A 111583-nucleotide genomic window follows, 5' to 3' on the forward strand; every position below is an offset into this window, starting at 1 on the left:
ATTCCGGCGACCACAACCAGCAGCCACGCCATGGTGAAGGCCCTCCCGCGTCAGTGACTGCTTGGCCGGACTGCTTGGTCTCGCCGGTCCCGCTCGGTGCGATTATGCACTTACCAGCGGCGGTGGCCCGCAAACGCCCGCGCCTCAGTCCCCTTCGCGTCGCTCCCGCGTGGCGAGAAGTCGCCGAAGTGAGTAGAGCCGGGCCGGGTCGGCGTGTCCCTCGGCCACCCAGGCGTCGAGCGCGCAGTCCGGTTCGTCGTGGCTGCACGCCCGGGGGCAGCCCTCCGTCCCCGGCACCAGATCGGGGAAGGCGAGGATCACCCGGGACGGATCGACGTGGTGCAGCCCGAAGGAGCGGATGCCGGGGGTGTCGATCACCCAGCCCTCGGCCTTCTCCAGCGGCAGGGCCAGCGCCGAGGTGGTGGTGTGCCGGCCGCGGCCCGTGACCGCGTTGACCAGGCCGGTGATACGCCGGCGGTCGTCCGGCACCAGGGCGTTGACCAGTGTCGTCTTGCCGACGCCCGAGTGGCCGACGAAGGCGGTGACCCGCCCTTCGAGATATTCGCGTACCAGGTCCGCCGCATATCCGCTGGCCAGCTCGTCACGCCGGGTGACGACATAGCGGATGCCGAGGGTCCGGTAGGTCTCCAGCAGCTCGTCCGCCGAGGCCAGGTCCGACTTCGTCAGCACCAGCAGCGGTTCGAGCCCGGCGTCGAACGCCGCGACCAGACAGCGGTCGATCAGCCGGGGCCGCGGCTCCGGATCGGCGAGCGCGGTGACTATCGCGAGCTGGTCGGCGTTGGCGACGATCACCCGCTCGTACGGATCGTCGTCGTCGGCCGTCCTGCGCAGCACGGACCGGCGCTTCTCGATCCGTACGATGCGCGCCAGCGTGTCCTTCTTGCCCGACAGATCACCGACCAGGCCGACCTGATCGCCCACCACGGCGGCCTTGCGGCCCAGCTCGCGGGCCTTCATCGCCAGTACGACACGGTCGTCGACGAGGCAGGTGAGCCGGCCGCGGTCGACGGTCAGGACCATCCCCTCCGACGCGTCCTCGTGCTTGGGCCGGATATTCGTACGCGGCCGGTTGCCCTTGGGGTTCGGGCGGGAGCGGATGTCGTCCTCGTCGGGGTTCTTGCCGTAGCGGCGCATCGCGTCAGGCTCCCGCTCCCGCGAGCATGTCGGCCCACATCCGCGGGAAATCGGGCAGCGTCTTGGCGGTCGTCCCGACGTTCTCGATCTCCACCCCCTTGACGGCGAGACCGATGATCGAGCCCGCCGTCGCCATGCGGTGGTCGTCGTACGTATGGAACACACCGCCGTGCAGCGGACGCGGGCGGATGTGCAGACCGTCCGCGGTCTCGGTGACATCGCCGCCGAGCTCGTTGATCTCCTTGGTGAGCGCGGCGAGGCGGTCCGTCTCATGTAGCCGCAGATGGGCGACGCCGCGCAGCGTGGAGGGCGAGTCGGCGAGGGCGGCGACCGCCGCGATACCGGGCGTCAGCTCCCCGACCTCGCTCAGATCGATGTCGATGCCGTGGATCCGGCCAGTGCCGGTGAAGGTGAGGCTGCTGCCCTCCGCCGTCATCCCGAACTCGCAGGAGCCACCCATCTCGGTGAAGATCTCCCGCAGCGCGTCACCCGGCTGAGTGGTCCGCTCGGGCCAGTCGGGGATCGTCACCCGGCCGCCGGTGACCAGGGCGGCGGCGAGGAACGGCTGGGCGTTGGAGAGATCGGGCTCGACGGTCAGATCACGGCCGAGCAGCGCGCTGGGGGAGACCCGCCAGACATCCGGCTCCCCGCCGGTCTCTGGCTCGTCGACCTGGGCGCCGACGGCGCGCAGCATGTCGACGGTCATCCGGATGTGCGGCAGCGACGGAAGGGCGGAGCCCACATGCCGTACCTCCACACCCTGGTTGAACCGCGCTCCCGAGAGCAGCAGCGCGGAGACGAACTGGGAGGACGCGGAGGCGTCGATCTCCACCGCGCCGCCGTCCAGCGCGCCACCGCCGTGCACGGTGAGCGGGAGCGAGCCGCGGTTGTCGTCGTCGATCCGGGCGCCGAGGGCGCGCAGGGCGGTGATGACACCGTTCAGCGGGCGCTCGTAGGAGCGGGGGTCGCCGTCGAAGCGGATGGGACCGTCGGCGAGCGTCGCGACGGGCGGCAGGAAGCGCATCACCGTGCCGGCGTTGCCGATATCGGCGGTGGCCGGGCCGTGCAGACCGGAGGGGATCACCCGCCATGCCTCGCCGGTGGCGGCCGGGGCGCCCGCCGCCGCGGAACTGGACGACACGGTCTCCTCGATGCCGACGCCCATGGCCCGCAGCGCCTCGGCCATCAGCAGGGTGTCGCGGGAGCGCAGCGGGCGGCGCAGCCAGCCGGGCTCCGCGGCCAGCGCGGCGAGGACCAGACCGCGATTGGTGACCGATTTGGATCCGGGCACGGTGACCGTCGCTTCGACGGCCCCGTTTGCGTAGGGGGCGGGCCAGAGGGCGGGCTGCACGGAGCTTTCGGTCATGGCCCTTACTTTAGTGGTTCTTGACGGACCGGGATCCTGATCAAATACGGAGAAACCGGGGCGTAATCTGAGGGTGCTAACGCGTCAACGGACCCGCGCGGGACCTGCGCGGATCCGCGCGCGAGCGATCGGCGCCCCGCCCGTTACTAGAGGCCGAGCATCCAGCGTCCGCCGCCGATCAGCGAGCAGAGTGAGACGGCGTGGAAGAGGAAGAGCCACATCACCGGCGGAGCGTGCGTCAGCCGCCCGAGCTGGTCCGCGTCCGAGTCCCCGGCGCCGCCGTGCCGGCGTTTGGCCTGTAGCTCGAACGCCGGGCGTACGCCCCCGAGCAGCAGAAACCAGACGGCGGTGTACGCGAATGCCGACTGGACGGCCGGACCGGTCAGCCAGGAGATGAGGAGGAAGGCGGCGCCGGTGACGATCACGGTGAGCGCGCCGTACGCGTTGCGGATCATCACCAGCATCGCGAGCAGCAGCGCCGTCGCCAGCCAGAGCAGCAGGGTGATGTGGTGCGCCGAGAGCAGCCAGGCGCCACCGAGACCGAGCAGCGGCGGGGCGGTGTAGCCCGCGGCCGCGGTGAGGATCATGCCGAGGCCGGTCGGCTTGCCGCGGCTGACGGTCAGGCCCGAGGTGTCCGAGTGGAGCCGGATCCCGTCCAGCCGGCGCCCTGTGACCAGGGCTATCAGCCCGTGGCCGCCCTCGTGCGCGATGGTGATCGTATTGCGGGAGAGCCGCCAGAGCGGATGCGGTACGACGGCGGCGAGCGCGACGACCGCCGTCACGACCACCAGCCAGTCGTCCGGGGCGGGCTGGGTGCCGAAGACGCGATCCCACAGTTCGCCTATCGGGGCGGTGTCGATGATGGCCATTTCTCGGGCGGCTCCTCAGGTGCGGGTGCGTCGTGGCAGTCTGGCACTCATGTGCGGTAGGTATGCGGCGAGCCGGCGGCCCGAAGATCTCCAGGGTCTCTTCGGCGTGGAGAAGTGGGAGCCCGAGGAAACCCTCGCCCCCGACTGGAACGTGGCCCCGACGAAGGAGGTCTACGCGGTTCTGGAGCGTCCTGTGAAAGACGCGGCAGAGCCCACTCCGGTTCGTCAGCTGCGCAAGCTGAAGTGGGGACTCGTGCCGTCCTGGGCGAAGACGCCCGAGGGCGGGGCGCGGATGATCAACGCACGGGCCGAGACCGTGCACGAGAAGCCGTCGTTCCGCAGGCCCTTCGTCTCGCGGCGCTGCATCGTGCCCGCCGACGGCTATTACGAGTGGGTCACCAGCTCCGACGAGCGGCAGTTGGAAGAGCAGGGGAAGAAGAAGCGGCCGCGCAAGCAGCCCTACTTCGTCCTGCCGGCCGACGGCTCGGTCATGGCTCTGGCCGGACTGTACGAGTTCTGGCGCGACCGGACCCTGCCGGACGACCACCCGGGGGCCTGGTGGGTGACCTGTTCGGTGATCACCACCGAGGCGGAGAAGACGCCCCTGGCGGTGGCCCCGGCCGAGGGCCCCGGATCGCTGGCCGAGATCCATCCGCGGATGCCGCTGATGCTCACCCCCGACCGCTGGGACGCCTGGCTGGACCCGGCCTGTACGGACCCCGAGGAGCTGCGTGAGCTGCTGACCGCGCCGCCGGCCGGGCTGATGCGGGCGTACCCGGTCACGACGGCGGTGAGCAACGTCCGCAACAACGGTCCCGAGCTGCTGGAGGAGCTGGCCGCGCCCGAGGAGAGCACGCTCTTCTGAAGACGCGGCTTCTGAAGACCCGGCGGGGCGCGTTCCCCGCTGTCGGCCTTCCCGCGCGGCAGGATGCCCTTGTGACAGGCAGCACAACGAGCAGACCACGAGCAGGACGATGAGCGGCAAGGCGACGAGCGGGACGACGAGCAGCGAGGCGGCGAGCATGCCGGAGCAGGAGACCGTCGGGACACCCGCCGGAGATGCCCGCATCACCTGGCACTCCGCTCAGCGCCCGCGGCTCGTCCTCGCCCTCAGCCATGGCGCGGGCGGCGGGATCGAGGCCCGAGACCTCCAGGCCCTCGCCACGGCGCTGCCCGCGCACGGGATCACCGTCGCCCTGGTGGAGCAGCCCTGGCGGGTGGCGGGCAAGAGACTGGCGCCCGCGCCCAAGACCCTCGACACCGGCTGGCGGGCGCTCTGGCCCGCGCTGGAGCGGCCAGGACAGCCGGTCGTCGCCGGAGGGCGCAGCGCGGGGGCGCGCGTGGCCTGCCGCACGGCGCGCGAGCTGGGCGCGTACGCCGTACTGGCGCTGAGCTTCCCGCTGCACCCGCCGGGCAAGCCGGAGAAGTCCCGGGCCGCGGAGCTGCTGGAATCCGGGGTGCCCACCCTGGTCGTCCAGGGCGGAAACGATCCCTTCGGCAAGCCCGCCGAGTACCCCGGGGGCGCGTACGAACTCCTGGAGGTGCCGTACGGCGATCATGGCTTCGCCGTACCGAAAAGGGCGCCCCTCTCCCAGGACGAGGCCCTGACTCTGCTCACCGAAGGTGTGCTGACCTGGCTCGACGCGCTGGACAGAGCCGACAGGGGCTGAAGGGAATGCCGAGTGCGGGGTCACTGTTGTGACGAACATCGGTAGACCAGAGCTTGGAGAGGGAGTCCGTCGTATGGGTTCGACCATCTGCCCGCGCCGCTCAGACGCCACTGACCTGGAGTGGACGGTGCTTTCCGCGGCCAAGACCGCTTCCGTTCGGGCGGCCGGCGATACGGACCCGCAGGCCTCGGCGCAGCTGAACCGACAGGCCGCGACACCACAAGGTCGACTATTCTCCGATTCGAGTGGGTCCGCATTCGGACTCGCCACAGCGTTGGAGGAGGTGGGTCCGGTCACTGGGACCGACGGAGCGACCGACGACGGCCACATCGAAGAGACCACTGCCGAGCGCAATGCCCGCTTCGAGCGGGACGCGCTGGGCTACCTCGACCAGATGTACTCGGCCGCGCTGCGCATGACGCGCAATCCGGCCGACGCCGAGGACCTCGTGCAGGAGACCTATGCCAAGGCGTATGCCTCCTTCCACCAGTTCCGTGAGGGCACCAACCTCAAGGCCTGGATGTACCGCATCCTCACCAATACGTTCATCAACTCGTACCGCAAGAAGCAGCGTGAACCTCAGCGCAGTGCCGCCGAGGAGATCGAGGACTGGCAGCTGGCGCGCGCCGAGTCGCACATGTCGACCGGTCTGCGCTCGGCCGAGTCGCAGGCGCTCGACCATCTCCCGGACTCCGATGTGAAGTCCGCGCTGCAGGCGATCCCCGAGGAGTTCCGCATCGCCGTATATCTCGCCGATGTCGAGGGCTTTGCGTACAAGGAGATCGCGGACATCATGGGAACACCCATCGGTACGGTGATGTCGCGACTCCACCGTGGCCGCCGCCAGTTGCGCGGCATGCTGGAGGACTACGCCCGTGACCGCGGGCTCGTCCCGGCGGGTGTCGGAGAGTCGGACGATCGGAAAGGTTCGGACTCATGAGCTGCGGAGAGCCGCATGAGACGGATTGCGCCGAGGTTCTCGACCACCTCTACGAGTTCCTCGACCATGAGATGCCCGACAGCGACTGCACCAAGTTCGAGGTGCACTTCGAGGAGTGCTCCCCCTGCCTGGAGAAGTACGGCCTTGAGCAGGCCGTGAAGAAGCTGGTCAAGCGGTGCTGCGGGCAGGACGACGTACCGAGCGACCTGCGGGCCAAGGTCATGGGACGGATCGACCTGATCAGGTCGGGACAGACCGTCCCCGACCACGAGGTGTCGACGGCGGGGGCGGATCTGCCGGGCGTCGCCAAGGAGTAGGACCTCTTTCACGGGGTCGAACGCGCGGTCGAACGTAAGATCGAACCGCTGTCGAGGGCGTGCCGCGCATCGCGTGGCACGCCCCACGTATGTCTCCGCGCCCACGCTGAAATGTTCCCCTCCGGTCTCCCACGCGCTTCCCGCCGGCGCGGAAAGCGGCCCTGTCACCCGAAGGTGCTAATCGGTTCCGTCCGGACGCCCTCGGCCGCCCAACTCGCTAGCCTGACGCTCTTGTTTGGGCCGGGCCGAGGAGGGGCGGGGACGGGTGAGGGCCATACCGGGTGCGGCGCGTGTGTACATCCTGGTCGTCGCGCTCTGCGCCGCCGCCTGTGTCCGGCCGGCGCTGCGCCCCGAGACCCCCTGGCGGGCCGTTGTCCTCCTGGCGGCGCTGTACGCGTTCTGCGAGATGGCCGCCCGCTGCCCCGTGCCGCGGCGCTCGGCGGCCGGTTCCTCGCCGGTCGGCGCCGGATCGTTCCTTCCCGTCCTGCTCGCCGCGGCCCTGCTGCTGCCGCCCGCCGCGGCCGCGCTGGCCGCCGTCCCGGGCGCCCTCCTCGGCCGGGTCGAGCAGCGCCCGAAGAGCGCGCGGCGGATCTGGCGCACCGCGCAGCTCACCGTCGCCACCTGGGCGGCGGCGCGGGCCCAGATGGTCTTCGGCGGGCCCGTCGCGCTCGGCGGCGGGGGGTACGGGCTCACGACGCCCGACTTCCCGTACGTCCTGCTGCCCGCGGGCGCCGCGGCCCTCGCCTTCTGCCTGGTGCTGTCCGCGCTCGACGGCGGCATCCTCGCCACCGCCGAGCGGCTGCCGCTGCGCACCGCCTGGCACGGGCTGCTGTCGCGCTCGCTCGCCCCGCACGGCGCGTACGGGCTCGCCGGGCTGATGATGGCGGTCCTCTGGCGCAGTCCGTACGGGCCGCTCGCGGCGCTCTTCGTCCTGCTGCCCATGTACATCTCCAGCTGGGTCTTCGCCCAGTACCACCGCGAACGCGCCGCCCACCAGGCCACCATCAGGGCGCTCGTCCAGGCCGTCGACATCAAGGACACGTACACCCGGGGCCACAGCGAGCGGGTGGGGCGCGCTTCCGTGCTGATCGCCCACGAGATGGGGATGGAGCGGGAGCGGATCGAGGTGCTCCGCTTCGCCGGGATCCTGCACGACGTCGGCAAGCTCGGCGTCCCCACCCGGGTGCTGCGCAAGGACGGCCCGCTGACGCCCGAGGAGCGGCGGGTGATCGAGCTGCATCCCGAGTACGGGCACGAGATGGTGCGCGGCATCGGGTTTCTGGGGGAGGCGCGGGGGGCCATCCTGCACCACCACGAGCGGCTGGACGGCAGCGGTTATCCGTACGGTCTCGCCGGGCGCCAGATCCCCGAGTTCGCCCGGGTGGTGGCCGTGGCCGACGCCTTCGACGCGATGACCTCGACCCGGTCGTACCGGCGGGGGCGGCCGGTGCCCACGGCGGTGGCGGAGCTGGAGCGGTGCGCCGGGACGCAGTTCGACCCGGAGATGGTGCGGGCGCTGGTGCGGGCCCTGGACCGGCACGGCTGGCAGACGGCGGTCACGGCGGACGAGGAGACCAGGACGCCGCCGTCCCCGCCCCCGCGCGGAAACGTCCCGCCCGGAAACGTCCCGCCAGGAAACGAGCCCGGAAACGTTCCGCCCGGAAACAAGCCCGGAGACGTCCCGCCGGGAAAGGTCCCGCCCGCGCGGCCCCCGGCCGACCGCCGTACCCCCGAGGGCGGTCAGCGATGACGGCGGCCGCGGCCCCGGCGGTGCCCGGCCGGCGCCACCCGGTGTCCCGCACCGTCGTCGGGGTGTACGCCGCCGCCGGGCTGCTGGCCGCCGCCGGTCTCGGCTGGTCGCTGTGGCACGGCCTCGCCGAACCCCGTATCGCGCTCGCCTTCGGGGTGGTCATCGCGATCGGCGAGCTGGCCCGCTGGGGCGCACTGCCCGGGGAGCGCGAACCCGCGCCGCTCGGGGCCGCCGGAGCGCTCGCGTACGCCCTGCTCGGGGAGCACGCCGGGCGGCCGACCACCCACGGCGTGCTCCAGACCGTCGCCGTCGCGTTCGCGGCCGCGCTCGCCGGAGCCGTACCGCACGTCGCCAGGAGGTGCCGGCCCGCACTCGACCACCTGGCGAGGCGGGTCCTCAGCGTCGGCTTCGCGGCCGTCTGTTTCCAGCCGCTCTACAACGCGGGCGAGCTGCGGGACCGGTTCGTGGAGGGCCCTTTCTACGCGATCCTGCTGATCCTGCTGCTGGTGCTCACCGCGCTCTGTGACGCCGTCCTGGCCGCGCTGATGCTGCGCGCCCGCACCCGCCATCCCTTCGGCCCCCTGCTCCGCGACGAGCTGCGGGCCCTGCTGCACATCGGCTCCGCCGTGTGCGCCACCGGCGCGGTCATCGCGCTCGGGGTCGCCGTCGCGGGACTGTGGGCGCTGCCGGTCTTCTGCGTACCGCTGCTGCTGACCCAGCTGTCCTTCCGGCGGTACGCCGCGGTGCGGACGACCTACCGGCAGACGATCGCCTCGCTCGCGCGTGCCACCGAGATCGCCGGGTACACCCCCCACGGACACGCCCGCAGGGTCGCGGAACTCAGCCGGGCCGTAGGCCGTGAGCTGGGGCTTTCCGGCCCCGAACTGACCGTTCTGGAGTACGCAGCCTTGATGCACGACATCGGACAGCTGTCCCTCGTCGACCCGGTGCCCGAGGGCGCCACCGCCCTGCTGCCGGTCGCCGACCAGCGGCGCATCGCCCTGCTCGGCGGCGCCGTGGTCCGCCAGACCGGGGTGCCCGCCGCCGTGGCGGTGGTGGTGGAACGGCAGGCGGATCCGTACCGCGAGCAGCCGCTGTCCGCCCGGATTGTCCGCGCCGTCAATGCGTACGACGATCTGACCGGGGAAAGTGCCAGTGCGAGTGGCCCGCTCAGCGCGCTGGAGCGATTGCGGCTCGGGACGGGGCACGACTACCAGCCGGAGGTGGTGGAATCCCTGGCACGTGTGCTGTCCCGGGGCGGTCCGGCCGCTGGTGAGGCCGGGTAACCCATGGGTAATGAGCGGGCGTCCGACCCGGCATGGTTGGATGCGAAGAAGAGGGTGTCGAAGAAGAGGGTGTCCGGGGGCACTGACCCGAGCGACCGGCAGGCGGGAATCGTGAGGATCTTCGGGAAGGTACGGCATCGGCCCTCCGCCTCGTGGCGGCAGGCCACCGACCGCGCGTTCACGCTGATCGGTGACGGCCGGTACGAGGACGCGGGCGCGCTGCTGACGCGCGCGGCGGACCTGGAGCCCTGGCTCTCGGAGTCCTGGTTCAATCTGGCGCTGCTGCACAAGTTCCGGCACGACTGGGAGCAGGCGCGCGCCGCCGGGCTGCGCGCCGTCGCGCTGCTGGACAAGGAGACCGGCGCTCCCGACTGGTGGAACGTCGGAATCGCCGCCACCGCGCTCCAGGACTGGCCGCTGGCCCGCCGCGCCTGGCAGGCGTACGGCCTGAAGGTGCCCGGCAATCCGCACAGCGTCGAGGCCAACGGTGAACCGGAGGGCATGGAGCTGGGCAGCGCCGCGGTCCGGCTCTCGCCCGAGGGCGAGGCCGAGGTCGTCTGGGGCCGCAGGCTCGACCCGGCCAGGATCGAGGTGCTGTCGATTCCGCTGCCCTCGTCCGGGCGGCGCTGGGGCGAGGTCGTGCTGCACGACGGCGTACCGAACGGCGAGCGCACGACGGCCGCGAGTCCGGACGGTGCCATCAGGGCGTATCCCGTGTTCGACGAGATCGAGCTGTGGGCCCCCTCGCCCGTGCCCACCTGGGTGGTGCTGCTGGAGGCGGCGACCGAGGACGACAGGGACGCCCTGGAGCGGCTGGCCGCCGACGCCGGATTCGCCGCCGAGGACTGGTCGTCCTCCGTACGGCTGCTCTGCCGGGCCTGCTCGGAGAGCCGGATGCCCACCGCCGAGGGCGACGGCGAGCATCTCGACCCGCACGACCACAGCGAGCCGGGCCATCCCGGACCACTGGGCCACCGCACGGCCGGTGAACTGTGGGCGCCGGAGCGCGAATGCGGCATCGCGGCGCCGCCGGGACTGGTCCGCGGCCTGCTCGACGGCTGGGTCGCCGACAGCCCGGACACCCGTGAGTGGCGCGATCTCGAAGAAGTCTGCTGAGCGGCGCTGACCGCTGCCCTTAGGCTGTACGGGCACATCGTGCAGGCAGCATCGGGAACCGAGGAAGGCGTACTGCGGACATGGCGCAGCAGGAGACGGACCAGCGGATCGACAGTGGGGCCGCCGTGGCGGAGCCGGGGGACGGGTTCCTCGTGGACACGGAGGACGCCGAGGCGCGCGAGCTGGCGCACCGCGAGCGCGGCACGTCCCGCCCGATCACCGTCGTCGGGAACCCCGTCCTCCACAAGGAATGCCGGGATGTCACGGAGTTCGACGACACGCTCGCCGCGCTGATCGACGACATGTTCGCCAGCCAGCACACGGCCGAGGGCGTGGGGCTGGCCGCCAACCAGATCGGTGTGGACCTCAAGGTCTTCGTCTACGACTGCCCGGACGACGACGGTGTGCGGCACGTCGGCGCCATCTGCAACCCGGTGCTGGACGAGCTGCCGCCGGGGGAGCGTCATCTCGACGACTCCGGCGAGGGCTGCCTGTCCGTGCCGACGGCGTACGCCTCGCTGCCGCGCCCCGACTACGCGGTGGTGCGCGGTCAGGACGCCAAGGGCAACCCCGTCACGGTGCGCGGTACGGGGTACTTCGCCCGCTGCCTCCAGCACGAGACGGACCATCTGTACGGATACCTGTACATCGACCGTCTCTCGAAGCGTGACCGCAAGGACGCGCTGCGGCAGATGGAGGAGAACACCCCGCGCTACGAGATCGTCCCGAACGACTGAGACCGGCCGGCCGGCGGGCGGGGGCGGCGGGCGGGGGCGGCGATCGGGTGGCGGCGATCGGGGGGCGGCCTCGCCCCTGAGACCGTCCGGCGATCGGCGGCCGGCGCCGCCCCGTCGCCGGACGGGCCGAGCCGTACCAGCGTGTGAGGTGGTCCCTGCCGGTGTGCCGGCAGGGACCAATCGCCCCTTGTCGCGGCCCGGTTGACGCGCGTCGACCCTTACGCCAGTCTCGGCCCTACACGTTCGCCTCCATAGGGAGATCCGATGCTCCGACGTACCACGAGACTTGTCCTCAGCTTTGTCATGGCCATGTCTTTCGCATGGGCCGGGACGCTCGTCACGGCCGGCACGGCGCACGCCGACGGCTGTTACACCTGGTCCCGCACCCTCTCCTCCGGCGCCTCGGGCGCCGATGTCACCCAGCTCCAGATCCGGGTGGCCGGCTACCCGGGCAACGGTGGCGTCATCGCGATCGACGGTGCCTTCGGCCCGGCGACCGCCGCCGCCGTCCAGCGCTTCCAGTCCGCGTACGGACTGGCGGCCGACGGGGTCGCGGGGCCTGCCACCTTCAACAAGCTCTACTCCCTCCAGGACGACGACTGCACGCCGATCCACTTCACCTACGCCGAGCTGAACACCTGCAACACCACCTGGGCGGGCGGAGCGGTGGACGCGGCCACCGCCAAGTCCAACGCCCTGCGCACGATGTGGAAGCTGGAAGCGCTCCGGCACGCGCTGGGCGACCAGCCGCTCCGGGTGACCAGCGGCTTCCGCTCGCAGGCCTGCAACAGTGCGGTCGGCGGAGCGTCGAGCAGCCGTCATCTGTACGGTGACGCCGCCGACCTCGGCTCAGGACCGCACTCCCTGTGCACCCTGGCCCAGCAGGCCCGTAACCACGGCTTCAACGGGATCCTCGGCCCGGGCTACCCGGACCACAACGACCACGCCCACGTGGACCACCGCCCGAGCCGTTTCTGGTCGGCCCCCAGCTGCGGCATCTGACCGCGCTCCGTCGACCGACTGCTTCTGCCTGACCCGGTTATCTGACCCGGTCGACGCGGTTCCGGGGCCTCACGCCGCGTGCGAGGGGCCCCGGAACGCGCGGCGGTACGTGTTCGGGGTCGTCCCGAGCGTCCGCAGGAAGTGATGGCGCAGCCCCGCCGCGTTCCCGAAACCGGCCCGGCCCGCGACGCTGTCCACCGTCTCGTCCGTCGCCTCCAGCAACTCCTGTGCCAGCAGCACCCGCTGACGCAGCAGCCAGCGGTACGGGGTGGTCCCCGTCTCCTGCTGGAAGCGGCGGGCGAAGGTGCGCGGGGACATATGGGCCCGCGTGGCCAGCTGCTCGACGGTCATCTCCCGGTCCAGATGCCGTTCCATCCACCCGAGGACGTCGCCGACCGTGTCACAGCGGGTCCGCGGCAGCGGGCGCTCGATGAACTGGGCCTGGCCGCCGTCGCGATGGGGCGGGATCACCATGCGCCGGGCGACCGCGTTGGCGACCTCGGGGCCGTGCTCCTTCCGCAGGAGGTGGAGGCAGGCGTCGATCCCTGCGGAGGTACCCGCCGAGGTGATGACCGGGCCCTCGTCCACGTACAGCACGTCCGGCTCGACGAGAGCCAGCGGATAGGCGCGGGCCAGCTCCGCCGCGTGCCGCCAGTGACCGGCGCACCGCCGCCCGTCCAGCAGCCCGGCGGCGCCGAGCACGAAGACGCCCGAGCACACACTGAACACCCTGGCCCCACGGTCCACGGCGCGGCGCAGGGCGTCCAGCAGCTCCGGCGGGTACGCGCGATTCCCGTACGAGTCCCCGGCGGGCACGGCGATCAGATCGGCCTCCTCCAGCCGGTCGAGGCCGTGCAGACTGCCGATCGTGAACCCGGCATGGGTGCGCAGCACGGGTCCTTCGGCGGAGACCACCGCGAAGTCGTATACGGGCAGGCCCTCGTCGCTCCGGTCGAGTCCGAACACCTCGCAGACCACGCCGAGCTCGAAGGGGTGCACACCGTCGAGCAGGACGACGGCCACGTTCTTCAGCATGGAAGCAGTGTGGCAGTAATTCGATGCCCAGTGACAGTCCTGCCACTGCTTTCCTTTGCGTGGAACGGTCAGAGTGGGGACATGGACACCTTCCTCACCATTCTGGCCCTGATCGTCCTGTTCGTCCTCCTCACGCTGCCCCCGCTGATCTGGCACCTCAAGGACCGGGCGATCGACCGCCAACTGCGCCGCGCGGAGCACCCGGAGCCCCCCGCCGCACGGTCACCGTCCTCTGCACGAGCGCCGCGACGGCTGCACCGACCGCGTACCACAGCAGGTCAGGCGCATTGAACGTAGAGCCCAGAACGAGCCGCGCCACCACGCTCCGCGCGGCCAACTCGGCGGGCACCCCGGTCAGCTGGAGCAGCTCGACGGCGCAGCTGAACGCCAGCGCGACGCAGGCGGCCACAAGGGGCCGCACCCGGGGAGCGGCGAGCACGATGAGGACATACACCAGCACGGTGTAGAGCGCGTCACCCGCGTACTTGGCGACATCCCCCGCCGCCACGGCCCTGACCCCCAGCCCACCCGCCACGGTAAGCAACGCCACCCCACCCGCCACCAGGCGCACACGCCCAAGAACACCCATGCCAGGACCCTATGAGGCGGGCCGGGGGCGGCATAATCCGGCCATGAGCCTCACCGTGCGGCAGCTCGCCCTGGCCACCTTGGACCGTCAGCTCCTGCTGGAACGCCGGCGCATCGATGTGGCGGAGGCGGTTCGCCGGCTCTGCGCTCTGCAGGCGCAGACTCCGGCGTCGCCGTACCTGGCGCTGTGGAACCGCGTGCGGGACTTCGTGCCCGGGGATCTCGACGCGGCGTTCGCGGACCGCCGGATCGTGAAGGCGACCCTCATACGGATCACGCTGCATGCCGTCCACGCCGAGGACTACGCGCCCTACCACGCCGCCATGCTGAGCAGCCTGCGGGCGTCGCGGCTGTACGACCGCCGCTTCGCCTCGACCGGGCTGACCCACGCCGACGCCGACGCGCTGCTCCCCGAGCTTGCCGGGTTCCTGGCGCGGCCTCGCACCGGCGCCGAGGTGGAGGACGAGGTCACGGGGCGGTTCGGCGAGCACGCGCACCGCGTGTGGTGGGCGCTGCGGACGTACGCGCCGATGCATCACGCGCCGACCGGCGGCCCGTGGTCGTTCACGCAGCCGAACGCCTACCTCGCCTCCCCGGCGGCCCCCGGATCCGCGCCGCAGGAAGCGGGCGCCGGTGTGCGTCGGCTGCTGCTCGCCTATCTGCGGGCGTTCGGGCCCGCGTCGGCCCAGGACTTCGCCCGGTTCACCTTGCTGGGACGCCCATCGATCACCCAGGCGCTGCACGAGCTCGGCGACCAGGTGGTGAGGGTGGCAGGTCCGGGCCGCGCCACCCTGTTCGACGTGGCAGGCGCCACCGTGCCCGCCGAGGACACCCCGGCGCCGCCGAGGCTGCTGCCGATGTGGGACAGCACGCTGCTGGCCCACGCCGTCCCCGGGCGGATCATGCCCCAGGAATACCGGCCGCTGGTCGTCCGGCGCAACGGCGACATGCTGCCCTGCCTGCTCGTCGACGGGCAGGTCGCCGGAGTGTGGCGCGCAGTCGACGGCGGGCTGGAACTGACCACCTTCCGCACGCTCGGCAAGGCTGCGTGGCAAGGATTGACCGAGGAGGCGGAGAAGCTGTCAGCACTGCTCGCCGACCGCGATCCAGCCGTCTACCGACGCTACGGACACTGGTGGGACAAGGGGTTCCCCGGCATCGAGAGCAGGATCGTCAAGGTTTGATCACGGGGCCCGACGGCATGGGCGGTTGTCAGTGCCGACGCGACGTGATCCCACGTGATCGCCTTGGCCTGGGCGTCCGCGGTGACGTCCACGAGGTGCACGGCGTCCACCCGCATCGGGGCGTGCCCCGGGCGTACTTCGTTGCGAAGCTTCCGCTGGACCTGGTCGGAGTCGTATCCCCTGGGGGCCGACAACAGGCCCGGGGTTCCCACGGAACCCTCCCGGAGTTGTTCCATCATCGAGCAACTGACCAGCAGCGACCGCAGGTCCTCCGGCCCAACGTCACCCCGGACCGCCCCGGTCTGCTGGGTACGCCTCAGCAGCACCGCCGGGACTTGACGGAGCGTTCGAGGGAGTCGGTCAGCCACAGGTGGGATACGCCGAGTGTGACCGGGTCGCCGCCGGCCTCGGCCACGAGTCGCCAGTAGCGGCGCATCCGCGGGACGCGGTCGGCGGCCACGTGGGCCAGCAGCCGGCCTCTGAACTGCGGGGTGTCGCTGCCGCCGCGTACCGAGGCATGGACCGCGACGAACCGGTCGAGTTCGGGGCCCACGCGGGGCGGCGCGCCCGCCCGCACCGCGGGCTCGGCCAGCACGCACGCCTCGCTGATCCCGTTCATCAGCTCGTCCTCGTCGGCGATCAGTTCGGCGTTGGCCCGCGCCATGGCCAGCAGGCCGCGTGTCAGTGCCCGGTCGCCGGCCAGGGCGAACAGCTCGGCGAATGCGACCACCTGCGGCGGGGTCGGGTCGATGGGCGGCTCGGGCACGGCCATGGTCACGAACGCGGTGAGCATCGCCTCAGAAACCGGGGCGACCATCGTGCGCCTCCAGAAGCCGGTCAGCGCGTCGCGGGCGGCACCTCCGTTCTCCACGGCGGCCAGCAGCTCCAGCCTGGCGGCCCGGTCGGCCGGCCCGGCCTCCTCGACCGCGCGCAGCGAGGCCCGCCGCCAGGCCAGGTCCGCGAGCCGCACGTCGAGCGCGGCCCGCTCGGCCGCGACGACTTCGGCCACGGAGCGTTCGCCGGCGAGCACGTGCCTGATGGAGGGCAGCCCGAGCCCGAGTCCGCGCAGCCGTCTGACCAGGCCGAGCTGTTCCACGGCCGTCTGGTCGAATCTGCGGTGCCCGCCCGTGCTGCGCACCGAGTTGATGATGCCCTCGTCGCAGTAGAAGCGAATGGTCCGCACCGGCACGCCGGTCAGCCGTGCCAGGTCGCCGATCCCGAGCGTCTCATCGAGCAAAGGCACTTGAATCTCCACTGGACTGGAGTTTCTACCGTACCGGCGTAACCCCGTGAGAGGAGCTTTCGATGACGGAGACGCTGGACACCGCACGGCTCGTGGAGGGCCTGCGGGAGCAGACGGAAGGGTTCATCCGCGCGGTCGCCGGAAGGGCCCCGGACACTCGGGTGCCCACCTGCCCGGAATGGCAGCTGCGCACCCTCGTCGGGCACGTCGGCCAGGAGCACCGGTGGGCGGCCGAACTCGTGCGCACAGGCGAGCAACTGCCCATCCCTGACCCGCGGCAGGCCGATCCCGGTGCCCCGGACGAGTGGGCCCGATGGCTGCGGGAGGGCGCGGAGGAATTGATTCGCGCGATCCAGGAGACCGGCGCGGACACCGAGATGCACACGTTCCTCGGGCCGTGGCCGGTGTCCGTCTGGCTGCGCAGGATGGTGAGCGACACCTGCGTCCACCACTATGACGCGGCGTTTGCGACGGGCAGCGCGTTCGAGATCACCGACGACCTCGCGGCACACGTGATCAGCGAGAACATGGACCTGCTGTCCACGCCGGCCTTTGAGACGGTCAGGCCGGCGGTCGCCGAGCTGCGCGGCCGGGGCGAGCGGATCGGGTTCCGGCCGAGGTCCATGGAGGGCTGGGTGATCACCAGGACGCCTGACGTGCTGCGGTGGAAGCGCGGGCCGGTCGAGGCCGACGTGGTGGTGTCGGGGGCGGTGGCGGACCTCATGCTGGTGTTTTCCCACCGCGTCCCGCCGGAGGACGACCGGGTGACGGTGAGGGGCGACCGCGCTTTGCTGGACCACTGGCTGGCCCACACGGCGCTCTAGCCCCAGATGATCCGCAAGGCGCTTCCAGCGCCACGTCGGTCCGCCTGGCGATCCGGCCCCACCCGATCCGCTCTTCAACAGCGCCTGCCGACCCGGGATTGACGGCCCCGTGCCAGGGCGCGTCTCGCGAAGGAGACGAATGCGGTCCATCCGGCGGCGGGGAGACGGAGTGTCGGTCCCGGTGCGTTCGGACCTGTCTGACACATGCTCAGGGGACCTGGCGGTTGTTAGTGTCGACGCCTTGATCGGCGGGAGGGGGGCTACGGGGTATGCGGGTGACGATGGCGAGTGTGGCGCGGAACGGCCGCGTGAACGAGGACTTCGCCGGCGTCGTACCGGCTGCGGCGGTGCTGATCGACGGCGCCGGCATTCCCGGTGCCGAATCGATCTGCCGGCATGGTGTGGCCTGGTACGCCGGGGGGCTGGGAGGCTGCCTCCTCAGTCTCTTGGCAGGCGTACGGGACCGCGGCCTTTCGGCGTTGCTCGCCGAGGCCATCGAGCAGGTGACGGGCGATCACCGGGATACCTGCGATGTCACCGACCCCATCAGTCCGTCGGCGACCGTAGCCATCCTGCGCCTGTCCGACGGCCTCATCGAATACCTGGTGCTCGGTGGCTCGGTCCTCGTGCTCGACAGAGCAGACGGTGAGCCGCTCGTCGTCTCCGATCCCCGAGAGGTGATCATCAGCCGCTCGTACCGGTCCGCGCTCAAGGCCGCTGCCGAGGGCAGCGACGAGTACCGCCGAGTCCTCAGGGACTTGCGCGCCAACCGGAACCGGCCGGGCGGCTTCTGGGTGGCCAAGGACGACCCGCGCGCGGCGGACGAGGCGATCACCGGAAGCTGTCCGATCTCCGAACTGACCGGTGCCGTCCTGCTCAGCAACGGAGCCAGCCGCATCGTGGACCGGTTCGAGCTCGCCGACTGGCCAGGGGTCATGACCCTCCTGGCGTCGAGCGGACCCGCCGAAATCATCCGCCGTGTCCGGCAGGCGGAGGCCCGCCACGCGGTGGCGGCGGACGATGCGACGATCGCGTACTGCACCGACCTCGGCGAGGCCTGACGCCGGACGCGGGGTTCAGGCGGGTCCGTTTTCGTGATCGCTCGCGAAGGAGACGAACGCGGTCCATCCGGCGGCGGGGAGACGGAGTATCGCCCCGTGCGCGTTTTTGGAGTCGCGAATGTGCACGGTGTGGTCGGCGAGCGCCACTTCGACGCACTCGCCTCCGCTGGTGCCGCTGTAGCTGCTTTTGAACCAGGACAGGCCAGAAGGGCGGCCCAGGGGCTGATGGTTGCTCATAGCTCTCCCATGATGTGCTCGATGAGACGTGCGGACTCCCCAATGTTGAGGGCCTGCGATCGGAGCATTCCATAGCGCAGCCAGAGCTCACTGACCTTGTCCGGATCGGATACCACCACTCCGATGTCCTGTGCCTCTACGTACGCCACGTTGCGATGATCCCCGGTTTCCGCCAGCACCATGGACCCGTTGAGTCCGGAGTGAGCACCGAAGGGCGTCGGCATGATCTGAATCTGGATACTGCGTGCCTCGGCCCGTTCGAGCAGCTGCCTGAGCTGTCGCTTCATGATGGCGTCTCCGCCCACGGGCCGGTGGAGGATTACCTCCTCGATCAGGAAGGCAGCCACGAGGGGCGGCTTCTCCCGGTTCAGCAACTGCTGCCTGTCCAGCCTGGCAGCGACTCGTTCTTCGATCGTTTCGGCGTCCAACGGTGGGAAGTGGGCCGTGAGAAGGGAACGTGCATACTCCTCAGTCTGTAGCAGGCCCGGGACCACATAGCCGCCGTACCAGGAGAAGCTGAGCGCATCCATCTCCAGCAGCGCGAAGTTCTGGAAGAAGGCCGGAAGCCGCGCCAGATCCACGTCGTCCTGCAGGACCGCCAGCGTTCCGCCCGCGTTCAGCGCCACCTCCGCCGCCTCGGTGAACGCGGACTTCGCGGGGCGGCGGCCCTGTTCGATCGAGGCGACCTGTTCGTACGAGTAGCCCACCGCCTCGGCGAGTTCCTGCTGTGTCAGCCCGGACTTCTCGCGGAAGAGCTTGACCAGTTTGCCGTAGGCGACCCAGACGCCCGGCCGGTCGTCATCCTGCGCGCGCTGCTTCTTCTGACGGCTGGTTCCCATACGCCTCACACCCCAACGTGCCGATGCGCGAATGTGGTTCACCTACAAACGCAGGGCGCCCCGTGCCGGTCACTCGGCGTGGCTCGTACAAAAACGTACCCGGCCCGTACCTGCCGTGCAGGTACGCCCGTCTGCCCTGGTCACGCTACCGGCGTGACGCGACGGTTACCGTATGAAGTCAGAAATTGATTGCCTCACCGCCCCGACCGAGCCGGCGGCCCCCGCCCAACTCCCGCCCCAGCCACCACTTCCGCCCCTGTTCCCGCCGGCCAGAATCAGGCTGAGTTCCAGCCGTCGCGGCGCCCGGCTGGCCAGGTTGCTCGCCGGGCAGCAGCTTGAGGAGTGGGGGGTTCCGCGTACGACGTCCACCGCGGCCGGGGTCGTGGCCGTCGTCGCGGAGCTGGCCGCGAACGCCATCACGCACGGGCGCACCCCCGGGCGGGACTTCGAGGTGCGGCTTGCTCTTACCGCCGCCGCCATCCGTGTCGAGGTCATCGATACCCGCCCCGACCGTGCCCCGAGTGCCGCCGTCCACACGCCCCCGGCGCCGGACTCGACCGGCGGACGCGGGTTGCTTCTGGTCGCCGCGTACGCCGACCGTTGGGGGTGGACCGTGCGCGACCCGTACACCAAGTTCGTCTGGGCCGAGGTGGACTGTGGACCGGCCGCGCGCTTCGCCCAGGCGTGAGCTGAGGCCGAGGCGAACGCGCGGGCGGGCGCACAGCATGGAACACCCTCGCGGTGTGCCCGGGCCTACCGGGGAGTGGTGAAGCCGGCCCGCCAGAGGTCGCGGAGCAACGCGATCTCGGCCATGTGGTGGATGAATTCGCGGTTGGCCCCCGCCAGCACGCCGATGAACGGGTCGTCGGGGTCGGAGCCGTACGGGTACTGCGAGAAGCCGACCGTGTCGAGCTGCTCGTCGGTGACGGCGCCGACGCTGTCGCGCCAGCGGTCGATCAGCGCCCAGAACCGCTCGAGTGCCGAGTCGGCGGAGGGGGTGAAGTCGACCAGCAGCTGCGGCTCCTGTCGCCGTTCACCGAAGGTCCACTCCCATTGGCCCGCGAAGCAGGAGTGCAGGTGTCCCAGCCGCCACGCGATGGTGGTGACCGGCGTCTCGTCGGGCTCCGGCGCACCGGTGTGGGCGAGGACCTGCTCGACCCGCTCGACGCTCACGCTCCAGTCATCGGCGATCTTGGCGACCGTCATGCCGCCGGCGGCCTGCCGGGCGATCTCGGCGTACTCGTTCGCCGGGATGTCCGGGGCGCCCCTGTCGAGCACCCACTCGCCCGGCCCGTACGCCCGGGGCGTCGCCGCCTCGCCCCGGCGCCGGATCGACCAGCAACCGGCCACCGGCTCCCACAGGTACTCTTCGTCACCGAGCCCCGTCAGCCGCACCTGGGCCGCCTCCCTGGCCTGGTCGAACTGGTCGAGCAGCAAGCCCAAACGGTCGGTCCGCGCGCCCTCTGTCTCCATGCCTGGCTCCCTCCGCCGTCGCGTCTCGTACCTCACCGCGCTCAGGCGGAGGTTAACGGCTTACGGGCGTGAGTAGGTGAGGTATTTCGTGTCTCCGAGGGGGCTAGGTCGCCGAGATCCGCAGGCGGAGGCGGCGTCCGCCGCGGGCGAGGCGGGCGGCGACGTGCAGCAGCCGGTAGCGCGGTTTCTCCTTTCGCGGATCCGGAGCTGCCGCTTCCGGCCTCATCCCAACCGAAACGGCGAGGCCAGCCTCGATCTTGTATGACGGTTCGCTACGGGGGCGTGGAAACGCCCGGTCAGCAGGATGCTGAGCGTGCGTACAGAGTCGCCTGGCCGCCTTTGAACTCTTTCCGTCGGCATTCGACGAAATCACGTTCGAGGACTTCCCGCTTGACTGCCTCCTGGGCGGTGGCGTCGAGAGGTTGGCCTTTCGGGTCGCTCAAAACGATGATCTTCTCTACCCCGGCCAGGCGCTGTTGGATTGCTGGCGCTGAGAGCTCGATGCCTTGCAAGGTGCCGGACGCGCTCGGGTTGTCTTTGAGCGCAATGTCGGCCAGACCCGCGAACTGGTCAGGGTAGGAGAGCATCCACTCTCGGCGTCTGGCGGGGGCGAACAGGATCGAGTCTCCCTGTTCGGACATCTCCTCGACTCCTGCGGCAATGGCGGTGACGTTGTCCTTCCTGCTGTCAGGGGTCCTCATGTGGACAGCGACCGGCAGTATGGCGACGGCGAACGCTACGGCAAGCACGATCAGGGACAAGGACGGGGCCTTTGGGCTTCGTGCGAAGGTCAGGTGCTTCGCGTGGTCGGCCAGAAAGACGAGCGCCGTACCGATCACGAGTGCGAAGCCGATGTTCGCGTACAGGACGTACCGGTCCACATACATGTGCTCGTAGACGGCCGCCATCAGGAGGACCGCCGTAGGCACGACCGCGAGAGGAAGGGCAAGAGCCGGGACGGCGGCCGGCCGGCCGGAGCGCGACAGGTACACGGCGCAGAGCAAGGCGACGAGCGCGACACCTCCGATCTCGAACCACTCACCCAGGCTGGGGCGACCGATCCATGACACCTGACCCGACTGCCCCACGCTGAACAGCACAAGCGGCAGCAAACAGACGAGCACGCCGCCGACGCTGATGGCAAAGTACCGCCGGTTTGCGTAGGGCGGTTGAGAGCGGAAGAACGTGATGCCGTGAGCCAGGAGCGTGAGGACAGCGAACTCATGCAGCAGCGAGGCGGCCAGGACCGCGAGCGCGTAGACAAGCCACCGGATCTTCGACACGCGATCCAAAAGTGTGACGAACAGATACGTGGAGACCGCCACCAGAGCGCTGACCATCGCGTAGGAGCGCCCTTCTTGGGCGTACATCTGTACTTCTGGCGTTACCGCGAAGGCCAGCCCGCTCAGCAGTCCAGCCGCGGGCCGGGCAGTGAGCCGAAGCGCGATGATTCCCACCAGTCCCGTCGTAAGAGCGGTGGCGACGACGGATGGCAGTCGCAGGGTGACCAGCCCGCCCTCCCATGCCGAGAACAGAAAGTGCATGCAGAGGTAATAGAAACCGTGCACGGCGTCGGCGTCACGCAGGAGGTCAAGGATCTCGGGCACGCTCCGGTGGGACACTTGATAGGTGACGGACTCGTCTCTCCACATGGTGCCTGCGCGGGTGATTCCCCAGATGCCCAGTAAAAATGAAGATAAGACGGGCACGAGGAAGGAAGTGAGTCGCCCTTTCCCCGCGCTCTGCCGGCGGGCCGTGTGCCACACCGTCGCAGTTACGGTTTTGACAGGAGCGCTGGTCCGCTCTTGCAGTTCGATGATTCCTCCGCGTACTGGGATCGCGCTCCGCCCATTCTGAACATGGGCAAGTCGCGCTGCCCGAGCGGGAGTTGACGTGCCCTTTGCGTCGATGCGGTCCCTTTGTATAACTCGATTCAACGTTGCTGACGTGCAACGGGCAATGCAATTTCACAATCCGGGCGTATGTATGACTAGTTGCAATCATCCCGGAGTGGCGACCTCGACAAGATGACCAAGCTGCCGAGCCCGATCCGCTTGAGCCACACCCGCCACGGGCCTCGCAGGTCTCAGGCCAACGGTCTGGGCCCCGCACCGCCCATCCACACAGGGGGCCGACATCGGGCGCCGATCAACGCCGTGGTTTTTGGAGGGTGGTAGCCAGCCACTCCTGGTCGGCCTTGCTTGTAGGCGCCGTTGGGCGGCCTGGTAGAACTCAGGCATGACATACAGGTTCACTGCGCGTGTGGTGGGCGCTGAGATCATCCCTGGCGACGACGTCATTCGGGCTGGTGTGGCTGAGGACGAGGAGGAAGGCAGCTTCAGCCTGGTGTTCATGGGCAGCGTCGCCGAGCCCTCCCGGCAGGACCTGGCGCTCGGTTGGGACACGCATTGTGTGGTCACTCCTGACCAGAACACGGCCTATGGCTGTGTCCGGAAGATTGCCCTGACGGACAACGTGCTCACCGTGTTGCTAGCCCAGGAATCTCTCGATGCCTTGGCGCTGGAGGACGTGGAGATCGAGGCAATCCTCGATGTACCGGCAGCGGACGTCACACGGCTGCGTGACGTTCTGGCGAAGGTCATGGCGTGCGGGCGTCAGAACGCCCGCCCTGAGCGTGTTGGGCTCTAGTTTCGCTTCGCCTCGTGAGTCGGCGGTGGCAGCCAGGACAATGTCCTCTCGACTACCCAGCGGTGGCGGCCCAGTCGCTGTGAGGATTCGATGCCCTTGCGGGCGATGCGGTGGGCGATGCCGCGTTTGCGGAGCCATCGACGCAGGTGGTCGTAGTCGCAGCCGGGCCCCCACCCGCGCTTTCGACCACGGCGCGAATCGTCTATAGACCGTCGGCCAGGCCGGTCGGAACACCGGCGGCAACTGCCGCCACGTGCAGCCCGTGGTCGCCACGAACAAGATCGCCGCCAACACTTCACGATCGCCCGCCCGCCGTCGACCACCGCCCTGCGGACGCACCACCTCCGTCGGCGGCGCCACTCGACGGAACAAGACCCGCAACTCGTCCTTCATCGGGCGCTACAGGTTGACTTCGCGGCCTCCGGTTCGGGCGAGGGGCTGCGGTCCCTGGGTGATCCGGGCGCGGTCGAGCCGGGCGACGATGCGGAGGAGTGGCCAGTGCATCCGTGCGGGCCCCGGCCTCTCGGTCGTGGGCCCGCATGGACGTTGGGGCAGGGATCAGCTTGGCTGGTCGCCGGTGTAGCGGTAGATCTCGGCGCCGCTGTTGATGTGCCACACGGTGCCGTCGGCGCCGGCGGCGATGTCGGTGGCGGTGCCGGGGATCTTGATCCACGGGTTGACACCGCTGGCGTCGTTGTTGGTGTACCGATAGATGCTGCCGGCGGGATCGACGCCCCACACGTTCGTCCGGGAGCCCACCGCGATGCGCTTCAGGCTGCCGGAGACGTTCTTCCACGGGTTCGAGCTGTCCTGGTCCCCGGTGTACCGGAAGACCTGGTTCCCGCCGTTGACGCCCCACACGGTGCCATCCGCGCCCGCGCCGATGTCACTCAGCGCCCCCGGGACCTTGATCCACGGGTTGGCGTCGTAGTTCGTGTACCGGTAGATGGAGCTGGCGGAGTCCACCCCCCACACGTTCGTCCTGGAGCCCGCGTCGATGCGGACCAGGCTGCCGGAGATGCTCGGCCACGGGTTCGAAGCCCCCTGATCCCCGGCGTACCGGAAGATCTGGTTGCCCCCGTTGACGCCCCATACCGTGCCGTCCGCCGCGGCGCCGATGTCACTCAGCGCCCCCGGGATGTTGATCCATGGGTTGGCGTCGTAGTTGGTGTACCGGTAGATGGCGCTCGCCGCGTTCACCCCCCACACCGTCGTCCTGGACCCCGCCGAGATCGCAGTGAGACTGCCCGCAACCTTCACCCAATCCGCCATGCCGAACCATCCCTTCTCGAACCGCTCTTGGCTGTCATCCTTGGCCATGAGAGAAGCGGATAAAGCGGGTGAATGCTTGTGCTAATACCAAACAAGACCGTAAATCAGCGTTTCATTCCTATCGCCCTGCGGGGCGGGGGCAGGAGCGGCTCGGTCGGGAGTATTTCGGCTCGAAGCGCTGTCCCACCCAGAGGGGATCGACACGAGTGCCGGTTCATGCCTCCGCCGGGACCGCCCCGCCCGCCGGAGGGGGACGGGGCGGTCCCGGCGGCCGGCGCCTCAGACGGAGAAGCCTGTGACCTTCTGCGGGGTCACCCGGACGATCAGCCGGAGCACCTCCTCCGGCTCGGCCGGCGGGTCCTCGCCCAGGTACTTCTGCGAAAGCTCGCGCGGCAGCGATTTCTCCGGGTCGTCGATCAGTTCGACAGTGCCGCGGATGTCTACGGACCGGTACGGGTTCGCGGTGTCGAAGACGGTGAGGCTGACCCGTGGATCCCGGGCGAGATTCCGCGCCTTCTGGCGCTCGGCCGTCGTGGAGAACAGCACCGTATCCCCCTCCCTGACGATCCAGACCACTGAGGTCTGCGGCCCGCCGTCCCGGTTCAGCGTCGCGACGGTGGCGAAGTTCCTCCCGTCCAGCAGCTTGCGCGTCTCCTCGTTGAACGCCTGTGACACAGCCTCGCCCCTCTGCTCAGCATTCTTGGAATCACTACTCGCAAGAACAGATGCGAAGGCCGGGTCCTTCCCACCGCCGTATCGAGGGGCCGGAGTACTAGAAGTCGTCGTCGAAGCCGACCGTGCCTTCGACCGCGACCTGGTACGCCGACGGGCGGCGCTCGAAGAAGTTCGTCAGTTCCTGGACGCCCTGGAGCTCCATGAAGGAGAAGGGGTTCTCCGAGCCGTAGACCGGGGCGAAGCCGAGGCGCTGGAGGCGCTGGTCGGCGACGCACTGGAGGTACTCGCGCATCGACTCCGTGTTCATGCCCGGCAGACCCTCGCCGCACAGATCGCGGCCGAACTGCAGCTCGGCCTCGACGGCTTCCTTCAGCATGTCCGTGACCTGCTGCTGGAGGGCGTCGTCGAACAGCTCCGGCTCCTCCTTGCGGACCGTGTCCACGACCTCGAAGGCGAAGTTCATATGCATCGTCTCGTCGCGGAACACCCAGTTGGTGCCGGTGGCGAGGCCGTGCAGCAGGCCGCGCGAGCGGAACCAGTAGACGTACGCGAAGGCGCCGTAGAAGAACAGCCCCTCGATACAGGCCGCGAAGCAGATCAGGTTCAGCAGGAAGCGCCGGCGGTCCGCCTTCGACTCCAGCCGGTCGATCTTCTCGACCGAGTCCATCCAACGGAAGCAGAACTGCGCCTTCTCGCGGATCGACGGGATCTCCTCCACCGCGTCGAAGGCCGCCGCGCGGTCCTCCGGATCGGGCAGATAGGTGTCGAGCAGCGTCAGATAGAACTGGACATGCACGGCCTCCTCGAAGAGCTGGCGGGAGAGATACAGCCGCGCCTCGGGGGAGTTGATGTGCTTGTAGAGCGTCAGCACCAGGTTGTTCGACACGATCGAGTCGCCCGTCGCGAAGAACGCGACCAGCCGGCCGATCATGTGCTGCTCACCGGGGGAGAGCTTGGCGAGATCGGCGATGTCGGAGTGGAGGTCGACCTCCTCCACCGTCCAGGTGTTCTTGATCGCGTCGCGGTAGCGCTCGTAGAAGTCCGGGTAGCGCATCGGCCGCAGCGTCAGCTCGAAGCCCGGGTCGAGCAGGTTCTTGGTGGTGGTGGGGCTGGTGGAGCTCATTACTGGCACGCCTCGCAGGACTCGGGGTTTTCCAGGGAGCAGGCGAGCGCCTCTTCCGGCGTCGCCTGCGCCGGTACGGGTACGGGTACGGGCACGCTCCTCGGCGCCGAAGAGCCCGCCGAGGACGCCGCCGAAGCCCCCGCTGAAGCCCCCGCCGCGCGGGCGATCCGGGTCGCCGGGCGCGAGCGCAGGTAGTACGTCGTCTTGAGGCCCTTCTTCCAGGCGTACGCGTACATCGAGCTGAGCTTCCCGATGGTCGGCGTCTCCAGGAACAGGTTCAGCGACTGGCTCTGGTCGAGGAACGGCGTACGGGCCGCCGCCATGTCGATCAGACCGCGCTGCGGGATCTCCCACGCCGTGCGGTACAGGTCGCGGACCTCCGCGGGCACCCAGGTGAAGCCCGCCACCGAGCCGTTCGACTCGCGCAGCGCCTCACGCGTCTGGGTGTCCCAGACGCCGAGCTTCTTCAGGTCCGCCACCAGGTACGAGTTGACCTGGAGGAACTCCCCGGAGAGCGTCTCGCGCTTGAAGAGGTTGGAGACCTGCGGCTCGATGCACTCGTACACGCCCGCGATCGAGGCGATGGTCGCCGTCGGCGCGATGGCCAGCAGCAGGGAGTTCCGCATGCCGGTCGAGGCGACCCGGGCGCGCAGGGCGTCCCAGCGCTCCGGCCAGTTCAGCTCGACGTCGTAGTGGTCGGGGTGCAGCACCCCGCGCGCCGCGCGCGTCTTCGACCACGCGGGCGCCGGGCCGTTGCGCTCGGCGAGGTCGCAGGACGCCTCGTACGCCGCGAGCATGATGCGCTCGGCGATCCGGGTGGAGAGCGCGGCGGCCTCGGCCGAGTCGAAGGCCAGCCGCTTCTTGAAGAAGACGTCCTGGAGGCCCATCGCGCCCAGGCCCACCGGACGCCAGGTGGCGTTGGAGCGGCCCGCCTGCTCGGTCGGGTAGAAGTTGATGTCCACGACCCGGTCGAGGAAGGTCACGGCGGTACGGACGGTCTCGTCCAGCCGCTCCCAGTCGATCTCGCCCGAATCCAGCACGAACGCGCCGAGGTTGACGGAACCGAGGTTGCAGACGGCCGTCTCCCCGTCGTCCGTCACCTCCAGGATCTCCGTGCAGAGGTTGGAGGAGTGGACGACCTTTCCGGGCTCGGCCGTCTGGTTGGCCGTACGGTTCGAGGCGTCCTTGAAGGTCATCCAGCCGTTGCCGGTCTGGGCGAGCGTGCGCATCATCCTGCCGTACAGCTCCCGGGCCGGGAGGGTCCTGCGGGCCAGGCCCGCCGCCTCCGCCGCGCGGTACGCCGCGTCGAACGCGTCGCCCCACAGGTCGACCAGCTCCGGCACATCGGACGGCGAGAACAGCGACCAGACGCCGTCCGTCTCGACCCGGCGCATGAACTCGTCCGGGATCCAGTGCGCCAGATTCAGATTGTGCGTACGCCTGGCGTCCTCACCGGTGTTGTCCCGCAGCTCCAGGAACTCCTCCAGGTCCGCGTGCCAGGTCTCCAGGTAGACACAGGCCGCGCCCTTGCGCCGGCCGCCCTGGTTGACCGCCGCCACCGAGGAGTCGAGGGTCCGCAGGAAGGGGACGATGCCGTTGGAGTGCCCGTTGGTGCCGCGGATCAGCGAACCGCGCGAGCGGATACGGGAGTACGAGAGACCGATGCCGCCCGCGTGCTTGGAGAGCCGGGCCACCTGGTGGTACCGGTCGTAGATCGAGTCCAGCTCGTCCAGCGGCGAGTCCAGCAGATAGCAGGAGGACATCTGCGGATGGCGCGTACCGGAGTTGAAGAGCGTCGGCGAGGACGGCAGATAGTCCAGCCGGCTCATCAGCCGGTACAGCGCGGCGACCTCGTCCAGCGCGTGGGCGGCCGCGGCCGAGCCGGGCTCGGCGTCCTCGGCGAGGCCGGAGGCGACGCGCAGCATGAAGTGCTGCGGGGTCTCGACCACCTGGCGGGTGATCGGGTGCCTGAGCAGATAGCGGCTGTAGAGCGTCCGCAGCCCGAAGTAGCCGAAGCGGTCGTCGCCGGCCGGGTCGATCAGGCTGTCGAGGCGGTCCGCGTGCAGCGTCACGAAAGCGGCCGTACGGTCCGCGATCAGGCCCTCGCGGTGGCCGACGGCGACCGACGCGGAGAACGACACCGCGCCCTGCCCCGCCGCCTCGTCGGCGATGGTGCGGGTCAGCAGCCGGGCGGCGAGCCGGGAGTAGGCGGGGTCCTCGGAGATCAGCCCCGCGGCCGCCTCGGTGGCGAGCTCGCGCAGCTCGGCCTCGTCGGACCGGGCGTTACGGCCCCGCAGCGTGGCGGCGGCGACTCTGCCGGGGTCCGTGTCGGGCAGATCGGCGGTCAGGTCCGTCAGGGTCCGCAGCAACGCGGTCCCGGGTCCGTCGGCCACCTGCGCGGGGACCTCGGAGATGCCTGAAGCCGGATCGGCTGGCGCGATGGTCACGTGGTGCTCTCCCTCGCTCGGCTCTGGGCCGTCGGGAGGGGAGCGGGGGCGCGCACAGCCGTACGGCCCGCAGCCGGGCAGCACTGTGTACGGCGTCCACCGGCCCAGCCTCGAGGCCCGGACGTCTCGGCGTCCGGCTCGGTCGAACCGGACGTGCCGTCGGCAGGTGTTCGGACTCGCGGGTACGACAAAGCGCACCACAGCACACCGTTGCGGGACAGTTCCGGATTCGCACCGGATTCCCCTGCGTTGACAGCGAGGACGAGCATACATGTGGGGTGAGGACGGCGCGTCACCCCCCAGATGTTGTGTCGGCGGCGGTCAGCGGCCGGTGGCCGGAGGTACGTTGAGGTCCAGGGCGTAGGTGAGCAGGGAGAGCCCGGGGAAGGGCTCCCAGTCCCGTTCCGGGGTCCTGGCGAAGCCCAGGCGCTCATAGATCCGGTGGGCCTGGAGCATTCTGTCCTGGGTCGACAGCACGATCCGTATACAGCCCTCCATGTCCCGTGAGCGCGCCACACAGGCGCGGACGAGAGCCTCTCCGACGCCCCGGCCCCGGGCCGCCCGGTCGACCGCCAGCATCCGGAACTCGGTCTCGCCCGCGCGCGCCACATCGGCCCACGGCCCGCCTGCCGCGACAAAGGTCACCCCGCCGAGCAGCGTCCCGTCGGCGTCCACGGCGGCCAGCACCTCCGCCTCGGCCGCCCGGGCCGCCACGTCCCGCAGGGTGAGCAGATACGGGTCGTCCTCGCCGAAGTCCAGGAGGCCGTCGTCCAGATACCCCCGCGCGGTGATCTCCCCGAGCCGCGCGTACTCCCCGGGCTCGGCCACTCTGATCGTGAAATCCATGAGCCGATTGTGCGCCTTGGGTACGACAACGGGCCGCCGGGTTCCTCGCCCGTGCAGCGCGGGGGAGGACTCGGCGGCCCGTGGGCGGCTACGTGGCCCGGGTCAGGGTCAGTGCACGGGGTCTCCCGATGTGGCCGCGGGCAGCTCCACCTTGACGCCCGGGTCACCGGCGTCGGCCGTGTAGTCGGACGGGCTGGTCTCGTCGATGCCGTCCGGCGCCTTGGCCGCCCGCAGCACAAAGGTCAGCACCACGGTGATCACCACATTGAGCACGAACGCGGTGAGGCCGATGTAGCCGATCTCACCGAGCCCCGGGATCTCCTTGGACGAGCCGCCGAAGTGTGCCTGCGTCGGGCTGGCGACGCCGTACGCCGCGGCCGTGCCGTACAGCATGCCGGCGCCCCAGCCGATGAGCAGCGCCCAGCGGTGGAACCACCGGGTGAACAGACCGCCCACCAGCGCCGGCATCGTCTGGAGGATCCAGATGCCGCCCAGCAGCTGGAAGTTGATCGCGACCGTCTTGTCCATGGACAGGACGAAGGCCAGCGCACCCACCTTCACCAGCAGCGAGACCAGCTTCGACACCTTGGTCTCCTGCGCCGGAGTCGCGTCCGGCTTGATGAAGTCCTTGTAGATGTTGCGGGTGAAGAGGTTCGCCGCGGCGATCGACATGATCGCGGCGGGCACCAGCGCGCCGATACCGATGGCCGCGAAGGCCACCCCCGCGAACCAGTCGGGGAACATGGTCTCGAAGAGCTGCGGAATCGCCAGCTGCCCGTTGTCCACCTTGATCCCGGCGGCGATGGCCATGAATCCGAGCAGCGCCAGCAGCCCCAGCATCAGCGAGTAGAGCGGCAGTATCGTGGTGTTGCGCCGGATCACCTCGCGGCTACGGCTGGAGAGCGTCGCCGTGATGGAGTGCGGATACATGAAGAGCGCCAGCGCGGAACCGAGCGCCAGCGTGGCATAGCCCCACTGCCCGGCCTCGCCCGGCGCGAGCGCGCCCCGCGGCTGGCCGGTCGCCGGATTGGGCTGCGCGAACGCGTCACCCGCCTTGGCGAAGATGTCGTCGAAGCCGCCCAGTTTGATCGGGATGTAGATGATCGCCACGACGATCACGATGTAGATCAGGGTGTCCTTGACGAACGCGATCAGCGCGGGCGCCCGCAGCCCGGACGAGTAGGTGTACGCGGCGAGCACGCCGAAGGCGATCAGCAGCGGCAGGTCCCTGATGAACCAGTGGGTGTTCTCGCCGCCGCCGACGCCCATCACGTCCAGCACCGCCTGGATGCCGACGAGCTGGAGGGCGATGTACGGCATTGTGGCGAGGATGCCGGTGACCGCGACCGCCAGCGAGAGCCCCTTCGAGCCGAAGCGGCCGCGCACGAAGTCCGAGGTGGTCACATACCCGTGCTTGTGCGACACCGACCACAGCCGGGGCAGGAAGGTGAAGATCAGCGGGTAGACGAGAATGGTGTACGGCACGGCGAAGAAGCCGGCCGCGCCCGCCGCGTAGATCGCCGCGGGTACGGCGACGAAGGTGTACGCCGTATAGAGGTCGCCGCCGAGCAGGAACCAGGTGACCCAGGTGCCGAACGAGCGGCCGCCCAGGCCCCATTCGTCGAGGCTCTGCTCGTTCGCGGCCTTGCGCCAGCGCGACGCCAGGAAGCCCATGACGGTGACGGCCAGGAAGAAGAAGATGAAGACGGCGAGTGCCACGCCGTTCACGCCGTCGTTCATCGCGACGCACCCCCCTTGCGGGAGCGCTGGTCACGCTTCCACAGCTGATAGGCCAGCATGGTCAGCGCGGCCGAGATGAGGACCCAGAGCATCTGGTACCAGTAGAAGAACGGGATACCGATGAAGGCCGGGTCGGTCTTCGCGTACGAACTCACCCACAGCATCGCCACGAAGGGCGCGAGGAGACAGAGGCCGATGACCACCCGCATGGGTGTGACCGTGGGCGGTTTCTCTTCAGGAACTTCTGACATACCGCGGCTCCGTCCCCTCACTGATCGCCTGTCGTAATGCGCAGGTAATCTAGGCGCGGGTCTCACCCACCGTCACCCCCCGTCCGCATATCGGTACGGCAACGGTATGCGGCGGTCATACGAAAGAACCGGGCCCGAGAGCCCGGTTCCTGATGGCCCGTCCGTTTCGTCAGTGGGCCGGGGTCGGTCCGCTTCGTCAGCGGGCCGGACGCTTCAGCCGCGCCACGAACTTGTAGCGGTCACCGCGGTACACCGAACGCACCCACTCCACCGGCTCACCGTCGCCGTCGAGGGAGTGCCGCGAGAGCATCAGCATCGGCAGGCCGACGTCCGTACCGAGCAGCCCGGCCTCGCGCGGGGTGGCCAGGGAGGTCTCGATGGTCTCCTCGGCCTCGGCCAGGTGCACGCCGTACACCTCGGCCAACGCCGTATAGAGAGACGTGTACTTGACGAGCGAGCGGCGCAGGGCGGGGAAGCGCTTCGCCGACAGGTGCGTGGTCTCGATGGCCATCGGCTCACCACTGGCCAGCCGCAGCCGCTCGATGCGCAGCACGCGTCCGCCCGCGGTGATGTCGAGCAGCCCGGCCAGCGTGTCGTCGGAGGTGACGTAGCCGATGTCCAGCAGCTGCGAGGCCGGCTCCAGGCCCTGGGCCCGCATGTCCTCGGTGTACGAGGTGAGCTGGAGGGCCTGGGAGACCTTGGGCTTGGCCACGAAGGTGCCCTTGCCCTGGATACGTTCGAGCCGGCCTTCGACCACCAGCTCCTGGAGCGCCTGCCGTACGGTCGTGCGCGAGGTGTCGAACTCGGCGGCGAGCGTACGTTCCGGAGGCACCGGCGTGCCGGGCGGCAGCGTCTCCGTCATATCGAGCAGATGACGCTTCAACCGGTAGTACTTTGGCACCCGTGCCGTGCGGGTGGCAGCCCCGCCCTCGGTCTCCGTGCCGCCCCCGTCCTTCACCATGGCCTGCCTCCCCGACTCCTGTGCTGCTGCCGTCACCGGCTCCTCCGTCTGTCGCGGCTCACATGGTGGCACGGTCCGGTCACGGGTCGTCGCCCTCCCTCAGGTGTCGGTCCGATAACGGACAGGACTGCCCTTCTTATACACCCTTGACACCCCTAAAGGTCTAGGCCAAGCTCCCCGTACTGGTCTAAACCATTAAAGACCAGGTCCCAGCCCCAGCAGTACTCGTCGTAAGTCTTCGCGGTGGGCAGGGGTTGCAGGCATCCCTGAGGAGGGTGGCGTGAAGCGCAAGCTCATCGCGGCGGTCGGCGTCGCGGGCATGTTGGTCAGTATTGCCGCGTGTGGCTCGGATGACAGCACAGCGTCGAAGGATCCCAAGGACCGTAAGGAGACGCTGACCGTCTGGCTGATGTCGGACGCGCAGAGCACCTGGCCGGAGCTGGTCAAGGACGTCAACGCGCAGTTCAAGGAGAAGTACCCGAACGTCCAGGTCAAGATCCAGTACCAGCAGTGGGCGGACAAGGCCAAGAAGCTCGACGCGGCGCTCGCCGGCGACAAGTACCCGGATGTCGTCGAGCTCGGCAACACCGAGACCATGACGTACATCCTCAACGGGGCACTCGGCGAGATCGACCCGAAGAAGTACGAGAACTCGGACACCTGGATCAAGGGCCTGAAGGACACCTGCTCCTTCGAGGGCAAGCAGTTCTGCGTGCCCTACTACGCCGGTGCGCGAGTGGCGATCTACAACAAGGACATGTTCAAGGCCGGTACCGGCTCGGACCAGCTGCCCACCACCGAGGCCGAGCTGACCGCGGCGCTCGACAAGGTCGGCGCCAAGTACGGCAAGGACAAGGCCTTCTCGCCGCTCTACCTGCCGGGCCGCTACTGGTACGCGGCCATGTCCTACGTCGCGGCGTACGGCGGCCAGATAGCCGCGTACGACGAGGGCGCGAAGGAGTGGAAGGCCAGCCTCTCCACCCCGGAGGCCCAGAAGGGCATCCAGCACTTCGTCGACCTGGTGAACAAGTACAACCACGGCGACAAGACCAAGGACGAGGCGGATCACGCCAACGTCATGGCCAACGAGAAGACCGCGCTTCTCTACGGCAACGGCTGGGAGGCCGGCAGCGTCGTCGACTCCGCCGCGAACGGCAACCCGAAGCTGAAGGACAAGATCGGGACAGCCGGTATGCCCGGCCCCGACGGCAAGGTCCTGCCGTCCTTCATCGGCGGTTCCGACCTCGCCACCATCTCCAAGTCCAAGGTCCAGGACCTCGCCGAGGAGTGGATCGCGGCCTTCACGAGCGGCAAGTCGCAGGAGGTGCTCGTCTCCAAGAACATCCTGCCGAACAACACCAAGCAGCTGGAGCCGCTGAAGGCGAAGCCGGAGACCGCGCCGATCGCGAACGCCGTCCCCGACGCGTGGTTCACCCCGATCGCCCCGGGCTGGACGGCCATCGAGAAGAAGGAAATCCTCGAGGTCATGCTGCTGGACATCATCAAGGGCAAGTCGGTAGCCGAGGCCACGAAGGCGGCCGACGCGGAGATCAACGAGCTGATCAACGAAGAGTCCTGAGCCCGCCGGGCCGCTGAGCCCGCCGAGTTCGTGAGTCTCCGGCTCTGTGGAGACTCTGTTGATCGCACGCGGGGGGTGGCGGGACCGATTCCGGGTCCGTCGCCCCCCGTCCTCCGGTACCAGGTCCGAACGGAAGGCCAGCACAGTGAGTGCCGCCGACATGAAAGCAGCCGACCCGCCGGTGTCCATCGCACGGGTCACCGAAGAGATCGGCCCTCAGCCGCCCGAGGACGCGCCGCGCAAGCCACGCAAGTCCGGGGCACTGCTGCCGTATCTTCTGATCGCCCCCGCGTTCGCCGCGATAGCCGCCGTCTTCGTCTGGCCGTTCGTGAAGACGGTCATCATGTCCTTCCAGGACGTCGGCCGCCGTGAGCTGTGGACCGGAGACCCCGCCCCCTGGGTGGGCTTCGACCAGTTCACCGAGATCCTCGGTGACGGCGAGTTCTGGGCCGTCGTCCAGCGGACCATTGTCTTCATGATCGCCTGTGTGGTGGCCACCATGGTCATCGGGCTCGGCATCTCCATGATCATGCAGCGCATGGACACCTGGGTGCGGCTGCTGCTCACCGCCGCCCTGGTCGCCGCCTGGTCGATGCCCCTGCTGGTGGCGACCTCCATCTTCCGGTGGTTCGCCGACTCCGACTACGGCGTCCTGAACATGGTGCTGACCAAGTACCTCGGGGTGGACGCCCAGGGTCACAACTGGTTCCTCGACCCCAAGCAGGGCTTCCTCATCATCGGCGCGGTCGTCGTCTGGGGCGCCATCCCCTTCGTCGCCGTCACGCTCTACGCGGCGCTGACCCAGGTCCCCCGGGAGCTGGAGGAGGCCGCGTCCCTCGACGGGGCCGGCGTGGCGGGAGTCTTCCGCTATGTGACCTGGCCGGTCATCAAGCCGGTGTTCCAGATGGTGGCCACCCTGTCCGTCCTCTGGGACTTCAATGTCTTCGGCCAGATCTTCCTGATCCGCGGCAACAAGCCGGAGCCGGAGTACTCGGTCCTCGGCATCTACTCGTTCGAGAAGGCATTCGAGTCCAACTCGTTCAGCCAGGGCGCGGCCATCTCGCTCATCACGGTCCTGCTGCTGTCCGGCGTCGCCGTGTACTACCTGCGCCAGCTGCTCAAGATCGGAGAGGTCGAGTGAGCGCCGCCACCCCCCAGGTCCTGCGACCGGACCGTAAGAAGAACCGGCTCGTCTACAACATCCTGGGCCTGGGCGTGTTCGTCCTCATGGCCTTCCCGGTGTACTGGCTGATCATCAGCTCGCTGCGGCCGAACCACGAGATCCGCAGTTACGACCAGACCCTCTGGCCCTCGTCGATCACCTTCGACAACTTCCAGCGGGCCGTGAACCAGCCGAACTTCGGCACGGCCATCGAGTCCAGCCTGATCGTGTGCGGCGTCGCGGTCCTCGGCGGCATGCTGCTCGCCACCATCGCCGCCTTCGCCATCGGCCGGTTCAAGTTCCGCGGCCGGAAGTTCTTCATGATCGTGCTGCTCGTCGTGCAGCTGCTCCCGCCGACCGCGATGCTGATCCCCATCTACATCCAGCTCAACGACCTGGGCGGGCTGAACGAGTACTGGGGCGTCATCGTCATCTATCTCGTCTCGACCCTGCCCTTCGCGACCTGGATGATCCGCGGCTTCATCGTCAACATCCCGCCGGAGCTCGAGGAGTCCGCGATGGTGGACGGCTGCAGCCGGATGGGAGCCTTCTGGCGGGTGACGTTCCCGCTGCTCGCCCCCGGCCTCGCCGCCGCGGCGATCTTCTCCCTGATCACCGCGTGGAACGAGTACCTCCTCGCCTATGTGGTGCTCCAGGACAACGACAAATACACGCTGAACGTGTGGCTGATGAACTTCACCACCTCGCGTGGCATCGACTACGGAGCTCTGATGGCCGCTTCGACCCTGATCGCCATCCCGGTCGTGGCCTTCTTCCTCTTGGTGCAGAAGTACATGGCCACCGGCCTCACTTCCGGCGCAGTGAAGGGTTAGGACCGCCGATGACGACGCTCGTAAGCAGTACGGACACCCTGACCCGCGACGCCCTCGCCGTCCTCCAGCCCGGCTTCCTCGGCACCACCGCCCCGGACTGGCTGCTGCGGCACATCGGCGAGGGCCTCTCCTCCGTCGGCCTGTTCGGCCGCAACATCGCCTCGCCCGAGCAGCTCGCCGCGCTCACCGCGCGCCTGCGGGCCGAGCGGGACGACGTCCTCGTCGCGATCGACGAGGAGGGCGGCGACGTCACCCGGCTGGAGGTCCGGCACGGCTCCTCCTTCCCGGGCAACTACGCCCTCGGGACGGTCGACGACCTGGACCTCACCCGGGACGTCGCCAGGGAGCTCGGCCGGCGGCTCGCCGAGTGCGGGGTCAACCTCAACTGGGCCCCCTCCGCGGACGTCAACTCCAACCGCGACAACCCGGTCATCGGGGTACGGTCCTTCGGCGCCGATCCCGAACTGGTGGCCCGGCACACCGCCGCGTACGTGGAAGGCCTGCAGAGCGCCGGTGTCGCCGCCTGCACCAAGCACTTCCCCGGCCATGGCGACACCGCGGTGGACTCGCACCACTCGATGCCCCGTATCGACGTGGGTCTGGACACGCTGCACGCCCGTGACCTGCTGCCTTTCCGCGCGGCCATCACGGCGGGTTCCAAATCCGTCATGAGTGCGCATATCCTGCTTCCCGCGCTCGACCCGAACCGCCCGGCGACCCTGAGCCCGCAGATCCTCACCGGTCTGCTGCGCGAGGAGCTGGGCTTCGACGGCCTGATCGTCACCGACGGCATGGAGATGCAGGCCATCGCCTCGACGTACGGAATCGAGCGCGGCTCGGTCCTCGCCATCGCGGCAGGCGCCGACGCCATCTGTGTCGGCGGCGGCCTGGCGGACGAGGAGACCGTACTGCGGCTGCGCGACGCGCTGGTGGCGGCGGTACGGGACGGCGAACTGCCCGAGGAGCGACTGGTCGACGCGGCCGCGCGGGTGCGCGCCCTCGCCGACTGGACACTTCGGGTCAGGGGGGCTTCGGAGCCGGGCGCGGCTTCACAGGAGGGGACCACGCCCGGCACCGCTATCGGACTGGTCGCGGCCCGGCGCGCGCTGCGGGTGACGGGGACGGTGCGGCCGCTCGACAGCGCGCCGTACGTCGCCGCCTTCACCCCGGTCGCGAACATCGCCGTCGGGGACGAGACCCCGTGGGGCGTCGCCGCGGAGCTGGGGCGCCTGCTGCCCGGCACGGAGACGGGCGCGTACAACGGCGCCGGAATCGCGGGCACGGACACCGGCGCGCTGGTCGCGAAGGTGCTCGCGGCGGCGGACGGGCGCACGATCGTCGCCGTCGTACGCGATCTCCACCGGCATGTCTGGATGTCGGACGCCCTGGACGCCCTGATCGCCGCCCGGCCGGAGACGGTCGTGGTGGAGATGGGGGTGAACGAGGCGGAGCCGAGGGGGGTCCTGCACATCGCGACGCACGGCGCGGCGCGGGTGTGCGGACTGGCGGCGGCGGAGATCATCGCGGGCCGCACGGACTGAGTTCCGGCCGATGACGAGTCCTGGCCGGTGACGCGCCCCGGCCGGGACGGACGGAAACGGTGCCGGGCCGCCCCTCGTGGGCGGCCCGGCACCGTTTCTTTGCGCCGTGCGTGCGGGCGCTGCCGTGCGGGCGCCGGAGACCCTCTAGATGCCCTGCCACTCCGGCTTGGTGGCGTAGGTGGCGCGGAAGTAGTCGGCGAGCTTCAGCTTGGACGCCGCCGCTTCGTCGACGACCACGGTGGCGTGCGGGTGCAGCTGCAGCGCCGAGGCGGGCACCAGCGCGGCGACCGGACCCTCGACGGCCTGCGCCACGGCCTCGGCCTTGCCCTCACCCGTGGCCAGCAGCACCAGGTGGCGGGCCTCCAGGATGGTCCCGATGCCCTGGGTGATGACGTGGTGCGGCACCTCGTCCAGGCTGTCGAAGAACCGGGCGTTGTCCTCCCGGGTCTGCCGCGTCAGCGTCTTGATCCGGGTGCGCGAGGCGAGCGAGGAGCACGGCTCGTTGAAGCCGATGTGCCCGTCCGTACCGATGCCGAGCAGCTGGAGATCGATTCCGCCGGCCTCGGCGAGCGCGCGGTCGTACGCCTCGCACGCCGCCTGGACGTCCTCGGCGGTGCCGTCGGGGCCGAGGAAGGAGCTTTCGCTCAGCCCCAGCGGCTCCACGACCTCGCGCAGGACGACCGAGCGGTACGACTCGGGGTGGCCGGACGGCAGCCCCACGTACTCGTCGAGCTGCGCGATGCGCGCGGCAGAGGCGTCCACGGCGCCGGAGCGGACCGTGGCCGTCAGCGCCTGGTAGATGGGCAGCGGGGTCGATCCCGTGGCCACGCCGAGCAGGGCGTCGGGCTTGCGGCGCAGCAGGGCGGCGATGCTGTCCGCGATGAGTTCGCCGCCTGCCGTGGCGTCCTGGACGATGACAACTTCCACGCTGGGCCCCTGCCGGTCTGATGATGCGACTGTTGTGGTATAGACCAATGTAGCAGAGGCGTAAGAACGATCAGGGGCTGCCGGGGGTACGGGGCGAGGCGGGCGCGGGGCGGCCGGGCGGGGCCGGGGAGGTCTTCCGGGGCCCGGTGACGGGAGGGGCGGCGCCGTCAGGGCGGGGCGGCCGTCGCGAGGGAAGTCACCCGCGGGCCGCGGCGCCGCGACGAGACCCTCGGCCCGTCCGGCACCGCAGCCCGGAGTTGCTACGGCCGGCGGGAGTGCGGTCCCGCGTGGCCGTGGGAGAGGCGCCGGCGCAGTCAGGGCAGAGAGCGCCGGGTACCTCGTTCCGCCCTCCTGTGCGGGGAGGGTGGAGGCTTTACCTCATCATTGTGGACTAGACCATTCTGCCCTGTCCATGCGTGCGGGCGGCCTATTTCCCGCCGCTCCCGCCGGGACCGACCATGGTTCGTCCTGGTTCATACCGCGAGTACGCTCCCTGTGTGCCCTCCATGAACGACCTCGTACGCCAGCACACAGCCCTCAGTGAATCCGACCTCGAGTGGCTCCATCTGCTGGTCTCGGAGTGGCAGCTGCTCTCCGACCTGTCCTTCGCCGACCTGGTGCTCTGGGTTCCCACCCGCGACGGCACCCGCTATGTGTCCGTCGCCCAGATGCGCCCCAACACCGGCCCCACCTCCTACCAGGACGACATGGTCGGCCATCTCGTCCCGCGCGGCCGCCGGCCGCTGCTCGACGCGGCGCTCGACGAAGGGCGGATCGTCCGGGAGGGCGACCCCGAGTGGCGCGAGGAGGTGCCCGTACGGGTCGAGTCCATCCCCGTACGCCGCGACGGCCGCGTCCTCGGCGTCATCGCGCGCAACACCAATCTGCTCACCGTCCGCACCCCCAGCCGGCTGGAGCTGACCTATCTCCAGTCGGCCTCCGATCTGGCCCAGATGATCGCGGCCGGGTCCTTCCCGTTCCCCGGTCAGCAGGTCGACATGGACGCCTCCCCGCGCGTTGGCGACGGACTGATCCGGCTCGACGCCGACGGTGTCGTCCAGTACGCCAGCCCCAATGCCCTCTCCGCGTATCACCGGCTGGGACTCGCGTCCGACCTGGTGGGACATCACCTCGGCAGGACCACGGACGAACTGGCTCCCGCCCGTGGCCCGGTGGACGAGGCCATGGTGAAACTGGCCAGCGGCTACGCCCCCCGGGAGACCGAGGTGGAGGGCAGCGGCGGTGTCATCCAGCTGCGCGCCATTCCGCTCAAGCCGAAGGGCACCCGGATCGGCTCGCTGGTGCTGCTCCGTGATGTCACCGAACTCCGGCGCCGCGAGCGCGAGTTGATTACGAAGGACGCCACCATCCGGGAAATCCACCACCGGGTGAAGAACAACCTCCAGACGGTAGCCGCGCTGCTCAGGCTCCAAGCCCGGCGGATGGATTCCCCGCAGGGCAGGGAAGCCCTCAACGAGGCGGTACGGCGCGTCGGTTCGATCGCGATCGTTCACGAGACGTTGTCCCAGAATTTGGACGAGCGCGTCGAATTCGACGAGATCGTCGACCGCGTGCTGGCGATGGTCGCCGAGATCTCCCCGGGCAAAGTCGTCTGCCGCCGCACGGGCAGGTTCGGCATTCTCGACGCCGAAGTGGCCACCCCGCTCTCGATGGTGCTCACCGAAATTCTCCAGAACGCGCTGGAACACGCCTTCGCGCCGGGGGACCAGGGCCGGGTCGAGGTCTCGGCGATCCGCAGCGGTGAATCGCCGGTGAAGCGGGGGGAGGGTTCCCGCTCGGACGCCCGGTTGCTGATCACCGTTCAGGACGACGGGCGCGGACTGCCCGAGGGATTCGATCCGCAGCGGGCCGGAAATCTGGGGCTGCAGATCGTACGGACCCTGGTGGAAGGGGAGTTGGGCGGCGGCTTCGACATGGTGCGGGCGCCGGTGCGCGGTACGCATGTGGTGCTCGACATTCCGGTGGAGCCACAGAAGTAGTCGCGCGCCGGACGGGATCGCGGTCCGCACAGCATCGAGCCCCGGACCGTGGTGACGGTCCGGGGCTCGGCTCGAAGCTCATATTGCGATGCGCATCGGGGGTACTGCGCGCTGCGTTTCAAGGGCGGGACTATGCGTACACGCTGTACGCTCCGCCGGCCTCAAGCTCGTTCAGGGTGGATCAGGCGGTCGCGTTACGCGCCCGGTTGCGAGCGGCGCGACGCTTCATAGCGCGGCGCTCGTCCTCGCTGAGGCCACCCCAGACACCCGAGTCCTGGCCGGACTCGAGCGCCCACTGCAGGCACTGCTCCATGACGGGGCAGCGACGGCAGACGGCCTTGGCTTCCTCGATCTGCAGCAGCGCAGGACCGGTGTTGCCGATGGGGAAGAAGAGCTCGGGGTCTTCCTCGCGGCAAACGGCGTTGTGACGCCAGTCCATGGCTGCTACCTCTCTTGGTATTACATACAGATTGCTTGTGAATGTGAACGCTTTCACGAATCCCTCGACAAGGGAAGGGCCGCACACCAGACAGACTGGTGTGGTCCTTGGTTCGAGGAGGGGTTCTGGTTCTCAGGGAGGCCGATGTTGCGGGCCGTCCCGAGCGCCAAGTAGAGATTCGCAAACCTCGGCTGCGGATACAACCCCTTCTGGAAAGTTTTTTTTGATTCCTCGGTGTCGACTAGGTCACAGCCGTACTTCCATGGGGTGGATGCCAGCCTAAACGTTCGAGTGAAAGGACTTTGGCCCCTTCCACTCACACAATCACACGCAGTGCACGGCGTACGCCTGTGAACGTCACGCTCGTGCGCAGTCCGAGGTGGTCGCCGTCCATCTGGAAGGGGAGGGGCGCCTTGGAATGCAAGGTGAAGTCCGTCAGGTCATGAAGAGAGACGGCATGCCGCCCATGAGGGCCCCGATCGGGGGTCGAAGTGAGCAATTGAGTCGCGTACCGAGCCACTGCCGGGGTGGACAATTTGCTCAGTCCGAGCACATCCAGGGCCGTGTCGAAGGAGGCCCCGGGAGACGCGTACATCGGACGATTGCCCAGGTAGGTATAGGGCGAGGTATTGCAGACTATGGACAGCACGAGGTCCTTGACCGGGTCACGGCCGGGGCGCTCAAGAGTGATCATCCCATGCCGGCGGTGCGGTTCCTCCAGGAACTGGCGTACCACCTGGCGCACATAGAGGGCGTGCGTCGACCGCTTCCCGCGCTCCCGCTGTTGTTCGACTCGGCCGACCACCCCGGCGTCGAATCCGAATCCGGCGCAGAAAGTGAACCAGCGGGACGGCACCGACTCGTCTTCCGTGCCGGGCGTCCCGGCCGCCAGTCCCAGACCGACCGTACGTTCGCTTCGCAGCGCGAGCGCGTCGAGAATCGCGCCGGTCGCCTCCACCGCGTCATTGGGCAGCCCGAGCGCGCGGGCGAAGACATTGGTCGAGCCGCCGGGGACGACCGCGAGGCGTGGCAGCCGGTCGGGATCGGGGCCGTTGTGCAGCAGACCGTTCACGACCTCATTGACCGTGCCGTCCCCGCCGAGGGCGACGACCATCTCGATGTCGTCGGAATCGGCGGCCCGCCGGCCCAGATCGCGAGCGTGGCCGCGGTACTCCGTCGTCACCGCCTCCAGCTTCATCTCGCTGGCGAGCGCGTGGATCAATACGTCGCGGGTGCGGGCACTGGTGGTGGTTGCTGCCGGATTGACCACAAGGAGTGCGCGCATGCCCAGCAGATTACCGGCCGGACGACGGAGGGTCGTCCCCGGTACAGCGGCGGCTACCCTGCAGGGGTGAGCAGCAGTGAGCGGACCACCCCTGTACCGTCCCCGCGTCCCCCGCGCCTGACCGTGGCGGCCGGCGCCTGTGGGCTCGAAGCCCTGGCGCTGATCGTCGGCGGTGTGTATCTCCTGGTGATGGGGTTGCTGGGACGGCCCGACCGCCCGGAGCAGGCGGAGATGGGCGGTCTCACCCTGATCGCGCTCGGGGTCATCCCGCTGATCGCCGCGCGCGGTCTGCTGCTGTGCCGCGGCTGGAGCCGGGGGCCCGCGCTGATCACCCAGATCATGGCCCTGCCGGTCGCCTACACGCTGCTGACCTCCTCGGGCGGGCTGATCCCGGCCGGGATCGCGCTCGCGGTGGTCGCCGTGACGGGCCTGGTCCTGGTGGTCAACCCGACGACGACCGAGGCGCTGGGCATCGGCCGCCCGGCCGACGACTCCCGGCGCTGAGACCGGGCCGGCCGCCTGCCTCTCGGGTTTCCTTCTCCGGCCTGCTCCTCCGGCCTACTCCTCCACGAGCAGCCGCTCGCGCAGCTGCGCCAGCGTGCGCGCCAGCAGACGCGAGACATGCATCTGGGAGATGCCGACCTCCTGCGCGATCTGCGACTGGGTCATATTGCCGAAGAAGCGGAGCAGCAGAATCCGCTTCTCCCGCGGCGGAAGATCCTCCAGCAGCGGCTTGAGGGACTCCCGGTACTCGACGCCCTCCAGCGCCTCGTCCTCGGAGCCCAGCGTGTCCGCGACCGCCGGTGACTCGTCGTCCGTGTCCGGGACGTCCAGCGACAGCGTGGAGTACGCGTTGGCGGACTCCAGGCCCTCCAGGACCTCTTCCTCCGAGATGCCCAGCCGCTCCGCCAGCTCATGGACCGTGGGCGAACGGCCGTGCTGCTGCGACAGCTCGGCGGTGGCCGTCGTCAGTGAGAGACGCAGCTCCTGGAGCCGCCGCGGCACCCGCACCGCCCAGCCCTTGTCCCGGAAATGCCGCTTGATCTCGCCCACGACCGTCGGTGTCGCGTATGTCGAGAACTCGACACCGCGGTCCGGATCGAACCGGTCCACCGACTTGATCAGGCCGATGGTCGCGACCTGCGTCAGATCGTCGAGCGGCTCGCCGCGGTTGCGGAACCGTCTCGCGAGATGCTCGACCAGCGGCAGATGCATCCGCACCAGCTGGTTGCGGAGGTCCGCCCGAGCCGCCGAGCCGTCGGGCAGCTCGCGCAGCTCGATGAACATCGCCCGTGCCCCGCTGCGGTCATGTGGATCGTGGTGTTGCTCGCTCATAAAGGCCGCCCGCTCTGCCTGCGCCTGCTCCGCCGCGGCCGTCTGGCCGTCAACCCCGTCCTCCGGGTGGGGACGGGCCTGCTGCTCCGGGATGCCCGCCGGGGCGAGCACCGGCTCCACCGGAGCTTCGTGCCCTCCCCCGGGCTCCCGTGGGATGCGCCCCTCGTCACGCATCGGACCGTCCCCGTTCCTCACGCCGGCCCAGGTCCCGCGCCGCGCTGTTTGTAGAGGCTGATGGTGACCGTGCGGTCCTCGGCGACGGTCGATTCGACCTTGCCGGCCAGCGCCGACAGCACCGTCCAGGCGAACGTGTCGCGTTCCGGAGCGCGTCCGTCGGTGGTGGGGGCCGAGACGGTCACTTCGAGTGAGTCCTCGACGAGGCGGAAGACACAGCTGAGGACGGAGCCCGGTACGGCCTGCTGAAGCAGGATCGCGCAGGCCTCGTCCACCGCGATGCGGAGGTCCTCGATCTCGTCGAGGGTGAAGTCCAAACGCGCCGCGAGGCCGGCCGTGGCCGTACGCAGCACGGACAGGTAGGCACCCGCAGCGGGCAGCCGGACTTCCACGAAGTCCTGAGTCCCGGGCTCGCCTGCGATCTGGGACACCCTCACCTCCAAGGTGGCACAAGCTCTTCAGGGCCCCGGGACAGGACATGTCCCGGAGCCTTGCGGTACGTGTTCGGTACGTAGCCGGTCTGGACTGGCGACGCTATCGCGATCCATGGTGCCCTGTCGCCGGGCCCCCGCCCGACACCTGTCACTCATGGTAAGCATATGGGCACGGAAAGCACCCAGGGGTCTGTGGGGCCCAATTGCGAAGAACCGGCGAAGGGTTGACGTACCCAGGCGTCAGACGATCGAACCGTCCACAAAGCACCACCGCCAGTTCTGACCGGGCTCGAACGTCCGCATCACCGCATGGCCCGTGTCCTTGTAGTGCTGCGTGGCGTGCTGGTGCGGCGAGGAGTCGCAGCAGCCGACCTGGCCGCACACGAGGCAGAACCGCAACTGAACGGGATTGCTGCCGGCCGCCAGGCACTCGGAGCAGGTCTCGCCCTGCGGCGCGGGCTCGGGGCGCGGCAGTTCCGCGATGTGGGGGCACTCGCTCATGATGACCAGGTTACGACGCGCGTGAGGACGGTGGAATGGACGTATTGCAGCTGGTCGCGCTGGTGGCGGCCAGCGCGGCGATTGCCGGCGCGGCCCGCAGGACACCGGTGGCCGCGCCGCTGCTGCTGGTGACCGTGGGGCTGATCGCCGCGTATGTGCCGGGCGTGCCGGACTACACGCTCGATCCGCACATCGTGCTGCCGCTGCTGCTGCCACCCCTGCTGTACACGGCCGCGGTGGACAGTTCGTACCTCGATCTGCGGGCGAACATCCGGCCGATCGCCCTGCTCTCCATCGGCTATGTCCTCTTCGCGACCCTCGCCGTCGGCTGGCTCACCTATCTGCTGGTGCCCGGTCTGCCGCTGACCGTGGCCCTGGTGCTGGGCGCCGTCATCGCGCCGCCGGACGCGGTGGCGGCCACGGCCATCGCCCGCAGACTGGGACTGCCGAACCGGATCACCTCCATCCTTCAGGGTGAGTCGCTGGTGAACGACGCGACCGCGATCACCGCGTTCAAGGTGGCGCTGGCCGCCGCGGTCGGCGAGGGGGCGAGCTGGGCCGGTGGCGTCGAGGAATTCGCGCTGGCGTCGCTCGGCGGGGTCGGTGTGGGGCTGGTGCTGATGGTGCCGCTGCACTGGCTGCGTACGCATCTGACCGACGCCCTGCTGCAGAACACCCTCTCGCTGCTGATCCCCTTCCTCGCCTACGCGCTGGCCGAAGAGGTGGGGGCGTCGGGGGTGCTGGCCGTCGTGGTGGTCGCGCTCTATCTCGGACACCGCGCCTGGCAGGTGGACTTCGCGACCCGGCTCCAGGAGGCCGCGGTGTGGAAGATGGTCGCCTTCGTCCTGGAGTCGGTGGTCTTCGCGCTGATCGGACTGCAACTGCCATTCGTTCTGCGGGGGCTCGGGCAGTACGGGGTCTGGCAGGCCCTGCTGTACGCCGTCGGCGTCTTCGTGGCGGTGGTGGTGGTCAGATTCATCTGGGTCTTTCCGGCGACTTTCCTGCCGCGCGCGCTGTTTCCGAGAATCAGGGAACGCGAGCCGGGGGTCACCTGGACCGCGCCGCTGATCGTCGGCTGGTCCGGTATGCGCGGAGTGGTGTCGCTGGCCATCGCCTTCTCCATTCCGGTGACGCTGCACAACCACCAGCCGTTCCCCGGGCGCAATCTCGTGCTGTTCCTGACCTTCACGACCGTCATCGGCACGCTGGTCGTGCAGGGGCTCACGCTGCCGCCGCTGATCCGGCTGCTGAAGCTGCCGGGGCGCGACCTGCAGGCCGAGACGCTGGCCGAGGCGCAGGCGCAGAGCGAGGCGTCCCTGGCGGCGGAACGGCGGCTGGACGAGCTGCTGGCCGATGAGCGCAACGCGCTGCCGGAGCCACTGGCCCAGCGGCTCCGTGACGTGCTGGAGCGTCGCAGGAACGCGGTCTGGGAGCGGCTCGGGACGGTCAACGAGATGACGGGGGAGTCGGCGGACGATACCTACCGGCGGCTGTCGGGGGAGATGATCGCGGCGGAGCGCGCGGTGTTCGTGGAGCTGCGGGACCGGCGGCGGATCGACGACGAGATGATGCGGACGCTGCTGCGGAGGCTGGACCTGGAGGAGGCGGCGGCCTACCGGGAGGACGGCTCCGACTGACCAAACTGACCACACTGACTAAGGGGACGGCTCGGGACATCCGGTGATGACGGCGGCGACGGAGCTGCCCGGCGGAAAGGCGCCCTCCTCCACCAGGGCCGTGAGGCCGTACAGCATCTTGGCGACGTAGAGACGCTCCACCGGAAGCCCGTGCCGGTCCTCGAAATCCTCGGCGAAGGCGTCGAGGAGGGGAGAGGTGCGGGCGAAGCCGCCGAAGTGGAAGCGGTCGTCGAGGCGCCAGTCGCCGGCGGGGCCGCCGAACGCGGCGTGCTGGAGGTCCCGTACCTCCTGGTCCAGGAAGCCGCCCCTGAGGACCGGGAAACCCACGGCCCGCTGATCCGTCCCGAGTCCGGCGGCGAGCCCCGCGAGCGTCCCGCCGGTCCCGCAGGCGACGGCGACGGTACCGGCCGCACCGCGCAGCTCCCGGCCGAGATCCGCGCACCCCCGCACGGCGAGCGCGTTGCTGCCGCCCTCGGGCACGACGTACACGGAATCGCGCTCCAGCCCCGTCCGGGCGCAGACGGCCGTCACGACCTCGGGATCGGCCTTGCGACGATAGGTCGCGCGGTCCATGAAGTGCAGCCGCATCCCGTCGGCCGCGCACCGGGCGAGCGACGGATTGAGCGGGTGGCCGGCCAGTTCCTGTCCCCGTACGACCCCGACCGTGGCGAAGCCCAGCAGCCGCCCGGCGGCCGCGGTCGCGCGCAGATGGTTGGAGTACGCGCCGCCGAAGGTCAGCAGGGTGCGCCGGCCGGCGGCGGCCGCGGCCCGCAGGTTCGGCGCGAGTTTGCGCCACTTGTTGCCCGGCAGCTCCGGATGGATCAGATCGTCACGCTTGAGCAGCAGCCGTACGCCGTGGCGGGCGAAGCGCTCGTCCTCGGCGGGCCGCAGCGGCGAGGGGAGCCGCGGCCGCAGGGCGGTGAGATCGAGCGCTTCGGAGGAGGTCACCCCTCCATTGTCGGGTCCGCCGGGCCCGGTGACGGGTCGGCGGTCACTTCAGACGGTCGTGAATACGGGCCCGCATGGACGACATGCTGAAGCCGCGGGGGTCGACCTTGCCGGGCTGCCACTCCAGATGCCCGATCACCGAAGGCGCTTCCCACCCGTGGTAGCGGCAGACGGCGGCCGCGGCCTTCTCGATGGCCTCCAGCTGGGCGTCGGGCCACGGGTCCTTCCCGTCGCCGAGGTTCTCGCACTCGAAACCGTAGAAATGCCGGTTTCCGTCCGTGTTCGCCTCGTTGTCCGACGGAAGGCCCTTCTCCGCGATCACGGCCCGCAGGACGTCGTCGTCGCCGAGCCCCGCGTGGTTCGCCCGGCCGTAGCCGACCAGATGGACGATGCCGTCCTTGGCGATGACACCGTGACACAGCGGCCCCGGCAGCTCCGCGTAGCCGTCGCGGCAGAGACGGACGGTGGCGGCGGTGCCCTTGGTGACGGTGTGGTGGATCATCACGCCGTGCATCGGGCCCCAGGGCCCTTTGTGATTGCGGTTGTGGGTGCGCCAGTTGCCGACCTGGACGACCGTCACCCCTTCGTTCTGCAACGCGTCGAGGAAACGGTCCGCGGACATAGGGGTGGCCATGGCCGACTCCTTCTGGTCGTGAGCGGAATGTCTCGTACCGGAATATCTTGTCCCGCTTATACCCGAAGCGCCGTGATGTCACCCGCTGTTCGTACGGTGTGCGAGCGGATCCGGACATCGGGGCGCGGGGCTGGGCGGGGTGTGGCTCGGTGCGGTGCGGGGTGGCTGATGGGCCGTCGGGCTGAACCTCAGCGTGTTGTGCCCCGTCCTGCGGGATTCAGTCCCACTCATTTGTGTAATGGCGCATCCACTCTCTGTGCTGGAAGTCTTTCCTTTGCAGGTCAGCACATGATCGAGAGGGAGACTTCATGTCGGTTGGTGACGAGGTCCGTGCAGTGCAGCCGCCGCCCCAGCAGAGTCTGGGAACGGCCGCCGCCCGGAACCTGGCGACCACCACCAAGTCGGTGCCGCAGATGCAGGAGATCACCTCACGGTGGCTGCTGCGGATGCTGCCGTGGGTTCAGGTGCAGGGCGGCACCTACCGGGTGAACCGCCGGCTCAGTTATGCCGTCGGTGACGGACGCGTGACATTCGTGCAGACGGGGGACCGGGTGGCGGTCATCCCCGCCGAGCTCGGCGAGCTGCCGGCGCTGCGGGGGTATGGCGACGAGGACGTGCTGGCCGAGCTGGCGCGCCGCTGCGAGCAGCGGGAGTTCGCGGCGGGCCAGGTCCTCGCCGCGACCGGTGATCCGGCGGACCAGGTCTTTCTGCTGGCGCACGGCAGGGTGGAGAAGGTGGGCGCAGGTCCCTACGGGGACGAAGCGGTCCTGGAAGTGCTCGCCGACGGGGCGTACTTCGGAGACCAGGCCCTGGTGGACGGGGAGGCCGCCTGGGAGTACACGGCGCGCGCGGCGACGGCGTGCACGGTGCTGGTGCTGTCGAGGCAGGACGTGCGGAACCTCGCGGAGCGCGCGGACTCGCTGCGCGGCCATCTGGAGTCGCTGGCGTTCGTACCGCACCAGCGGACCAACAAGTACGGGGAAGCGGAGATCGATCTGTCCGCCGGCCATGTCGGCGAGGCGGTCGTGCCGCACACGTTCGTGGACTACGAAGGGGCGCCGCGTGAGTACGAGCTGAGCGTCGCCCAGACCGTGCTGAAGGTCCACAGCAGGGTCGCCGATCTCTACAACCAGCCGATGAACCAGACCGAGCAGCAGTTGCGGCTCACGGTCGAGGCGCTGCGCGAGCGCCAGGAGCACGAGCTGATCAACAACCGCGAGTTCGGTCTGCTCAACAACTGCGACTACGGACAGCGGCTGCAGCCGCACGGCGGCGGGCCGAGCCCGGACGACATGGACGAGCTGCTCTCGCGCCGCCGTGGCTCGAAGCTCTTCCTGGCGCATCCGCGGGCCATCGCCGCCTTCGGGCGGGAGTGCAACAAGCGAGGCATCTACCCGGACAGCGTGGAGGTCGCGGGCCATCATGTGCCTGCCTGGCGGGGGGTGCCGATCTTCCCCTCGAACAAGATTCCGATCTCCGACGCCAGGACGACCTCGATCATCTGTATGCGTACGGGCGAGGCCGAGCAGGGGGTCGTCGGTCTCCAGCAGAGCGGTATCCCGGACGAGATCGAGCCGAGCATGTCGGTCCGCTTCATGGGCATCGACGAGCAGGCGATCATCTCCTACCTGGTCACGGCCTACTACTCGGCGGCCATCCTGGTGCCGGACGCCCTCGGCATCCTGGAGAACGTCGAAGTGGGCCGCTGGAGCTGAGCGCGACCGGTCCCGGGTGGGCCGGCCGGCCGTCGCCCGCCCGCCGGGCCGCGCGGCCCGCCCACCCGGACCCCGGTCCTCGATATCCGGGCCCCGATACCGGCACGGGGTCCGCACATATGCTGCAAGAGGAAGTGACCGTGACCATGACCAGCACGGATGCCGCCACCGAGGGCCATGAGGCCGTGGCTCTCCTGGAGCGCACCCGCACCGCTGTCCATCCGGAACTGCGATCAACCGTCGAGTCGTTGCCCGGTTCCATACGCCGGGTCGCGATGTACCACTTCGGCTGGGAGCATGCCGACGGCACCCCGGCCTCCGGGCGGGCCGGCAAGACGATCAGGCCCGCGCTCGTCCTCGCCGCCGCCCGGGCGCTCGGCGGGAATCCGCTCCACGCCGTACGGGCCGCTGTCGCCGTCGAACTGGCCCACAACTTCACACTGCTCCATGACGATGTGATCGACGAGGATCCGACCCGGCGGCATCGCGCCACCGCCTGGACGGTCTTCGGCACCCCGGACGCGATCATCGCGGGTGACGCGATGATGGCCCTCGCCCTGCGGCTGCTCGCCGAGGACCCGCATCCGGCGTCGCCCGCGGCCTCGGCCCGGCTCGCGGCCTGTGTCATCGAGCTCTGCGCGGGCCAGCAGGCGGACTGCGCCTTCGAGCAGCGCGCTCCGGACGATGTCTCACTGGACGAGTGCGTCGCCATGGCGACGGCCAAGACGGGCGCCCTGCTGGGCACGTCCTGTGCGCTCGGCGCTCTCTACGCGGGCGCGGCGGAGGAGGAGGTCGCCGCGCTGGACGCCTTCGGCCGGGAGGCGGGGCTGGCGTTCCAGTTCATCGACGATCTGATGGGGATCTGGGGCGACCCCGACCGTACCGGCAAGCCGGTCGGCGCCGATCTGGCCGCGCACAAGAAGTCCCTGCCGGTGGTCGCGGCCCTGGCCTCCGGCACCCCGGCCGCGGAGGAACTGGCGGAGCTGTACCGGAGTCCGATGGACGCCACCGCGGTCCGGCGTGCGGCCGCCGCGGTCGAACGGGCCGGTGGGCGCGACTGGGCGCAGCTCCAGGCGGCCGACCGGATGTCCCGGGCGGTCCATCAGCTGTCCCGGGCGGTCCCCGACCTCACGGCCGCCGGTGATCTGCTGGCCCTGGCGGAGTTCGTCACGCGCCGTACCCGCTGAAACAACCGGCCGGGCCAACCCTAGGATCGCAGCGTCGTATGGACGATCCAGGAGGAGGGCCGGGAGATGGGCACAGGGATCAGGCAGGCGGGGGAGGGGGACCGGGCGACCCTGGTGCGGCTGCTGGACGAGGCGTTCGCGCACGACCCGGTGAGCTGCTGGGTGTTCCCCGACGAGGCCCATCGCCGCAAGGTGCACGGCCTGTTCCTGGGGGTGTTCGCCGATATCGCACTCGCCGAGGGCCGGGTGGACATCATGGAGGACGAGACGGCCATGGCGCTCTGGCTCCAGGTGCCCGCCGGCCTGCCCGAGGAGGAGGACGACACCCCGGCCCGGATGCGGGCGACGGCCGATCCCGACAATGAACGGGCCGAACTGATCGGGCGACTGACGGGCGCGATCCATCCGCACGACCGGGCGCACGAGTATCTGCTGATGATCGCGGTGTCCCCGGAGCACCAGGGCAAGGGGCTCGGCCGGGCGCTGATCGAACCGGTGCTGGAGCGCTGCGACCGTGACGGCATACCGGCCTATCTGGAGGCGAGCAGCGAGCGCAGCAGCCGTCTCTACGAGCGGCTCGGATTCGCCTTCACGGGGACCACCGTCGATCTGCCGGACGGTCCGCACATGTGGCCCATGTGGCGCGAACCGCAGGGTCGTTGAGCGGCCCGCCGTAGAAAAGGAGCTTGCGTTACCACTACAGCTGGAGCACTATGGATGAAGTGGTCAGGCGCTCTTGAGGGGTGCCCGGCCGTCCCCGTCGTCCAGTGACCCAGAGGATCGGTTTGCGCAAACTCACGTATTACATCGCGGTGTCGATCGACGGCTTCATCGGAGACCCCGCCGGCGACGCGACGTGCTTCCTGCCCTTCGTGGACGAGGAGCTCTTCGCGTACCTGAAGGCGAACTATCCGGAGACGATGCCGACAAACGGCCGTCAGGCCCTCGGCATCGACGACCTGGAGAACCAGCGGTTCGACACCGTCATCCAGGGCCGGGCCAGTTATGACGTGGCCCTGGAGATGGGTGTCACCAGTCCCTACACGCATATGCGGCAGTACGTGGTGTCCCGGAGCATCAAGGAGAGCCCGGACCCCGCGGTCGAGATCGTCTCCGGCGATGTGGCCGAAAAGGTCCGTGAGCTCAAGGCGGAGGAGGGCGGCCTCGGTATCTATCTCTGCGGCGGCGCCGACCTCGCCGGGCAGTTGACCGAGGAGATCGACGAGCTCGTCATCAAGACGTACCCCCTGGTTCTCCGCTCCGGGATGCCGATGTTCGCGGCGGACTGCGACATCAGTGAGTTCACGCTGGAGTCCGTGAAAGCCTTCGGGAACGGCGTGCTCGTCAGGAAGTACACCAGGAAGCGGTGACCCACGCTGCGGCGGAAGAACCCGTACCGCTACAGTCCGCGCCATGACAGCGGAGTCGACGGATTCATGGGCGGGTTGGTACCGGGACCGCCAGGGGGCGGAAGCGATCACCCTCACTGCCGGCGGGCAGCAAGTACGCACCCGAATAAGAGGGGTTGAGTACCAGGGGGCGGATTTCGAGGGCCTGGAGCCGGTGGGGGCGGGGGAGGCTCTGGCGTCCTGCGTCATGGAGTGGGACATCCCGATGCCCGTCAGCGCGGACGGCACGGTCCAGCAGGCCACGCTCAGCTGTCTGCTGGCCCTCGGTGAGCGGTCGGGCGGGGGCCCGGTCGGGCGGGCGGAGCTGAGCCTGACGCTGCACTGCGGCGGCGCCGCCTACGCGTCGGGAATCGCGGGAGGCGGCTTCGAGGAGGCGCTCGGCCGCATCGCGCGCCAGCTGCCGACCGACACGGAGCTGGAGGGCAGGCCGCTGGTGGGCGCGTCCTGACGCCGTGAGGCGCGCGGGGACGCCGCCGCTCAGGGCTAGGCCCTGTCTGACACATAGCGCCGTCCGCCCGGAGGGCGGGGCTCGCGGGGTCTGGTGCGTGCAATCGCAAGGCGGAGGATCATCCTCGTACTGGACGTACTTGGATGACTCCGACAACGCAGCGAGTGCGCGTGCCAGGCGCCGTGAGCCAGACGGGATGTGTCAGACAGGGCCTAGGACACCCGGGCCCCGGCGGGCCGGCAGCGTCGGCCCCGGCCCGGGGCCTTCGCCCCTCACGCGTCCGGCTGCTCCACCGACTCCTCTATCCAGCCGATGTCCATCGCCGGATGATCGTCATGGAGGACGAACTCCTCCTCGATGTCGACCGGTTGGAACCCGGCCGCGTCGAGTCCGTCGAGCAGCGCGTCCAGCCGGGCGCGTGCGGCCGGCCTGCCGACGCCCCGGGCGCGCTGGGTCACAAAGCGCTCCTGGACCCCGCCGGACAGCACCCGGCGGGCGTTGCGCGAGACATGCGCGGTGTGCTGCTCCGCGACGGCGGCCAGCCGTTTCGCGTCGTACGGGATGGGCAGCCGCAGTTTGATGTGGTGCTCGAAATGGCAGTGCGCGGGAAGCGTCGCGGCCTCGGCGTCGGTCTGCGGCACGCCGTCGTTCCAGGGCGCCGCCTCGATCTTCGTCCGTACGACGGCGAATCCTGCCTCCGCGAGGCGTTCGGCGCACTGCTCCGCGGCGCGGCGCTGTCCGTCGAGGGTGCCCGTACCCCGCAGGGTGAGCATCGGCTGCGACGGGGTACGGCCGCGGTCCAGGACGATATGGGTGAGCTTGAGCCCCTGGGCGGCGGCCCAGTCGCCGAGCGACGCGACCGTGTCCGCGCGGTCGGCCCGTACCGTCAGATGTGTCTCGAAATCGCCCTCGATGGTCCGGCCGAGATCGCGCCGGGGCGACGCGCCGATCTCCGTACTGAAGTCCACCGAGAGACGTTACCAAGGGGGACAGGGCGAGGGGCGCCCCGTCGTGCGATGACGGGGCGCCCCTGCCGGACCGCTGTGGTGCGTGTGCTCTTCGTGCCTGTGCTCTTCGTGCGTGTGTTCTCCGTACGAGAGGTCAGAAGACCCCGGGGTTCAGGAGACCTTGGCCAGCGCGGCCGCGATGCCGTTCGCCCACAGGGCGTTGACCTGGGCGGCCTCCTGCGCGTTCGGCTGGCTGTTCTGGCAGGACGTGCCAGGACCGCCGCCGGACATCAGCTCGCTGCACGGACCGGTGTAGTGGTCCGGGAGGCCGAGCACGTGGCCCGTCTCGTGCGCGGTGACCCGCGTCGAGTTGTACTGCTGGTTCTGCGCGTAGTCCAGGAAGATGTAGCCCTGGCCGTGACCGTTGGTGCTCGCGTACGAGCCACGCGAGTCGTTGCCCTCGTAGTACGCGAAGTCGGCGTTGCCGCCGGACTGCAGCTTCACGTTGGCGACGGAGCTGTTCCAGATGGACGTGCTGCTGGCTATCTGGCTGGCGAAGCTCGGCGCCTGGGAGGCGTCGTAGACGACCGTGACGGCCAGGGCGCCCGGGTTGGCGGCGCGCTTCTTGGCGACCGACTTCATGACGGCCTCGAAGAAGGCCTTGTTTCCGGCGGCCTCCGCCTTCGAGCCGTCGTAGGCGGCGTACGAGGTGGCAGCGGCGCTGGTGGGGGCAGCGCTGGTGCCGGCGGTGGCGGTGGGCGCGACAGTGAACGCGGTCGCAAATGCCAGGCCAATACCGCAAATTGCGGAAATCACCGTCTTGGGGTGTCGCATGTGGGGGGCTCCTACTCGTCCGCTGAACGGGTTCGGTACCGCAGAGTCTCTGGGAGTTCGCCCCGGGGCGGATGATGTCAGTGGCCGATAACACCAGCGCATCACCCTGGGCGACTTTCTTCGAATGCAAGCCAATTACTGCGATTTGCGGACCTGGTGCGGTTCAGAAGCCCGCTCTACTCTCGGGGCATGGAGCTGGAGGTGAGGCATCTGCGTGCCCTATGTGCCATTGCCGATACGGGAAGTCTGCATAAAGCGGCCCGACGGCTGGGGATGAGCCAGCCGTCCCTGACGACCCAGCTGCGGCGTATCGAGAACTCGCTGGGTGCGGAGCTTTTCACCCGCGAACGCACCGGCTGCCGGCCGACCCCGCTGGGGCGCTCGGTACTGAGCCGGGCCCGTTCGCTCGTCTCCGGCATGGACACGCTGGTCACCGAGGCGCGGGCGTCGGCCGACCGGGCCGGCGGGCCGCGGCTGCGGATCGGCTCCACGGCGAGCCGCGCGCTCGCCGGCTGGCTGCGCCGGCTCAGACGCAGACTGCCCGGCACGGACATCTCGCTTCATATGGACGTCTCCGCCAACGCGCTGCTGCGGTCGGTCGCCTCGGGCCAGCTCGATGTGGCCTTCGTGCACGAGGTCGAGGGCTGCCCGCTGATCGTGCCCGAAGGACTGGAGAGACGGGTACTGGTCGAGCGGGAACCGCAGTTCATCTCCATGGCCCGCGACCATCCGGCGGCCGCGAGCCCCGTCGTGGAACTCGCGGATCTCGCCGACGACCGCTGGATGATCGACCCGACGGTGGACGGCGAATGGGACGGGCTGCGCCGAGTGCTGGGCGCGGCGGGGCTCAACCCGCCTGTACTGCACGGGGATTACTCCACCGCGGCGTCACTGATAGCGGTCGGCGAGGCGGTCGCACCCTGCCAGCCGACCTCGGGCCCGCGCGACGACATCGTTTTCCGGCCGCTGCGCGACGATCCGCTGGCGGTGCGGCTGCTGCTGTTCTCGCGGCCGGGCGGGCGCGAGGACGGCGCCACGGTCCTTGACGGGTCGACGGGCGCGGAGGTGTACGGGGATCTGGAGGACGCGTACCGGGAGGCGGCCCTGCGGGCGGTCGACTACCGCCAGTGGCTGACGCGCCACAAGAGCCCGCTGCTGCACGCTCCGGCGGCCTGAGCGGGACGCGGCCCGGGGGTGCGCCCCGTGCCCGGCCCGTCAGGCCACGAGGCTCGTCAGACCGCGAGGCCCGTCACGCCACGACCCGGCCCCGGAGGATGATCCGGCTCGGGTGGGCGAGCGCCGCGGGATCCAGGGCCGGGTCGGAGTCGTACGCCACGAGGTCCGCCGGAGCGCCCTCGGTGAGCCCCGGAAGTCCCAGCCAGGCGCGGGCCGTCCAGGACGCGGCACCCAGGGCCGCTTCCGGGGGGAGCCCGGCGCGGGCGAGCCAGGCCGATTCGCCGGCGACCGTGCCGCACGGGTAGCTGTCGGTGCCGGCGAGGACCGTCACGCCCGCCTCGTACGCGGCCCGTACCGTACCGGGCATCGACTCCCAGCCGGTGATCCAGTTGTCGCGGCGGGCGCCGGGCTCGCTCGCGTAACGCCTCTCCGCGTCCGACGCGAAAACGCTCAGCGTGGGCACCAGCGCCGTACCCTGTGCGGCCATCCGGTCCAGCAGCTCCCGGTCGAGATGCATCCCGTGCTCCAGACTGTCCGCCCCGGCGAGCACGGCGTTGCGGCTGCCCTCCGCGGTCTGGCAGTGCACGGCGACCCTGCCGCCCGCCGTGTGGACGGCCCGTACGGTCTCGGTGAGCAGGTCCAGCGGTACGGCGGGCTCGTCCCACCGCCAGTCGCCGATCACCTTGCACCAGCCGGCGGCGGCCTCCTCGACGGCCGCGGCGGGCAGTTCGTCCTTACGGACGTCACGTCCCAGGCCCGGGAAGAACCGGCCGGGTGTCGCGAGCCAACGTCCGGCGGAGCGTACGCGGGGCAGCTCCTCGTCCTTGTCCACCCAGTCCGGCATGCGCGCGCCGGTGCCGGGCGTACGGACGAGCAGGACGCACCGTGTCGTCGAACGGTCCTCGGCCGATTCCCCCCGGGGTGGGTGCGCACATTGACCAGCCCCGGCAGCAACCAGCCGCCGTCGACGACGAGTTCGGCGCCGGGGAAGACGCGCGGACCGTGCTCACGGGGTGAAGGCGTCGACTCCGGTGAGTTCCGCCGACAGCTTCCACAACCGCGCGGCCCGGTCCGGATCGGCGGCCCACGCGCTCACGCCGCTGCCCAGGACTGTGCCCTCGGCGGCGGGCTCGGCGATGTCGCAGTCCTCGCAGTACACCCCGCCCATGCCGTCCAGTTGGGGAGAGGTCGCTGCCCACACCTGTGTGGCCGCGCCCTCCTCGGGCGTCTTCCAGCCGCTGTTCGTCGGACTGGCGCCGATGGTCTCCGTGAGCTCGGCCAGCTCTTCCTGGGACATGTAGCGGCCCAGCTGCGTGGCGATCGTGCCCGGGTGCAGCGAGAAGGCCCGTACCCCGGCGTCCCGCCCCAGCTCGTCCAGGCGCAGGGCGAACAAGGCGTTGGCCGTCTTCGCCTGTCCATAGGCCTGCCACTTGTCGTAGCCGTGCGCGAAGTGCACGTCGTCCCAGCGAATATCCGAGAGCTGGTGCCCGTTGGAAGAGACCGACACCACGCGCCCGCCCCCACGCTCGATCGCCGGCCACAGCCGGTTCACCAGCGCGTAGTGACCGAGATGATTGGTGGCGAACTGGGCCTCCCAGCCGGGGCCGACACGCGTTTCCGGGCTGGCCATGATCCCCGCATTGTTGATCATCAGATCGACAGCACGGCCCGAGGCGAGGAACCGTTCGGCCAGGGCCCGGCTCGCCAAGTCCGTCAGGTCCAGCTCCTCCACCTCCACGCCGTCGATTCCGCCAACCGCCTCCTGGGCGGTAGCGCGGCGTCGCGCGGGGACGACGACGTGCGCCCCCGCCCCGGCGAGCGCGCGCGTCGTCTCCAGGCCGAGTCCCGAATAGCCACCGGTCACGATCGCGAGTTGTCCGGACAGGTCGATATTCCGGAGTACGTCACTCGTGGTGCTGCGCGCTCCGAACCCGGAATTGATCTTGCGCTGTTGAGTGGTCATGCACCGAACCTACAGATTAGAGGGCACTCCAAGACAATCCCGGCCACGACTTCTCGCGGCCGGGATCGAGTGGTATTCCTGCTGTCTCGGACTCGACGGCGGCCGCGTGCTCGTGCCTTTCGGTGGCGAGGCGAGAAGGCCGTTGTGATGTCGCCGATCGGCAGGGGGAATGTGACGGAACAGGAAAGTGGCGGCCTTGAGGAACAGAGCCGCGACATGTCTCAGATGCGTCATCTGGCCGGAGAAGTGGAGAAGATCGCCGTCGAAGCCGGCATCGGCGCGCGCCGGGCGCAGCGGCGAGGGAAATTCTGGAACGCCACCCACCTGGTGCTGGGTTTCCCCGCTGCCGTACTCGCCGCGGTGTCCGGGGCCGCCGGCCTCGCCTCGCCCGATGCGCGGGTACCGGCTGCGGTTCTTGCCCTGCTCGCCGCGGGCTTCTCCGCCGGGGCGGCATTTCTCCGGGCCGAAGCGCGGCAGCTGGCCAACCTTCGCAGGCGGTACGCCTGGCAGGACGTGGAGGTCCGGGCCCGCCTCGCACTGGCGCGCGAGGCGTACATGACCGAGGAGGCGCTGTACGACGCGCTCTCCCGATTACTCGAACTACGGCGTGCCGTACCGTCCAGCGCGATTGTCCTGTCCGAACTGCCGGCCCCGCCCGCACAGGCGGAACCTCTTCAGAACGGCTGACGCGGCTCGCAGGCCGGTCCGTCCCGGACGGCGGTCCGCCGTCCGGGACCGGGACGGCGGCGGCCCGCCGACGGTGGTGCTTACGACGCCGACCGCACGGTCACATCGCCGCCTTCGCTGCGCGCCTTGATCTTGTGTGCGGAGGCGGCGTCGTTGGTGACCTTGACCGTGCGGCTGCCCCCGGCGGTGGTGGCGTCCACGGCGTACGAGCCGTCCGGCACGGTGACCGTCACATCGCCCCCGGCGGTGGAGGCGTCGATCGAATCGGGCGCCGCGGAGAACGCGACGGTCACGTCACCGCCTTCGGCGCTGATGCCCGTGTCGGCGGCCAGGCCGTCGCCGGTGATGGTGCCGCCGGCGGTCGAGATCTTCACCGCCAGGGTGCGGGGGATCTCGATGCGGTAGTCCACGTCGCAGCTCCCCGAGTCGCAGCCACTGTTGGTGAGCCGGAGCTCGCCGCTGGTGACGGAGTGCGCCGTCTTCGGCTTGTCGCCGTTGTCACTCCGCTCCTCGGTCACCTTGACGGTGCTCCGGTCGGAGGCGGTGATGTCGACGCTGCCGCCCTTGTTGTCGAGGGTGAGTAACGTGGCCTTCTCCGTGACCTCGTACGAGGAACTCGACGTGCTCTCGTCGCCCCCCTTGCCGGAGGACCCGCAGCCCACGAGCAGTACGGCGGCGGCGGTGGCGGCGGCGGTGCTGATCAGGTTCTTGTGGTTCATGGTCACGTCGCATTCCTTGTCGGAGTGAGGGTCCGGGCCCGGTCGCCAAGGACGTCAGGGCGACGGGGGGTAGGACGCCGAGCGGTACGGCCAGGTTGCCGTTCCGGTCACTACGGCCTCTACACCGGCTCGAAGGTCACCGTAGAAGGAAGCGTGTAGCCGAGCTCCGTGAGGCGCGCGGCCACCTCGGCCGGACGCCGCTTGTTCGCGGCGGCCGCCCGCAGAATGTGACTGAGGGACACAGGTGCGTCGGCGCGCAGCCATGGGCCGCCACTGCCGTTGCTGAGGCTGAGAAGATGCCAGTCGTCGCGACCTGCGGTGGGGGGTACGGGGGTGTTGCCCGGGAGGTGGTACCCGAACCCGGCGAGGTGCGCCGCCACCTCGGCGGGGCTGCGTCCGGTACGGGTGGCCGCGTTGAGGACATGCCCGAGCGGCAGCGGCTCCCCGGGCTCCAGCCACGGCGGCTCCCGGTCGAGATCGGCACTGAGGAGAAGGATGTCATCGGGCTTCGTGACATCCGGGATTACGGCGTTGGGTGACAGCCGGTAGCCGAGTCTCGTCAGATGCTCCGCGACTTCGGCCGGAGTCCGGCCGGTGGCCATGGCTTCTTCCAGCACATCACCCAGAGGCACGGGGCCGTTCGCGACCAGCCATGGACTTTCCCTGTCCAGATGGCGGTTGACGAGGAGGGTGTCGTTGGCGTTGGTGCGGTCGTCGAATACGGCGTCGGGTGAGAGCTGGTAGCCGAGTTCCACGAGGCGTTTGGCCACATCCGCCGGACTGCGTTCGGTGAAAGCCGCTGTCCCTAACACGTGACCGAGTGGTACCGGCTCGTCGATGACCAGCCAGGGGTTTGCCCGATCCAGGTTGCGGCTGAGGAGGAGGGCGTCGTCGGCTTCCGCATGGTCGTGGAACACCGCGTCGAGTGAGAGCAGGTAGCCGAGTTCCGTGAGCCGCTCGGCCACGTTCGCCGGACTGCCTCCGACCCCGGATGCCGCCCCTATGACGTGGCCGAGTGACACAGCCGTGTCCGCGGTCAGCCAGGGACTTCTGCCGTCCAGGTCGCGGCTGAGGATGAGGGCGTCGGTCGGTCGGGCATCGTCGGGGAGTACGGCGCCGAATGAGAGCTGATGGCCGAGTTCCGTGAGCCGCCCGGCCACATCGGCCGGGGTGCGTCCGCCGGTGTAGGCGACATCGAGAAGGTGACCGAGTGGCACGGGTCGGTCGTCGGCCAGCCAGGTCACGTCACTGCGCTGGTCAATTCTGAGCAGGGAGATGTCCCTGGTTTCCGCGCGGTCGTGAAACGCGGCAGAGGGGGAGAGGTGGTAGCCGAGTTCCGTGAGCCGCCCGGCCACATCGGCCGGGGTGCGTCCACTGTGTCGGGCAGCGCTGAGAACGTGGCCGAGTGGCACGGGCGGGTCGTCGGTCAGCCACGGCGGCTCGCCGTCCAGGTCGCGGCTGAGGATGAGAAGGTCCTCCGCTCGGGCCTTGTCGGGGAATACGGCGTGGGGAGAGAGCTGGTGGTCGAGTTCCGTGAGGCGCGCGGCCACGTCGGCCGGGGTGCGTCCGGTGGTACGGGCAACGCTCACAATGTGGCCGAGTGGCACCGGTTTGCCAGGGAGCAGCCAGGTGGGTCCGCGCCCTCGATAGGGATCGGTTGATTTACGAGCGGGCCTGTCGGTTGTGTTTTGCAGGAGGGCAGCGTCCGTGGGACGCGCCAGGGGGACAGCGTCAGGAGTCACCACCGAGACTCCGGGAAACGCTCCGGACTTGGCCCACGCCAGCAAACGCCATTCGGACAGCAGATCGGGAAACTCCGGGCCATTGCGGGAAGGGACCGGCCAGGCCGTCGAGGAGCGGGGCTCGAAGAGAGTGTCGTCGTTGGTAAAACACCCCACCGCGGTCACCATCGCCTCGTGTCCCCTGACGGTCCAGGGGCTGAGACGTGCCGTGATGGCCTGGGTGAACACTGCGTCGGCCAACCCCGGTCCGTGCTGGGCCAGACGGGACAGCCAGTTGTGGCTCAGCACCTTCGCGCCGTCCCTCAGCAGCGCGGGGATCTCCTGCCGCAGCAGGTCGGTGACATGGGTCTCGTCATGGCTCAGCGCCCGCCTGCGGTCCACGGTCAGCTGGGGCGCGTAACGGCCGGTGAGGCTGACCACGGCGCCGAAGAGCGGAATGCCCGCCCACACCCCGTCGGACAGCACCCCGCCGGGCCCGCTGCACCACCAGACGTCCGCTCGCGAGGTCGCGTCGACCTGGACGTCCTCCTCGCGCACGGCCTCCTCCGCGTGCGGATCCTCTGATCCGAGCGGAGCCACCGGGGAGAGGACCCCTGGGGACCAACTGAGCTTGTCGGCGGAGTCGGTCGCGGTCACGGCGTAGTCGGAGATCCACAGCAGACGCCGCAGCAGATCCGTACACGACGGAACCGTGTCCTGCGCCCGGAGGTAGAGGCGGACCGTGGTTCCCGCGTCGTGGCCACGGCCGAGGTCACGGATGTAGAAGAGGGCGCCCGGCCCGGCGATGTCCACCTGCAGGCGGCGGCCCGGATGACCGTCGGCGTCCAGCCGGCAGGTGGTCACCGTGATGTCGTCCGCGATCATGAAATAGCTGAGCACCCCGATACCGAACCGGCTGTTGGGGTGCAGGTGGATGCCCTCGGCCTGCCAGGCCGCCTGCTCTTCCACGTACTCGGGAAGGTCGGCGAAGCGCATGCCGGCGTGTGAGAAGACTTCGCGCAGCTCCCGCTCTCCCATACCGATGCCGTTGTCCGTGCAGTCGATATAGGCCCGGCCGTCCTCCTGCCCCTGGGTGAAGGTGATCCTGCCCGACCAGTCGGAGGGGTAGGTATACCGGCGTCGCAGGAAGTCGGTACGCGCCTCGCGGTAGCGACAGGCGTCCAGCGCGTTCTGGTAGAGCTCACGGATGGCCAGCGCGGGGTCACCGTAGAGCTGTTCGCCCATCAGGAGTTCCTGGATCCGGTCGTCCGCGAGACGGAAGCGGAGGTCGGTGGACTCGTACGCGGGCGTTCCGGCCGCGGTGGCCGCGGCCTGCACCTGGTCGGCGGTGGCGTGCACCGGAAGATCTTGCAGCGGAGCCAACTGCGGTTCTGCGGCGGCGTGTACGTCGATGGCGCCCAGAAGCGCGTCGAGAGAGGCGGCCTGCTGCTGAAGCGACAGCCCGACGGCCGGGTGCCGGCACGCGGCGTGCAGGACCCGGGTGCGCCCGCGCGGATCCCACCGGGCCGTTCTGAGGGTCTCGTGCAGCTCCGCGAGGTCCACGGCGTATCTGATCCCGAGGTGGTCCACCACCACGTCCGGCAGCATCGTCGGGTCGATCGCCAGCCGGTGGGCCACGGTCAGCAGGGCGACGAGGAGCTGCTCGCGGACGCGCTGTTCGACCGGCGTGGTGCCGGCCAGCTGGCTCACCGGCCGTGCCTTGCGCGGGTCGGGCGCCATCTGCAGGGCGCGCAGCAGCGGCAACAGGCGCTCCGCCCCGAAGACTTCGGCGATCAGCCGGCCGTCGGCGGTCGGCAGACCGCTCCCGAGGGAGGCCGCACCACAGGTCAGCTCCGTCAGGGTGTCGTCGCGGTGCTCGTGAGGCTGGAGGGCCAGCCAGCGGTGGAACAGCCACCATCCGATCCCCGAGGCCCCGGCGGTGTCACCTGTATCGGCGGCGCGCCCCGCGCGGCGTACCAGCCTGGACTGGCCGGCGAAGAACCGCTCGTAGCGTGCCCGCTCTTCGGACGGCTTCGCCGCCCGGGCGAGGTTCTCCGGCTCGACCGTCAGCGCCCGGGCGGCCGCGCGGTTCCGGTAGGCCGTACAGAGGAACGGGGTGACGGCCAGCAGAGCCGCCTCGGCCGGGGACAACGCCAGCTTCTCGGGATTGAGCACCTTGGAGAGCAGCCAGCTGAGCCGGTCGGTCATCCGCTCGGCGAACCCGACGGGACGCCAGGGATCGGCCTTCAGAAGACGGTCGTCCTTGTCGCTGGAGTGGCTGAGCCGGCCGACGAGCGCGGCGCTGGCCTCTTGGAGCGTCTGGGCGCCGGGACCGTCCTCCACCAGCTTCCATACGGGGTGTTCCCTGAGCAGCACCGACCAGATGTGCTGGTCGGGGTGTTCGCTGAGGCGCTCCGGCCGCTCGAAGACGACGAAGCTGTCGAGGTCGGTCTCGGTTCTCACCCGCACCTGCTGCCGCGGGCAGCCGTGCTCGGCGGTCAGCGCGTCGACGGCGCTCTGGAGCTGCTCCTTCACCTCATCGAGCGTGCCGGGGCCCATCTCGTCGGCCACCAGGCCGCTGAGCGCTCGGGAGAACAGACTGAAGGTGCTGGTCCCCGACGTGGTGTAGCGGGCACGCTCGCCGGGCGAGCACGCGTACACATGGCAGTACTGCCGCTCCCCGGTCTGCCGCACCTGCATCTGCGACCAGCCCGCGGTGTTGGAGGCGGCCATGTCCCGCAGGGTGATGCCCTCACGGCAGGCGTCGACGAAGACGACGACGTTTCCGGCACGGCTGCGCTCGACATAGCTGCCGAAGTCGAGGGACAGGCATCGGCGGCGGAAATCGTGGGAGCTGGTTCTCGCGCCGCGGGGCACCAGATAGTCGACATTGTTGTGGTGGATGCCATGCCCACTGAGATAGAGCAGCAGCGTCTCGCCGTCGCGGGCGTCCTGGAAGAAGCTCTCGACCGCCGAGTCGATGCTGTCGAGATCGGTCTCCTGGACGTCATGGGTGGCGACCTCGTACCCAGCAGCGTCCAGCGCTTCGGACAGCTCGGCGAGGTCGTCCTCGATGAACGGCAGGTCGTTGATGTCCTGGTCGCGGTAGTACGGCACACCGATCAGCAGGGCGCGAAACGATTCGCTCATGGCGCGATGCGGTCCGCTACGAGCCGAAGGTCAGCGTGATGGCGCCCTTGGCCGCCACCTGGGCCGAGGTGCCCACCAGAGCGATCCCTCCGCCGGCCGTCACCTCGAAGGAGACCTGGGCCTGCATGAGCGGCATTCCGCCCTCCGGCACCGTGATCTCGCCGATCACCTGCTGGAGACCGTTCACCGCGCGCTGGAGATTGTCCCGCAGCACCGCCACCGGGATGTCCCGGATGGATCCCTCCTCGCCGCCGCGGCGGAAGATCCCCTTGTCACCCGCGCTCGAACTCGGCGGCGCGGTGTCGTCGATCGACACCAGGAAGGACAAGGTTTGTACGGGCGGTACGGGTGCGGGCGGTACGGGCGGTACGGGCGCCTCGGTGTCGGTGCCGCTTTCCTGACTGCTCCGGAACATGGTCCCCCCAATGTGCCTGCGGTGCGGAAGCTGACACATCATAAGACCGCCCGGGGGCGGCGGCTGTCCGGCGTAACGGATCGGCGACGCGGGGGCGTCAACACGCGCCGCCGCCCGTACGGTGAACGGCACATTCCACACTTCCGGGGGGCCCTCGTGTCGAGTCCGTATCCGCCGCCGCACGGGCAGCGGCCCCAGTGGGGGCCACAGTCCCCGCCGCCGCAGCGGTGGGACCGTCCGGGCCCGGGATGGGGGCCGCCCCCGCCACCGCCGAAGAAGACCCCGGTCGCCCTGATCGTCACCTTGTCGGTGGCGGGCGCGCTGGTGCTGCTCGTGCTGCTCGGCGCGCTGGTCTCCGCCGCCGGGGACTCACCGTGGAAGGAGCGCTCCTCGCCGCCCACGCAGACGCCGCAGCGCGCCGAGCCGTCGGCCGAGGATGTGAAGGTCACGGGCTGCGAGGTGAACGGCCTGACGATGTGGCCAGCGGCCGACCTGGAGATAACGAACTCGACCGAGGCGAAGGCCAATTACGTCGTATCCGTGGAGTTCGTAGACGCTGCCGGCACCCGCCTCGGCGAGGGAATGGCCGCCACCAGCAACCTGGCGGCGGGCCAAACGGCCAAAGAAAAGGCCCAGGGACTCGACCAGGTCTCGGGCAAGGTCGCGTGCAAGGTGACAAAGGTAATGAGATACCCCTCCCGCTAGCCCCTGTCCGGCGCCCGGCTGCGTGACGCCTCCACCGCGCCGGCCCCGCCAGGCCGAGAATCACCGCATGTGATCGATGAGAGGACCACGTGAACACCCTCACCGGCACCCACATCCAGGCCGCCGACGCGACTGTGACCGTGCAGAGCAACGCCCGTGAGGTCACGGACTGGGCCCGGCGGTACTTCGGCCCCTGGTGGAACGCCGCCGACGTACCCACGCAGGGCATCTCCACCGGGCCGGTCGTCGCCGCCGATGTCGACGAGACCGCGTACGCGGAACTGGCGGGGCTGGTGAACGACGGGCGTGACCACGAGGACGTCTTCTTCGCCAAGGCCGCCACCCGCGTGGCCCATGACGGCGACGACCTGGTCGCCGTATCGCCCGAAGAGGGACTGGCCTACCGCTCCAACCCCGCGACCGGCCGGCTGACCCTCGCCGGGCGCCGGGCCGAGCCGGTGGCACTCGCGGCCGCCCGGCTCGCGCGGGAGAACATCCGCGGGCAACTCCTGGGCGACGGATGGGCCGTACTGCACTCCTCCGCCGTCGTCCGCGACAGCGACCGGGCGACCGTCCTCACCTTCGGCTCCAAGGGCGCCGGCAAAACCACCACCGCCCTGCTGCTCGCCCAGCGCGGATGGTCCCTGCTCGCCAACGACCGCGTCTTCGTACGGCCCACCGCCGACCGGATCGACGTACTGCCCTGGCCCTCCGCCGCCGCGCTGGGCCTCGGCCTGCTCGACGCCCTGGGCTGGTTCGACCTGGCCGGTGAGCGTCTCAAGGCCGGACAACACCTGCACCCCACCCAGCACCAGCAGGTCACCGACGCGCTGCTCGCCGGCCGTAGGCAACCGTTGTGGGAGCCTGACGGGAAGCGGGAGATGAAGGTGCAGGTCTTCCCCGACCAGTTCCCGGACTGGTTCGGCGTGCGGCTGGCCACCGGCGGAGAAGCCGCCACCCTGCTCTTCCCCCAGATCCAACCCGACGCCGTGCCTGGCATCGCCGACGGAGGTCGCACGCTGAGCGAACACGACTTCATGAGCGGAAAGACCGAGGACCGCTACCCCGACATCTTCGGCCTCTCCCGTGGCATTGACGGCGGCGGACGACCCGACGTCCGCGCGGCCGTGGCCGACCGCCTCGCCGCACTTCCACACCACTCCGTGACCCTCAACCACGACACCGCGGCCAGCGCGGAGTTCCTGCGGAAGCTCGCGTCTACGACGGGCCCGGCAAAGACGACCGCACCCGGCCCGGTGCGACGGTCTTGATTTGGTGTCCTGCGGACTGTGTGCGGACTGGCGCTAGACCGCGAGCGAACGGGGGGAGTCACATCTTCCGGACGGCTGCTGGTCTCACTTGTCAGCAGCTGGTCGGCGGCGGCCAGGGATCGGCCAAGGCAGGTCGTCGATTGTCATTCCATTTCCCCGATCTCCCGGAGGGGTTGCCTCCGACATGGCCCGCAGAGTTGATTTCGGAATATTACTAAAGAGCCCTTCTTCGCGGATAAGCCCGTCAGTGTTGGACATCGAAGGCCGGTCGTGCGTCGCAGGCTGGGGGAGGTGGATTCCTTGAAGTGGTGATTCCTTGGGGTGTTGGTATATGTACTTCCGAGCCCCCATGGCTGTTTCCTGGTTAATGCTTCGTGCAATCTTCGTCGATCCCGAAACGGTGAAGTCAGGGATCCCTGCACCCTCCCGGAGGTTTTTCGGTTGGATCGTGAGGGCGCAACGACGGCTGAGCGGAATCAAGAATAGGTCGGCCGTAAAAATGCCCACTCCCTGCCATGAGGGATAATCGGGGGCGACGGCAAGTGAAACTGGGTGATCGGATGTAATGATGGAGCGTAGGGTGAATTTGTAAAGCGTCCACTGGCAGTCGTTGAGGTAGGCAGAGGTGCTGGGTAGGAGATTCGTCAGCAACCGGATGTGGTCGTTAGCGTCGGCGGCCATGTCGGGTCCGCCTGGTTTGGTCAGGTCGCGCCACTCAATGTCCAGCTCCTCATCGGAAACAAGCCGTGCCTCGGCCTCCTGAATACGTGAGCGCAGCGCCTCTTTCCCGGAGACTCCGATGAGGAGTCGGATTATTTCGGCGTTGTGATTCTTCTGATTTTGTCGTATCTGCTCCGCTCTTAGGTGCTGCAGCGCAATCCACTTGGCGAAAGATTTCCGATGTTCGCCTTGGATCGGCCAAGTCCCGGAGAGGATATGCTTCAACGCTTCGGCGGCAGAGCCTTCGATTTTACTGAAGGCCTTCTCGAAGAAGTCCGACAAGGAGCCATCAGGAAGCGTTACCGTGTAGAAGTCCTTAATTACGCTCGCGTCGCCGGTCGAAAGAACGGGCGAGCGGTCGCCAGGAAGCGAAACTCGGCGAATTCTCCCCGCGTCGTCTGCGAAGCCGTTCAAGTAGAACCTGGAGACGGTGTGCTGTCGTCTAACTCGGTTGGTCAAGCCTTCCCCTGGGTCTAGTTAAGTGAAGTGAATGGGAGGTGGGATGTGAGTGAGGATCGTGCCACACCTACGAGAGTGAGACCGGGGGACGAACCCACTGCCTTCGCTAACACACGCTTGGGATCTGTCTACTGGGAGCGCTCGATCTGGATGGCGAGGGCGCCGAGGGCCTCCTTTTCGGGGCCGTAGATCGTGCGGATGTTGGCGAGTTGCTGGTCGCGGGGGGTGGTCGGGTTGACGTTGGACGGGCCTTCGCCGTCGAGGAGGGCCTCGAAGTCGGGGTACTCGGTGACGCGGAGGACTTCGACGTCGCAGGTCTCGTCGGTGCCCTTGATGCGGAAGCGGATGGTGTCGCCGGCGGCGAGGTCGGCGAGGTGCGGGTACTTGACCCGCACCTCGATGGTCTTGGTGCCCGCGGCGACGAGCTCGAAGTACTGGCGGTAGAGGTTGAGCTCGCGGACGCGGGCGGTCGTGTCGGTCATCGGGAGTGAACGCTCCTGGGGGACGGTTCGGTCATCAGGCGGCCGATCTCGGCGGCCGAGTACGAGCGGAAGAAGTGGCGGGGGTCGGAGAGCAGGATCTCGGCCATGGCGAGCAGCTGGTCGGCGTACTGGGTGACAGTGCCAGGCCACTGCCGGGTGTCGAGCATCCAGGGGGCGGCTCCCTCGGGCAATGGGGCGTGTCCTTCTCGTATGAGGGATTTCGACAGTTTGGCACCGGTGTCGGTCACGACCTGGGGGCAGAACAGCCGGGCCGGGAGCTGGGCGCGGGTGAGGCCCACGGCCTGGAGGGCCTCGTCCACGAGGTGGGAGCCGAAGACCCAGTCGCCGCCCTTGACCATGACGTGGAGGGTGTTGGTGGCGGTGGTCAGGGTGAGTTCCTTGACCAGGTTGCGGTACAGGGTGGCCAGGTCCAGGTATGCGTCGGCGGTGGGCGTGATGTTGACCTCGTACGAGCCGTGGTGGAGGCAGACGGCGGATACTGCTGCCGACTCGGGGGCGGCGAGGTGGGCTCGGGTGTGTTCGGCGTGCTTCTCGGCCCAGCCGCATCCGGGGTGCGGGCAGGGGACGCGGAGGTGCGGGGTGCCGGTGGAGGGGGCGAGCCACCAGCGGGCGGCGTCGAGGCGGGGGAGGAGGCGGAGCCAGGTGCGGCGGTAGTGCTCGCCGGCTTGCTGCTGGGTGTACGTCTCGATGCGGTGCGGGATACCCAGTCGTCGGGACAGGGTGGTGAAGAGGGGTTGGTAGAGGGCGGAGACGAGGTCGTTCAGGGCCTGTTCTCCGATGGCTTGGGCGTAGGCGCGCTGGTAGCTGTGGCCACTGGCCGGGTCTGTGGCCAGTTCGTACGGGGCGTTGTCGAGGGCGCTGAAGAGCACCTCGGTTGGGAGGTCGAAGCGGTCGCGCAGCCGGGCCGCCATGGCGAAGGCCAGGGACTGCACGAGCGAGGTGCCGATGTGCGGGGCGCCGTTGATCTGGGTGCCGACGACCAGCACAATCCGCTCGGGCGGGCTGGCGAGGATACGCGGGGTCAGTACGTCCTCGGCGTGGAGGAGGGCGTTGGCGAGGACGGTGTTCGGCGAGACGGGGTGCGTGGTCATGTGATGTCCCCTTGGGGTCCGGTACCGCGGGGCGGCATAGGTGCGGCCCCGCTCTCGTCGCGGTCGAATGCGGCCCAGACGCACTTTCCGGGGCCCGTCCGCTCCTTCACGCCCCAGTTGTCGGCAGTCGTCGAGACGATCAGCAGGCCGCGGCCGTCGACAGCGGACTCCTCGGGAACGCGCTGGGTCGGGGTGTCGTCGCCAGCGTCGTGGACCTCGATGCGTAACTGGTCATCGAGGGAGTCGACACGCACGAGGATCAGGCGCCCCACCGGCGCCCCGTGAAGCACGGCGTTGGTGACGAGCTCTGACGTGCACGGTCGCATGTCGTCGAGGCGGCTGGTCTCGTTCCACTCGGTCAGCGTGGCGACAACGAAATTGCGAGCGGTGCGCGGCGTGGTCCGGCGGCGTGGGAAGAGCATGGTGCGGTGCCGGCCAGCGGCCGGAAGAAGTTCCGGCCGGGGGTCTGTCGCCTCGGTGGCGAGTCTGCTTGCCATGGCCAACAGCAAAGCGTCTTAACTCATTTGGGTCGGGAGCCAGAATGGGGGCCAACGCCGGGGCCACTATGGGGGCCAGAGGTCACGTGTTTCTGGGGGACGGCATGGGCGACACCGGGATCGGCGCCTTGCTCGTCCGGTTGCGCACCGAGCGCGGCTGGAGCCAGCAGAGGGTCGCCGACGAGTACAACGTCCTGGAGGGGCGCTCAGCGAAGACCGGCAAGGAGATCGGGCGGTACGAGCGCGAAGCACGGATCCCGATTCCCTACGCTCGGAAGCACTTGGCGCAGGTCTTCGGTATCGATGTCGTGTTGCTCGACCAGGCTGTCGCCATCAGCAAGAGGCGGCGGGACGGAGCCGGCGCTGCCAAGGTCGAGATCGGGGTGTCTGCGCCGTCGCCCGAGGACTCCCGGATTCATGGAGATCCACTGTCGGAGGACGCGGTGCGGTCGGCCGAGTTCGTCCGGTTCATCGCGCAGCGCAACGCTGACGAACTTGTCATCGAGCAACTGGAGGCGGACGTCGGCCGGCTCGCCCGCACGTACGTCAGCCACCCGCTGATGGAGCAGTACGTGGAGATCAAGCGCTTACGAGACGGGGTGTTCGAGCTGCTGCGCGGGCGCCAACACCCCCGGCAGACCACCGATCTCTACCTCTCCGCCGCTCGCCTCTGCGGCCTGTGCGCGCACGTCTGCCTCGACCTCGGCGCTTACGACTCCGCCGCCACCCATGCCCGCACTGCACGCGCCTGCGCCGAGGCGGCCGGGCACGAGGGGATGCTGGCCTGGGTACGCGCCGTGGAGTCACTGATCGCTTATTGGACCGGACGGTACGAGCAGGCGGCCCAGCTGGCTCAGGTCGGCCGGCGGCACAGGGCGAGTGGCAGCATCTGCGCTCGCCTGGCGAGTCTGGAGGCACGGGCGTTGGCGATAGCCGGCGACTCGGCAGGCGCGCTAGCCGCCCTGTCGGACGCCGAACGCTCCCGTGAGGCGATCTCAGGTCGGGACGAGGTGCCGGGAATCTTCGACTTCCCAGCCGCCAAGCAGTTTGCTTACGCGGGAACGACCCTCTTGGCCGTGGGCGGGCAGGAGCACGTTCAGCGGGCCATCGTCAGCGCGGAGACGGCGATTCGCCTCTATCGCGGCGCGGACGGGGACGATCAGTCCGTCGGTGACCTGTTCGCCGCGCACCTCGACCTCGCTCGCGGACACTTGCTCCTTGGCGACCTGGACGGTACCGAGGAGATGCTCGGCTTCGTCCTCGGGGCCTCGCCGGAGCGCATGTCGGCCAGTATCGTGCGCCGGCTCACCGCTCTCGGGCGGGAGCTGGGAGGGCCGCAGTACGGTGGTGCCACGCAGGCGGTGCACCTGCGTGAACGACTCCAGCACACGGCCGTCCGTGCGTCCCTGCCCGCCGCCCACCCAACGGAGTTGCCGACGTGACCGACCTGTCCGCTGCCCACGATGCCGCCGTCACCGACCGGACCCGTTTGGTGGGCAGCGCCTACAACGGAGACCGGGATCTGGCCGCCCGGCAGTCGCTCTACAGGTGGCAGACACCCCGGTACGACCTCCCCGGCATCGTCGCCGAGCGGCTGGGCGACGTACGCGGGCGGGTCGTCGACATCGGCTGCGGCAACGGCAAGTTCATCCAGCGACTCCGCGACGACCGGCCCGATCTGACCTTGCTCGGCCTCGACATCGCCCCCGGCATCCTTGCCGGCGTCCCAGGCCCAGTCGCCGTGGCAGACGCCACCCGCCTGCCGCTGGCCACCGAGAGTGTCGATGCCGCCCTGGCGCTGCACATGCTTTATCACGTCTCCGACATCGCCCAAGCGGTCAGGGAGCTTTCCCGCGTCGTTGCCCGTGATGGGCTGGTGATCGCCTCCACCAACAGCGACCGGGACAAGGCGGAACTCGACGACCTCTGGCAGCGGGCCGCCGGCGATGTCCTCGGCATCGACCATGGTCCCGCCCGGATCTCGCTCAGCGCCCGCTTCTCCCTGGAGAAGGCCCCGGCCTTTCTGGGCGAGGAGTTCGGGCGGGTGGAGACGATGGAACTGCCCGGCACGATCACGGTCGACGATCCTGAGCCGGTCATCGCGCACATGGCCTCCTACAGGGCCTGGGCGGACCAGCACGACGTGCCCTTCGATGCCACGATCGAGAGGGCCCGCACCATCCTCGTCGATCACATCGCCCAGCACGGGGCCTTCGAGATCACGTGCCTCGGAGGCGTCCTCGTCTGCCGTCGCTGAGAGCTGTGACTCGGCTAGCGTTATCGACCGCGTTCCGTAGGCCGATCGCTCACCGTCGTGGGCAATGGCTGCGGTGTGGGCGTGACGGCGTGTCGGTACGGGCGCTTCGCCTGCGCGCTTCCCATGCTCGCCTGGACGGCGATCCGCCTGAGCGGCAAGCAGGTCCAGCTTGTCTTCGGGCGCGTGGCCGCCGTGCCGTCATCACGCTGCGGACCCATGCACACCTTTGCCGGGCGAAGACGACCGCACCCGGTCCGGCAGGGGCTCCGGGTGGGGAGGTCTGCGGGCCGGGTGCGGGCGGGTGGGCGCTGCGGGGGATGTGACCGCAGGTCAGGCCTTCTTGGTCTCCCAGAAGATCTTGTCGATCTGGGCGATGTAGTCCAGAGCCTTCTGGCCCGTCGCCGGGTCCTTCGAGCCCTTCGCGGTCGACAGCGCCTTCAGGGTGTCGTTGACCAGCTGGTGCAGCTCGGGGTACTTCTCGAAGTGCGGCGGCTTGAAGTAGTCGCTCCACAGCACTGAGACATGGTGCTTGGCGAGCTCGGCGCGCTGCTCCTTGATGACTGTCGCGCGCGCCTGGAAGTGGGCGTCGTCGTTGCCCTGCATCTTCTCCTGGACGGCCTTGACCGACTCGGCCTCGATGCGGGCCTGAGCGGGGTCGTAGACACCGCAGGGGAGGTCGCAGTGAGCGCTGACCTTCACCTTGGGGGCAAACAGGCGGGAAAGCATGGAGCTGTCCTTCCTCGTGATCGTCTTCTCAGGTGGGACATTACTCCGTGAGAAGCCTGTTTTCGCGAGTGCCCCCTAGGGCTTAGGACAAAAGTCCGGGGTGAATATGGGACTGGTGGCGGAACGTACCGTGAGACCGGGAGGTGCCGGATGACGGAGCACGGGCGGGAGCCCGGAGCGCGGCTGGGGATCGCTGAGGTGAGGGGTCCGTCCATGTATCCGACGCTCAAACATGGCGATCAGCTGCTGGTGCAGTACCGGGCTCCGGTGAAGGCGGGCGATGTGGCGGTGCTGAAGCATCCGTTGCAGCAGGACCTGCTCATCGTGAAGCGGCTGGTGGAGCGGCGCGACGGGGGGTGGTGGGTGCTCGGGGACAATCCGGGGGCCGAGGGGGACAGCCGGGTGTTCGGCGCCGTGCCCGAGGAACTGCTGCTGGGGCGGGTCAGGGCCCGGTACCGGCCGCTCGGCGATCAGCGGTCGGCGCGCGCGGTGGTCTCGTGGCTGGTGTCGGCGCTGCGTCCGGTGCGGGCCGAGCGCTCGGTCTCCAGGCGTTTGCGGGCCCGGTAGGCGGCGACATTGGCGCGGGTCGCGCAGCGGTCCGAGCAGTAGCGCCGGGAGCGGTTGGTGGAGGTGTCGAGGTAGGCGTTTCGGCACGGCGCCGCCTGGCACAGGCCGAGCCGGTCGACGCCGTGCTCCGTCAGATGGAACGCGAGGCCCATCGCGGCGGTCGCGGCGTATCCCGCCGTCGCGTTGGAGGGGTGGTCCGCGAGGTGCAGGTGCCAGCGCGGATGGCCTTCGTCGTCGAGGAAGTCATGGCCGGAGATCTGCGGGCTGACCGGGAACTCCAGCAGCAGGGAGTTGAGCAGGTCCACCGCCTGGGTGGCCTCGCCCGAGTCGGCGGCGGTGAAGACCGCGCGCAGCCTGGCCCGTACCGACCGGAAGCGGGTGACATCCGCGTCGGTGGCGCGGCGTGCCGCCTGGGAGCTTGCGCCGAAGAGGGCACGGACGGCCTCGACCGAGGTCAGGGTGTCCGTGCCGCGGGCCGGTTCCTCGGTGTTGACCAGGCGTACGGCAGAGTCCGAGTAAGAGGCCAATTCCACTTGTAGTCCTTACGGCAGCGGTCTAGAGTCGACGTAATAGCTGATCGTGCTTCTAGGGTATTACGGAGGAGGGGTTCCATGTCGGAGACCGGGACCGGTACGGCGGCCGGCACCGACTGGCGGGCCTGGCAGGAGAGCTGGGACCGCCAGCAGGAGTGGTACATGCCGGACCGCGAGGAGCGCTTCCGGGTGATGCTGGACATGGTTGAGGCCGTGGCCGGCCCCGAGCCGCGGGTGCTGGATCTCGCGTGCGGTACGGGGAGCATCACGGACCGGCTGTTCCGCCGGTTTCCCGGCGCCACCAGCACCGGCGTGGACCTCGATCCGGCCCTTCTCGCCATCGCCCGCGGGTATTTCGCCGGGGACGAGCGCGTGAGCTTCGTGACCGCCGACCTGAAGGACCCGGGCTGGGTGGAGCGGCTGCCGTACACCTCGTACGACGCCGTGCTCACCGCCACCGCCCTGCACTGGCTGCACAGCGAGCCGCTGACGGCGCTGTACGGACAGCTCGCCGGGCTGGTCAGGGACGGGGGCGTCTTCATGAACGCCGACCACATGAAGGACGGGAGCACCCCACGCATCAACGCGGTCGAGCGCGCCCACCGGCACGCCGCCATGGACCGCGCCAAGGCCGCCGGCGCTCTCGACTGGGCGGACTGGTGGGATCTGGCGGGCAAGGATCCGGTCCTCGCCGGGCCGACCGCCGAGCGCTTCGCGATCTATGGCGAACACGCCGACGGCGACACGCCGTCCGTGGACTGGCACGCGCGGACGCTGCGCGAGGCCGGCTTCGGCGAGGCGCGGGCAGTCTGGTCCTCGCCCTCCGACTCCGTCGTCCTCGCGTTGAAGTAAGCACCTGAGCAAGCACTGAAGCGAGCGTTGAAGTAAGCGCTGAAGCGAGCACCGCGCATACGTCAGGGGCGGTACGGACCCGTCCGTACCGCCCCTGAACGCTCTCACAGCACCCCTACAGCACCTTCGACAGGAACGACTTCGTCCGGTCGTGCTGCGGGTTCGTCAGTACGTCACGCGGGTGGCCGGACTCGACCACCACACCGTCGTCCATGAAGACCAGCGCGTCGCCCACCTCACGCGCGAAGCCCATCTCGTGCGTGACCACGATCATCGTCATGCCGTCCTGTGCCAGGTCGCGCATGACGTCGAGGACATCACCCACCAGCTCCGGGTCGAGCGCCGACGTCGGCTCGTCGAAGAGCATCAGCTTCGGCTCCATGGCCAGCGCACGCGCGATGGCCACCCGCTGCTGCTGGCCGCCGGAGAGCTGCGACGGATAGTTGGCCGCCTTGTCGGCCAGGCCGACCCGGTCCAGCAGCCGTTCGGCGCGGGCACGGGCCACGGCCTTCGCCTCGCCCCGGACCTGGACCGGCGCCTCCATGATGTTCTCGATCGCCGTCAGGTGCGGGAAGAGATTGAAGCGCTGGAAGACCATGCCGATGTCCCGGCGCTTCCTGGCGACCTCGCTGTCCTTGAGCTCGTACAGCTTGTCGCCCTTCTGGCGGTAGCCGACCAGCTCGCCGTCGACCGACAGCCGGCCGGCGTTGACCTTCTCCAGGTGGTTGATGCACCGCAGGAAGGTCGACTTTCCCGAGCCGGACGGGCCGATCAGACAGAACACCTCACGCGGCGCGACCTCCAGGTCGATGCCCTTGAGGATGTGGGCGGCGCCGAAGGACTTGTGGACGCCCTCGGCCTTCACCATCTGGGTCATGCCATGCCTCCCTTGGGCCGGCCGAGGGACAGCACATTGACTCTGATGCGCTGGAACGGCGTCGGCGGCAGGCTGCGGCTCGACCCGCGCGCGTAGTGACGCTCCAGGTAGTACTGGCCGAGGCTGAGCACCGACGTCAGGATGATGTACCAGACCGCCGCCAGGAAGAGCATCTCCACCGCGGCACCCGACGTCTGCGCCACATTCTGCGTGGCCCGCAGCAGCTCGGTGTACTGCACGGCCACCGCCAGCGACGAGGTCTTGAGCATGTTGATGACCTCGTTGCCCGTGGGCGGCACGATCACCCGCATGGCCTGCGGTACGACGATCCGGCGCAGCGTCTTGGCATGGCTCATGCCCAGTGCGTGCGCCGCCTCGGTCTGGCCCTCGTCGACCGACTGGAGGCCGGCCCGGCAGATCTCCGCCATGTACGCCGCCTCGTTGAGGCCGAGGCCCAGCAGCGCGCACAGGAACGGGGTCATGAAGGACGACCACTCGTCCTTGTAGATCGGCCCGAGGTTGATGTACTCGAAGACGATGCCCAGGTTGAACCAGACGAGCAGCTGCACATAGACGGGCGTGCCGCGGAAGAACCAGATGTAGAACCACGCGATGGCGGAGGTCACCGGGTTCTTCGAGAGCCGCATCACCGCCAGCACGATGCCGAGCACCACGCCGAGGATCATCGCGAGGACCGTGATGATCACCGTATTCTTGACGCCCGTGAGTATCTGGCCGTCGAAGAAGTAGTCCGGGATGGCGGCCCAGTTCACATCGCCCTGCGCGAAGGCGTAGACGAGCGCGACCAGCACCCCGATGGCGACGACCGCGGACACGTACCGCCCGTAGTGCCGCACCGGAATGGCCTTGATGGACTCCGGTGGGATGCTCGGCGCGTCCCGGGGTGCGTCCTCGGGCCCGTCCGACTTGTTGATCTCAACAGTCACGGATGCTGCCTTTCAGAGCCGGGAGCGGATCAGGAGCCGCCGTTGAGCTTGGCTTCCGTGACCGCGCCGGCTTCGACACCCCACTTGGCGATGATCTTGCCGTACTCGCCGTTCTTGATGATCGCGTCCAGGGCGGACTGGAGCGCCTTGGTCAGTTCGTTGCCCTTGGCCACGGCGATGCCGTACGGAGCGGCCTCGACCTGCTCGCCGACCAGCTGGAAGTCATTGCCGCCGCCCGAGGTCTTCACCGCGTACGCGGCGACCGGGAAGTCACTGGAGCCGGCGTCGGCGCCGCCGCCGCGCAGCCGGGTCTGGGCCTCCAGGTCGTTGTCGAAGGCCTCCAGCGCGATCTTGCCCTTGCCGGCCGTGGTGCACTTCTCGCTCTCGGCCTTCGCCAGGTCGTGCGAGACGGTGCCGCGCTGGACGACCATCTTCTTGCCGCACAGGTCCGACCAGCTCGCGATGCCCTTGTCGGCGCCCTTCTTGGTGTAGATCGAGACACCGGCGGTGAAGTAGTCGACGAAGTCGACGCCCTGGCCGACCTTCTTGCCGGTCTCGCCGTCCACGCCGTCCTGGCGGTCCTTGGTGTCCGTCATGGCCGACATGGCGATGTCGTACCGCTTCGAACGCAGACCCGTGAGCAGCGTGTCGAAGGTGCCGTTCTCGAACTCGAACTTCACCCCGAGCTGCTTGCCGAGCGCGTCGGCGAGGTCCGGGTCGATGCCCACGGTCTTGCCGGCCTTGTCCTTGAACTCGACCGGCGGGTACGCGATGTCGGAGCCGACCTTGATGACGCCCTTGTCCTGGATCGCCTTGGGCAGCTGGTCGAAGAGGGGAGCCTTGGCCGAGTCGGAGGATTCGACCTTCTTCGAGCCACTGTCCGTCTGGTCGCCACAGGCGGTCAGCAGCATGGCGCCCGCGACCGCGATCGCGCCAACCGCGGCGATCCGGGACTTCGCGGCGGTCGTACGACGGGTGGTGCTTGCGGTCATGATCAGGGTCCTCCGACGGGTGAGGGAGCTGCCAGGTGGTCGGGCACGCCTCTTCGAGTGTCGCGACCGTGTGTGATTAGGGCATCCTGCCATTTGGACTGGCCCATTCAGGGGACCAGGCATGTCAAAATCGGGTAACGGGAGACCCCCGCACCCCAATATGGCGGTACATCAGAACCGGACCATCTGTTGGAACGCCTTCTTCCGGCCGGATAATCTCCGGCCCCTTTCGTCTCTCGAACGCGATTCATACCGTGTGACGGAAGTGTCCGAATGTTCGGCTATGAGTCATGTCACCGCGGGGATGTGGACTCGTGGACGATGCGACCGTCGGGTAAGAAGGACGATTACACCCCTCATCCGGGGCTCAGGGCGCGTGTGCGGCGCGCCCGCGCGTGCGCATATCCCCCTGCCGGGCGGGCCAACCGCCGACGCGGGGCGCGGACGCGGTGCCCACCCACCCCTCCTCAACCAGGAGTGGCCACCCTCAACTGATGAAGACTTTAAGGGGTCACCTACATGGCAGCGGAGATCGTCAATCCTCGCAGCGACAGCGCTACTGGCAGCGCTGATGACACCGCTTCTCCCGGCGCCGACAGTACGCGGAACGCCACCGAGGAGCCCTTCGATCCGGCCTTCGCGCTGCACCGCGGCGGCAAGATGGCCATCCAGGCCACGGTGCCGGTGCGCGACAAGGACGACCTGTCCCTCGCGTACACGCCCGGTGTGGCGAAGGTGTGCAGCGCGATTGCCGAGCACCCCGAGCTGGTGCACGACTACACCTGGAAGTCGCAGGTCGTCGCCGTCGTGACGGACGGTACGGCGGTGCTCGGGCTCGGCGACATCGGTCCGGAGGCCTCGCTCCCCGTGATGGAGGGCAAGGCGATCCTGTTCAAGCAGTTCGGCGGCGTCGACGCGGTGCCGCTCGCGCTCGCCACCACCGACACGGACGAGATCATCGAGACGGTGGTGCGGCTCGCTCCCTCGTTCGGCGGGATCAACCTGGAAGACATCGCGGCGCCGCGCTGCTTCGAGATCGAGCGCAAGCTCCAGGAGCGGCTGGACATCCCCGTCTTCCACGACGACCAGCACGGCACGGCCGTCGTCACGCTCGCGGCCCTGCGGAACGCGGCGAAGCTGACCGGGCGCGGCCTCGGTGATCTGCGCGCCGTCATCTCGGGCGCGGGCGCGGCCGGTGTCGCCATCGCCAAGTTCCTGCTGGCGGCGGGCATCGGCGATGTGACGGTGGCCGACCGCAAGGGCGTCGTCAGCGCCGATCGCGACGACCTGACCGACGTCAAGCGCGAGCTGGCCGCGATCACCAACCGGGCCGGGCTCTCCGGCTCGCTGGAAGCCGCGCTGTCCGGCGCGGACGTCTTCATCGGCGTGTCCGGCGGTACGGTCCCGGAGCCCGCCATCGCCTCGATGGCACCCGGCGCGTTCGTCTTCGCGATGGCCAACCCGAACCCCGAGGTCCACCCGGACATCGCGCACCGGTACGCGGCGGTCGTGGCGACCGGGCGCAGTGACTACCCGAACCAGATCAACAATGTGCTGGCCTTCCCCGGGATCTTCGCGGGGGCGCTCCAGGTGCGGGCCTCCCGTATCACCGAAGGCATGAAGATCGCCGCGGCGAACGCGCTGGCGGATGTCGTCGGCGACGAACTCGCCGCGGACTACGTCATTCCGTCGCCGTTCGACGAGCGGGTCGCGCCGGCCGTGACGGCGGCGGTGGCCGCGGCGGCCCGCGCGGAGGGCGTCGCGCGCCGCTGACCGCCTCCGGCGCCTGTACGGCTCGTACGGGCCGCGTCGTGGCCTCCTGGGGAGGTACGACGCGGCCCGCGCGCTTTCCCGGCGTCCGGGACGCGTGTCACACAGCAGTACGGTTCCTTGCCGTCCGGCTCCCGCTCTAGGGTCAAGGTCATGTTCGCCGCCTACGCAGCACGCATCGACCGCGACCACCCCCTCAACGGCCTTGAGCTGGGCGAACGCCCCGCGCCCGAGGCGCGCCCCGGCTGGACCACCGTCACGGTGAAGGCCGCCTCCCTCAACCACCACGATCTGTGGTCGCTGCGCGGGGTGGGGCTGAGCGAGGACAAGCTGCCGATGATTCTCGGCTGCGACGGAGCCGGTGTCGACGAGGACGGCAACGAGGTCGTCCTCCACTCCGTCGTCGGGCAGACCGGCCACGGGGTCGGGCCGCGCGAGACCGGTTCGATCCTCACCGAGCACTACCAGGGCACCTTCGCCGAGCAGGTGACCGTGCCGACCTGGAACGTGCTGCCCAAGCCCGCCGAGCTGACCTTCGAGCAGGCCGCCTGTCTGCCGACCGCCTGGCTGACCGCGTACCGCATGCTCTTCACCAACGCCGGTGTACGGCCCGGGGATTCGGTCCTCGTCCAGGGCGCGGGCGGCGGGGTCGCCACCGCCGCGATCGTGCTCGGCAGCGCGGCGGGGCTGCGGGTGTACGCCACCAGCCGCGACGCGGCCAAGCGGGCGCGGGCCGTCGAACTGGGCGCGCTCGACGCCTTCGAACCGGGCGCGCGGCTGCCGCAGCGCGTCGACGCCGTCATCGAGACGGTCGGCGCCGCGACCTGGTCGCACTCCATCAAGTGCCTCCGGCGCGGCGGCACCCTGGTGATCTCGGGCGCGACGAGCGGAGACCGGCCGGAGCACGCCGAGCTGACCCGGATCTTCTTCCTGGAGCTGAGGGTCGTCGGCTCGACGATGGGGTCCAAGGACGAGCTGGAGGATCTGCTCTCGTTCTGCGCGACGACGGGCGTACGGCCGGTCATCGACCAGGTGCTGCCGCTGGACCGGGCACGGGAGGGCTTCGAGAAGATGGCCGCGGGTGATCTCTTCGGGAAGATCGTCCTGACCAGCTGAGCGACGGTCAGTCCTCGGACTGGTGCACGAGGATGAAATCGCCGTACGGGTACGAGCCCGGCCGGCCGGCGGTCTCCGTCAGCGCCCGGCGCAGCGTGCGCAGATGCGCGGTCGTGAGCGCGAGCGGGGGCTCGTCCGGCTGGTGGACCGTACCGCGCGGATAGTCCACGTCCGGTGTGGTCGTCATCTCGATATGGCAGCCCAGCACATCGGTGACGGTCCGGGACGCGCAGAAGTCGAGCAGCCGGTCGACGGTCCGGGTGTACGCGGGCGCGTCGCGGACGTAGAGGCGCCCGGGGTAGAGGGAGTCGCCGGTCAGCAGCAGCCCGGTGTGCCGGTCGTGGAAGACGACGGCGGCCGTCTCGTGGCCAGGCCCGGGGATGAGATCGATGACGCGGCCGCCCAGATCCAGCTCGCCGAGCCCGTCCGGCCAGCCGGTCAGTCCGTACGCGGCGAGGACGTCGTCGAGTCCCGGTCCGACGACCGTGGTGTGCGGGCGGTCCTCGAACTGCGCGTCCGCCGCGATGTGGTCGCCGTGCCCATGGGTGTGGGCGACGAGCAGGCCGTACGCCTCCGGGCGCGGATGGCGCCGCAGCCAGTCCGCCACCAGCCCGTCGACGGTCTCGCGCAGCGGAAAGCGGGCGGGGTCGGCGGTCGCTCCGGTGTCGAGGAGCAGCGCGCGCTCGTTCCCGAACAGCAGGAAGAGGAACGGCGCCTCGAAGTGCACCGACTTGCCCTGACGCAGGATCAGCGTGTTCTCGCTGTGGACGTGGACCTGAAGAGGTACGTCGGCGTGCCAGTCGACGTCGAGCGTGCCGGGCACGGGTGTGTCTGCGAGGTAGTCGATCACCTGTCCACCCTAAGCCCGTCAACCTTGGTTGACAGCCGCTTTGATGTCAACGTACGTTGACATCATGACCGAAGCAACGGATCTCGCCGAACGGGCGGGTGACCGCGACCCCCGGGTCGGGCTGAGGGCCGTCGCCGCACTGCGGCGGCTGCTGGAACAGCTCGAATCCGTACAGGTGCGCAGCGCCCGCAATCAGGGCTGGTCGTGGCAGGAGATCGCGGACGAGCTGGGCGTCAGCCGGCAGGCCGCGCACAAGAAGTACGGGAGGCAGTGATGTTCGAACGCTTCACCGAGGGCGCCCGAGGTGTGGTCACCGGGGCTGTCGGACACGCCGAGCGCGCGGGTGCGGACACGGTCGCCGAGGAACACATGCTGCTGGCGCTGCTGGACCAGGAGGGCACGCGCGCGTCCTTCGCGTTCGCCTCGCTCGGGATCGGCGGGCGGCGCGAGTCGGTGGAGACCGCGCTCGCGGAGGCCCGGCGGCGGGGCGGCCTGTCGCAGGCGGACGCGGACGCGCTGGCCGGGATCGGGATCGACCTGGGGGAGATCGTCTCGAAGGTCGAGGAGGCGCACGGGGAGGGGGCGATGCGGGTCGGCGGGAAGCCGAAGCGATGGTGGCCGGGGCGCCGGGGGTTCACGCCGGCGGCGAAGGGGGCGCTGGAGAAGTCGCTGCGGATCGCGGTGGGCCGCGGTGACCGGCATATCGGCGACGAACACATCCTGCTGGCGCTGACGGCGTGTCCTGGCGTGGTGGCGGAGGTGCTGGCGGACCACGGAGCGACGTACGCGACGGTGTCGCGGGCGATGTTCGGCGAGCAGGAGTGAGGCGCGCGGGGGCGTGGGCGGCGCGATGCCCGGCGCCCACGCCCCCCCGCCGGCCGCGTGTGCCCCCGCGCCCCACTCCGCGCCCCACCCCACGCCCCCACTGCGACCGTCAGACCCGCGGCGTACGCAGAAGCGCGCTGATGTGGGCCGCCGCCGTGGACAGGTGACGGCGTGCCTCGCCCAGTTGGGCATCCGTCACCCCGTGGTCCCTCGCCGCGTCGCGGATGTCGTCGCGGAAGCGGTCCAGCAGCCGGTCCAGGGTGCGCGCCGGATCGTCCGTCTCCGGCGTGTCCTTCGCCCAGCCGGGCTCAGGGCCGGGCTCGGGGGAGGGTTCGGCGGCCGGCTCGGCAGCCGGGGCCGGAGCCGGGGCCGGAGCTGGGTCCGCCGGCTTCGTACGCGACGGACGTGCCGTACCGGCCAGCCCGCCCAGCTGGCCGACCAGGTCCGAGAGTCCTTCCCGTACCCCCGTCGGCCAGTCGCCCCGCACGAAGTGGTCCTGCACCTGGTCCTGGACCTGCTGCGCGATGCGCTGCATCGCCTCGCGGGCCCGCTGCGCGTCCTCGCGGGCCCGGCGGGACTCGTCCTTCGCCCGGCGGGCCTGCTCCTTCCACTCCTGCTTCGCGCGCCGCAGCTCTTCCTTCGCCGCGCGCCACGACTCCGCGTCGCCGAAGACCGTGTCCCCGAAGGCCGCGTCCCGGTCGCCGTCCCCAGGACCGCCCTGGGCCGTGGAGGACTTCGCGGAGGATTTACGGGTCGCGGACGCCGCCGCCCGCATCTCGCTGCGCAGCTGGCCCGCCGCGCCCCGTACGTCGTCGCGGATCTCCGCGGCGAGTTCGGAGACCGAATCCCGGATCTCCAGCTCCAGATCGGCCAGTTCACCGCTGCGCCCGGCCAGCTCCGCGCGTCCCGCGTCGGTGATCGAGTAGACCTTCCTGCCGCCCTCGGTGGCGTGCGTGACCAGGCCCTCGGCCTCCAGCTTGGCGAGCCGCGGATAGACGGTGCCGGCGGAGGGCGCGTACAGGCCCTGGAAGCGCTCCTCCAACAGCCGGATCACCTCGTAGCCGTGGCGCGGGGCCTCGTCGAGGAGCTTGAGCAGATAGAGCCGGAGTCGCCCGTGGGCGAAGACCGGAGGCATGTCAGAGCTCCTTCGTGTCGGCCGCTACCGGAAAGGTGTCGTGCGGTTCGTCCTCCGCCGGTGGTCTTCTCAGCAGCGCGATCGAGCCCGACACCGTTGTCGCCCTGAGCGTGCCCGTGCCCGCCCCCAGCGTGCCGGTGATCTTCTTCGCGCCCCACTGCCCGCTGACCCGCAGATCCTCGAACGCGTTGGAGACGGTGCCGCTCGCCGTGTTCGCCTCGACCCGCGCGTCCGTGGGGTGCGGCAGCCGGATCGCGAGCTCGCCGGAGACCGTGGTGAGCTCGAGCTCTGTGGGCTTTCCCGCCGGGGCGAGGTCGATGACCATGTCGCCGCTGACCGAGTCGGCCCGTACGGAGGACCCCGCGCCCTCGATGAACGTCAGATCGCCCGAGACCGACTGGAAGCGGAGGTCGCCGGTGACGGCCTGGGCCTCCAGATTGCCGGAGACGGTGTCGGCGCGGACCGGGCCCGAGAGGCCCACGAGGGTCGTGTCGCCGGTGACCCCGCGGATGTCCGTACGCCCTCGCATTCCGGAGATCACGGCCCCGGCGCCGACCAGTCCGACCTCGACCGCCGTCCCGGCCGGGACGGCGAGGGAGACGACGGCGCTGCGGTGCCGGCCCTTGCGGTCGAGCCACTTGAGGAAGCCCTTCCAGGGCAGGTCCTCGTAGGCGACCGTGAGCGTGGAACCGTTCTTGGTGACGATCAACGGCGGGCCTTCGACGTGGGAGATCTCCAGTCGGGCGCCGCCCTGCTCGTTGAGCACGGCTTCATCCGTGCCGACGACATTCACCGTCCCGTTGACGATGCGCACGTTGAGTGCCGTCACCGGGTCGTCGAAAGTGAGCTTCTTCCGCTCAGCGACTTCCCACGTGGACTCTGCCATGGTGCTGACCTCCCTGGCCGGGCGCGACGCAACATATCGCGTCTTCGATGTAACACGATATATCGCGGTTACGGGAAGTCAAGGCCGGTGGCAGGCCGTAACGGGGTGCAGCGCTCACATCCGGGCAAAGTGCCCTAGCGTAAGGGCCATGAACGCGACATCCGCAGGGGCGCTGCTGCTGTGCCGGGCCGAGCCGGCGGCGGTACGGCCCGCCGCCCAGCTGCTCCGCGAACGGCTGCTGCTCGCCCCGGCCGGCCGGAACTGGAGCGTGCTGGTCCCGGAGGGGAAGCGCTGGCTGGACGGCGACCACCCGGTCGACCGGGTGGTCGCCGGCTGGGCCACGGCACTCGCCGTCGGCGCCGACTGGCCGGTCCTCGCCCTGTGGTGGGACGCGGACCGGGCCGGATACACCCTGGCGGCCGGTTTCCGCAGCCCCGTCGGCTACATCTGGCTGGCGGACGGCACGCCGGCCGGCGAGGACGAGGCGATGCGTACGTTCGCGGCCCGCCTCGGCCTCGATCCCGTACTGGACGTCCAGGCGCTGGAGCCGATGACCCGGCAGGCTCCGGAGGCCGATGCCCGGGGCCGGCTGCTCGCGCTGGCCGAGTTCCTCACCCGTACCGGCCTCAGGCTCCCGGCCGGCCTCGCCCCGGGCGAACCGGCGGACCGGTTGCGCGAGGTGGCGCGGATCCGGCCGGGCGCCGAGCAGATCGAGGGAGCCGGCCGGCGCGATGCCGTATGGACCGAACCGGACGTGGTGGAGGAAGGTCCGCTCGGCCCGTGGCTCTGCGGCCCCCGTGCCAGGGCGCTCGGTGCCGCGCAGCTCGCGGCCGGCGTCTCGCTGGCCCTCTGGGCAGCCCGCCGCCGCAGCGGTGGCTGGGCCTTCGCCGGCGCGCTGCTGATCGCGCACGGCGCGCTGGGGCTCGCGTACGACCGGCTGCGCGCCCAGGACTGAACCCGGCACGTCCCCCCTTCCGGACCCCCGCCGGAGACGGCCCGCCTACTCGTCATCGTCTTCGTCGTCCAGCCGCGCCAGATAGGTGGCGAGGCGCTCGACCGGGACCTCGAAATCGGGATTGAGGTCGACGAACGTACGCAGCTGTTCGGCCAGCCACTCGAAAGTGACCTCCTCCTCGCCGCGCCGCTTCTCCAGTTCCTCGATCCCACGGTCCGTGAAGTACATGGAATCAGCCTAATGCCTGGTGGGGGCGGTGCGGCGGCCAGGAGTACGGACCGTGGGAACGCCGAGAACCGGCCGGGCGCGAATCGCCGTCCTGCTCCATGTACCTCGCTTCGCCGCCGTACTGCCGCTAGCCTGCGGGGAATTGGGGGAACGGGGGATGTCACGGTGGACGGTGAGGCCCGTATTACGCGCATTGAGATGCCGGACGGCACGCCCGTATGGGCCCGGATCTCCGGCGCCGAAGAACTGGAGCGCCCCTCCGGCGGTCTGACGTTCTCCGACACCGGCTTCGGTGACCAGGTGCAGGCGAGGGTCGAGAGTCTGCACGGCGTGGTGACCAGCGTCGCGCGGTCGCTCGTCGGACCGCTGCGCGCGGTGCGGCCCGACGAGGTCAGCATCGAGTTCGGAATCGAACTGACGGCCAAGTCGGGCAAGGTTGTCGGACTGCTCGGGGGTGGCGAGGCCAAAGGGGCGATCAAGGTCACCCTCACCTGGAACGACGGCGGTCCGCCCACCGACCTGTCGTCGCCGCTGGTGCCCCCGCAGGCCGCCGCCCCGGTCCCGCAGGCCGCCACACCGGTTCCGCCGCCCGCCGCCACGCCCCCGCCCGGGGGCGCACCGCAGTCCCCCGCCGCCGGAGCATCCCCCGGCGCACCGGCGCATCCGGACGGGCCCACACCACCCGCCGGGAGCACACCATGATCGACGGGGGCGGCCGGGGCGCATGGGGCGCCTCGGACGACACCCGGCGTGCGCTCGTGGACCTCGTCATGGCGGCCACGGTGCGCATCCATGGCCCCGCGGCCGGGCATGCTCCCGGGGGACCGGGTGGCGGCTTCCTCGGGAGCGGCTTCTTCATCGCCCCGAGCTGGATTCTTACGTGTGCGCACGTGGCGATGCAGGGGGAGGGGCGGGACGTGACAGTGATCTTCGAAACCGGCCCCGGCAGCGGCGAGACCTCGGTGGCGGGCACCGTGGTCGCGGCGCTTCCCGAGCCGTCCCGCGGCCCCGACGCCGCACGCCCGTTCGGTACGGCCGGGGGCTGGCCGGCCCCGGACCTCGCGCTCATCCGGCTCGGCCGGCCCGTCGAGCACGCCTGTGTGTACGTCACCGAGCGCCCCGCGGCCTTCTTCGGCGGCGGCCAGGTGCTCTACTCCGGCTGGACCGAAGTGGGCGGGCGGCTGAAGCGGCTCAGCGGACAGTGCGCCGTGCAGGGCACGGTCGGCGGATGGGCCGACCCCGACGAGCAGATGCGGCTCGGCGGGGATGTGCTGCCGCCGGGCGTGTCCGGCGGGCCCACCGTCGACCTGACCCGCGGTGAGGTGGTCGGGGTGCTCAAGTCGCAGCTCGTCGGCGGCATGGGCGGGACATCCATCGGCGTCGAGCGGCTGCGCTCCCTGCCGGTGCCCGCCGCGATGGCCGGCACGGAGTCCGACGACGACTACCAGGGGGTGTTCCACGCCCACGACCGCTACCACGCCGACCGGCACACCAACCGGGTGGGCACCGGCTGGACCTGGACCGATGTGCAGAGCGGGCTCGGCGCGGGAGCCGACCGGGCCCTCAGCCCCCAGCAGCGTGTCGTCCTCCTCGGCGCCCTCGCCGAACTGCCGCCCCCCGTCAGCACCCACAGCCTGCTCGACCTGCTCGTCCGGCTGCCGGGCGTCCACTCCGTCGACCGCTATCCGGCGCCGCGCAGCTGGCGCGACGGGCTCGGCGCGCTGTACGAGACGCGGGGCGGCGAGGCCGCGCTCGAACTGGTCCTGCGCTACTGCATGAGTGTCATCGCCGCCGAGCGCCCCTATGTCACCCAGTCCACCGCGGCGTCCGAGGAGAGGCTGTGGAAATGGGTGAAGTGGATCGCCGACGAGCGGCTCTCGCGGGAGTTCCGTAACGAGATCACCCGGCTCTGGTCGGCCGGCCGCCATCGCACGGACCGTGAGGAGCGGCGCGCGTCCCCGGCGTACGGCGAGCGGCCCCGGGACGGCGAGCGCCCCTTCGTACTGCTGGAGCTGGAGCCGCGCGGCTGGGAGCGGGACAGCTACGACTGGCGGGTCGGGGTCGCCCGGCACACCGGAGAGGTGCAGCCCGTCGCCGAGGACAGCCGGGGCACCCCGGGACATGCCCTTCAGGACCGGCTCACCGCCTCGCTGACCGAGGCGTTCCGGCGGTGCGACGAGCCGGACAGCCCCGCCGTGCTCCAGGTCGCCGTCGTCCAGGCCCTGCTCGGCATGGACGTCGACACCTGGCAGCTGTCGGCCGACGAGCCGCCGCTCGGGGTCGCCCGTCCGGTGGTCGTCCGCTGCTCGGACCATGAGCCCCCGCTGTCGGAGGACGAGGCCCGGGAGCGCAGGGCGCGCTGGAGCCGCGCGTGGAGCGCCGCCATGCGCGCCGAGATCATCGACTGCGAGGACGGATTGCGGGTACCCGTACCGACGGAGGAAGACCTGCGCTCCCTGGCGTACGAAACCGTGCCCGTGCTCTGCCGTTTCGCCGACCGGCCCGACGCGGAGACCGCCGCCGGGCTGGCCCGGATGATGCGCGGCGGCTTCCACATCGCCCTGCTGCGGCGGGGCAAGGACCGGCCGGACGTGGTCTGCGCGGACTTCCACCGCAACGCAGCGGACACCGTCGCCGAGGCCGGGACGGCCGATCAGCTGCCGCGGATGATCCACGAGCTGCGACAGGGCGTGCGCGCGGGCCGTACGGAGACGTACTGGTCGGACGGCGTCGCGCTGTTCTACGACGATCCGCACCATCCGCTTCCCGGTTCCGGCCAGTTGCTGGAGGCGCCGTGAACCGGCCTGTCCGCGGACCTCTTACGGGGCCCGCGGACGATCGCTACCGTGAGGCACGTTCGGCGGTCGCAGCCCCTGGCGGACGAGTGACGACGAGGAACACGCTATGAGTGAACCCAGCGAGTGGCTCATCTACCGCGGGGCCGGCGAACCGCACGCGGGCATCAGCCAGTTGCCTCCGCCCCCGCCCTGGCGGGACTTCGCGGGCCCCGACGGCGGCTCTCCCGGTGACGAGAGCGGCGACGGCTCGGCCGACCGCCGGCTCGGCGGCTACCGGCACGAGGCCGAGCTGCACCGGCCGGGCGCCGAGGAGCTGGAAATGATCAACGCCGCGCTCTACTTGAGGCGCCCGCTGCTGGTCACCGGAAGCCCCGGCGCGGGCAAAAGCACCCTGGCGCACTCCGTCGCGCATGAACTGGGACTCGGCCGGGTCCTGCGCTGGCCCATCGTCAGCCGGTCCACTCTCCTCGACGGTCTGTACCACTACGACGCCATCGCCCGGCTGCAGGATGTGCAGATCGCCGCGCACAGCGCGGCGGCCGGCGCGGGCGCTACGGACGGCCAGGATCCCTCGGCGGACATCGGCGGCTATATCCGGCTCGGCCCGTTGGGCACCGCCCTGCTGCCCTCGGAACAGCCCCGCGTCCTGCTGATCGACGAGCTGGACAAGAGCGACATCGACCTGCCGAACGACCTCCTCAATGTGCTGGAGGAAGGCGAGTTCGGCATTCCCGAGCTGGAGCGGATCGCCGACCGGCTGCCCGACGGCGAGGCCGAGGTCCTCACCGACGACGGGAGGAAGGTGAAGGTCAGGGGCGGCCGGGTGCAGTGCAGGGCCTTCCCGTTCGTCGTCCTCACCAGCAACGGGGAGCGCGATTTCCCCGCGCCCCTCATGCGCCGCTGTATCCATCTGGAGCTTGGCCGCCCCGATCACCAGCGGCTCGCGACCTTCGTACGGGCCCACCTCGGCGACGAGGCCGCGCGCGCCGGAGACGATCTCATCGCCCACTTCCTGGAGCGTTCGCGCAGCGAACTCATCTCCACCGACCAGCTGTTGAACGCGATATACCTGACCGACGCCGCCGCCCCCGCCGGCCGTGACCGGCTGGCCGACCTGCTCATCCAGCGACTCGACCGGCCGAGGTGATGCGCTGATGCCCGCTGTCACGTCACGGCACGGACCGGACGACGAGCCGGAGCCGGGACGCGGGTACGACCCGGCGGACCGTACGCCGGACGGCCGGGCGGACGGCGCGGCTGATGCGGACGGGAGCGGGGCCGGGCGGATACCGTACGACGGTGCTCTGCTGACGGCGCTCGTGGCCCGGCTGCGACAGGCCGGACTCGACCCCGACGTCGAACGGCTCTGCGATGCCCTCTGGCTGGCCCACTGGACCGGTCGCGGGCAGGCGGAGCAGCCGCCCGGCGAGGACACTGGAGCGGCACGCCGTACTGACACGCATCTCGAGGGCCCCGGCCCGTCGGCCCTCGCATCGGCGGCCGGCCCCGACCGCACGCAGGAGACCGAGCCGGTGGACGAGACAGCGCAGCAGCCGGACCCCCGGGACGACGACCGCCGGATCGCGCTCTATCCCGTGCCGCGCCACAACGCGGCGCGGGAGCGGTTCGACGGCCGCTCCACCACGCTCACCCTGGGGGTGCCCGCCGCTCCGGCGCTCCCCGCCCCGCTCGAACTCCAGCGCGCGCTGCGTCCGCTCCAGCGCTACCGGCCCGCTCTCCCGCCGCTGCGCCGCACGCTGGACGAAGGGGCGACCGCGGAGCTGAGCGCCCGCGCCGGCGGGCTGATCATGCCGGTGTTCCGCGGGGTGTCACGGGCGGACGCGCTCCTCCAGTTCGTCATGGACGCCTCGTCGTCGATGCGGGTGTGGGAGCGGCTCTTCGCCGAACTCCAGCAGATCTTCGGGCAGTTGGGGGCCTTCAGGGACGTACAGGTGCGCTATCTGCACCAGGGCCCCGACGGGGCGCCCGCCGTCAGCAGGAGTCCCGACCCGGCCGCCGCGCCGCTGAGCTCCGCCGACCGGCTCAGCGATCCGACCGGACGCCGGGTCACCGTCGTCGTCAGCGACTGCGCGGGACCGCTGTGGCACAGCGGGCGGGCCCAGCGGCTGCTGCACCAGCTCGGCCGCCAGGCCCCCACCGCCGTACTGCAGCCCCTGCCGCAGCGCATGTGGAACCGCACTCGGCTGCGCGTCAGCTACGGCGTGCTGTCCCGGGGCGAAGGGCCGGCCGGGGCCGCGGTGCTGAAGGTCACCGGCGAGGCCGCCGCGGCGCCGGCCGCGCGGCAGGGAGCCCTCGCGATCCCCGTACTGCCCCCGGTCGCCGGCGCGCTCGGTGCCTGGGCCCGGCTGCTGTCCGGCACCGGCGCGGGACAGATCTCCGGAGCCGTCGGCTGGGTGCGCTCCGACCATCCCGCGGCGCCCGCGCCGCGCCCCGGCGCCGGGATGTCCTCGCTCCAGCTGGTCAGCCGGTTCCGCTCGGCGGCCTCCCCGGTCGCCGGACAACTGGCCGTCTATCTCGCCGCCGCCCCGCTGTATCTGCCGGTGATGCAGCTGGTGCAGCGGACGATGCTGCCCGACTCGGGGCCCTCCGAACTCGCCGAAGTGCTGCTCAGCGGGCTGCTGACCCGTGGCAAGGGACATGGCACGGACGACGAGCCGTGGTACGAGTTCGCGCCCGGCGTGCAGGAGGCGCTGCTCGGGCCGCTGGGACGGGACGAGGCCCTGCTCGTCCTCAAACACTGTTCCGAGTACATAGAGCAGCGTTTCGGCAGGGGCGGACCGAACTTCCCCGCCCTGGCCCTCGCCCAGCTGGGCGACGGCGGGTACCGCCCGTTCCACCCGCCCGGCGGCCTGGACGAGGACGGCGAGTTCAGCGGCGAGAACGGCGAGAACGGTGATCTCGGGGAGAACGGCGAGCCCGGTAGCGGCGGCCCGCGCGTCCCGCATCCCTTCGCCGAGGTCGCGGCCCGGGTGCTGGAGCGGTTCATGCCGCTGCCGGAGGAGTTCGCACCGGACCGGGTCAGCGCCGGCCGTCACGACCCCGACCCGACCACGAACGCCGCGGTGGAGAGCGCCCGCGGACTGCTCCGCCAGTTCGAGTCGGACAGCATGGTGCAGTACCTGATCGACGCCGTACAGCTCCTGCGGGGCGCCACCGAGCGCGAGGAACCGGGCGGCGGCTCCGATCCGGAACTGTGGGCCGAGTTCGCCCGCTGTCTGCTGCGGCTGTGGGAGGTCCAGGGCGGCGGCGACCTGCTGCGCGACGCCGAACGGGCCGCCGAACGGGCCGCCGAGCGGGCCGCCGCGCACCCCCGGGCCGTACGGGAACGGGCCGTGCTGGCCAAGGTGCTGCACGCCGCGGCCGACGACCGGCGCCGGCGCGGCGACCGCAGGGGCGCGCTGGATCTGCTGCGCCGCGCCGACCGCGAGTACACCGTCGCCTGCGCGGCGCCCGGCCTGGAGCCCGGCGAGGCGCTGCGGCTCACGCTGGAGCGGGTGCGCGCCCTGGAGGCGCAGTGGCGGCTGGGCGGCGACAGCGCGCTGCTCCAGGGCGCCATCGGCATGCTGGAGGCGTTCGCCGACGTCTGGCCCGATCAGGAGAACCGGCCGGCCGGGCTGCCCCTGGCCCACGGACGCACGCTGCTGCGGCTGTCCGGGGCGACCAGCGACACCGAACAGTCACAGGTGTACGCGGAACAGGCGGCGCGCTCACTGCGCGTGGCGCTCGCGCCGGGCGGCGCCCAGCACACCGTGGGCACCCAGGGCCGGATCCTGCTCGATCTGGTGGACGCCCTGCTGGGGTCGGGCGACGGCCTCGACGAGGCGGCGACCCTGGTCGACCAGGCGCTGGCGACGGTACGCGACGAGCGGCTGCTCGCCTCGCTCAGGATCCGGGCCGGCCGGGTGCGGGTCGCCCGGTACGAGCGCTCCGGCGACCCGACGGATCTCCAGGAGGCCGCCGAGTGCTTCAGCCGTGCGGCCCGCGGTGTCCCGCGCGACTCCCGGGCGCACGCGGATCTGCTCGCCGAATGGGGCAGGGCCCTGCTGCGGCGTGCCGAACTGCCGGACGGCAGCGCGCACATCGGCGCGGCGGTGCGGGTGCTGCGCGACTGCCGTACGGAGACGCCGGTGTCCACCGCGCGCCAGGCGGACCGGCTGCTGATGCTGGGGCAGGCCCTGATGCTGCGGCACCGGCTCAATGACGACCGGGTGGATCTGCGGGAGGCCGAGCATCTCTTCGGGCTCGCGGCCCAGGAGGCGCGCGATCCGCTGACGGCGGCCCGCTGCTGGCTGGAGCTGGGGCGCTCTCATCTCGACGCGTACCGCAGTCTGAACCGGCCCGCCCGTCTCGACGAGGCGGCCGAGGCGTTCCGGGACGCGGCGGACGCCGCCAGGACCGCGGAAGCGGAGCTGGACAATCCACAACAGCGGCTGCAAGCAGCCGAGTTGTGTGCTGCGGCCAGCCACTGGCGGGGTATGACCTATGAGGAGGCGGGACGGCCCCGGGCCGCGCGTGAGGCGTACCGGACGGCCCGTACGGAATGGCGCAAGCTGCCGGACGGCGGCGGCGAGGCGGCCCGCGCGACCACGGACCGGCTGGCCGAGCTGGAGCGCTGAGCGTTCAGCGGCGCGCGTTCAGCGGTGCGCGTTCGGCGGTGCGCGTTCCATGACGAACGTTCAAGGGTGAGCGTTCGACGGTGCGCGTTCGGCGGTGCGCCGACGGGTGCATGAAACCGGCACGACGACCACGGGGAGACGTGATGAGTGACATGACACAGAACGGGGAAGCGGGCGCGCCCGACGGTCCCGGCGGGATCGTCGACACGGGCGGACTGCCCGATCTGCTGGACCTGGACCTGGAGGCGCTGCGGACCCTGGACCATCCGGTGCTGACCGAGGTGGTGGCGGATCTGCGGGCCAGGGCCGAGCAGCCGAGGGAAATGCTGTGGGGGTTCACCAGCGCGTTCTGAGCGACGTTTCGCACACAGTTTCGGTCCGGGACGCGGTTGAACAGGACAACCTGGCTCCCGCTGTGTTTGCCTTCCGGGCCTTCCAGGGAAACACGCCATCGGCCGGGCAGCCACGGCTGCCCCGGACGCCGTACAGCATGGGGGTTCCGGAGTGTCTCGACGTGCGGTGCCGCGCGTGCCGGGGGCGCCGCGGATCCCGGAGGCGAGGGCCCCGGCGCACGCGACGCCAGGGATGCCCTCCGCCGCCCGGATACCCGTCCCCTTCGGACAGTTCATCGTCAAGGTGCACGGCCGCTGCAACCTCGCCTGCCGCTACTGCTATCTGTACGAAGGCCCCGACCGGACCTGGCGCACCCGGCCCGCCGCCGCCTCGCCCGCCGTCCTGGACCGCGCCGCGACCCGGATCGCCGAACACACCGCGGCCCACTCCCCGCGCGAGATCTCCCTCGTGCTGCACGGCGGCGAGCCGCTGCTCGCGGGCGCCGGCCGGCTGGCCGCCTTCGCCGCTCTCGTACGCGAGCGGACGGGATCCTGCGGCGCCGTCCCCACCACCGTCCACACCACCGTGCAGACCAACGGCACGCTGCTCACCGAGGGAAGGATCGCAACCCTCGCCCGGCACTCCATCCGCGTCGGCATCAGCCTCGACGGCGGCCTGGCCGCCCACAACACCCTGCGCACCGACCACGCGGGACGCCCCTCCTGGCCTGCCGCCTCACGTGGCGCCCGGCTGCTCGCCGCGCACCACCCCGAGACGTACGCGGGCATCCTCACCGTCATCGACCCACGGACCGATCCGGTCGAGATGTACGAGTCGCTGCTCGCGCTGCGCCCGCCCGCCCTCGATCTGCTGCTGCCGCACGGGAACTGGAGCCGCCCGCCGCCGGGGCTGCCGGCGGCCGTCCCCGGCGGTGAGCCGCCGGGCCCCAACCGCCCCACCCCGTACGGCGACTGGCTGTGCACCGTCTTCGACCGCTGGTGGCGGGCCGGCCGCCGGGAGACCCGGATCCGGCTCTTCGAGGAGTGCCTCGCCCTGCTGCTGGGGCTGCCGGGCGCCACCGAATCCCTCGGACTCGACCCCCTCAACGCCATCGTGATCGAGACCGACGGCGCCATCGAACAGGTCGACTCCCTCAAGTCCGCCTACGACACGGCCGCCGCCACCGGACTCGACATCTTCCACCACACCTTCGACGACGCCCTGCGCCATCCCGGTGTCGCGGCCCGCCAGGCGGGCGCGGCGGCGCTCTCCGCCGTCTGCCGCGCCTGCCCCCTGCTCGGCGTCTGCGGCGGCGGCCACTACGCCCACCGCTACCGCGAGGGACACGGCTTCACCAACCCCTCCGTCTACTGCGCCGACCTCGACCGCCTGGTGCGCCATGTGGCGACCAGGCTCACCGAAGCGACCAGAGCCGAAACGACCAGAGCCGAAACGACCGGAGCCGAAGCGACCACGGCGGGAGACGTACGGTGAGCCCCGCCGTCCCCGAGCGGCTGCTGCGTGAACTCGGCCGTACGGAAGGCGGAGCCGAGGCCCTCGGACTGCTCGTACGCGACCAGCACACCCGCCGCCTCGTCCTGCTGCGCGCCCTGCTGGAGGCGGCCGCCGCCGCACCCGCGTCGGTCTGCCCGCCCGGCGCGCTCGACCGGCTGCGCCGCGACTGGGCCCTGCTGGAGGCCGCCGAACGTGCCGACCGAGACGCCGTACGGACCGTCCTGCTCTACCCGCTGACCGGTCCCTGGGCGCAGCGCTGCCTGCACGGCCTCACCGCCGGCGCGCCGACCCCCGGACTCGCCGCCGACCTCGCCCACTTCAGCGCCCTCGCCGCGGCGGCCGCGATCCGGGCCCGGCTGCCCTTCACCGGGCGTCTCACCGCCCATGGCGGGCTGCTCGCCCTGCCCACCCTGGGTGCGCTCCGCACCCGGCCGGGACCGCCGGCCCCGGTCGGTATCGCCCTGGCCGAAGGCCGCGTGACGCTACGTCAGGAAGGCGCCGCGCCCGTCGTCGTACGGATGGAGGACGGCGGCGCCCGCTCCGGCGACCCGCGCTGGCTGCCGGTGCGAACGCTGCCCGCCGTACGGGCCGGCGCTGCTCCCGTACCGCTGGACGACATCGACCGGTACCGCGCCGCGGGCAGCGGGCCGGAACGGCAGGCGCCGCGCGCCGACACCAGCCTCGACGACCGCGAGCACACGGCGTGGGCGGCGTCCTGGTCGGGCCTGGAATCCCAGCTGCGCGTCGGCGGCGCACACCGGCCGGCCGAGGCGGTGGCCCTGCTGCGCTGCCTGGTCCCGCTCGCCCCGCCGCCGGGATCCGGACCCGACGGCGGGAGCGCGGCGCATTGCAGCGGAACCAGGCGGGAGGCCTTCGGCGCGGTCCTCAGCAGCAGACCGACCACTCCCGCCCACTTCGCGGCGACCCTCGTGCACGAACTCCAGCACACCAAACTCGCCGCGCTCAGCGCGCTCACGCCGCTGCACCACGAGGGCACGGCCGCCCGCTACTTCGCCCCCTGGCGGCCCGACCCCCGGCCGTTCGACGGGCTGCTCCAAGGGGCGTACGCGCACCTGGGGCTCGCCGACTACTGGCAGCGCTTCGCGCTCGGCGCGCAGCGCGTCTCGCACCGCGACCCGGCCTGGGCGGAGCACGCCCGCTGCCAGGAACAGGTGGGCGCGGTCCTGCCGGCGCTGGCCGGCTCCGGCGCGCTGACCCCGGCGGGCCGCGTTCTCGTCAACGAGATGATCGCGATGTACCACCGGCTGGCGGACCGTCCGCCGCCCGCCGGCCACCTCGCGCGAGCCACCGCGTATGTCCGTACGGCGCGGGTCATCTGGCGCCAAAGGAACGGAAGCTGAGGCGGCGCGCTCCAGGATGGATTCCGGCGGCTCCGGGGTATGTTAAAAGGGCGTATGACGATGCAGGGAGACGGTCGAATGCCCGGAGCGCGTAAGTCAGTTGGAGCGACCGGGACGCAGGCCGTCACCATCAGTTTCGCCGGGTTCAACCGTGCCTGGGCGGCCTGGATCGGGGACCGTCTGGAGCGGCGCGGACACGTGGTCGTCTACCAGCGCTGGGATCCGCCCGTGGAGACTCCGCTGGAGGAGGCGCTGCGGGATCTGCTGCTCGCCCCCGGCCCCGTCCTCGTCATCCTCAGCGACTGGTACTTCCAGGTCGGCCCCCGCAGCCACGACGAGTGGAACCAGGCGCTGCGCGCGGTGGTGGCCGCCGCCCCCGGCCGGTTCGCCGCCGCCACCGTCACCACCTCCGCGCTGCCGAGCGCCACCGCCGTCTTCGCCGCGGCCGACCTGACCACCGTCGGTGAGGAAGAGGCCGAGCGGCGCATCCTGGGCCGCCTCGGCCTGCCGGCCGATCTGCTGCCCGAGGCCGCCGACCCGCGCCGCGGCCCCCGCTATCCGGCCGAGACCCCCGATGTGTGGGGCGGCGTTCCCCGGCGCAACACGCGCTTCACGGGCCGCGAGGCCCTGCTCAACGACGCGTACCACGCGCTCCAGGAGGCCGGCCGCGGCGCGGGCGTGCTGACGCTGCACGGCATGTCGGGCGTGGGCAAGACCCAGCTGGCCGCGGAGTACGTGTACCGCTTCGGCGCGGAGTACGACGTGGTGTGGTGGGTCTCCGCCGACAAGCGGGTCACCTGCCGGCAGAAGCTCGCCGAACTCGCCCCGGCGCTGGGCCTGTCCACCGGTGTGGAGTACGGCGAGCGGCTGCGCGCGGCGCGGGACGCGCTGCGCCGCGGCGACCCGTACGCGCGCTGGCTGCTCGTCCTCGACGGAGCGGACGAACCCGAGCAGATCTGGGACCTGGTGCCGAGCGGCCCCGGCCATGTGCTGATCACGGCGCGCAATCCGGAGTGGGGCGAGTACAACAGCACCCTGGTCGAGGTGCCGGTCTACGACCGGGACGAGTCGGTGGCGTTCGTACGCCGCCGCGCCCCGCGTCTGACGCAGACGGAGGCCGACCAGCTCGCGGTGGCGCTGGAGGACCTGCCGCTGCTGCTGGACCAGACGGCCGGCTGGCTCAACGACTCCGACATGTCGGTCGGCCAGTACATCGAGCTTCTCGAGGACGGCATCGACCAGGACGTGGTCAAGGTCTCCGCCGACTTCCCGCTGGCCTTCCAGACCGGCTGGTCGATACTCCTGAACAAGCTCCGCGAAACCGTCCCCGAGTCCGTCGACCTGCTCCGGCTGTGCACCTTCTTCGCGCCGGGCGCCATTCCCGTACGGCTGGTGCGCGACCTGCCGGTGGACGGGCTTCCTGAGAAGCTCCGCGGACTGGTCGACGACCCGGTGCGGTGGGCGCGGGCGATCAACAAGTTACGGCAGTACGCGGTCGTGCGCGCCGCCGGAGTCGGCGAGCGCGAGGTCCACGACCTGGTGAACGACGCCGGTCCCACCGGTATGGCGGGCGACACGCTCTACATGCACCGGATGGTCCACCAGATCGTCCACCAGGACATGCCCGCGCAGGACCACGAGGAGTTCATCGAGGTGGTGCGCAGGGCGCTCGCCGCGGCGGACCCCGGCCGGCCGACCGACACCCGGCTGTGGCCCCGGTACGCGGAGATCACCCCGCATCTGAAGTGGGCCGACGTCCTGAAGAGCACCGACCCCGCGGTGCACACCCTGGTCCTCAACTGCCTGCGCTACATGTATCTCTCCGGGGAGTACCGGGCGGGCATCAACCTCGGCCGGCGTGCCATGGAGACCTGGCAGCGGCTGCTCGGTGCCACCCACCCGAGGATCTGGGACCTGAGCTTCCACTACGCCAATGTGATGCGGGCGGTCGGCGACTACGCCGGCACCGAGGCCATCGAACGGGCCGCCGTCGAGCATCTGCGCGCGGAGCGGGGCCCGATGGACCTGGAACATCTGCGGGCCGCCGGCGGGCTCGCCGCCGACCTGCGCGGCCTCGGCCGGTACGACGAGGCGTTCGAGGTCTCCGACTGGATCCTGGCCGCCTACCGCGAACTCCTCGGCGACCAGGACTTCCGCACCCTCAACGCGCAGAACAACCTGGCCGTCTCGATGCGGCTGCTCGGACGCTTCGCGGACGCCCTGGAGCTGGACCGGCGCACCCTCGACGCCAGACGCCAGCTGCTGCGCCCCCGCCATGCCTGGGCCCTCTACTCGGAGATCAACTACGCCACGGACCTGCGGCTGCTCGGCCGCTACAGCGAGGCCGAGTCGCTCCAGACGCAGAGCGCGCGCGTGCACCGGACGGTCCTGGGCGTTGACAACCCCCAGACCCTGCGCGCCGAGTACAACCTCGCGCTGTGCCAGTACCGCTCCGGCGACCGCTCCACGGCCGGGGAGCTGCTCACCCAGGTGCTCGAGCGCAGTGAGCGGGTGCTCGGCGAAGACGCCCCGGACACCATGAGGTTCGCGTCCGGCCAGTCCTGCTTCGCCCGCGAGCACGGGGACATCGACCAGGCCAGGGACATAAGTGACCAGGTCGTCGGCGGCTATCTGATGATGCTGGGGGAGACCCATCCCTACGCCGTTGGCGCCCGCGCCAACCATGCCCTGATCCTGCGGGGCGTCGGGGAGCGCGAGCAGGCGCATGCCCTGATCGAGGCCTCCCTCAGAGAAATGACGCGGGCCGTGGGGGAGACCCATCCCTGGACGCTGGGCTGCGCCGTCAACGCCTCGGCGCTGCGCAATATCGTGGGTGACGCGGAGGGCGCCGCCGCGCTGGGCGTCGACACCATCGCCCACGCCACCGAGGTCCTCGGCCGTACCCATCCGCTGACGCTCTCGGCCCGGATCGCGTACGCGGCGGATCTGCGCGCCCTGCGGCACGGGCGGCGCGCCGAGAAGGTCGAACAGGAGGCCCTGGACGATCTGGCGGCGACGCTCGGCGCGCAGCACGTCCACACCGTTTCGGCCCGCTCCCGCAACCGTCCGTACTGGGACTTCGAGCCGCCGATCATCTGAGGCCGCAGTCTTCCGGGGCGGATTCATCCGGGGCCCGCACTCATCCGAGGTCCGCATGCCGGAGGGCCCGGTACCGCGCTCACGCGGTACCGGGCCCTCCGTACTGTCCTCAGCGCCGTACTGTCCTCAGCGCCGTCAGGCGTCGAAGACCTCGCTGACCAGCTGCTGCTGCTCCGCCTGGTGGCGCTTGGCCGAGCCGACCGCGGGGGACGAGGAGTGCGGCCGCGAGATGCGGCGCAGACGCTCGTCGTGCGGGATGTCGGCGCCGACCGCCAGGTCCAGGTGGTCGATCAGGTTGAGCGCGATGAACGGCCAGGCACCCTGGTTCGCCGGCTCCTCCTGCGCCCACAGGTACTTCTCGGCGTTCGGGAACTTGGCGATCTCGGCCTGCAGTTCGGCACCCGGGAGCGGGTACAGGCGCTCCAGGCGCAGGATCGCGGTGTCCGTGACGCCACGCTTCTGACGCTCGGCGTCCAGGTCGTAGTAGACCTTGCCGGTGCAGAAGACGACCTTGCGGACCGCGTTCGGGTCCACGCTCACGTCGCCGATCACCGGGCGGAAGCCGCCGGTGGTGAACTCCTCCGCCTTGGACGCCGCGGCCTTCAGACGCAGCATCGACTTCGGGGTGAAGACGACGAGCGGCTTGTGGTGCGGGTTGTGGACCTGCCAGCGCAGCAGGTGGAAGTAGTTCGACGGCAGGGTCGGCATGGCGACCGTCATGTTGTGCTGGGCGCACATCTGGAGGAAGCGCTCGGGGCGGGCGGACGAGTGGTCCGGACCCTGGCCCTCGTAGCCGTGCGGCAGCAGCAGCGTGACGCCGGAGGTCTGGCCCCACTTCTGCTCGGCCGAGGAGATGAACTCGTCGACGACGGACTGCGCGCCGTTGACGAAGTCACCGAACTGGGCCTCCCACATGACCAGCGCGTCGGGGCGGGCCAGGGAGTAGCCGTACTCGAAGCCCATCGCCGCGTACTCGCTGAGCAGCGAGTCGTAGACGTTGTAACGGGCCTGCTCCTCGGAGAGGTACTGCAGCGGGGTGTAGTCCTCGCCGGACTCCTGGTCGACCAGGACCGCGTGCCGCTGGCCGAACGTGCCGCGGCGGGTGTCCTGGCCGGAGAGCCGGACCGGGGTGCCCTCCATCAGCAGCGAGCCGATGGCCAGCGTCTCGCCCATGCCCCAGTCGATCGTGCCGTCCTCCACCGAGGACGCGCGACGCTGCATCTGCGGCATCAGACGCGGGTGCACGGTGACCGTGTCGGGGATGTTGACCTGCGACTCGGCGATCCGCTTGACCATCTCCTGGGAGACCGCCGTCGTGACGGACACCGGGAACTCGGCCTGGACGTCCGGGACATGGGTCGGGGCGGGCTGCGAGGTGGCCTCGCGGACCTCCGCGAAGACCTTCTCCAGCTGGCCCTGGAAGTCCTGGAGCGCCTGCTCGGCCTCTTCCAGCGTGATGTCGCCGCGGCCGATCAGCGACTCGGTGTAGAGCTTGCGCACCGAGCGCTTCTTGTCGATCAGCCGGACCATCTGCGGGTTGGTGAACTGCGGGTTGTCGCCCTCGTTGTGACCGCGGCGGCGGTAGCAGATGAGGTCGATCACGACGTCCTTGTTGAACGTCTGGCGGAACTCGAAGGCGAGCCGGCCGACGCGGACCACGGCCTCCGGGTCGTCACCGTTCACATGGATGATCGGTGCCTCGATCATGCGGGCGACATCGGTCGCGTACATGGAGGAACGCGACGACTCCGGGGAGGCGGTGAAGCCGACCTGGTTGTTGATCACGATGTGGACCGTGCCGCCGGTGCGGTAGCCGCGCAGCTGGGACATGTTGAGTGTCTCGGCGACGACACCCTGGCCGGCGAAGGCCGCGTCGCCGTGGAGCGCGAGCGGCAGGACCGTGAAGTCCGTGCCCGCCTTGTTGATGATGTCCTGCTTGGCGCGGGCGATGCCCTCCAGGATCGGGTCGACCGCCTCCAGGTGGGAGGGGTTCGCGGCCAGCGAGACCTTGATCTGCTCGCCGTCCAGCCCGGTGAAGGTGCCCTCGGCGCCGAGGTGGTACTTCACGTCGCCGGAGCCGTGCATCGACTTCGGGTCGAGATTGCCCTCGAACTCCCGGAAGATCTGGGCGTACGACTTGCCCACGATGTTCGCGAGGACGTTCAGGCGGCCGCGGTGGGCCATCCCGATGACGACCTCGTCGAGGCGCGACTCGGCGGCGGAGTCGATGACTGCGTCGAGCAGCGGGATGACGGACTCGCCGCCCTCCAGCGAGAAGCGCTTCTGGCCGACGTACTTCGTCTGCAGGAAGGTCTCGAAGGCCTCGGCCGCGTTGAGCCTGCGCAGGATCCGCAGCTGCTCCTCGCGCTCCGGCTTGGCGCGCGGACGCTCCACCCGGTCCTGCAGCCACTTGCGCTGCTTCGGGTCCTGGATGTGCATGAACTCGATGCCGGTGGTGCGGCAGTACGACTCGCGCAGCACACCCAGGATGTCGCGCAGCTTCATCATGGACTTGCCGGCGAAGCCGCCGACCGCGAACTCGCGCTCCAGGTCCCACAGCGTGAGCCCGTGCTCGGTGATGTCCAGGTCGGGGTGCTTGCGCTGGCGGTACTCCAGCGGGTCGGTGTCGGCCATGACATGGCCGCGCACCCGGTAGGAGTGGATCAGCTCGAAGACGCGGGCGGGCTTGGTGACGTCGTCGTCGTGCGAGGCATCGATGTCCTTGAGCCAGCGGACCGGCTCGTACGGGATGCGCAGCGCCTTGAAGATCTCGTCGAAGAAGTCGTTCTCGCCGAGGAGCAGCTGGCTGAGGATCCGCAGGAACTCGCCGGAGGCGGCGCCCTGGATGACGCGGTGGTCGTACGTCGAGGTCAGCGTCATGACCTTGGAGATGCCCAGCTTGTTCAGGGTGTCCTGCGAGGTGCCCTGGAACTCCGCCGGGTAGTCCATCGCGCCGACGCCCAGGATGAGGCCCTGGCCGGGCATCAGACGCGGCACGGAGTGGACGGTGCCGATACCGCCCGGGTTGGTCAGCGACGCGGTGACTCCGGTGAAGTCCTCCATCGTCAGCTTGTTGTTCCTGGCGCGGCGGACGATGTCCTCGTACGCCTGCCAGAACTCGAAGAAGTTGAGCGTCTCGGCCTTCTTGATGCCGGCGACGACGAGCTGGCGGTCGCCGTTCGGCTTCACCAGGTCGATGGCGAGACCGAGGTTCACATGCTCGGGCTTGACCAGGGTCGGCTTGCCGTCCCGCTCCGCGAAGGAGTGGTTCATCGACGGCATGGCCTTGAGCGCCTGCACCATCGCGTAGCCGATGAGGTGCGTGAAGGAGATCTTGCCGCCGCGCGCACGCTTCAAGTGGTTGTTGATGACGATGCGGTTGTCGAAGAGCAGCTTCACCGGGACGGCGCGCACGGACGTGGCCGTGGGCAGCTCCAGCGAGGCGTTCATGTTCTTCGCGACGGCGGCTGAAGGGCCACGCAGCGTCACATACTCGGGGCCGGTGTCCGTTCCCGTGGCCGCGCTGCCGTTGGCGGCGGCCTTGGCCGGAGCCGGGGCGGGGGCCGCGGCGGGCTTGGTGGCGGCCGGCTGCGCCGGGGCGGGCGCGGGCTGGGCGGGGGCGGCGGCCGCGGGCTTGGCCGGCGCGGCGGGAGCCGCGGCCGGGGCGGCTGCCTGGGTCGGGGCCGCGGCCGCGGGCTTCGCCGGAGCGGTGGGCGCGGCGGGGGCCGGGGTGGCGGCCGGGGTCGTGGGCACCGCAGCCCCCGCGGCTGCGGTATCGACGGGCTTGTCCGCCGTGCCGGGCGTGCCCGGCTTGTAGTCGGCGAAGAAGTCCCACCAGGCACGGTCGACCGAATTCGGATCCTGGAGGTACTGCTGGTAGATCTCGTCGACGAGCCATTCATTGGCACCGAAGGCAGCGGCAGGGTTCTTCCCCTGCCCGTCTTCGTCGGTCGAGATGCTCGCGTTACTGGGGGACTGAGACGACACGGCGTGAACCGCCCTCTTCCGCTTCACAAGGTGATGGACAGCGGGAATCAAGGCTACGCCTTCCTGGCCTACAGATGGAGACCGGGCGGGGCATCGTCGCGCAAGTCACATCGGACGGCGGGTTTCAGCGTATGAATTGGCGGGAAACTAGCCGGGTTCCGGTGCGCCTGGCACCCACAAATCCCAGGCCACGGTGGGTCCGTGGCCCGTGCCCGCCCGTTCCGGGCCCCGTACCCGTAAGCCGCGCGCTGTACGTTCGAACCCTACGTCAACCGCGTGCCCGGGGGATTCCCGGAAGAGTGACCTGTATCCGGCAGCCACGAGCGGATTCGGCCACCCCGATGCGCCCGCCGTGCAGATCCACCGCCCAGCGCGCGATTGCCAGGCCGAGACCCGTACCGCCGTCGCTGCCCGGACCGTGCGGGGCCGCCGCGCTGCCCCGGTTGAACCGCTCGAAGACCCGGTGCCGCTCCTGCTCCGGGATCCCAGGACCCTCGTCCTGGACCTCCAGATCCAGCGACTCCGGCTGGGCGCCGCGCCGGGCACGGACCGTGACGCGGCCGTGCGGCGGGCTGTGCTTGACGGCGTTGTCGATCAGATTGGCGACCACCTGATGCAGCCGCTCCGCGTCCGCGTGCGCGGTCAGCTCGGGCGGCGAGACATCCAGATGCAGATGTACGTCCGTACGGGTGTGATTGCCGGAGCCGGAGCTCAGCCCGCGCTGCGAGGAGGCCAGATTGGCCTCCTTGAGCACGCCGGAGAGATACGGCCACACCTCGAAGCGCCGCGCCTTCAGCGGTACGACACCGCTGTCCAGCCGGGACAGGTCGAGCAGCGTCTCGGTCAGCCTGCCGAGCCGCTCCGTCTGCCTCAGGGCCGTGAGCATGGTCTCGGGGTCGGCGGCCGACACTCCGTCGACCACGTTCTCCAGCACGGCGCGCAGGGCCGCGATAGGGGTGCGCAGCTCGTGCGAGACATTGGCGACCAGCTCTTTGCGGTGCCGGTCCACGGCCTCCAGGTCGTCGGCCATGCGATTGATCGTGGAGGCGAGGTCACCCAGCTCGTCGCGGCGGTCCGCGCCGCTCACCCGGCGGGTGTAGTCGCCGTGCGATATGCCCTTGGCGACGGTGTTCATCTCGTCGAGCGGGGCAGTGAGGCCATGGGCCACGAACTGGGTGATCAGGAGGGTGGCGATCACCGAGAAGACGGTGATGAAGCGCAGCTCGGTCTCGGTGCGCAGGGCCACCATCAGCAGCCCGGTGGTGATGAAGACGGAGACGACGACGAGGGTGCCGAGCTTGGTCTTGATGGAGAAGGGCCGCAGCCCCGTTCGCTCGGGGCCGCCCGTGGCGCCGCTCCGGGTTCCCCTGCCGGGGCCGGCTCTGTCGTGCCCCGGCCCGCGTCTGCGTCCTTCTCCGTCGGCGCCGCCGCCGCCCCCGGGCCGGGTCACGGCGCGGGGGTCTCCAGCGCGTAACCGACACCGTGCACGGTACGGATCCGCTCGGCGCCGATCTTGCGGCGCAGTGCCTTGATGTGGCTGTCGACGGTACGGGTGCCCGAGGCGTCCGCCCAGTCCCACACCTCGGCGAGCAGCTGCTCACGGGAGAGCACCGCGCGCGGTGTGTTCGCCAGGCAGACCAGCAGATCGAACTCGGTGGGCGTCAGATGGACGTCCTCGCCGCGCACCCGCACCCGGCGCTGCGCGTGGTCGATCTCCAGCTCGCCCAGCCGCAGGATGCCGCTGCGCGGTGTCACCGCGGCGAGCGCCGCGCGCTCCACCCGGCGCAGCAGTACGTGCACCCGGGCCGCCAGCTCCCGCATGGAGAACGGCTTGGTCATGTAGTCGTCGGCGCCGACCCCGAGGCCGACCAGCATGTCGGTCTCGTCGTCGCGGGCCGTCAGCATCAGCACCGGCACCGGGCGCTGCGCCTGCACGCGACGGCAGACCTCCAGGCCGTCGAAGCCGGGCAGCATGACGTCGAGGACCATCGCGTCCGGCTGCCACGCCTCGGCCGCGTCGACGGCCGCGGGGCCGTCCACCGCCGTCTGCACCAGAAAGCCCTCGGCCCGTAGCCGCGCGGCGATGGCGTCGACGATCGTCGCGTCGTCCTCGACGACCAGGACCCGGCGCTGGGCGCCGGGCGTCGCCGCGACTCCGCTGTGGCTGGTGTGTGTCTGCTCCATCGCCCCGCCCCTGGTACGCGTTCCGCGATCCTTGATCTCCGATCTCCATGGAGATGGAGATCCGTGTGTGTGGGGAGCAGCGTAGAGGCAGCGGGAGGGTCGCGGCTACGCAGTGCGAACAGCGAGATGGATGACGTCGGGTACGCCTCGGGCAACCTGGATCTCTTCCGTCCTTACCCCAGTGAATCCGGCATTACGTAATGCTTCGTCGAAAGCGGGGGAGGGCTGCGCCGACCATACGGCGAGGACACCCCCTGGATTCAGCCGCGCCAGGCAGTGGGCGAGTCCGTCCGGTGCGTACAGGTTCCCGTTGCTGTCGGTGACGGTCCAGTCGGGTCCGTTGTCGATGTCCAGGCAGAGCGCGTCGTAGCTGTCCGTAGTCGTCCGTACATGCTCCAGCAGGTCGGTGTGCAGGATCACCACGCGCGGATCGGCGAGCGCCGCGCCCGAGATCCGGGCGAGCGGGCCCTGGTGGTGCCAGTCGATGACGGCCTGTTCGCGCTCGACGACCACGATCCGGCCCCAGTGGGGATCGGCGGCGGCGTGCGCGAGCGAGAAGCCCACGCCAAGGCCCCCGACCAGGACGGACGGCAGCCGGTCGCGGCGCTCGGCGGGGAGCGCGGCGAGCGCCGCGTCGATCAGCCGCCGCTCGGAACGTCCGTCCGAGGTGTCCATCAGGAAGCAGCCGTTGGCGATGATCTCCAGCCGCTTGCCCCGCTGCCGCAGGACGATCTCCCCGTACGGTCCGTCACGACGGTCCAGCGTGACGGGCTCGGTGCCGGCTTCGCCGCCGGGCTCGGCGCCTGCGGCGGACGGGGGCTCGGGCTCTGACACGGTGGGGACCTCCTCGTCCGGCGGATGCTCTCCCGGCCATCCTGACCGGGCAGGACGGAAGGCGGCAATCCGTTTCGGTGGCGCCACGCGGGGGGTGAGGAGAAGGTGGTCGGGTGTGGCCGACGTCATAGACGCGGTCGGGAGCCGTCGCGCCGGCCGGGGAGCGTTCGGCACGGTCCCTGCGGAAGGAGCCGCGGTGAACAGACTCGCTATACGCCGGATCGAGGACGGCGCACGACTCGACGGCGTACGGCTGGACGGCGTACGGCCGGCCGGATTTCCCCGCCAGCGGACCGCCCTGGTCCGGGTGAGGACAGCTCCTCCTGAGGAGGCGGTCTCCTCCAGGACTCCGTCGGCGAGGACTCCGTGGGCAAGGACTCCGCAGGCAAGGGCCGGGGCCGCGCTGCTCGGGGACGTACCACCGGGGCGGTGGCGCGTCGGGGTGCCTCTGGCGCTGATACCCGGCCCCGGTGGCACCCCGTTCACCTTCGGCTACGCCCTCGTCCTGCTCGCCACCTCGTTCTTCACCGCGTACGGCGATCCCGCCACGGTCGCCGCGCTGCTGCGCGGATCCAGCACGGATGTCGCGCATCTCGTCCACCACCCCGTGCTGGTGCTGGTCGCCAGCGCGCTGTGGATCGCGGGCGGGCCTGCCTCCCCGTACGCCGTGGGGCTCGTCCTCGTCCTGACCGCGCTGGAGCGCCGTATCGGCGGCCCGCGCACGGCCGGGGTCTTTCTGCTCGGTCATGTCGGAGCGACCCTGGCGACCGAGATACCGATCGGGCTCGCCGTACTGGCCGGGCAGCTGCCCACCACCTTCCTGCACCGCCTCGACTACGGCATCAGCTTCGGGCTGATGGCGAGCGTCGGGGCGCTGGCCGGGCTGCTCGCGCCAATCGTCAGATGGCCGCTGCTCGGGGCGGTCGCCCTGATGCTGGCCCAGGAACTGCTGGCCTACCGGGATCCGATCACCGATTGGGGCCATCCGACGGCGCTGGCGATCGGCGTCGCCTGCTGGCCGGCCGTGCGCCGGGTCAGGAGGGCAGCGGCGTCGCCGCGATGACACGTCGCAGGCCGGGCACCGGCTCGGCGTCGGACATCACCACTTCGTCGCCCCCGTGGCTGATGGCGTAGAGGAAGGCGTCGGGGGCGGGCCGGTCGTAGAGCACGCGGGGGAGCCGTTCGATGCCCGAGGCCGCCAGGGCGTCCCGCAGCTTGGTGAGGGCGGCGGGCCGCATCTTTGCCGTGCCGGTCGTGCGGCCCTTGACGAGGGTGGTGTACGTGCCGTCCGCGTACACCACCACGATGTCGTGGCGTCCGGCGATACCGCCGGTCCTGGTGACGGTGAGGAGGGTCTCGCCGCGCGACGCGGGGAGGTCCTGGGAGGGGTCCTGGGAGGGGGATTCCGACGTCGCCGGGTCCGCCGCGGTCGCCGTCCCCGAGGGGGCCGCGGTCGCCGTCGGGCCGCTCGATTCCGTACCGCGCCCGCTCGGCGGTTCCGTACCGCCCGCGCCGCATCCCACCAGCAGCAATCCCGCCAGCGCCACCCCGGCCGCCCCGGTGATCCGCCTCATTCCGGTACCTCCCCCATCCGTCGTCCGTACCGCACCAGCACGTGCCAGAGCTGCTTGACGTACTGCAGCATCTCGTCCTGCGTCCCCCATTCGGCCCATGCCCCCGGCTCCCGTACGACCGAGGCCGCCGCACGCCCCAGCGCCTCGGCATCGAGCATGCCCGCACGCGCGTACGAGCGACAGACCCGGGCGGCGAGCGGAACCATCACCGGGCCGCGGAACTCCGCGGTCACCTCGTCCGGCGCCAGGACGAATCCGGTGTGCCACTCCACCGCGATGCCGCACCGCCGTGCCATTCCGGTCAGCAGCCGGCCGGTCTCCGTGCCGCGGAACGACGGGTCCAGGACGAGCGCTTCCGCGTCGGCCGCGAGATCGAGGTCGCCATGGACCTGCGCCTCGATGTACTCGTCGAGCTTCCGGCCCGGACATGCGGCGGCGCCGCCGTCGGCGGGGTCCGCCCCGGTCGCGTACGGCAGCTTCTCGATGACCCCGGCGGCGTCCGGCCGCTCCTCCAGCAGCCCCGCCAGCACACAGCTGAACGCGTCGATGGTGCCCACGTCGGCGGGCGCCGCGTGGCTGTCGCCGTGGCAGTACGTCGCGCGGTCGTTGACCTCCGGGCGCAGCCGTACATGACAGGAGCCGAAGCGCGGGGAGGCTCCGTCGGGGTGGCCGTACAGATTGACGGCCCCGTACTTGGGCCGGTCACGGGGCCGGACCCCGGGCGTGTGGTAGGCCCCGCCGAACAGCCGCTCCTCCCAGCCGTCCCTGGCCCCGCCGGGGACGGCGGAGCGGCTGCCGTTGGAAAGACCGGTCTCGTACTGGCTGCGATAGCGGCCGTCCCGCGCCATGGACCCGGCGATCGTCGTGCCGTCCGCGAGGAGCCGGTCCGGGTGGAAGTTGAGGGTGATGCGCGCGTGCGCACGCATCAGCGCGGTGAGCGCGCCGGCTTCCCGGGCGTCGATCCTGGCGGGACGGGCCTCGGACCGCGCCACCGCGGTCGTCCGCACGTGCTGGAGCGCGGCGCGCTGGGCCGGGGTGAGCGGGGTGCCGGGACCGTTCATCGCGGAAGTATCGAGCGCTCCCACGCGGGCGGCAACTGATATCGCCGTCCGGGGCATGGACGCTGAGGCGTGCGCGTTGCACCACCATGCGGCAGCCGCTGATCGCTCAGAGCGAACGGGGCCGGGGGAACATCCGGGGGCTCACATGCATTGAGTCGGTATAGCTCAACTTGACTGCCGAAGGGGAGATCATGGCTGCCACGTCCACACCGCTCACGCTTCCCGTGCTGCCGCTCGACGACGAGGTCGTGCTGCCCGGAATGGTGGTGCCGCTGGACCTGTCCGACGCCGAAGTCCGTGCTGCCGTGGAAGCCGCGCAAGCGGCCGCCCGCGCTGACGACGGGGGTACGGGCAAGCCCAAGGTGCTGCTCGTGCCGCGCATCGACGGGACCTACGCCGGCACCGGCGTGCTGGGCACCGTCGAGCAGGTCGGCCGGCTCTCCGACGGCGACCCCGGCGCGCTGATCCGCGGCCGCGGCCGTGTGCGGATCGGCGCCGGTACGACCGGGCCCGGCGCGGCCCTCTGGATCGAGGGCATCAGCGTCGAAGAGATCACGCCCGATCCGCTGCCCGGATCCGTGACCGATCTGATCAAGGAATACAAGGCTCTCGCCACCGACTGGCTCAAGAAGCGCGGGGCCTGGCAGGTCGTGGACCGCGTCCAGCAGATCGACGACGTGTCCACGCTCGCCGACAATTCCGGTTACTCACCGTTCCTCTCCACCGCTCAGAAGGTCGAGCTGCTGGAGACCGCCGACCCGGTCGCCCGCCTCAAGCTCGCCACCCAGCAGCTGCGCGAACACCTCGCGGAGCAGGATGTCGCCGAGTCCATCGCCAAGGACGTCCAGGAGGGCGTCGACAAGCAGCAGCGCGAATTCCTGCTGCGGCGCCAGCTCGAAGCCGTACGCAAGGAACTGCGCGAGATCAACGGCGAGGGCGACGACGACGAGTCCGGCGACTACCGGACCCGCGTCGAGGCCGCCGACCTCCCCGAGAAGGTGCGGGAAGCCGCCCTCAAGGAGGTCGAGAAGCTGGAGCGCTCGTCCGACCAGAGCCCCGAGGGCTCCTGGATCCGCACCTGGCTCGACACCGTGCTCGAACTGCCCTGGAACGAGCGGACCGAGGACGAGTACGACATCAGAGGCGCTCAGGCCGTCCTCGACGCCGAGCACGCGGGCCTGGAGGACGTGAAGGAACGGATCACCGAGTACCTGGCCGTGCGCAAGCGGCGCGCGGACCGCGGCCTCGGTGTGGTCGGCGGCCGTCGCGGCGGCGCCGTGCTGGCCCTGGTCGGCCCGCCCGGCGTCGGCAAGACCTCGCTCGGTGAGAGCGTCGCGCACTCCATGGGCCGGAAGTTCGTCCGCGTCGCGCTCGGCGGTGTCCGGGACGAGGCGGAGATCCGCGGCCACCGGCGTACGTACGTCGGCGCCTTGCCCGGCCGTATCGTGCGGGCGATCAAGGAAGCCGGTTCGATGAATCCGGTCGTCCTGCTCGACGAGATCGACAAGGTCGGCTCCGACTTCCGCGGCGACCCGGCCGCGGCGCTGCTCGAAGTCCTGGACCCCGCGCAGAACCACACCTTCCGCGACCACTACCTGGAGGTCGAGCTCGACCTGTCCGACGTGGTGTTCCTCGCCACGGCGAACGTCCTGGAAGCCATCCCCGAGGCGCTGCTCGACCGTATGGAGCTGGTCAGGCTCGACGGCTACACGGAGGACGAGAAGGTCGTCATCGCCAGGGACCACCTGCTGCCCAGGCAGCTGGAGCGGGCGGGCCTGGAGCCCGGCGAGGTCACCCTGCGGGACGACGCGCTGCGCAAGCTGGCGGGCGAGTACACCCGTGAGGCGGGCGTACGAAACCTGGAGCGTTCCATCGCCCGGCTGCTCCGCAAGGTCGCGGCCGAACACGAACTGGGCGAGCGCGAGCTGCCGTTCACGCTCGGCGCCGACCAGCTGCGCAAGCTGATCGGCCGGCCGCACCACGTGCCCGAGTCCGCCCAGGACCCGGCCGAGCGCCGCACGGCGGTGCCGGGCGTGGCCACGGGCCTCGCGGTCACCGGCGCGGGCGGTGACGTCCTCTACGTCGAGGCCTCGCTCGCCGACCCGGAGACGGGCGGCTCGGGGCTGACCCTGACCGGACAGCTCGGTGACGTGATGAAGGAGTCGGCGCAGATCGCGCTCTCCTTCCTCCGCTCGCGCGGCGCCGAACTGGAGCTGCCGGTCGCCGACCTGAAGGACCGGGGTGTGCACATCCACTTCCCGGCGGGCGCGGTGCCGAAGGACGGCCCGAGCGCGGGCATCACGATGACGACGGCTCTCGCCTCGCTGCTGAGCGGCCGCCTGGTCCGTACGGATGTCGCCATGACCGGCGAGGTCTCGCTGACCGGCCGTGTCCTGCCCATCGGCGGCCTCAAGCAGAAGCTCCTGGCCGCCCACCGCGCGGGCCTCACGACCGTCGTGATCCCCAAGCGGAACGAAGCCGACCTGGACGACGTCCCGGCCGAGATCCTGGAGAAGCTGGAGGTCCACCCGGTGACGGATGTCCGCCAGGTCCTGGAGATCGCGCTGTCCCCGGCGGAGGTGATGGTCTCGGCGGCGGCCTGAGACCCCACGAAGCGAGCGGCCGCGGCCCGGAACGAAAGTCCCGGGCCGCGGCCGCTCGCGTTCCCATGACCTGATGGCAAGTAATGGAGTGGGCATGTCAAAAAGGAGCCGCGCACGCAGACCCATATGACGGAAGGGCGCCACGTCTGTGCCGTTGGTATAAACCTGCGAAATACTGGCCGAGCTGCGACAACAGTCGTCGGCGAAAGAAACTTTCAGGAGCGGAAAAGCGCGCGATGAGTGCTGACGTGCACGGGAGTGGGACGGCGAATGGGCCGGACACTGCCCGGAGCAGTGGCGTGGACCACGAATTCCTGGCTCTGGAACGGGAGCTGGCGGTCTTTCTGCGCCGCGCCCGCGCCAACTCCGGTGAGATGGC

The 111583-nt window shown here is 70.2% G+C and carries 103 protein-coding genes, 3 pseudogenes and 1 riboswitch (2 of these 107 cut by a window edge); of the genes and pseudogenes, 50 read left to right on the forward strand and 56 right to left on the reverse strand.

The window, feature by feature from the left end:
- The 4 genes from ACZ6MZ_RS04840 to ACZ6MZ_RS04855 form a co-directional block, all read right to left on the reverse strand.
- Window positions 1-32, reverse strand: the start of a protein-coding gene (locus ACZ6MZ_RS04840) for a DMT family transporter (RefSeq protein ID WP_383914664.1). It extends 292 nt beyond the left edge of the window; only the first 32 of its 324 coding nucleotides appear in the window; its start codon is at window positions 30-32; its stop codon lies beyond the left edge, outside the window.
- A gap of 112 nt (window positions 33-144) precedes the next feature.
- A complete protein-coding gene (gene rsgA / locus ACZ6MZ_RS04845) occupies window positions 145-1155 on the reverse strand; it encodes a ribosome small subunit-dependent GTPase A (protein WP_384336393.1) in 1011 nt (336 codons plus the stop codon).
- A gap of 4 nt (window positions 1156-1159) precedes the next feature.
- Complete coding sequence (gene aroA, locus ACZ6MZ_RS04850) at window positions 1160-2521, reverse strand: 3-phosphoshikimate 1-carboxyvinyltransferase (protein WP_469349832.1); 1362 nt, start codon at window positions 2519-2521, stop codon at window positions 1160-1162.
- Window positions 2522-2667: 146 nt separating this feature from the next.
- Window positions 2668-3390: a M50 family metallopeptidase gene (locus ACZ6MZ_RS04855; RefSeq protein WP_389787514.1), complete on the reverse strand. Its 723-nt coding sequence runs from the start codon at window positions 3388-3390 to the stop codon at window positions 2668-2670.
- A gap of 49 nt (window positions 3391-3439) precedes the next feature.
- Here ACZ6MZ_RS04855 and ACZ6MZ_RS04860 point away from each other — a divergent pair, with 49 nt between their 5' ends.
- The 9 genes from ACZ6MZ_RS04860 (at window position 3440) to ACZ6MZ_RS04900 (ending at window position 12208) form a co-directional block, all read left to right on the forward strand.
- Window positions 3440-4255 (forward strand): SOS response-associated peptidase, encoded by an 816-nt coding sequence (locus ACZ6MZ_RS04860; RefSeq protein ID WP_469349833.1) that lies wholly within the window; start codon window positions 3440-3442, stop codon window positions 4253-4255.
- 109 nt (window positions 4256-4364) lie between these two features.
- Window positions 4365-5060, forward strand: a complete 696-nt coding sequence (locus ACZ6MZ_RS04865; RefSeq protein ID WP_469349835.1) for an alpha/beta hydrolase family protein — start codon at window positions 4365-4367, stop codon at window positions 5058-5060.
- 283 nt (window positions 5061-5343) lie between these two features.
- A complete protein-coding gene (locus ACZ6MZ_RS04870) occupies window positions 5344-6000 on the forward strand; it encodes a sigma-70 family RNA polymerase sigma factor (RefSeq protein ID WP_384183996.1) in 657 nt (218 codons plus the stop codon).
- Entirely contained in the window at window positions 5997-6317 is a 321-nt protein-coding gene (rsrA, locus tag ACZ6MZ_RS04875; RefSeq protein WP_384183999.1) for a mycothiol system anti-sigma-R factor, read from the forward strand. The genes ACZ6MZ_RS04870 and rsrA overlap by 4 nt, the downstream gene beginning before the upstream one ends.
- 265 nt (window positions 6318-6582) lie before the next feature.
- Complete coding sequence (locus tag ACZ6MZ_RS04880; protein WP_469349839.1) at window positions 6583-8067, forward strand: HD-GYP domain-containing protein; 1485 nt, start codon at window positions 6583-6585, stop codon at window positions 8065-8067.
- Complete coding sequence (locus tag ACZ6MZ_RS04885) at window positions 8064-9353, forward strand: HD-GYP domain-containing protein (RefSeq protein WP_384336388.1); 1290 nt, start codon at window positions 8064-8066, stop codon at window positions 9351-9353. The genes ACZ6MZ_RS04880 and ACZ6MZ_RS04885 overlap by 4 nt, the downstream gene beginning before the upstream one ends.
- Before the next feature lie 111 nt (window positions 9354-9464).
- Window positions 9465-10469 (forward strand): tetratricopeptide repeat protein, encoded by a 1005-nt coding sequence (locus ACZ6MZ_RS04890; protein ID WP_384184006.1) that lies wholly within the window; start codon window positions 9465-9467, stop codon window positions 10467-10469.
- An 80-nt stretch (window positions 10470-10549) separates the two neighbouring features.
- Window positions 10550-11206: a peptide deformylase gene (def, locus tag ACZ6MZ_RS04895; RefSeq protein ID WP_384184009.1), complete on the forward strand. Its 657-nt coding sequence runs from the start codon at window positions 10550-10552 to the stop codon at window positions 11204-11206.
- Between the two features lie 264 nt (window positions 11207-11470).
- Window positions 11471-12208, forward strand: a complete 738-nt coding sequence (locus ACZ6MZ_RS04900; protein ID WP_389787521.1) for a D-Ala-D-Ala carboxypeptidase family metallohydrolase — start codon at window positions 11471-11473, stop codon at window positions 12206-12208.
- Between the two features lie 69 nt (window positions 12209-12277).
- Here the strand turns inward: ACZ6MZ_RS04900 and ACZ6MZ_RS04905 are convergent, their stop codons facing one another.
- Both ACZ6MZ_RS04905 and ACZ6MZ_RS04910 read right to left on the reverse strand, forming a co-directional pair.
- The gene (locus ACZ6MZ_RS04905; protein ID WP_389787524.1) at window positions 12278-13243 is read right to left on the reverse strand and encodes a GlxA family transcriptional regulator; all 966 of its coding nucleotides are present in this window, start codon (window positions 13241-13243) and stop codon (window positions 12278-12280) included.
- A gap of 157 nt (window positions 13244-13400) precedes the next feature.
- Window positions 13401-13832, reverse strand: coding sequence for a ribosomal maturation YjgA family protein (locus ACZ6MZ_RS04910; protein ID WP_469349845.1), 432 nt, complete (start codon window positions 13830-13832; stop codon window positions 13401-13403).
- 43 nt (window positions 13833-13875) lie between these two features.
- Between ACZ6MZ_RS04910 and ACZ6MZ_RS04915 the strand changes: the two genes are divergently transcribed.
- Entirely contained in the window at window positions 13876-15015 is a 1140-nt protein-coding gene (locus ACZ6MZ_RS04915) for a winged helix DNA-binding domain-containing protein (protein WP_469349847.1), read from the forward strand.
- Here the strand turns inward: ACZ6MZ_RS04915 and ACZ6MZ_RS04920 are convergent.
- Window positions 14955-15383, reverse strand: coding sequence for an SbtR family transcriptional regulator (locus ACZ6MZ_RS04920; protein ID WP_389787530.1), 429 nt, complete (start codon window positions 15381-15383; stop codon window positions 14955-14957). The two genes, ACZ6MZ_RS04915 and ACZ6MZ_RS04920, sit on opposite strands and share 61 nt — an antisense overlap.
- On the reverse strand, window positions 15332-16258 hold the full coding sequence (locus tag ACZ6MZ_RS04925; protein ID WP_389787532.1) for a MerR family transcriptional regulator: 927 nt from the start codon (window positions 16256-16258) through the stop codon (window positions 15332-15334). The genes ACZ6MZ_RS04920 and ACZ6MZ_RS04925 overlap by 52 nt, the downstream gene beginning before the upstream one ends.
- Window positions 16259-16320: 62 nt before the next feature.
- Here ACZ6MZ_RS04925 and ACZ6MZ_RS04930 point away from each other — a divergent pair, with 62 nt between their 5' ends.
- Both ACZ6MZ_RS04930 and ACZ6MZ_RS04935 read left to right on the forward strand, forming a co-directional pair.
- The gene (locus tag ACZ6MZ_RS04930; RefSeq protein WP_469349850.1) at window positions 16321-17082 is read left to right on the forward strand and encodes a maleylpyruvate isomerase family mycothiol-dependent enzyme; all 762 of its coding nucleotides are present in this window, start codon (window positions 16321-16323) and stop codon (window positions 17080-17082) included.
- Window positions 17083-17429: 347 nt separating this feature from the next.
- Window positions 17430-18143 (forward strand): integrase, encoded by a 714-nt coding sequence (locus ACZ6MZ_RS04935; protein ID WP_469349852.1) that lies wholly within the window; start codon window positions 17430-17432, stop codon window positions 18141-18143.
- A 15-nt stretch (window positions 18144-18158) separates the two neighbouring features.
- Here the strand turns inward: ACZ6MZ_RS04935 and ACZ6MZ_RS04940 are convergent, their stop codons facing one another.
- Together ACZ6MZ_RS04940 and ACZ6MZ_RS04945 are read right to left on the reverse strand one after the other, a co-directional pair.
- On the reverse strand, window positions 18159-18380 hold the full coding sequence (locus ACZ6MZ_RS04940) for a DUF397 domain-containing protein (RefSeq protein WP_469349854.1): 222 nt from the start codon (window positions 18378-18380) through the stop codon (window positions 18159-18161).
- Window positions 18377-19219: a helix-turn-helix domain-containing protein gene (locus tag ACZ6MZ_RS04945; RefSeq protein WP_389787540.1), complete on the reverse strand. Its 843-nt coding sequence runs from the start codon at window positions 19217-19219 to the stop codon at window positions 18377-18379. The genes ACZ6MZ_RS04940 and ACZ6MZ_RS04945 overlap by 4 nt, the downstream gene beginning before the upstream one ends.
- 172 nt (window positions 19220-19391) lie before the next feature.
- Between ACZ6MZ_RS04945 and ACZ6MZ_RS04950 the strand changes: the two genes are divergently transcribed.
- Window positions 19392-19907 carry an ATP-binding protein gene (locus tag ACZ6MZ_RS04950; protein WP_389787543.1) on the forward strand — a complete coding sequence of 172 codons (516 nt, stop codon included), beginning with the start codon at window positions 19392-19394 and terminating at the stop codon, window positions 19905-19907.
- A 65-nt stretch (window positions 19908-19972) separates the two neighbouring features.
- Here the strand turns inward: ACZ6MZ_RS04950 and ACZ6MZ_RS04955 are convergent, their stop codons facing one another.
- Both ACZ6MZ_RS04955 and ACZ6MZ_RS04960 read right to left on the reverse strand, forming a co-directional pair.
- Window positions 19973-20692 carry a DinB family protein gene (locus ACZ6MZ_RS04955; protein ID WP_389787545.1) on the reverse strand — a complete coding sequence of 240 codons (720 nt, stop codon included), beginning with the start codon at window positions 20690-20692 and terminating at the stop codon, window positions 19973-19975.
- A 296-nt stretch (window positions 20693-20988) separates the two neighbouring features.
- Entirely contained in the window at window positions 20989-22299 is a 1311-nt protein-coding gene (locus ACZ6MZ_RS04960; protein WP_469349858.1) for a glycosyltransferase family 39 protein, read from the reverse strand.
- A gap of 631 nt (window positions 22300-22930) precedes the next feature.
- Between ACZ6MZ_RS04960 and ACZ6MZ_RS04965 the strand changes: the two genes are divergently transcribed.
- A complete protein-coding gene (locus ACZ6MZ_RS04965; protein ID WP_469349862.1) occupies window positions 22931-23341 on the forward strand; it encodes an Imm10 family immunity protein in 411 nt (136 codons plus the stop codon).
- Window positions 23342-23370: 29 nt separating this feature from the next.
- Here the strand turns inward: ACZ6MZ_RS04965 and ACZ6MZ_RS04970 are convergent.
- From ACZ6MZ_RS04970 to ACZ6MZ_RS05015, 10 genes and pseudogenes are all read right to left on the reverse strand, one after another.
- Window positions 23371-23484, reverse strand: a pseudogene (locus ACZ6MZ_RS04970) (IS5/IS1182 family transposase); the annotation flags it as partial.
- 79 nt (window positions 23485-23563) lie between these two features.
- A pseudogene (locus tag ACZ6MZ_RS04975) lies at window positions 23564-23734 on the reverse strand (transposase); the annotation flags it as partial.
- A 165-nt stretch (window positions 23735-23899) separates the two neighbouring features.
- On the reverse strand, window positions 23900-24661 hold the full coding sequence (locus ACZ6MZ_RS04980) for a tectonin domain-containing protein (RefSeq protein WP_469349864.1): 762 nt from the start codon (window positions 24659-24661) through the stop codon (window positions 23900-23902).
- A 231-nt stretch (window positions 24662-24892) separates the two neighbouring features.
- Window positions 24893-25288 carry a PPOX class F420-dependent oxidoreductase gene (locus ACZ6MZ_RS04985; protein WP_469349866.1) on the reverse strand — a complete coding sequence of 132 codons (396 nt, stop codon included), beginning with the start codon at window positions 25286-25288 and terminating at the stop codon, window positions 24893-24895.
- A 97-nt stretch (window positions 25289-25385) separates the two neighbouring features.
- A complete protein-coding gene (locus tag ACZ6MZ_RS04990) occupies window positions 25386-26411 on the reverse strand; it encodes a ribonucleotide-diphosphate reductase subunit beta (protein ID WP_389942641.1) in 1026 nt (341 codons plus the stop codon).
- Window positions 26411-28858 carry a ribonucleoside-diphosphate reductase subunit alpha gene (locus ACZ6MZ_RS04995; protein ID WP_469349870.1) on the reverse strand — a complete coding sequence of 816 codons (2448 nt, stop codon included), beginning with the start codon at window positions 28856-28858 and terminating at the stop codon, window positions 26411-26413. The genes ACZ6MZ_RS04990 and ACZ6MZ_RS04995 overlap by 1 nt, the downstream gene beginning before the upstream one ends.
- Window positions 28859-29002: 144 nt before the next feature.
- Window positions 29003-29133, reverse strand: a riboswitch (cobalamin riboswitch).
- A 46-nt stretch (window positions 29134-29179) separates the two neighbouring features.
- Entirely contained in the window at window positions 29180-29704 is a 525-nt protein-coding gene (locus tag ACZ6MZ_RS05000) for a GNAT family N-acetyltransferase (protein ID WP_469349873.1), read from the reverse strand.
- A 108-nt stretch (window positions 29705-29812) separates the two neighbouring features.
- Window positions 29813-31444, reverse strand: coding sequence for a monocarboxylate uptake permease MctP (mctP, locus tag ACZ6MZ_RS05005; protein ID WP_384184077.1), 1632 nt, complete (start codon window positions 31442-31444; stop codon window positions 29813-29815).
- On the reverse strand, window positions 31441-31695 hold the full coding sequence (locus ACZ6MZ_RS05010; protein WP_384184080.1) for a DUF3311 domain-containing protein: 255 nt from the start codon (window positions 31693-31695) through the stop codon (window positions 31441-31443). Before ACZ6MZ_RS05010 ends, mctP begins: the two co-directional genes overlap by 4 nt.
- A gap of 196 nt (window positions 31696-31891) precedes the next feature.
- Window positions 31892-32656 carry a GntR family transcriptional regulator gene (locus ACZ6MZ_RS05015; protein WP_384184225.1) on the reverse strand — a complete coding sequence of 255 codons (765 nt, stop codon included), beginning with the start codon at window positions 32654-32656 and terminating at the stop codon, window positions 31892-31894.
- A 280-nt stretch (window positions 32657-32936) separates the two neighbouring features.
- On the opposite strand from ACZ6MZ_RS05015, the gene ACZ6MZ_RS05020 reads away from it, so the two are divergent.
- The 4 genes from ACZ6MZ_RS05020 (at window position 32937) to ACZ6MZ_RS05035 (ending at window position 37771) form a co-directional block, all read left to right on the forward strand.
- On the forward strand, window positions 32937-34235 hold the full coding sequence (locus ACZ6MZ_RS05020) for a sugar ABC transporter substrate-binding protein (RefSeq protein ID WP_389677496.1): 1299 nt from the start codon (window positions 32937-32939) through the stop codon (window positions 34233-34235).
- Window positions 34236-34380: 145 nt separating this feature from the next.
- Entirely contained in the window at window positions 34381-35376 is a 996-nt protein-coding gene (locus ACZ6MZ_RS05025) for a carbohydrate ABC transporter permease (protein WP_469349877.1), read from the forward strand.
- A complete protein-coding gene (locus tag ACZ6MZ_RS05030) occupies window positions 35373-36230 on the forward strand; it encodes a carbohydrate ABC transporter permease (RefSeq protein ID WP_384184089.1) in 858 nt (285 codons plus the stop codon). Before ACZ6MZ_RS05025 ends, ACZ6MZ_RS05030 begins: the two co-directional genes overlap by 4 nt.
- An 8-nt stretch (window positions 36231-36238) precedes the next feature.
- Entirely contained in the window at window positions 36239-37771 is a 1533-nt protein-coding gene (locus tag ACZ6MZ_RS05035; protein ID WP_469349879.1) for a glycoside hydrolase family 3 protein, read from the forward strand.
- Window positions 37772-37915: 144 nt separating this feature from the next.
- Here ACZ6MZ_RS05035 and nagB read toward each other — a convergent pair whose 3' ends face one another.
- Complete coding sequence (gene nagB, locus ACZ6MZ_RS05040; protein ID WP_386878364.1) at window positions 37916-38698, reverse strand: glucosamine-6-phosphate deaminase; 783 nt, start codon at window positions 38696-38698, stop codon at window positions 37916-37918.
- A gap of 497 nt (window positions 38699-39195) precedes the next feature.
- Here nagB and ACZ6MZ_RS05045 point away from each other — a divergent pair, with 497 nt between their 5' ends.
- Window positions 39196-40698, forward strand: a complete 1503-nt coding sequence (locus tag ACZ6MZ_RS05045; protein WP_469349882.1) for a sensor histidine kinase — start codon at window positions 39196-39198, stop codon at window positions 40696-40698.
- 181 nt (window positions 40699-40879) lie between these two features.
- On the opposite strand, the gene ACZ6MZ_RS05050 is transcribed toward ACZ6MZ_RS05045, so the two are convergent.
- The gene (locus ACZ6MZ_RS05050) at window positions 40880-41137 is read right to left on the reverse strand and encodes a WhiB family transcriptional regulator (RefSeq protein WP_004937597.1); all 258 of its coding nucleotides are present in this window, start codon (window positions 41135-41137) and stop codon (window positions 40880-40882) included.
- A 316-nt stretch (window positions 41138-41453) separates the two neighbouring features.
- The gene (locus ACZ6MZ_RS05055) at window positions 41454-42422 is read right to left on the reverse strand and encodes a diacylglycerol/lipid kinase family protein (protein WP_384184099.1); all 969 of its coding nucleotides are present in this window, start codon (window positions 42420-42422) and stop codon (window positions 41454-41456) included.
- Window positions 42423-42488: 66 nt separating this feature from the next.
- Here ACZ6MZ_RS05055 and ACZ6MZ_RS05060 point away from each other — a divergent pair, with 66 nt between their 5' ends.
- Window positions 42489-42926 carry a hypothetical protein gene (locus ACZ6MZ_RS05060; protein ID WP_384184102.1) on the forward strand — a complete coding sequence of 146 codons (438 nt, stop codon included), beginning with the start codon at window positions 42489-42491 and terminating at the stop codon, window positions 42924-42926.
- A 54-nt stretch (window positions 42927-42980) separates the two neighbouring features.
- Here ACZ6MZ_RS05060 and ACZ6MZ_RS05065 read toward each other — a convergent pair whose 3' ends face one another.
- From ACZ6MZ_RS05065 to ACZ6MZ_RS05075, 3 genes are all read right to left on the reverse strand, one after another.
- Window positions 42981-43931: an RNA polymerase sigma factor SigF gene (locus tag ACZ6MZ_RS05065; protein ID WP_384184105.1), complete on the reverse strand. Its 951-nt coding sequence runs from the start codon at window positions 43929-43931 to the stop codon at window positions 42981-42983.
- 17 nt (window positions 43932-43948) lie between these two features.
- A complete protein-coding gene (locus tag ACZ6MZ_RS05070; protein WP_329829332.1) occupies window positions 43949-44362 on the reverse strand; it encodes an ATP-binding protein in 414 nt (137 codons plus the stop codon).
- A gap of 243 nt (window positions 44363-44605) precedes the next feature.
- A complete protein-coding gene (locus ACZ6MZ_RS05075) occupies window positions 44606-44866 on the reverse strand; it encodes a UBP-type zinc finger domain-containing protein (RefSeq protein WP_469349885.1) in 261 nt (86 codons plus the stop codon).
- A 35-nt stretch (window positions 44867-44901) separates the two neighbouring features.
- Between ACZ6MZ_RS05075 and ACZ6MZ_RS05080 the strand changes: the two genes are divergently transcribed.
- Window positions 44902-46503, forward strand: a complete 1602-nt coding sequence (locus ACZ6MZ_RS05080; protein WP_389790754.1) for a Na+/H+ antiporter — start codon at window positions 44902-44904, stop codon at window positions 46501-46503.
- Between the two features lie 18 nt (window positions 46504-46521).
- Here the strand turns inward: ACZ6MZ_RS05080 and ACZ6MZ_RS05085 are convergent, their stop codons facing one another.
- Window positions 46522-47451: a 1-aminocyclopropane-1-carboxylate deaminase/D-cysteine desulfhydrase gene (locus ACZ6MZ_RS05085; protein WP_469349887.1), complete on the reverse strand. Its 930-nt coding sequence runs from the start codon at window positions 47449-47451 to the stop codon at window positions 46522-46524.
- 43 nt (window positions 47452-47494) lie between these two features.
- The gene (locus ACZ6MZ_RS05090; protein ID WP_469349889.1) at window positions 47495-48085 is read right to left on the reverse strand and encodes an N-acetylmuramoyl-L-alanine amidase; all 591 of its coding nucleotides are present in this window, start codon (window positions 48083-48085) and stop codon (window positions 47495-47497) included.
- Window positions 48086-48393: 308 nt separating this feature from the next.
- On the opposite strand from ACZ6MZ_RS05090, the gene ACZ6MZ_RS05095 reads away from it, so the two are divergent.
- The 5 genes from ACZ6MZ_RS05095 (at window position 48394) to ACZ6MZ_RS05115 (ending at window position 52844) form a co-directional block, all read left to right on the forward strand.
- Complete coding sequence (locus ACZ6MZ_RS05095; protein ID WP_469349891.1) at window positions 48394-49800, forward strand: family 2B encapsulin nanocompartment shell protein; 1407 nt, start codon at window positions 48394-48396, stop codon at window positions 49798-49800.
- A gap of 146 nt (window positions 49801-49946) precedes the next feature.
- Entirely contained in the window at window positions 49947-50987 is a 1041-nt protein-coding gene (locus ACZ6MZ_RS05100; protein ID WP_384184122.1) for a family 2 encapsulin nanocompartment cargo protein polyprenyl transferase, read from the forward strand.
- Between the two features lie 66 nt (window positions 50988-51053).
- Entirely contained in the window at window positions 51054-51650 is a 597-nt protein-coding gene (locus tag ACZ6MZ_RS05105; protein ID WP_384184123.1) for a GNAT family N-acetyltransferase, read from the forward strand.
- 122 nt (window positions 51651-51772) lie between these two features.
- Window positions 51773-52357: a dihydrofolate reductase family protein gene (locus ACZ6MZ_RS05110; protein WP_384184126.1), complete on the forward strand. Its 585-nt coding sequence runs from the start codon at window positions 51773-51775 to the stop codon at window positions 52355-52357.
- A gap of 43 nt (window positions 52358-52400) precedes the next feature.
- Complete coding sequence (locus tag ACZ6MZ_RS05115) at window positions 52401-52844, forward strand: DUF6304 family protein (RefSeq protein WP_389677480.1); 444 nt, start codon at window positions 52401-52403, stop codon at window positions 52842-52844.
- 272 nt (window positions 52845-53116) lie between these two features.
- Here ACZ6MZ_RS05115 and ACZ6MZ_RS05120 read toward each other — a convergent pair whose 3' ends face one another.
- Both ACZ6MZ_RS05120 and snpA read right to left on the reverse strand, forming a co-directional pair.
- On the reverse strand, window positions 53117-53812 hold the full coding sequence (locus tag ACZ6MZ_RS05120; RefSeq protein WP_469349895.1) for a hypothetical protein: 696 nt from the start codon (window positions 53810-53812) through the stop codon (window positions 53117-53119).
- Window positions 53813-53962: 150 nt separating this feature from the next.
- Window positions 53963-54625, reverse strand: coding sequence for a snapalysin (gene snpA, locus ACZ6MZ_RS05125; RefSeq protein WP_469349897.1), 663 nt, complete (start codon window positions 54623-54625; stop codon window positions 53963-53965).
- 189 nt (window positions 54626-54814) lie between these two features.
- Between snpA and ACZ6MZ_RS05130 the strand changes: the two genes are divergently transcribed.
- The gene (locus ACZ6MZ_RS05130) at window positions 54815-55801 is read left to right on the forward strand and encodes a LysR family transcriptional regulator (RefSeq protein ID WP_469349899.1); all 987 of its coding nucleotides are present in this window, start codon (window positions 54815-54817) and stop codon (window positions 55799-55801) included.
- Between the two features lie 73 nt (window positions 55802-55874).
- On the opposite strand, the pseudogene ACZ6MZ_RS05135 reads toward ACZ6MZ_RS05130, so the two are convergent.
- Both ACZ6MZ_RS05135 and ACZ6MZ_RS05140 read right to left on the reverse strand, forming a co-directional pair.
- A pseudogene (locus tag ACZ6MZ_RS05135) lies at window positions 55875-56779 on the reverse strand (amidohydrolase family protein); the annotation flags it as partial.
- A gap of 28 nt (window positions 56780-56807) precedes the next feature.
- Complete coding sequence (locus ACZ6MZ_RS05140) at window positions 56808-57764, reverse strand: SDR family NAD(P)-dependent oxidoreductase (RefSeq protein ID WP_469349901.1); 957 nt, start codon at window positions 57762-57764, stop codon at window positions 56808-56810.
- Window positions 57765-57980: 216 nt separating this feature from the next.
- On the opposite strand from ACZ6MZ_RS05140, the gene ACZ6MZ_RS05145 reads away from it, so the two are divergent.
- The gene (locus tag ACZ6MZ_RS05145; protein ID WP_469349903.1) at window positions 57981-58451 is read left to right on the forward strand and encodes a hypothetical protein; all 471 of its coding nucleotides are present in this window, start codon (window positions 57981-57983) and stop codon (window positions 58449-58451) included.
- Window positions 58452-58531: 80 nt separating this feature from the next.
- Here ACZ6MZ_RS05145 and ACZ6MZ_RS05150 read toward each other — a convergent pair whose 3' ends face one another.
- The 3 genes from ACZ6MZ_RS05150 to ACZ6MZ_RS05160 form a co-directional block, all read right to left on the reverse strand.
- Window positions 58532-59170: a DUF4097 family beta strand repeat-containing protein gene (locus ACZ6MZ_RS05150; RefSeq protein WP_469350378.1), complete on the reverse strand. Its 639-nt coding sequence runs from the start codon at window positions 59168-59170 to the stop codon at window positions 58532-58534.
- A 119-nt stretch (window positions 59171-59289) separates the two neighbouring features.
- Window positions 59290-64041 (reverse strand): wHTH domain-containing protein, encoded by a 4752-nt coding sequence (locus ACZ6MZ_RS05155; RefSeq protein ID WP_469349905.1) that lies wholly within the window; start codon window positions 64039-64041, stop codon window positions 59290-59292.
- Between the two features lie 16 nt (window positions 64042-64057).
- Window positions 64058-64456 (reverse strand): Pepco domain-containing protein, encoded by a 399-nt coding sequence (locus tag ACZ6MZ_RS05160; RefSeq protein ID WP_469349907.1) that lies wholly within the window; start codon window positions 64454-64456, stop codon window positions 64058-64060.
- Between the two features lie 156 nt (window positions 64457-64612).
- On the opposite strand from ACZ6MZ_RS05160, the gene ACZ6MZ_RS05165 reads away from it, so the two are divergent.
- Together ACZ6MZ_RS05165 and ACZ6MZ_RS05170 are read left to right on the forward strand one after the other, a co-directional pair.
- Window positions 64613-65161: an FxLYD domain-containing protein gene (locus ACZ6MZ_RS05165; protein ID WP_469349910.1), complete on the forward strand. Its 549-nt coding sequence runs from the start codon at window positions 64613-64615 to the stop codon at window positions 65159-65161.
- An 89-nt stretch (window positions 65162-65250) separates the two neighbouring features.
- A complete protein-coding gene (locus ACZ6MZ_RS05170) occupies window positions 65251-66432 on the forward strand; it encodes a hypothetical protein (protein WP_469349912.1) in 1182 nt (393 codons plus the stop codon).
- 84 nt (window positions 66433-66516) lie between these two features.
- On the opposite strand, the gene ACZ6MZ_RS05175 is transcribed toward ACZ6MZ_RS05170, so the two are convergent.
- The 4 genes from ACZ6MZ_RS05175 to ACZ6MZ_RS05190 all read right to left on the reverse strand — a co-directional run bounded on the left by ACZ6MZ_RS05175 (window position 66517) and on the right by ACZ6MZ_RS05190 (window position 69702).
- Window positions 66517-67611: a DUF4238 domain-containing protein gene (locus ACZ6MZ_RS05175; RefSeq protein WP_469349914.1), complete on the reverse strand. Its 1095-nt coding sequence runs from the start codon at window positions 67609-67611 to the stop codon at window positions 66517-66519.
- Between the two features lie 128 nt (window positions 67612-67739).
- A complete protein-coding gene (locus tag ACZ6MZ_RS05180; RefSeq protein ID WP_469349916.1) occupies window positions 67740-68093 on the reverse strand; it encodes an ASCH domain-containing protein in 354 nt (117 codons plus the stop codon).
- Window positions 68090-69205, reverse strand: coding sequence for a hypothetical protein (locus ACZ6MZ_RS05185; RefSeq protein WP_469349918.1), 1116 nt, complete (start codon window positions 69203-69205; stop codon window positions 68090-68092). Before ACZ6MZ_RS05185 ends, ACZ6MZ_RS05180 begins: the two co-directional genes overlap by 4 nt.
- Entirely contained in the window at window positions 69202-69702 is a 501-nt protein-coding gene (locus ACZ6MZ_RS05190; protein ID WP_469349920.1) for an ATP-binding protein, read from the reverse strand. Before ACZ6MZ_RS05190 ends, ACZ6MZ_RS05185 begins: the two co-directional genes overlap by 4 nt.
- Window positions 69703-69746: 44 nt before the next feature.
- Between ACZ6MZ_RS05190 and ACZ6MZ_RS05195 the strand changes: the two genes are divergently transcribed.
- Window positions 69747-71144, forward strand: a complete 1398-nt coding sequence (locus ACZ6MZ_RS05195) for a helix-turn-helix domain-containing protein (RefSeq protein WP_469349922.1) — start codon at window positions 69747-69749, stop codon at window positions 71142-71144.
- Entirely contained in the window at window positions 71141-71959 is an 819-nt protein-coding gene (locus ACZ6MZ_RS05200; RefSeq protein ID WP_469349924.1) for a class I SAM-dependent methyltransferase, read from the forward strand. Before ACZ6MZ_RS05195 ends, ACZ6MZ_RS05200 begins: the two co-directional genes overlap by 4 nt.
- Window positions 71960-72289: 330 nt before the next feature.
- Here ACZ6MZ_RS05200 and sodN read toward each other — a convergent pair whose 3' ends face one another.
- Complete coding sequence (gene sodN / locus ACZ6MZ_RS05205) at window positions 72290-72685, reverse strand: superoxide dismutase, Ni (RefSeq protein ID WP_030352782.1); 396 nt, start codon at window positions 72683-72685, stop codon at window positions 72290-72292.
- Window positions 72686-72835: 150 nt separating this feature from the next.
- Here sodN and sodX point away from each other — a divergent pair, with 150 nt between their 5' ends.
- A complete protein-coding gene (sodX, locus tag ACZ6MZ_RS05210) occupies window positions 72836-73252 on the forward strand; it encodes a nickel-type superoxide dismutase maturation protease (RefSeq protein WP_384184157.1) in 417 nt (138 codons plus the stop codon).
- Here the strand turns inward: sodX and ACZ6MZ_RS05215 are convergent.
- Entirely contained in the window at window positions 73156-73785 is a 630-nt protein-coding gene (locus ACZ6MZ_RS05215) for a CGNR zinc finger domain-containing protein (protein ID WP_384184160.1), read from the reverse strand. The two genes, sodX and ACZ6MZ_RS05215, sit on opposite strands and share 97 nt — an antisense overlap.
- Before the next feature lie 78 nt (window positions 73786-73863).
- Here ACZ6MZ_RS05215 and ACZ6MZ_RS05220 point away from each other — a divergent pair, with 78 nt between their 5' ends.
- The gene (locus ACZ6MZ_RS05220; RefSeq protein WP_469349926.1) at window positions 73864-74637 is read left to right on the forward strand and encodes a class I SAM-dependent methyltransferase; all 774 of its coding nucleotides are present in this window, start codon (window positions 73864-73866) and stop codon (window positions 74635-74637) included.
- A gap of 115 nt (window positions 74638-74752) precedes the next feature.
- On the opposite strand, the gene ACZ6MZ_RS05225 is transcribed toward ACZ6MZ_RS05220, so the two are convergent.
- From ACZ6MZ_RS05225 to ACZ6MZ_RS05235, 3 genes are read right to left on the reverse strand one after another with little or no spacing between them, the layout of a single operon-like run.
- Window positions 74753-75505, reverse strand: a complete 753-nt coding sequence (locus ACZ6MZ_RS05225; RefSeq protein ID WP_384184230.1) for an amino acid ABC transporter ATP-binding protein — start codon at window positions 75503-75505, stop codon at window positions 74753-74755.
- A 5-nt stretch (window positions 75506-75510) separates the two neighbouring features.
- The gene (locus ACZ6MZ_RS05230) at window positions 75511-76461 is read right to left on the reverse strand and encodes an amino acid ABC transporter permease (protein ID WP_384184166.1); all 951 of its coding nucleotides are present in this window, start codon (window positions 76459-76461) and stop codon (window positions 75511-75513) included.
- Window positions 76462-76490: 29 nt separating this feature from the next.
- On the reverse strand, window positions 76491-77453 hold the full coding sequence (locus ACZ6MZ_RS05235) for an ABC transporter substrate-binding protein (RefSeq protein ID WP_389790770.1): 963 nt from the start codon (window positions 77451-77453) through the stop codon (window positions 76491-76493).
- Window positions 77454-77972: 519 nt separating this feature from the next.
- On the opposite strand from ACZ6MZ_RS05235, the gene ACZ6MZ_RS05240 reads away from it, so the two are divergent.
- Window positions 77973-79226: an NAD(P)-dependent malic enzyme gene (locus tag ACZ6MZ_RS05240; RefSeq protein ID WP_389790771.1), complete on the forward strand. Its 1254-nt coding sequence runs from the start codon at window positions 77973-77975 to the stop codon at window positions 79224-79226.
- 150 nt (window positions 79227-79376) lie between these two features.
- Window positions 79377-80339, forward strand: coding sequence for a zinc-binding dehydrogenase (locus ACZ6MZ_RS05245; protein WP_384184174.1), 963 nt, complete (start codon window positions 79377-79379; stop codon window positions 80337-80339).
- Between the two features lie 7 nt (window positions 80340-80346).
- On the opposite strand, the gene ACZ6MZ_RS05250 is transcribed toward ACZ6MZ_RS05245, so the two are convergent.
- The gene (locus ACZ6MZ_RS05250) at window positions 80347-81189 is read right to left on the reverse strand and encodes an MBL fold metallo-hydrolase (protein WP_469349930.1); all 843 of its coding nucleotides are present in this window, start codon (window positions 81187-81189) and stop codon (window positions 80347-80349) included.
- A gap of 64 nt (window positions 81190-81253) precedes the next feature.
- Here ACZ6MZ_RS05250 and ACZ6MZ_RS05255 point away from each other — a divergent pair, with 64 nt between their 5' ends.
- Both ACZ6MZ_RS05255 and ACZ6MZ_RS05260 read left to right on the forward strand, forming a co-directional pair.
- On the forward strand, window positions 81254-81463 hold the full coding sequence (locus ACZ6MZ_RS05255; protein ID WP_384184180.1) for a helix-turn-helix domain-containing protein: 210 nt from the start codon (window positions 81254-81256) through the stop codon (window positions 81461-81463).
- Window positions 81463-82014 (forward strand): Clp protease N-terminal domain-containing protein, encoded by a 552-nt coding sequence (locus ACZ6MZ_RS05260; RefSeq protein ID WP_469349932.1) that lies wholly within the window; start codon window positions 81463-81465, stop codon window positions 82012-82014. Before ACZ6MZ_RS05255 ends, ACZ6MZ_RS05260 begins: the two co-directional genes overlap by 1 nt.
- A 109-nt stretch (window positions 82015-82123) precedes the next feature.
- Here the strand turns inward: ACZ6MZ_RS05260 and ACZ6MZ_RS05265 are convergent, their stop codons facing one another.
- Both ACZ6MZ_RS05265 and ACZ6MZ_RS05270 read right to left on the reverse strand, forming a co-directional pair.
- Window positions 82124-83149 (reverse strand): helix-turn-helix transcriptional regulator, encoded by a 1026-nt coding sequence (locus ACZ6MZ_RS05265; protein WP_469349934.1) that lies wholly within the window; start codon window positions 83147-83149, stop codon window positions 82124-82126.
- A gap of 1 nt (window position 83150) precedes the next feature.
- Window positions 83151-84035, reverse strand: coding sequence for a DUF4097 family beta strand repeat-containing protein (locus ACZ6MZ_RS05270; protein WP_469349936.1), 885 nt, complete (start codon window positions 84033-84035; stop codon window positions 83151-83153).
- A 148-nt stretch (window positions 84036-84183) separates the two neighbouring features.
- Here ACZ6MZ_RS05270 and ACZ6MZ_RS05275 point away from each other — a divergent pair, with 148 nt between their 5' ends.
- On the forward strand, window positions 84184-84990 hold the full coding sequence (locus ACZ6MZ_RS05275; protein ID WP_469349938.1) for a hypothetical protein: 807 nt from the start codon (window positions 84184-84186) through the stop codon (window positions 84988-84990).
- 45 nt (window positions 84991-85035) lie between these two features.
- Here the strand turns inward: ACZ6MZ_RS05275 and ACZ6MZ_RS05280 are convergent, their stop codons facing one another.
- Complete coding sequence (locus ACZ6MZ_RS05280; RefSeq protein WP_384184194.1) at window positions 85036-85218, reverse strand: DUF6104 family protein; 183 nt, start codon at window positions 85216-85218, stop codon at window positions 85036-85038.
- Between the two features lie 198 nt (window positions 85219-85416).
- Here ACZ6MZ_RS05280 and ACZ6MZ_RS05285 point away from each other — a divergent pair, with 198 nt between their 5' ends.
- The 8 genes from ACZ6MZ_RS05285 to fxsT all read left to right on the forward strand — a co-directional run bounded on the left by ACZ6MZ_RS05285 (window position 85417) and on the right by fxsT (window position 98961).
- Window positions 85417-85920, forward strand: coding sequence for a CU044_2847 family protein (locus tag ACZ6MZ_RS05285; protein ID WP_469349940.1), 504 nt, complete (start codon window positions 85417-85419; stop codon window positions 85918-85920).
- Window positions 85917-88016 (forward strand): VMAP-C domain-containing protein, encoded by a 2100-nt coding sequence (locus ACZ6MZ_RS05290; RefSeq protein WP_469349942.1) that lies wholly within the window; start codon window positions 85917-85919, stop codon window positions 88014-88016. The genes ACZ6MZ_RS05285 and ACZ6MZ_RS05290 overlap by 4 nt, the downstream gene beginning before the upstream one ends.
- A gap of 106 nt (window positions 88017-88122) precedes the next feature.
- Window positions 88123-89163: an AAA family ATPase gene (locus ACZ6MZ_RS05295; protein WP_389790780.1), complete on the forward strand. Its 1041-nt coding sequence runs from the start codon at window positions 88123-88125 to the stop codon at window positions 89161-89163.
- A 7-nt stretch (window positions 89164-89170) separates the two neighbouring features.
- Window positions 89171-92653, forward strand: a complete 3483-nt coding sequence (locus tag ACZ6MZ_RS05300; protein ID WP_469349944.1) for an SAV_2336 N-terminal domain-related protein — start codon at window positions 89171-89173, stop codon at window positions 92651-92653.
- A 143-nt stretch (window positions 92654-92796) separates the two neighbouring features.
- On the forward strand, window positions 92797-93006 hold the full coding sequence (gene fxsA, locus ACZ6MZ_RS05305; RefSeq protein ID WP_384336811.1) for an FxSxx-COOH cyclophane-containing RiPP peptide: 210 nt from the start codon (window positions 92797-92799) through the stop codon (window positions 93004-93006).
- A gap of 232 nt (window positions 93007-93238) precedes the next feature.
- Window positions 93239-94480: an FxsB family cyclophane-forming radical SAM/SPASM peptide maturase gene (locus tag ACZ6MZ_RS05310; protein ID WP_469349947.1), complete on the forward strand. Its 1242-nt coding sequence runs from the start codon at window positions 93239-93241 to the stop codon at window positions 94478-94480.
- A complete protein-coding gene (locus tag ACZ6MZ_RS05315; protein ID WP_469349949.1) occupies window positions 94477-95862 on the forward strand; it encodes an aKG-HExxH-type peptide beta-hydroxylase in 1386 nt (461 codons plus the stop codon). The genes ACZ6MZ_RS05310 and ACZ6MZ_RS05315 overlap by 4 nt, the downstream gene beginning before the upstream one ends.
- A gap of 78 nt (window positions 95863-95940) precedes the next feature.
- A complete protein-coding gene (gene fxsT / locus ACZ6MZ_RS05320) occupies window positions 95941-98961 on the forward strand; it encodes an FxSxx-COOH system tetratricopeptide repeat protein (protein WP_469349951.1) in 3021 nt (1006 codons plus the stop codon).
- A 135-nt stretch (window positions 98962-99096) separates the two neighbouring features.
- Here fxsT and ACZ6MZ_RS05325 read toward each other — a convergent pair whose 3' ends face one another.
- The 4 genes from ACZ6MZ_RS05325 to ACZ6MZ_RS05340 all read right to left on the reverse strand — a co-directional run bounded on the left by ACZ6MZ_RS05325 (window position 99097) and on the right by ACZ6MZ_RS05340 (window position 105894).
- Entirely contained in the window at window positions 99097-102948 is a 3852-nt protein-coding gene (locus ACZ6MZ_RS05325) for a multifunctional oxoglutarate decarboxylase/oxoglutarate dehydrogenase thiamine pyrophosphate-binding subunit/dihydrolipoyllysine-residue succinyltransferase subunit (RefSeq protein ID WP_469349953.1), read from the reverse strand.
- A gap of 268 nt (window positions 102949-103216) precedes the next feature.
- On the reverse strand, window positions 103217-104272 hold the full coding sequence (locus ACZ6MZ_RS05330; RefSeq protein ID WP_384193787.1) for a HAMP domain-containing sensor histidine kinase: 1056 nt from the start codon (window positions 104270-104272) through the stop codon (window positions 103217-103219).
- A 122-nt stretch (window positions 104273-104394) separates the two neighbouring features.
- Window positions 104395-105132 (reverse strand): response regulator transcription factor, encoded by a 738-nt coding sequence (locus tag ACZ6MZ_RS05335; protein ID WP_384193778.1) that lies wholly within the window; start codon window positions 105130-105132, stop codon window positions 104395-104397.
- Window positions 105133-105237: 105 nt separating this feature from the next.
- Complete coding sequence (locus tag ACZ6MZ_RS05340) at window positions 105238-105894, reverse strand: spermidine synthase family protein (RefSeq protein ID WP_384193784.1); 657 nt, start codon at window positions 105892-105894, stop codon at window positions 105238-105240.
- Between the two features lie 370 nt (window positions 105895-106264).
- Here ACZ6MZ_RS05340 and ACZ6MZ_RS05345 point away from each other — a divergent pair, with 370 nt between their 5' ends.
- Window positions 106265-107029, forward strand: coding sequence for a rhomboid-like protein (locus tag ACZ6MZ_RS05345; RefSeq protein WP_469350380.1), 765 nt, complete (start codon window positions 106265-106267; stop codon window positions 107027-107029).
- Here the strand turns inward: ACZ6MZ_RS05345 and ACZ6MZ_RS05350 are convergent.
- Together ACZ6MZ_RS05350 and ACZ6MZ_RS05355 are read right to left on the reverse strand one after the other, a co-directional pair.
- Window positions 107001-107540 carry a hypothetical protein gene (locus ACZ6MZ_RS05350; RefSeq protein ID WP_469349955.1) on the reverse strand — a complete coding sequence of 180 codons (540 nt, stop codon included), beginning with the start codon at window positions 107538-107540 and terminating at the stop codon, window positions 107001-107003. The genes ACZ6MZ_RS05345 and ACZ6MZ_RS05350 overlap by 29 nt on opposite strands.
- Window positions 107537-108601 carry a DUF3626 domain-containing protein gene (locus ACZ6MZ_RS05355; RefSeq protein ID WP_469349957.1) on the reverse strand — a complete coding sequence of 355 codons (1065 nt, stop codon included), beginning with the start codon at window positions 108599-108601 and terminating at the stop codon, window positions 107537-107539. The genes ACZ6MZ_RS05350 and ACZ6MZ_RS05355 overlap by 4 nt, the downstream gene beginning before the upstream one ends.
- Window positions 108602-108792: 191 nt before the next feature.
- Between ACZ6MZ_RS05355 and lon the strand changes: the two genes are divergently transcribed.
- Entirely contained in the window at window positions 108793-111204 is a 2412-nt protein-coding gene (lon, locus tag ACZ6MZ_RS05360; protein ID WP_469349959.1) for an endopeptidase La, read from the forward strand.
- A 236-nt stretch (window positions 111205-111440) separates the two neighbouring features.
- Window positions 111441-111583, forward strand: partial view of a MarR family winged helix-turn-helix transcriptional regulator gene (locus ACZ6MZ_RS05365; protein WP_384193544.1) — the 5' end (the start) only. The gene runs 352 nt beyond the window's last position; 143 of the gene's 495 nt are visible here — the first part of the coding sequence; the start codon lies at window positions 111441-111443; its stop codon lies beyond the right edge, outside the window.

It is taken from the genome of Streptomyces sp. NPDC042201 (genome assembly GCF_055582185.1).

Coding starts and splice junctions, on each gene's coding strand:
- ACZ6MZ_RS04940 (WP_469349854.1), bottom strand. CDS start 18,380: ATGAGCAACCATCAGCCCCTGGGCCGCCCTTCTGGCCTGTCCTGGTTC.
- fxsT (WP_469349951.1), top strand. CDS start 95,941: ATGCCCGGAGCGCGTAAGTCAGTTGGAGCGACCGGGACGCAGGCCGTC.
- ACZ6MZ_RS05145 (WP_469349903.1), top strand. CDS start 57,981: ATGTCTCAGATGCGTCATCTGGCCGGAGAAGTGGAGAAGATCGCCGTC.
- ACZ6MZ_RS05180 (WP_469349916.1), bottom strand. CDS start 68,093: ATGACCGACACGACCGCCCGCGTCCGCGAGCTCAACCTCTACCGCCAG.
- ACZ6MZ_RS04950 (WP_389787543.1), top strand. CDS start 19,392: ATGAAGTCAGAAATTGATTGCCTCACCGCCCCGACCGAGCCGGCGGCC.
- ACZ6MZ_RS04900 (WP_389787521.1), top strand. CDS start 11,471: ATGCTCCGACGTACCACGAGACTTGTCCTCAGCTTTGTCATGGCCATG.
- ACZ6MZ_RS05160 (WP_469349907.1), bottom strand. CDS start 64,456: ATGTTCCGGAGCAGTCAGGAAAGCGGCACCGACACCGAGGCGCCCGTA.
- ACZ6MZ_RS04865 (WP_469349835.1), top strand. CDS start 4,365: ATGAGCGGCAAGGCGACGAGCGGGACGACGAGCAGCGAGGCGGCGAGC.
- ACZ6MZ_RS05285 (WP_469349940.1), top strand. CDS start 85,417: ATGCCGGACGGCACGCCCGTATGGGCCCGGATCTCCGGCGCCGAAGAA.
- ACZ6MZ_RS05150 (WP_469350378.1), bottom strand. CDS start 59,170: ATGAACCACAAGAACCTGATCAGCACCGCCGCCGCCACCGCCGCCGCC.
- ACZ6MZ_RS04990 (WP_389942641.1), bottom strand. CDS start 26,411: ATGAGCTCCACCAGCCCCACCACCACCAAGAACCTGCTCGACCCGGGC.
- ACZ6MZ_RS05240 (WP_389790771.1), top strand. CDS start 77,973: ATGGCAGCGGAGATCGTCAATCCTCGCAGCGACAGCGCTACTGGCAGC.
- def (WP_384184009.1), top strand. CDS start 10,550: ATGGCGCAGCAGGAGACGGACCAGCGGATCGACAGTGGGGCCGCCGTG.
- ACZ6MZ_RS05065 (WP_384184105.1), bottom strand. CDS start 43,931: ATGCGTGACGAGGGGCGCATCCCACGGGAGCCCGGGGGAGGGCACGAA.
- fxsA (WP_384336811.1), top strand. CDS start 92,797: ATGAGTGACATGACACAGAACGGGGAAGCGGGCGCGCCCGACGGTCCC.
- ACZ6MZ_RS05265 (WP_469349934.1), bottom strand. CDS start 83,149: ATGCCTCCGGTCTTCGCCCACGGGCGACTCCGGCTCTATCTGCTCAAG.
- ACZ6MZ_RS05185 (WP_469349918.1), bottom strand. CDS start 69,205: ATGACCACGCACCCCGTCTCGCCGAACACCGTCCTCGCCAACGCCCTC.
- ACZ6MZ_RS04855 (WP_389787514.1), bottom strand. CDS start 3,390: ATGGCCATCATCGACACCGCCCCGATAGGCGAACTGTGGGATCGCGTC.
- sodX (WP_384184157.1), top strand. CDS start 72,836: ATGACGGAGCACGGGCGGGAGCCCGGAGCGCGGCTGGGGATCGCTGAG.
- ACZ6MZ_RS04965 (WP_469349862.1), top strand. CDS start 22,931: ATGACATACAGGTTCACTGCGCGTGTGGTGGGCGCTGAGATCATCCCT.
- ACZ6MZ_RS05155 (WP_469349905.1), bottom strand. CDS start 64,041: ATGAGCGAATCGTTTCGCGCCCTGCTGATCGGTGTGCCGTACTACCGC.
- ACZ6MZ_RS05115 (WP_389677480.1), top strand. CDS start 52,401: ATGACAGCGGAGTCGACGGATTCATGGGCGGGTTGGTACCGGGACCGC.
- ACZ6MZ_RS05055 (WP_384184099.1), bottom strand. CDS start 42,422: ATGCGCGCACTCCTTGTGGTCAATCCGGCAGCAACCACCACCAGTGCC.
- ACZ6MZ_RS05010 (WP_384184080.1), bottom strand. CDS start 31,695: ATGTCAGAAGTTCCTGAAGAGAAACCGCCCACGGTCACACCCATGCGG.
- ACZ6MZ_RS05255 (WP_384184180.1), top strand. CDS start 81,254: ATGACCGAAGCAACGGATCTCGCCGAACGGGCGGGTGACCGCGACCCC.
- ACZ6MZ_RS05195 (WP_469349922.1), top strand. CDS start 69,747: ATGGGGGCCAACGCCGGGGCCACTATGGGGGCCAGAGGTCACGTGTTT.
- ACZ6MZ_RS04980 (WP_469349864.1), bottom strand. CDS start 24,661: ATGGCCAAGGATGACAGCCAAGAGCGGTTCGAGAAGGGATGGTTCGGC.
- ACZ6MZ_RS05220 (WP_469349926.1), top strand. CDS start 73,864: ATGTCGGAGACCGGGACCGGTACGGCGGCCGGCACCGACTGGCGGGCC.
- ACZ6MZ_RS05095 (WP_469349891.1), top strand. CDS start 48,394: ATGTCGGTTGGTGACGAGGTCCGTGCAGTGCAGCCGCCGCCCCAGCAG.
- ACZ6MZ_RS04905 (WP_389787524.1), bottom strand. CDS start 13,243: ATGCTGAAGAACGTGGCCGTCGTCCTGCTCGACGGTGTGCACCCCTTC.
- ACZ6MZ_RS04955 (WP_389787545.1), bottom strand. CDS start 20,692: ATGGAGACAGAGGGCGCGCGGACCGACCGTTTGGGCTTGCTGCTCGAC.
- ACZ6MZ_RS04945 (WP_389787540.1), bottom strand. CDS start 19,219: ATGGGAACCAGCCGTCAGAAGAAGCAGCGCGCGCAGGATGACGACCGG.
- ACZ6MZ_RS05295 (WP_389790780.1), top strand. CDS start 88,123: ATGAGTGAACCCAGCGAGTGGCTCATCTACCGCGGGGCCGGCGAACCG.
- ACZ6MZ_RS05275 (WP_469349938.1), top strand. CDS start 84,184: ATGAACGCGACATCCGCAGGGGCGCTGCTGCTGTGCCGGGCCGAGCCG.
- sodN (WP_030352782.1), bottom strand. CDS start 72,685: ATGCTTTCCCGCCTGTTTGCCCCCAAGGTGAAGGTCAGCGCTCACTGC.
- ACZ6MZ_RS04930 (WP_469349850.1), top strand. CDS start 16,321: ATGACGGAGACGCTGGACACCGCACGGCTCGTGGAGGGCCTGCGGGAG.
- ACZ6MZ_RS05140 (WP_469349901.1), bottom strand. CDS start 57,764: ATGACCACTCAACAGCGCAAGATCAATTCCGGGTTCGGAGCGCGCAGC.
- aroA (WP_469349832.1), bottom strand. CDS start 2,521: ATGACCGAAAGCTCCGTGCAGCCCGCCCTCTGGCCCGCCCCCTACGCA.
- ACZ6MZ_RS05335 (WP_384193778.1), bottom strand. CDS start 105,132: ATGGAGCAGACACACACCAGCCACAGCGGAGTCGCGGCGACGCCCGGC.
- ACZ6MZ_RS05090 (WP_469349889.1), bottom strand. CDS start 48,085: ATGGCCACCCCTATGTCCGCGGACCGTTTCCTCGACGCGTTGCAGAAC.
- ACZ6MZ_RS05310 (WP_469349947.1), top strand. CDS start 93,239: ATGCCCTCCGCCGCCCGGATACCCGTCCCCTTCGGACAGTTCATCGTC.
- mctP (WP_384184077.1), bottom strand. CDS start 31,444: ATGAACGACGGCGTGAACGGCGTGGCACTCGCCGTCTTCATCTTCTTC.
- ACZ6MZ_RS05245 (WP_384184174.1), top strand. CDS start 79,377: ATGTTCGCCGCCTACGCAGCACGCATCGACCGCGACCACCCCCTCAAC.
- ACZ6MZ_RS05015 (WP_384184225.1), bottom strand. CDS start 32,656: ATGGTGAAGGACGGGGGCGGCACGGAGACCGAGGGCGGGGCTGCCACC.
- ACZ6MZ_RS05260 (WP_469349932.1), top strand. CDS start 81,463: ATGTTCGAACGCTTCACCGAGGGCGCCCGAGGTGTGGTCACCGGGGCT.
- ACZ6MZ_RS05225 (WP_384184230.1), bottom strand. CDS start 75,505: ATGGTGAAGGCCGAGGGCGTCCACAAGTCCTTCGGCGCCGCCCACATC.
- ACZ6MZ_RS05280 (WP_384184194.1), bottom strand. CDS start 85,218: ATGTACTTCACGGACCGTGGGATCGAGGAACTGGAGAAGCGGCGCGGC.
- ACZ6MZ_RS04885 (WP_384336388.1), top strand. CDS start 8,064: ATGACGGCGGCCGCGGCCCCGGCGGTGCCCGGCCGGCGCCACCCGGTG.
- lon (WP_469349959.1), top strand. CDS start 108,793: ATGGCTGCCACGTCCACACCGCTCACGCTTCCCGTGCTGCCGCTCGAC.
- ACZ6MZ_RS05300 (WP_469349944.1), top strand. CDS start 89,171: ATGCCCGCTGTCACGTCACGGCACGGACCGGACGACGAGCCGGAGCCG.
- ACZ6MZ_RS05350 (WP_469349955.1), bottom strand. CDS start 107,540: ATGAGGCGGATCACCGGGGCGGCCGGGGTGGCGCTGGCGGGATTGCTG.
- ACZ6MZ_RS05355 (WP_469349957.1), bottom strand. CDS start 108,601: ATGAACGGTCCCGGCACCCCGCTCACCCCGGCCCAGCGCGCCGCGCTC.
- ACZ6MZ_RS05000 (WP_469349873.1), bottom strand. CDS start 29,704: ATGGATTTCACGATCAGAGTGGCCGAGCCCGGGGAGTACGCGCGGCTC.
- ACZ6MZ_RS04915 (WP_469349847.1), top strand. CDS start 13,876: ATGAGCCTCACCGTGCGGCAGCTCGCCCTGGCCACCTTGGACCGTCAG.
- ACZ6MZ_RS05075 (WP_469349885.1), bottom strand. CDS start 44,866: ATGAGCGAGTGCCCCCACATCGCGGAACTGCCGCGCCCCGAGCCCGCG.
- ACZ6MZ_RS05190 (WP_469349920.1), bottom strand. CDS start 69,702: ATGGCAAGCAGACTCGCCACCGAGGCGACAGACCCCCGGCCGGAACTT.
- ACZ6MZ_RS04860 (WP_469349833.1), top strand. CDS start 3,440: ATGTGCGGTAGGTATGCGGCGAGCCGGCGGCCCGAAGATCTCCAGGGT.
- snpA (WP_469349897.1), bottom strand. CDS start 54,625: ATGCGACACCCCAAGACGGTGATTTCCGCAATTTGCGGTATTGGCCTG.
- ACZ6MZ_RS05270 (WP_469349936.1), bottom strand. CDS start 84,035: ATGGCAGAGTCCACGTGGGAAGTCGCTGAGCGGAAGAAGCTCACTTTC.
- ACZ6MZ_RS05105 (WP_384184123.1), top strand. CDS start 51,054: ATGGGCACAGGGATCAGGCAGGCGGGGGAGGGGGACCGGGCGACCCTG.
- ACZ6MZ_RS04910 (WP_469349845.1), bottom strand. CDS start 13,832: ATGGGTGTTCTTGGGCGTGTGCGCCTGGTGGCGGGTGGGGTGGCGTTG.
- ACZ6MZ_RS05050 (WP_004937597.1), bottom strand. CDS start 41,137: ATGGACTGGCGTCACAACGCCGTTTGCCGCGAGGAAGACCCCGAGCTC.
- ACZ6MZ_RS05235 (WP_389790770.1), bottom strand. CDS start 77,453: ATGACCGCAAGCACCACCCGTCGTACGACCGCCGCGAAGTCCCGGATC.
- ACZ6MZ_RS05290 (WP_469349942.1), top strand. CDS start 85,917: ATGATCGACGGGGGCGGCCGGGGCGCATGGGGCGCCTCGGACGACACC.
- rsrA (WP_384183999.1), top strand. CDS start 5,997: ATGAGCTGCGGAGAGCCGCATGAGACGGATTGCGCCGAGGTTCTCGAC.
- ACZ6MZ_RS05100 (WP_384184122.1), top strand. CDS start 49,947: ATGACCAGCACGGATGCCGCCACCGAGGGCCATGAGGCCGTGGCTCTC.
- ACZ6MZ_RS05130 (WP_469349899.1), top strand. CDS start 54,815: ATGGAGCTGGAGGTGAGGCATCTGCGTGCCCTATGTGCCATTGCCGAT.
- ACZ6MZ_RS05080 (WP_389790754.1), top strand. CDS start 44,902: ATGGACGTATTGCAGCTGGTCGCGCTGGTGGCGGCCAGCGCGGCGATT.
- rsgA (WP_384336393.1), bottom strand. CDS start 1,155: ATGCGCCGCTACGGCAAGAACCCCGACGAGGACGACATCCGCTCCCGC.
- ACZ6MZ_RS05035 (WP_469349879.1), top strand. CDS start 36,239: ATGACGACGCTCGTAAGCAGTACGGACACCCTGACCCGCGACGCCCTC.